The organism is Sphingopyxis sp., from assembly GCF_036261875.1.
Lineage (GTDB): Bacteria > Pseudomonadota > Alphaproteobacteria > Sphingomonadales > Sphingomonadaceae > Sphingopyxis.
Genome location: NZ_DATAJZ010000039.1, coordinates 55,638 through 160,627 on the forward strand (window position 1 = coordinate 55,638; position 104,990 = coordinate 160,627).

The window sequence follows — 104,990 nt, forward strand, 5'->3', positions numbered from 1 at the left end:
AAGGCGAAGTGCGCACGATGCTGACCTGTCTCGGGCTGCCGTTCGAGCCGTCCTGCCTCGATTTCCACAAGAGCGACCGCGCGGTGCGCACCGCAAGTTCCGAACAGGTGCGGCGTCCGATCAACCGCGACGGTGTGGACCAGTGGCGCGCGATGGAACCGTGGCTGGGGCCGCTGGTCGAGGCGCTGGGGCCGGTTCTGGCACATTATCCGGCGTCCGCCTGAGCCTGTTGCAATTTTGTCATAGTGATCGCGAATCGGCGGCCGCGCGGAGCCGATTTCATATGTCCGATTGACGATCCCCCCCATGTTGCGACACCCTCTCTGCCGCGCCGCGCAAACGGCGACAAACGGGCAAAGAGGGGGGCTTTTCTATGCGGGTCCATGTTTCACGCCGCGCGCTGCTGCTGGCTTCACTGTCCTCGACGATCCTGACATCGGGAACGGCCTGGGCACAGGAGGCCTCGAAGACCGATTATGGCGACGAGATCGTCGTCACCGCGCAGAAGCGCGAGGAAAATCTTCAGGACGTTCCGATCAGCATCCAGGCGCTCGGGACCAAGAAGCTCGACCAGCTCAACGTCGCGAATTTCCAGGATTTCTCCAAGCTCCTGCCGAGCGTTTCCTTCCAGTCGAGCCAGCCGGGCGTCACCACCGTCTATATGCGCGGCGTCGCGAGCGGCGGCGACGGCAACCATTCGGGCTCGCTGCCCAGCGTCGGTGTCTATCTCGACGAACAGCCGGTGACGACGATCGGCGGCACCCTCGACGTCCATATCTATGACATCGCCCGCATCGAATCACTCGCGGGGCCGCAGGGCACGCTCTACGGCGCCTCGTCGCAGGCAGGCACGATCCGCATCATCACCAACAAGCCCGACCCCTCGGCCTTCGAGGGCCGCGTCGACGGCGAGATCAACAGCATCAAGCATGGCGGCATGGGCGGCCGGCTCGAAGGCATGCTCAATGCGCCGATCAGCCCGATGGCGGCGGTGCGCTTCGTCGGCTGGTATCAGAAGGACGCCGGTTATATCGACAATGTGCCGGGAACGCGCAGCTTCCTCGGCGCGCCGATCCTCGATGAAGGCGGGAATCTGGTCGGCAACCAGCCGGGCATCACCGTCAACAACAACGCGTTCGTCGAAAAGAATTTCAACGACGCCGAAGTCTATGGCGGGCGCGCCGCGCTGAAGGTCGATCTCGACGACAATTGGACGGTCACCCCGACCCTGCTCTATCAGAAGCAGACGAGCCATGGCACTTTCTATCAGGACCCCAAAGTCGGCGACCTCCAGGTCCAGCGCTTCTACCCCGACAAGCGCACCGACAAGTTCATCCAGGCGGCGCTGACGATCGAAGGCAAGATCGGCAATTTCGACATCACCTATGCCGGCGCCTATCTCGACCGCAAGGCCTATCAAATCAACGATTATACCGATTATGCCGAAGCCTATGACCAGCTTTACGCGAACTACACCTATGAGGGCGATTTCGTGTGCAGCGGGCTCGCGGGATGCTTCTATCTTCAGGACAATGCCGGCAACACCATTGACCCGCGGCAATATATCATCGGCACCGACCATTTCCGCAAGATGAGCCAGGAACTGCGCATCGCGTCACCGCAGGACGAGCGCTTCCGCGTCGTCGCCGGACTCTTCTACCAGCGCCAGAGCAACCATATCCATCAGGATTACATCATTCCGGGCCTCGCCGACGCGCTGTCGGTCAACGGCCATCCGGGAACGCTGTGGCTTACCGAACAGAAGCGCGTCGACAAGGATTATGCCGCGTTCGGCGAAGCGAGCTTCGACATCACGCCGACCGTCACCCTGACCGGCGGCGGGCGCTATTATAAATATGACAACAGCCTGATCGGCTTCTTCGGCTTCGGCCGCAATCCCGATGGCCCCCCCTATAACGGCGCGGCCAGTTCGCGGACGGGAGTCGCGGGATGTTACACCACGACGGGCGAGTCCCTGCGCGACAATCCGGGCGGCACGCTGCTTCCCGCGACGGTTGAGGGCGGCCCCTGCACCAACCTCGCCGATTATGTGAACGGCAAGCTGGTTCCCAAGCGCACCAAGGATAACGGCTTCACCCACCGCCTGAACCTGACGTGGAAGCCGAGCGAGGATATCCTCACCTATGCAACCTGGTCGCGCGGTTTCCGCCCCGGCGGGATCAACCGGCGCGGGACGATCGCGCCCTATGCCGCCGACTTCCTGACCAATTACGAATTGGGGCTCAAGACCACGCTGGCGGGCGGCGCAGTCCGGCTCAACGCCGCCGTCTATCTGCAGGACTGGAAGCGCTTCCAATTCTCTTTCCTGGGTGAGAACAGCTTTACCGAGATCCACAACGGCCCGAACGCGCGGATCAAGGGCATCGAGGCCGACGTCAACATCCGGCCGGTCGAGGGGCTGACGATCGCCGCCGCGGCTTCCTATACCGATGCGAAGACCCGCAACAATCTGTGCGAGATCGACGACCCGACCTATCAATGCACCGATCCGGGCAATTCGATCGCCGCGGCGAAGGGCACGCGGCTGCCGGTGACGCCGAAATTCAACGGCAATGCGACGCTGCGCTATCAATTCCCGGTCGGGCCGGGCGAGATGCACTTCCAGTCGGTGATCGCGCATCGCAGTTCGGCCACGCCGGATATCCGCGTCCCGACGGCGAACGCGCTCGGGCGCATCCGGGGATCGACCACGGTCGACTTCGCGCTCGGTTTCGACTGGAGCAATTACAGCTTCGAACTGTTCCTCCAGAATGCATTCGACGAGCGCGCCGAACTGTCGCGCTTCTCCAACTGCGGCCAGTGCGACGGCCGGGTGCAGATATTGGTGAACCAGCCCCAGACGATCGGGGCGCGGCTGGGCGCCAAGTTCTGATCGGGTGACGGTTAGCGTCGCCAGCACCGACAGGCCGGGCCAGAAGCTCGGCCTGTCGATGTGCATCGCGCTCGGCATGGGCAATATGATCGGGTCGGGGGTGTTCCTGCTCCCGCGCGATCTCGCGCCGCTCGGCTGGAACGCGATCGTCGGCTGGCTGGTGTCGATAGCCGGCACGCTCTGCCTTGCCGTGGTGTTCGCGCGGCTCGCGCGACGGCTTCCCGAGGGGTGCGCCGCCTTCACTTACGGCGCCGCCGCCTTCGGCCCCGGCACCGGCTTCATCGTCGCGTGGAGCTATTGGATAAGCTGCTGGACCGTCGTCGCGACGCTGGCGGTCGCGGCGATCAGCAACATGTCGATCCTGCTGCCCTGGCTCGGCGAAAAGGGCGCGGCGCCGGCGTGGATCGCGATCGGCTGCATCTGGTTCTTCACGCTCGTCAATCTCGGGGGTGTCCGCCGCGCGGGCGGCGCGCAGATGCTCACCCTCGCCCTCAAGCTGATCCCCGTCGTGGGTGCGGTCTTCGTCGGCGCCTGGGCGCTCGGCAGCGGCGCGGCTCCACCGCCGACGATGGCGGGAACCGAGCCGCTCAGCCTGTCGGGGGTCAGCGGCGCGGCGACGCTGACGCTTTTCGCGCTGCTCGGTTTCGAGAGCGCGTGCGTCGTCAGCGACCGCGTCAAGGATCCCGAACGCACGATCCCGCGCGCGACGGTGATCGCGGCGGCGGCGGTCGGGCTGCTCTATCTCCTGTCGTGCACGACGGTGACGCTGCTGGTGCCGGTCGCGGCGCTCCACGAATCGAACGCCGCCTATGCGACCTTCTTCGCGCGGCTCGTCGGCCCCGGCGCCGGACAGGTGGTCGCGCTGTTCGCGGCGATCGCGGCGCTCGGCGCGCTCAACGGCTTCGTACTGCTGCAGGGCGATATCCCGCGCGACCTTGCGCACCGCCGTCTACTTCCCGCCGCCTTCGCGCGCGACAATCGCTTCGCCTCGCCGTGGATCACCCAGATCGTGTCGAGCGGGCTGGCGAGCGCGATCGTCTATGCCAATTATTCGCGCGGGCTCGCCGACCTGTTCGCCTTCATGGTCAAGGTGACGACCTCGACCGCGATCATCCTCTATATCGTCGGCTCGCTCGCCGCGCTGCTGCTCGAACGGCGGGGCGCGATCCGGGTTTCGGCGGGTTTCGCCGCCGCGACGATCGCGGGCTTCGTCTATAGCTGCTGGGCCTTCTATGGCGCCGGGCTGGAGGCGAGCCTGTGGAGCGCCGCGATGACCGCGGCGGGGCTGCCGATCTATCTCGCGATGCGGCGCTCAGCGCCAGCGGGGCGCGAAGAAGCCCCGGTCACGTAGGATCACCTCGGCCGCATTATGCCCCGGCGCGCCGGTGACGCCGCCGCCCGGATGCGTGCCCGCACCGCACATATAAAGACCCTTCACCGGCCCGCGATAGCCGCCGTTGCCGAGCACCGGTCGCGCGGCCCAAAGCTGGTCGAGGCTCATATTGCCGTGCATGATGTCGCCGCCGACCAGGCCGAACTTGCGTTCGAGTCCCTTGGGCGAAAGCCGCGTCTGGGCGACGATGCTGGCGCGGAAGCCGGGGGCGTGCTTCTCGACCGTGTCGATGATGCAATCGGCCGCGGCCTCCTCTTCGTCGTCCCAATCGCGTCCGCCCGGCAGTTCGGGCGCGAACTGCTGGCAGAAGAGACTGGCGACGTGACACCCTTCGGGCGCGAGGCTGTCGTCGACGGTCGAGGGGATCAGCATCTCGACGATCGGCGCCTTCGACCAGCCGTGCTGCTTCGCGTCGAGGAAAGCGCGGTCCATATAATCGAGCGTCGGCGCGAGGATGATCCCCGACTGGTGATGCTCGCCGGGCTCGGGAAGACAGGTGAATTTGGGAAGCTCCGACAGCGCGACATTCATGCGGAAGGTGCCGCTGCCTACCTTGAAGCCCTTGATGCGGCGCTGGAAGTCCTGCGGCAGGTCGGCCGCGTCCATCATGCGCTCGTAGAGCAGTTTCGGCCCGACGTTGGCGATCACGCGGGCGGCGGCGATTTCCTCGCCGCCGACGAGCTTGACGCCTACCGCCTTGTTTCCATCGACCAGCACCTTTTCGACCGGGCTTTCGAGGCTGATCTCGACGCCCATGTCGCGGCACACCTTCGCCATGATCTCGGTGATCTTGCCCATGCCGCCGACGCTGTGGCCCCACGCGCCCTTCTTGCCATTCACCTCGCCGAAAACGTGGTGGAGGAGGACGTAAGCGCTGCCCGGCGTGTCGGGGCTGGCGTAGTTGCCGACCACTGCGTCGAAGCCGAACGCCGCCTTGACCGCCTCGCTCTCGAACCAGCTGTCGAGCGTCGTGCGCGCCGATTTGGTGAAGAGGTCGAGCACGTCGCGCTGCTGTTCGAGACTCAGCGTCGCGAAGCGCCGCCCCTGCCGCGCGCCGTCGAGCAACGTGCGGAGCCCCTCGCCGACATTCGGCGGCACGCGCAGCGCGAGGTCGCGAAGCAGTTCGGCGACATTTTCGAGCGCGTCATAATAAGCGGGCAGCACCTCGGCATCGCGGGCGCTGAACTTGCGGAACTCGGCCTGCGTGCGCTCGACCCCGCCGCCGAGCTTGAGGTAGCCGCCATCCTCCTGCGGCAGGAAATTGCTGATCGGCCGCTCGATGACGCGATAGCCGTAATCGGCTAGCTTCATATCGGCGATCACCTTCGGCTGAAGCAGGCTGACGGTGTAGCTTGCGACCGAATTGCGGAAACCCGGCGCGAACTCCTCGGTCACCGCGGCGCCGCCGACGACGTCGCGCGCCTCGACGATGCGCACCTTCAACCCCGCCCTCGCGAGGTAGAAGGCGCAGACGAGGCCGTTGTGGCCGGCGCCGATGATCAGCGCGTCATAGGCTTTGGTCATGAAAAATCTTTCGCAAGCGGGGATTGGACATGCTGGCGGCCGAAGCCGAGGCCGAGGATGCGGCCCGGGATGCGGCGGAGCAGCGGAATGCGATCGAGCAGGCGGACGGCAAGCGGGACATGGTCGATCGCGCCGCGCAGCATCGGCTCGATGACCCGCAGATGGGCGAAGCGCTGCAGCGCCTGCATCCGGGTCGTCGGCTTCCAGCGGCGCGCCTGAACCCGTGCGAGCAACGGATCGGGATCGGCCCCGGCGGCGAGCGGCGCCGCGAGGATATTCGCGGCGGCGACCGCATCCTGCACCGCCAGGTTGATGCCGATGCCGCCGACCGGCGACATCGCGTGCGCCGCGTCGCCGATCGCGAGCAGGCCCGGGCGCGACCAGCGCGTCAGCCGGTCGAGCGCGACCGACAGCAATTTGACGTCGTCGAAGCTGCGGATCGCGTCGATCCCGGCGGCGAGACCGGGGACGATGGCGACGATCTCATCGCGGAAGGCCGCGATGCCGCGCGCTTCGATCGGCGGGAAGCCGCCCTTCTCGATGATCCGCGCGCATTGCCAATAATCGCCGCGCGGGATGGCGACGACCATCCCGCCCTTCTCGATCGTGCCGAGCGCGACCTCCGCCATGTCCATGCCCGCGGGAACGGGGACGCGGAACCAGAGCACGTCCATCGGCGCCCCCAGATCTTCCAGCGGCAGCTCGGCCGCGCCACGCAGCACCGACCGGCGCCCGTCGGCGGCGATGACGAGGCGCGCGGGCAGTGTCTCGCCGGCTGCGAGGGTGACGCCGCTGACGCGGTTCGCGGCATCATAGGTCAGCCCGGTGGCCTCGGTCGACATGCGGAGGTCGAAGGTCGGATAGCGCCGCCCTTCCCCCGCGATGAAATCGAGCAGATCCCATTGCGGCATCATCGCCACGAAAGGCGCCGCGATGGGGAGATGCTTCATCGTCGCGACCGTATAGCGTCCGCCGAGCAGGTTCAGCGTCATGGTGTCGATCGCGGCGTGCGGTTCTTTCAGAAGCGCGCCGAGCAGGCCGATCTCGTGGAACAGTTCGAGCGTCGAAGGATGCACCGTGTCGCCGCGGAAATCACGGAGGAAATCGGCGTGCTTTTCGAGCACGGTGACGGGCACCCCGGCGCGCGCGAAGAGCAGCCCCGCGACCATGCCCGCGGGACCACCACCGACGATGATGATGGGGAGTTGATTAATCACCTCTATTCCCCGTTCGTGTCGAGCGAAGTCGAGACACCCATAAGGCGTGCGCAATCGATGGGCATCTCGACTTCGCTCGATGCGAACGGGAATGGAGAGGCCATCATGTCCGGCTCCACCCCGCCGGCGGCGCCTGCTCCAGCCGCGCCTCGGGGATGATCGCGCGCATCCGTGAACAGAAATGCCTAAGGCAGACCTCCTTGTCGCTGAGTGGCCCCATGGTGAAGCTTTTCGACTGCATCCCCTGCTGAACGCGCGTGATCAGCGCGGTATCCTCGGCATTGACCTGACGATTGATGCGCCAGTTCAAATAGCGCGCCGCCTTCATCTCGCGCCGCGTATCGGGAAGGACATAGGAGATTTCACGGATCAGGCAGCTTGTCGGGCCGGTCGGCAGCCACTGCATGAAATCGACCTGATCGGGATAGATGTCGAAGGCGATGTTCGGCCACAGCTTGAAATAGAGCCAATGGCGCTGGTTCGCTTGCGGAAGGTGCGGCACCGACGGCAGCAGGCGCTGATACATATGTTCGGACCAGTTCGCCGAGGGCCGGTCGATCAGGTCGCCCCACATGCGGTCGACCCCGGACTCGGCTTCGACGCCATAGCTTTTTCCGAACAGCCGCGTGAGGCCGGGGTGGGCGACGGGGATGTGCAGGCCGTCCGAATAATTGTCGCCGACATTCTTCCAGTTGACCGCGCGCGGGCGCAGCGTGACGCGGCCGAGCGCGCCGAGGTCCGCAAAGCGATAGGGGGCGATCATCGCCTCATAGGGCGCCATCATCGCCGCGACCGACGGACCGCCGTCGTCATCGAGCCGCACGAACCAGAAGCCGCGCCATTGTTCGAGCCCGACCGGGACGAGTCCTGCCTTGTCCTTGTCGAGCGTCGGGTAGCTCGCCGAATCGGGAACGCCGGTCAACCGCCCGTCGAGTTCGTAGGTCCAGGCGTGATAGGGGCAGACGAGCTTCTTCGCGCAGCCCGCGGCACCATCGACGAGGCGCGAGCCGCGATGGCGGCAGACGTTGGTGAAAGCCCGCACGATACGGTCTGCGCCGCGCACCAGGATTACGCTTTCGCCGCAAAAGTCGATGCTGTGCCAGTCGCCGGCGTTGGGGATGTCGCTGTCGTGGCAGACGATCTGCCAGCTCGGACGGAAGATGCGGTCCATTTCGGCCGCGTGGAATTCGGGATCGCTGTAGGTCCAGGCGGGCAGCGACCAGCCGTCGAGCGGATCGGGATTCGAATCGCGAAGGGGTGCAGTTGCCATAGTCCGTTCCTTGTTATACATATGTATAACAATATGACCGCCGCTCGCCAAGCCTTTACGCGCGAAAGCGCCGATGCCCGCCGAACGGGCCTGATCGAGGCGACCGCGGCGGTGCTCGCCGAACAGGGGCTCGCGGGAACGACTGTTCGCGCGATCTGCGCCAAAGCAGGGGTGTCGCCGGGGCTGCTGCGCCATTATTTCGAGGGGATCGGCGATCTGGTCGCCGCCACTTACGCCGCGACGAGCGACCGGATGGACGCGATCTTCGCGGACGCGGCCGCACGCGCGGGCGACGATCCCCGTGCGCGGCTGACCGCCTATCTCACCGCGAGCTTTCGCCCGCCGGTCACCGATCCCGAACTGCTCGGCGCCTGGACCGCCTTCTGGGCGCTCGCACGCAGCGACGCGCGGATGGCGGCGATCCACGCCGAAAGCTACGCGGGCTATCGCGAACGATTGGCCGACTTGCTGACCGCGTGCGGCGCCGCCGACGCCGGGCGGCTCGCGATCCTGCTGACCGCGATGGTCGATGGGCTATGGCTCGAACTGTCGCTCGACTCGACAAGTTTCGGCGCCGAGGCGGCGGTGGCGATGGTCGAGCGCGCGGTGGGGGCCTTACTACCCTAGCCCGTGCCCCTGCGAAGGCAGGGGCCCATCACCCGCGATCGCGTTCTGAACGAGCGGCTGGGAAGAAACCGAAGGCCGGTGATGGGCCCCCGCCTTCGCAGGGGCACGACGCCTATTTCGACAGATCGCGCAGTAGACTGTCCCAATGCGCGAGGGCGCCGGGGATGGCGGCGACCGGCGCGCGTTCGTTGAGGCCGTGCGCGAAGCTGTCGCTCGCCTTGCTGAACAGCCCCGCGACGCCATAGCTGGGCACGCCGACGGCGCGGAAATGCAGGCTGTCGGTCGCCCCCGCGCTCATCGACGGGATGATCGGCAGGCCGGGGAAGCGCGCATGGACCGTCCTGGTCACCGCCGCCACCACGTCGGGGCGCAGCGGCGAAGCGTCGCTCGCGGTGGCATCGGGGTCGGTGTTCACCTTGACCGCGGGATCGCCAATCACCTTTTCGAGTTCGGCGCGCACCGCCTCGATGCTGACGCCCGGAAAGATGCGACAGTTGATGTTGGCGGTCGCGCGCTGCGGCAGCGCATTCTCGGCGTGGCCGCCCTTGACCAGCGTCGGCACGCAGGTGGTGCCGATCTGGCCGACATATTCGGGATCGGCACGGATCGTCGCGATCGCCTTGGCGTCGGCCGGGTCGGCCGCGAAGGCTTTCAGCGCCGCGCCGATGTCACCGCCGACCTGATCGGCGACGATCGGCATCCCGACCTTGGTCAGCTCATTCTGCTGCGGCGTGAAGCGATAGGCGCCGACCTTGGCGAGCGCTTCGGACAGTTCGACGATCGCATTGACCGCGCCGGGACGCGAGCTGTGGCCGCCGGGGTTGGTCACTTCGAGCCCATAGTCGGCATAGGTTTTTTCACCCGCCTGCAGCCCGTAATATTTCGCCTTGCCGTCCTCGCCGATCAGCCCGCCGCCGCCATCGCCGTTCAAGGCAAATTCGGCGTCCTTATATTTGGCCGCAAGCGCGCGCGTCGTCGTCATCGAGGTTTCCTCGTCGCCCGAGAGCAGCAGGATGATCGAGCGCTTCGGCTTGAAGCCGTCCTTCTTGAGCTGGGCCATCGTCGCGACCATCATCGCGACGTCGAACTTGTTGTCCTCCGACCCGCGGCCGAAGATATAGCCGTTCTCCTCGACCGGCACGAAGGGATCGCGGGTCCAGTCCTTGGGATCGGCCTCGACGACGTCCATATGGCCGAGCAGCAGGATCGGCTTCGCCTTGGTCGTGCCCCGCAGCGTCGCGGCGAAGGTCGCGGTCTCGCCGATCGGGGTGATCTCGATATCGGCGTCGCTATAGCCTGCGGCCTTGAGCACGCCGGCATAATAGGCCGCGAGTTCGGGCACCTTGCCGCGCCCCTCGACCGTCGGGATCGCGACGCTGTCCATGAGGATCTGCTTCGCCGTCGCGGCATCGGCGGGCTTGGCGTGAACGGGCGCCGCGGCCAGCATGGCGGCGGAAGCAAGGAAAGCGGAAACAAGACGCATATCGTCAACCCCTTTTATCATCGTGTTTTGATCCGTTCGGGCTGAGCCTGTCGAAGCCCAGCCGTTCTTCTTTCACCATGCTGAAGGAAGAACGGCCCTTCGACAAGGCTCTCCTGAGCGCCTGCAAGGCAATCGAAGGACTCAGGGCGAACGGAAATTCATGCTGCCTCTCCCCCGTCGTCACCCCGGACTTGATCCGGGGTCCCGCTGAGCAACGGTGACAAGCGGGACCCCGGATCAAGTCCGGGGTGACGAAAGACGATATGGATCACGCCGCCCTCTTCGCCTGCGGCGCCGGGGTCTTGGGCTTGTAGCGGCAGAGGTCGATCACCGGGCAGCGCCAGCATTCGGGGGTGCGCGCCTTGCAGATGTAGCGGCCGTGGAGGATCAGCCAATGGTGCGCGCCGACGCGGAAGGGCGCGGGGGTTTCCTTTTCGAGCTTCTTCTCGACCGCGAGCACGGTCTTGCCCGGCGCAAGGCCGGTGCGGTTGCCGACGCGGAAGATGTGGGTGTCGACCGCAAAAGTCTCCGCCCCGAAGGCGCAGTTCATCACGACATTGGCGGTCTTGCGCCCGACCCCCGGCAATTCGACGAGCGTGTCGCGGTCGGCGGGCACCTCGCCGCCATGGTCGCGCACGAGGATTTCGCTGAGTGCGATGACATTCTTCGCCTTGGCGTTGAACAGCCCGATCGTCTTGATGTGCTGCTTGAGCCCGTCCTCGCCGAGGTCGACCATCTGCTGCGGCGTCTTCACCTCCTGAAACAGCTTGCGCGTCGCCTTGTTCACCCCGACATCGGTCGCCTGCGCCGACAGCACGACCGCAACGAGAAGCTGATAGGTGTTGCCATATTCGAGCTCGGTCTCCGGGCTCGGGTTGAGCTCGGCGAGGCGGCGGTAGAATTCGAAGATGTCGGCTTTCTTCATTGCGGCGCGGGGGCATTCGCCGGCGGATGCGCCGCCTTCCAGTCCATCGCCGCGCGCACGCGGCGTTCGACCGACGGATGGTCGTAGAAGATGATCTCTTCGACCGTGCCGGGGCGCGGGCTGCGATATTCGGCGGTCTTGACGAGCGCGGTCGCGAGCGCGTCGGGCCGGTTCTCGGTCTTGAGCGAATAATGGTCGGCCTCGCTCTCGTCGACGCGGATCAGCGTGTTGGTAAGCGGCAGGGTGACGAGGCCGAAGAGCGAGAGAAAGAACATCAGGACCGGAAAGCCGCGCGGGTCGCCAACGCCCGCGTCGCTGCCGAACCAGCGCGCGAGGCGCGGAAAGAGCCGGTCGGCGGCGAAGAAGAGCAGGATCGCGAGCCCCGCGGAAACGAAGACCATCCGCCAGATATGGCCGAGCACATAATGGCCGATCTCGTGCCCCGTCACCGCGCGCACCTCGTCGAGCGAGGCCTTGCCGAGCGCGACGTCCGAAATGGCGATCCGCGCCGAATGGCCGATCCCCGAAACATTGGCGGTGAAATTGTTCGACTGGCGCGACCCGTCGAACATATAGATGCGGTTGGCGGGGATGTCGGCCTTCGCCGCCATCTCGACCAGCGCATCGCGCACCGGCCCGGCGGGAACGGGCTTGTAATCGTTGAACAAGGGCTCGATCAGGATCGGCGAGACGAGCAGGAACGCCGCGATCGCCGCGGCGGCGAGTCCGCCCGACCAGATCCACCAGCGCCGCCCGGTGCGGCGGATCAGCACATAGACGCCAAGGAAGAAAAGCCCGCCGAGCAGCGCGGTGAGCAGCGTCGAGATCGCCGACTGACCGAGCCAGTCGCCGAGCGGCTGGCTGGTGCGGCCATAGGCACTTTCGCGCCCCCAGCCGGTGTAGATGTCCCACGGCAGGGTGAGGATCGTCGAGAGCAGGAAGAAAGCAGCGCAGAGCAGCCACGTCCGCAGCGCCCAGCCGCGCTTTGCGAGCCGCGCGTCGATCCGGTCGAGGATGCGCAGGCGGACGAAGAGCAAGGTGACGACCGCCGAGACGACGAGCCCCCAGAGCAGCAGCCATTCGTTGCCGGTGGTATAGGCCTCGGCCTTGGCGAGCGCCGCCGGGCCGAGGCCGTCGATATAGGCCCGCGTCGCGGTCGCCGGATCGAACGCCATCTATCTTTCCCCCATATTCGCCGGGTTCAGAGCCCGAGCACCTGCGGCATCGTGTAGCGTCCCGGCTTCTGACGGACCAGCCACAGCGCCGCCTTCACCGCGCCGCGCGCGAAGATCATCCGGTTCTCGGCGCGGTGACCGAGCGTGATCATCTCCTCCGGCCCCGCGAAGATCACGTCGTGATCGCCCGCGACGGTGCCGCCGCGCAGGCTCGCGAAGCCGATCTTGCCGTGGCCGCGCGCGCCGGTGACGCCGTCGCGGCCGCGTTCGGAGCATTTCGCGAGGTCGATCCCGCGCCCCTCGGCCGCCGCCTGCCCGAGCAGCAGCGCGGTGCCGCTCGGCGCATCGACCTTGTTCCGGTGGTGCATCTCGACGATCTCGATATCCCAGTCGGCATCGAGCCGCGACGCAGCCTCGCGCACTAGATGCGCGAGCAGAGTGACGCCGAGCGAGGTGTTGCCGGTCTGGAGCACCGCGATGTCCTTTGCGGCATCGTCGATCAGATAATGGTGGCGCTCATCGAGCCCGGTGGTGCCGACGACGATCGGGGTCTTCGCCGCCACGCAGGCGTCGAGCGTCGCCTCGAGCGCCTTTGGCGAGGAAAAATCGACAAGCACGTCGGCGGCCGCGGCGAGCTTCGCGACATTGCCGCCCTTATCGATGCCGCAACTGCGCTGCCCCGCCTCGGAAATGGCGGCGGCGAGCGCGACGCCCATCCGCCCTTCGCTGCCGATAATGCCGATGCTGGTCATGACTCGCTGCCCCCTATCCATTCTCCCCTTAGACCCTCGGGTCGCGCGAAGTCGAGATGCGGTTCGGCTTTCGCCTCCGGGGTGACGAAGAGATTAGGGATCGGTTCCAGCATCTCGACTTCGCGCGATGCGAACGGATATGGGAGGTCCATGAAGACTATTCAGAATATCGTGATCCTGACCGGCGCGGGCGTGTCGGCCGAGAGCGGCATCGACACCTTCCGCGACGCCGGCGGCCTGTGGGAACAGCATCGCGTCGAGGATGTCGCGACCCCCGAAGCCTTCGCGCGGAATCCCGACCTGGTGCTGCGCTTCTATGACGAGCGGCGCGCGGCGATCCAGACCAGGGAACCCAATGCGGCGCATCGCGCGCTGGCGCGGCTCGATGCCGAATGGCCGGGCGAGCTGCTGATCGTCACCCAGAATGTCGACGACCTGCACGAGCGCGCGGGGGCGAAGCGGCTGATCCACATGCACGGCGAGCATCTGAATGCCTGGTGCACGATCTGCGACGCGCGGATGCCGTGGGCCGGAGCATTGCTCGATCGGCCCGCCTGTCCGGCGTGCCAGGCGGCGGGAAGCCTGCGCCCCGACATCGTCTGGTTCGGCGAGATGCCGTACCGGATGGACGAGATCTACCACGCGCTGAACCGCGCCGACCTGTTCGTGTCGATCGGCACCTCGGGCGCGGTCTATCCCGCCGCGGGCTTCGTCCGCGAAGCCCGTGCGTCGGGCGCGCGGACGCTCGAACTCAACATGGAGCCGAGCGAGGGAAGCCACTGGTTCGACGAAGCGCGGCAGGGGCCGGCGACGGCGCTGGTGCCGGCGTGGGTGGAGGCGATGCTGGGACAATAGCCAAGGGCGGCTCCCTCAATTTTTCTCACACAAAGACACAAAGAGGGTGGTTTCATCATAAGCCGTTCGCCCTGAGCTTGTCGAAGGGCCGTTCTTTCTTTCAACGCCGCAGAAAGAACGGTGCTTCGACAGGCTCAGCACAAACGGATTTGAGAGGGGCACCCTCTTTGTGTCTTTGTGTGAGATTTTCTCAACGCCGCACCGCGAAGAAATCCTTCAGCAGCCCCGAAGCCTCGCCCGCGCCAATGCCCTCGTAGATTTCCGGTCGGTGGTGCACCGTCGGCTGCGCGAAGAGACGCGGGCCGTGGGCGATCGCGCCGCCCTTGGGATCGTCGGCGCCGTAATAGAGGCGCGCGATTCGCGCGTGGGCGATGGCGCCCGCACACATCGCGCAGGGTTCGAGCGTCACATAGAGGTCGCAGCCATCGAGGCGTTCATTGCCGAGCTTTGCCGCCGCGGCGCGAATCGCGACAATTTCGGCGTGCGCGGTCGGGTCGTGCGATTCGCGCGGACGGTTGTGGCCTTCGGCGATGACCGTCCCGTCCTTGACGATCACCGCGCCGACAGGCACTTCGCCCCACTCTGCGGCGATGCGCGCGAGGTCGAGGGCGCGGCGCATCGGCTCGGGAAGGGGGAAGTTTGCGGCCATAATCCCGCCTATGCGCTTGACGAATCTCCTGCAAGCCGATAAGCGCGCGCCTTTCCCGGCCCATCCGGTCCTTTCGGTGCCTTCTGGCCCACCCCGGACGCCGCCCATTGATTCGAGGAAGAAGATCATGTCGCGCATTTGCGAACTGACCGGCAAGGGCCGCCAGGTTGGCCACAATGTCAGCCACGCCAACAACAAGACCAAGCGCACCTTTCTGCCCAATCTGCAGAATGTGACCTTGCTGTCGGACGCCCTCGGCAAGGGCGTGAAGCTGCGCGTGTCGACCCACGGCCTGCGCACGGTCGAACATAATGGCGGCCTCGACAACTGGCTGCTCAAGGCCGGCGACGACCAGCTTTCGGCGAACGCCCGCAAGGTCAAGAAGGACGTCGCGAAGAAGCTGGCCGAAAAGGCCGCCTGAGCTTCTCCATCCTTCGTATCGCAGAAGGCGGCCCGGTCTACGGCGCCGCCTTTTTGCTGTCCGGCAGGCCGACAAGCTCGAACTCGACGAGCAGGCTGCGCTGCCAATTGTTGAAATTATTGTCCGAGACGAGCCACAGCAAGGTGCGCCCGCCGCGGCGTTCGACCGCCGCGCCTTCGTAATTGTCGGCGAGCGCGGCGGGGACGCGGCCGATCGTCCGCGAGGTCAGCCGCGCGCCCGGCCGGATCGCGGCGGGATCGACGATGCCGAGGATCGTCGTGAAGACAGGATCGAGCCCGAGCCGGCGGTGGACGAGCAGGATGCGCCCGTCGGGCAGCGGCGCGGCGTCGCTGACCAGCCCTTTCCCCTGTGAATCATAGAAGAAGCGAACCGCCTTCATCCCAGGCTCGGCGGGATCGCCGGTGAAGAGCAGCGCCTCGCGGCCGCGCGGATCGTCGTCGGCGTCCTCGGAGAAGATGATGGTGCGTCCGCCCGCGAGGCGGACCATCGCCTCGGGTCCGCGATTGGACGGCCAGAACGGCCGCGGCAGGCGCGCGCGCGATTCGATGCGGCCGAGCGCCGGGTCGAGCCGCCAGACCTGGTTGAGCCCCTCGAGCGCCACCCAGCTTTTGCCGTTCGCGGGATCGAACGCCATCGATTCGACGTCGCGCTGCGACTTGCGCTGCGACGGGGCGCCGCCGAGCGGCAGCATCGCGATGCGCGCGTCCGATACCGCGCCGCCGGCGGCGATCGTCAGCCGCGCCCAATAGCCATTGTCGGAAACAAGCTGGAACCGATCGGGACCGAGGATCGCGAGCGCCGAAAATCCGCCGAAAGCGTCGTTCGGACTGACGAGGCGCCAGCCGCGCACGAAGCGCAGCATCCCCGCCTGTCCCGCCGGATAGCGGAGCGGGCGCGCGGCGACTTGCTGCGAGGTGAGATCGACCGGCGAACGATAGTGCCGCGTGCCGGGCACGGGGCCGAGCGCGAGGAAGATCAGGGCGGCGAAAAGGAGGCGGCGCATCGGCGCGGCGATAGGACGCGCGACCGGGCCCGGCAAGATGCCTCCCCCCCCCAAGATGAACGGCAGCCGACAGCGATGTTCAGGCTTCACTCAAAGCGAATCGGGCAAAAGGGCATCATCGATCCACAGCCCCCAAGGGCCTGACGACGAAAGAAGGAGAACGACGATGAAAAAGATGGTGACCCTCTCGATCGCCGCCCTGATGTCCACCGCGACGCTGGGCCTTGCGACGCCCGCCGCGGCACAGAACGGCTATTACAGCCGCGACGGCTATTCGAGCTATGACGCGCGCTACAATCGCGACAACCGCCGCTATGACCGCCGCTATGACCGCCGCGACTATCGCAATTACGACCGCCGCGATTACCGCAACTATGACCGCCGCGATCATCGCAACTACCGCAATTATCGCCAGTGCGACAACGGCACCGGCGGCACGATCATCGGCGCGATCGCCGGCGGCCTGGCCGGTCACGAGATCGCCGGCCGCGGCGACCGCACCGTCGGCACGATCATCGGCGGCGCCGTCGGCGCCATCGCCGGCCGCGCCATCGACAAGGGTAATGACGGCTGCCGCCGTTAGGGGGCAATGACGGCTGCCGCCGTTAAGGGCCCGCCCGTTAAAGGGGAATGACGGCTGCCGCCATCAAGGCAGACCCGACCCCCAATAAAAGACTCTCCCCCTTCGCCCCGTCCGGCCGCGCCGGACGGGGCTTTGCTGTCGGTGGGCGGACTTGCCATCGCGCCCACCGGGGCCTAGGTTCGCGCGCAAGTGCACGTCCGCAAAACGGCGGACGCGTGAGTCAGAGACAGGTCAACATAGCCATGCGGCAAATGGCAGCGCCTTCAGGGCGATCGCCGCGGCCGGGTTCGCAGATGGGCCCGCCGGCGAGCCGAAGACAGAAAGGGGAAACTCCGCCCCGCCCCGTGCCGGTCGTCCGGCCCCGCAGCTATGCCGCGATCGACCTTGGCACCAACAATTGCCGGTTGCTGATCGCGCGCCCGCACGAGGGCGAACTCGTCGTCATCGACGCTTTTTCGCGGATCGTACGGCTGGGCGAAGGATTGCACGCGACCGGACGGATCAGCGAGGCCGCAATGGACCGCACCGTTGCCGCGCTCGCCGTCTGCGCCGACAAGCTGCGCCGCCGCCACGTCACCCTGTCGCGCGCGGTCGCGACCGAGGCGTGCCGCCGCGCGGTGAACGGCACCGAGCTCGCGACGCGCGTCCGGCGCGAGACGGGCATCGTCCTCGACATCATCTCGGCTGCCGAAGAGGCGCGACTCGCCGCGCTCGGCTGCCACAATCTGATGGAACCCGGCGAAGGGCCGGCGCTGATCTTCGACATCGGCGGCGGCTCGACCGAGTTGATGCATGTCGACGTGTCGGACCATGACGTGAAGATCCACGATTGGATCAGCGTGCCGTGGGGCGTCGTGTCGCTGACCGAACATGCCGCGCCGGGCGAGGACAGCCTGGCCGCGCGGCAGGCGAGCTATGCCCGGATGCGCGAAGTAACCCGCAGCGCCTTCGCCGCCTTCGCGGATCGCGCCGAACGCTTCGCCGACCAGCCGCTGCGCCTGCTCGGCACCAGCGGCACGGTGACGACGCTCGCCAGCGTTTTTCTCGAGCTGCCGCGCTACGACCGGCGCGCGGTCGACGGGATCGCGGTGCCCGCCGCCGCGATGCGCGACATCAGCCGCCGCCTCGCCGAGGCCAGCCTCGACGCGCGCGCCGAGATCGCCTGCATCGGACGCGAGCGCGCCGACCTGGTGGTTGCGGGCTGCGCGATTCTGGAGAGCATCATCGACCTGTGGCCCGCCGCGCGCGTCGGCGTCGCCGACCGCGGCATCCGCGAGGGCATCTTGCGCACGCTGGCGATGCAGGGCCGCGACATTCCGGTTACCCGGCGCGAGCATCGCAAATGAGCGGGGGCAAGGGTGGCAAGAGCGGCGGCGGTCGCGGCGGCCTGCATGTGCGGGTCAAGACCGCGCGCAAGCGCACCGCCTCGTCGACCCGCTGGCTCCAGCGCCAGCTCAACGATCCCTATGTCCGCCGCGCGCAGGCCGAGGGATATCGCTCGCGTGCCGCCTTCAAGCTGATCGAGCTCGACGAGAAATTCGGCCTGCTCAGGAAAGCGCGCGCGGTGGTCGACCTGGGGATCACTCCGGGCGGCTGGTCGCAGGTCGTGCGCAAGGCCAATCCGCGCGCGCGCGTCGCCGGCATCGACCTGCTCGCCTGCGAACCGATCGAGGGGGTCGCGATCCTCGAGATGGATTTCATGGACGACGCCGCCCCCGACGCGCTGATCGAGGCGCTGGGCAGCGCCCCCGATCTCATCATTTCGGACATGGCGGCGAACACCGTCGGCCATCCGCAGACCGATCATCTGCGCACCATCGGGCTGGCCGAGACCGCGGTCGATTTCGCGGTGCAGAATCTGCAACCCGGCGGCGCCTTCGTCGCGAAAGTATTCGCAGGCGGCGCCGACCGCGAACTGCTGACCGTCCTCAAGCAGAATTTCGCTACCGTGAAACACGCCAAGCCGCCCGCAAGCCGCAAGGGATCGCCCGAACTTTATGTGATCGCGCAGGGTTTCAAGGGGCGACGCGGGGAAGACGGCGGCGCGGACTGACGGGCGGATGGAACGGGTGTTTTGGGGTGGGAAGCTACCCTCCCCCCCTTCGTCATTCCCGCGAAAGCGGGAACCCAGTGTGAGGTTAGCCGACGCGCGCTCTGGGTCCCCGCTTTCGCGGGGATGACAAAATTAGGAGATGCCGGGCATCCGCAATCGGCCCTTTTCAGACCCTCATCCCTTCCAATTCCGCCCGTCGCCGCTATCATCGAAGGTCCATCGATTATCGGGGGAAATCACATGCGTAGCGGGATTGCATCGCTGACCGTCCTCTCGTTGCTGCTCGCGGCATGCGGCGGCGGAGGGTCGAGCGGCGGCGGTGGCGGCGGGCCGGTCACCGTCACCCCCACGCCGACCCCAACACCCACGGCAAGCTGCGGCCTCAGCGCGCGCCAGTCCTTTGCCAAGGCCGTGATCGACGAATGGTATCTCTTCCCCGGCGATGTCGCGACGAACGTCAATCCCGCGAACTTCGCCGACGTCCAGACCTATATCGACGCGCTCGTCGCACCGGCGCGGGCGCTGAACAAGGATCGCTATTTCACCTATGTCACCTCGATCGCCGAGGAAGAGGCCTTCTTCACCAACGGGTCGAGCGCGGGCTTCGGCGTCCGGCTCGCCTATGATCCGACGATCCAGCGCGTGATCATCGCCGAGGCGTATGAAAATGCCCCGGCGCTTGCGGCGGGAATCGATCGCGGCACGCAGATCGTCGGCATCGGCACCAATGCGTCGAACGTCCGCGCCATCTCGGCCATCGTCGCCAGCGAGGGCACGCAGGGGATCACCAACGCACTGGGGGCGAGCGATCCGGGGGTCACGCGTGTGCTGCGCATCGTCGAACCCGGCGGCGGCACCCGCGACGTTTCGGTGACCAAGGCCGATTACGACCTCGACCCGATCTCCGACCGCTATGGCGCCAAGATCATCAGCGAAGGCGGGCACGCTTACGGCTATGTGAACCTGCGCAGCTTCATCAGTTCGGCCGACCCGCAGCTTCGCGCCGCCTTCCTCAATTTCCGCAACCAGGGGGTGACCGACGTGGTCATCGACCTGCGTTACAATGGCGGCGGGCTGGTTTCGACCGCCGAGCTGTTCGGCGACCTGCTCGGCCGCAACCGCGCGGCGAGCGACCTGTTCTCGCAGACCAATTTCCGCGCGTCGAAAGCGGGCAACAATACGCGCCACACCTTCACGACGCAGCCCGAGGCGATCGCGCCGACGCGCATCGCCTTCATCGGCACCGGATCGACCGCCTCGGCGAGCGAGCTCGTGATCAACGGGATGCTGCCTTACCTCGGCACCAATATGACGCTGGTCGGCAGCAACACCTATGGCAAGCCCGTCGGGCAGATCGCGCTCGACAAGAGCGAGTGCGACGAACGGATGCGCGTGATCGCCTTTGCGACCGGCAATGCGGCGAGCAGCGGCGACTATTTCGACGGGCTGGCGCCGAAGATCGGCAACAGCTGCGCGGCGGACGACGACCTGTCGCTGCCGCTCGGCGATCCGCGCGAAGCCTCGGTGCGCGCGGCGATCGATTTTCTGGCGGGGGCAAGCTGCACGACGCACATCGCCGAGGCGGGCGCGTCCGCGCAGAGCCGCAGCGTCAGGATGGCCGCCGAGCCCGAGATGCTGACGCCCGCAAAGCCTCGCGCGGCGCAGCGAGAGTTGCCGGGGCTGTTCTGACGAAACGTCGGCTAAGGGGTGGGGAGCGGACATTCCCCACTTTCGTCATTCCCGCGAAAGCGGGAACCCAGTGTGGGGTTAGCCGACGCAAGCTCTGGGTCCCCGCTTTCGCGGGGATGACAAAGTTAGGAAAGGCCGGGCGTCCGCTTCCGGTCGCTAGCAACCATTGCCCCCAGAACCCAGCCGAACCGCTACCCCTAGACTTTCCGGCCCGATCGATTATATACCGTTCGTTATGGAAAGTGATATCGCTACCCCGGTCAAGGGGCGCCCCCGCGAATTCTGTGTCGACAAGGCACTGGCCGAAGCCCTCCACGTCTTCTGGGCGAAGGGCTATGACGGCGCGTCGATGGCCGACCTGACCGAGGCGATGGGGATCACCAAGCCCAGCCTCTATGCCGCCTTCGGCAACAAGGAAGCGCTGTTTCACAAGACGCTCGACCTCTATGAGACCGAGAAGCTCGAATATACCCGCGCCGCGCTCGATCAGCCGACCGCGCGCAAAGTGGCGGAATATTATCTGCACGGCGCGCTGATGACGCACGCGGGGACCACCGATCCCAAAGGATGCATGGGCATTTTGAGTTCGCTCGCGTGCAGCCCCGAAGCCGAGTCGATCAAAGCCGACGTACTGGGGCGCCGCGCCTCGTCGCAGCGCGCGCTGGTCGAGCGTTTCGAGCGCGCGAAGGCCGAAGGCGACCTGCCCGCGCATGTCGACGCGCAGGGACTGACCAGCCTTCTCTATGCGCTGCTGCAGGGCATTTCGGTCCAGGCCGGCGCGGGCGCGACGATGGACGAGCTCGAGCGGCTGGTCGATACCAGCCTGGCGCTGTGGCCGAGCCGGTAAAATATATTTGTAACGGTCGGTATAAAACGCCTTGACAAGATGAACGGTGGATTTATATACCACATAGTACAGATGGTCGGAATGACCGCCGCGCCGCAAGAAGCGCGGATGCACTCCGCCCCCGCTGTGCCGGCCTGATCCCCGGGCCAACCCAGACAGACATGTTTCGCAGGATCGCGCACCACCGTCGATGACGGGGGAACGGTTTCCCGCATCCAGACTCTCCCCTCGCCGGGCGCAAGCGTTCCGGGGCGTGCGCCCCCTTGCGCCCGGCCAATATCCACGGAGGACCGACCATGGCCTATCTTGCCCTGACCGACGGAGCCGCCGCCCTCGCGCCGGCTTCCGCCTTCTCCCCGACATTTTCCCCCGCAGCGCCGAAAGCCGATAGTCCCGCAGGCTTTTCGGCGCTGGAATGGTCGGTCGTGATGCTTGCCCGTCACGACCGGCCATCGAGCCTGCGCGAGCCCGGCCGGGTCGCGAAATGGCTCGGGCGGATCTTTGGCGACGCGGTGAACCGCCGCCTCGCCGATCCGCGGCTCGAAGCGCTGCGCCGGATGGCGGTGCTGACCTGGCACCACAGCTATTCGGTGCCGAAGGCCGAACTCAAGGCCTTCTTCGCCGCGGGTTTCAGCACCGATCATTATGAACTGCTGGGCAAGCGCGTCGCCGAAGTCCACGTCGCCCGCCTTTTCCGAAAGTAGACCCATGAACATGCTCTCCCCGATCCGGCCCCCCTTGGAGTCCGAGGAGACGGCAGACGCCGCCCTCACCCCGACCCAGCCCCCGCGCCGCTGGCGCCGGACCCTGCAGATCGGCCTGCCGGTCGCGCTCGTTCTCGCCGGCGGCTGGGGCCTGACCCACCGCGAGGCGCCGGCCAACGCCGCACCGCCGATCCCGATCGTCACCGTCGCGGCGCCGCTGGTGCGCGACATCGACGAATGGGACGATTATGTCGGCCGCTTCGAGGCGAGCCAGGCGGTCGAGGTGCGCCCGCGGGTCTCGGGCCAGCTCGTCGGCGTGCATTTCACCGACGGTCAGATCGTCCGCAAGGGCCAGCTTCTCTTCACCATCGACCCGCGCCCCTTCGCCGCCGCGCTCGCCGAAGCGCGCGCCGAAGCGGCCAGCGCGCGCAGCGATCTGGCGCTTGCGCAAACCAACCTCGCGCGCGCCAACCGGCTCGTCGCCGACGATGCGGTGTCGCAAAGCGACCTCGACCAGCTCGGCGCCAAGCTGCGCGCGGCGTCGGCCGCGCTTGCCGCCGCCGATGCGCGGGTGCGCTCGCGGGCACTCGACATGGAGTTCACGCGGGTGCGCGCGCCGATAAGCGGGCGCATCTCGGACCGCCGGGTCGATGCGGGCAACCTCGTCGCCGCGGGCGAAGGCAGCGCCGGCAGCCTGCTGACGACGATCAACGCGCTCGATCCCATTTATTTCAGCTTCAACGGCTCCGAGGGCCTGTTCCTGAAAGCCAAGCGCGCCGAGGAAGCGGGCGCCAGGGGAACCGAGGTGCAGATCAGGCTGCAGGACGAAGCGACATACAGCCGCACCGGCCGGCTCGATTTCACCGACAACGGCATCGACCCGCGATCGGGAACGATCCGCGGCCGCGCGGTGATCGCCAATCCCGACCTGTTCCTGTCGCCCGGCATGTTCGGCAACATGCGGCTGGCGAGCGGCGCCAGCGAACGCGCGCTGCTCGTTCCCGATGCGGCGGTGCAGACCGACCAGGCGCGCAAGACTTTGCTGGTGGTCGGCAAGGACGGTCAGGTCGCGGCGCGCGAGGTCCGGCTCGGCCCGGTCGTCGATGGCCTCCGCGTCGTGCGCGGCGGCATCGCACCGGCCGACCGCGTCGTGATCACCGGCACCCAGCTCGCACAGCCGGGCACGAAGGTGCAGACGCGCGCGGGCAGGATTACGCCGGTCGCACAGGCCGCCGCGCCGCCGAGTCAGGCGCTGGTCGGCGAGGCCACTTTCGCGCGGTGACGCCTTGAAGCCCCTCCCTTCAGGGAGAGGGGTTTGGGGAGGGCCTGTCACCACCCTCCCCGCTGCGACTAGCGGGCAAGCCCGCAAGTCTCGCTACCCCTCCCGCAAGCGGGAGGGGGCGAATTGAAACCACAATTTCGATCCTCCAGTCCGGGGAGCCTCCCATGCGTCTTTCGCGCTTCTTCATCGTGCGCCCGATCTTCGCCGCGGTCATCGCGGTGATCATCACCCTCGTCGGCGCGATCGCCTACTGGTCGCTGCCCGTCTCGCAATATCCCGACATCGTCCCGCCGACGGTCACGGTCACCGCCAGCTATCCCGGCGCGTCGGCCGAGACCGTCGCCGAGACGGTGGCGACGCCGATCGAGCAGGAGATCAACGGCGTCGACAACATGCTCTATCAGTCGAGCCAGTCGACCGGCGACGGCAATGTGACGATCACCGTCACCTTCAAGATCGGCACCGACCTCGACGCCGCGCAGGTGCTGGTGCAGAACCGCGTCGCGATCGCGGTGCCGCGCCTGCCCGAAGCGGTCCAGCGGCTCGGCGTCGTGACGCGCAAGACCTCGCCCGACTTCCTGATGGTCGTGAATCTTGTTTCGCCCGACAAGTCGCTCGATCGTTCCTATCTTTCCAACTATGCGCTGACCCAGCTCAAGGATCGCCTCAGCCGCATCGACGGGGTCGGCGACGTCCGGCTGTTCGGCGCGCGCGATTATGCGATGCGGGTGTGGATCGACCCGACCCGCGCCGCTTCGCTGAACCTGACGGCAGGCGAAATCGTCGCGGCGCTGCGCGCACAGAATGTGCAGGTCGCGGCGGGATCGCTCGGCCAGCCGCCTTATGCGAACGGCAATGCCTATCAGCTCAATGTCGAGACGCAGGGCCGCCTTGCCGATCCGCAGCAGTTCGCCGACGTCGTGATCCGCACCGACGCCGACGGGCGGCAGGTGCGCGTCGCCGATGTCGCGCGTGTCGAACTCGGCGCATCGGATTACAACAGCAACACCTATCTCTCGGGCGATCCGACGGTGATCCTCGCGGCGTTCCAGCGCCCCGGATCGAACGCGCTCGAAGCCGCGAAGGCGATCGAGACCGAGATGGCGGCGGCGTCGAAGAGCTTCCCCAAGGGCCTCGAATATCGGGTCATCTACAACCCCACCAAATTCATCGAGCAGTCGATCGACGCGGTGAAGGACACGTTGCTCGAAGCGATGCTGCTCGTGGTGATCGTCATCCTCGTCTTCCTGCAGAAATGGCGCGCCGCGGTGATCCCGATCGTCGCGATTCCGATCTCGCTCGTCGGCACCTTCGCGGTGCTCGCGGGGCTCGGCTACAGCCTCAACAGCCTGTCGCTCTTCGGACTCGTGCTGGCGATCGGTATCGTCGTCGACGACGCGATCGTCGTGGTCGAGAATGTCGAGCGCAATTTGGAACGTGGGCTGTCGGCGCTGAAAGCCGCGCAAACCTCGATGGACGAGGTGTCGGGCGCGCTCGTCGCGATCGTCCTCGTGCTCTGCGCGGTGTTCGTGCCGACGCTGTTCCTGACCGGGCTGTCGGGCGCCTTCTATCGGCAATTCGCGGTGACGATATCGACCGCGACAATCATCTCACTGATCGTCTCGCTGACGCTCTCGCCCGCGCTCGCGGCGATCCTGCTGAAGCCGCACGCCGAACCCGCCAGGCCCTCACGCCTCCGCGAGCTGGCGAGCCGAGCGGGTGACGCCTTCAACGACGCGTTCGAGAAGATGAGCAGTGCCTATGCGTCGCTCACCGCCCGGCTCGTCCGGCGGCCGAAGCGGATGATGATTACCTATGGCGGGCTGATCGCCGCGACCATGGGCCTGTTCTGGGCGACGCCGACCGGCTTCATCCCGGCGCAGGATCAGGGCTATTTCCTCGCGGTCGTGCAATTGCCGCCGGGGGCCTCGGTCGAGCGCACCGACGCGGCGCTGCGCAAGGTCGCCGCGCGCATCCTGCCGAACAAGGGCATCCTCGGATCGGTGATGCTCGCGGGCTTCGACGGGCCGTCGCAGACGCTCGCCCCGAACGCCGCCGCGGCTTACTTTCCGCTCAAGAGCTTCGAGGAGCGCAAGAAGCTCGGCGTCAGCTTCGACGAGATCATGAACGAAGCGCGCGCCGACGTCGCCGACATCACCGAAGCGCGCGTGATCGTGATTCCGCCGCCGCTGATCCAGGGCATCGGCTCGGCGGGCGGCTACCGGATGATGGTGCAGGATCGCGGCGGCCACGGATACCATAAGCTGGCCGAGGAATCGGGCAAGCTGATCGGGAAAGCGAACGAAACGCCGGGTCTGGCGCAGGTCTTCACCTTCTTCGATACCGGGTCCCCGCGCGTCTATGCCGACATCGACCGCGCCAAGGCGAACCTGCTCGGCGTGCCGCCCGAACGCGTGTTCGAGACGCTGCAGGTCTATCTGGGCTCGGCCTTCGTCAACGACTTCAACCTGCTCGGCCGCACCTACCGCGTCACCGCGCAGGCCGCGGCGCCCTTCCGTCAGTCGGTCGCCGACATCGCCAACCTCCAGACCCGATCGAACAGCGGCGAGATGGTGCCGATCGGATCGGTCGCGACCTTCCGCGACAAGACGGGGCCGTACCGCGTCGTCCGTTACAACCTCTACCCCGCGGTCGAGGTCGATGGCGACACCGCGCCGGGATATTCGTCGGGCGCGTCGCTGACGACGATGGAAAAGCTGGGCGCCGACACCCTGCCCGCAGGGTACGGCACCGAGTGGACCGGCATCGCCTTCCAGCAGAAGGCGGCGGGCAGCACGGCGGCGCTCGTCTTCGCGCTGGCGGTGGTGTTCGTCTTTCTCGTCCTCGCCGCGCAGTATGAGAGCCTGACGCTGCCGCTGTCGATCATCCTGATCGTGCCGATGTGCCTGTTCGCGGCGATGGTCGGCGTTAATCTGCGCGGGATGGACAATAATGTCCTGACGCAGATCGGGCTCGTCGTCCTCATCGCGCTCGCGGCGAAGAATGCGATCTTGATCGTCGAATTCGCACGCCAAGCCGAGGAACAGGACGGCCTGTCGCCGGTCGAGGCCGCGGTGCGCGCCGCGCGCGATCGCCTGCGCCCGATCCTGATGACCAGCTTCGCCTTCATCCTCGGCGCGGTGCCGCTGCTGATCGCGAGCGGCGCGGGCGCGGAACTGCGGCAGGCGCTCGGCACCGCGGTCTTCTTCGGGATGATCGGGGTCACGGCGTTCGGCCTGCTCTTCACCCCCACCTTCTATGTCGTCTGCCGCGCGCTCGGCGACCGTATCGCGGCGCTGCGCCACCGCGGCGGTTCGCACGAACCCGCGCCGCAGCCGGCCGAATAAGGAGAAAGCCATGCGTAATCTTCTGATGACAACCCTATCCGCGCTGACGCTTGCCGCCTGCGCGGTCGGGCCGGACTACGCCCGCCCCGCTCCCCCTGCGGCGTCGTCCGGCCCCTTCCTCTCGACCAGGGCGGGGGTGACGAGCGCCGCTCCCGCGGACGCCGAATGGTGGCGGCTTTACAAGGACCCCGTGCTCGACGGGCTCGTCGCCGACGCACTCGCGGCGAACACCGACGTCCGCGTTGCGGCCGCGCGGATCGCCAAGGCGCGCGCGGCCTTACGCGAAGTCCGCGGTGACCGGCTACCCTCGACGAACCTGAGCGCGGGCGCGACCTATGGCCGCGTCAGCGAAGGGCAGGTGCCGCCCGGTGCCGACCGCGAGGGTTGGCAGGTCGATACCGGCCTTACCGTCGGCTACGAGGTCGACCTGTTCGGCCGCGTCTCGCGCGGGGTCGAGGCCGCGCGCGGCGATGTTGCTGCCGCCGAGGCCGATGCCGACGCGGTGCGCGTCACCGTCGCCGCCGAAACCGCGCGCGCCTATGCCGACGCCGCCTCGGCCGCCGAGCGGCTGGGCGTCGCGACGCGCATCGTCGCCTTGCTCGACCAGTCGGTGGCGCTCACCGCGCGCCGCGCCGAGGTCGGGCTGACGACTAGGCTCGATACCGCGCGCATCGCGGCGCTGCGCGATCAGCGCCGCGCCGACATTCCCGCGATCGCCGCCGAGCGGGACGCCGCGCTGTTCCGCCTCGCAACGCTGACCGGCCGCGCCCCCGCCGATCTGCCGCCGATCGCGGGCGAGCGGCGCACGACTCTGCGCCTCGACCAGCCGATTCCGGTCGGCGACGGCGCCGCGCTGCTCGCGCGCCGGCCCGATGTCGCCGCCGCCGAGCGCCGCCTTGCGGCGTCGACCGCGCGTATCGGCGTCGCGACCGCCGACCTCTATCCGAAGATCACGCTCGGCGGGTCGGTCGGCCAGACGAGCAGCGGCCTCGGCGATCTGTTCGGCGGCGGACCTTTGCGCTGGCTGCTCGGCCCGCTGATCAACTGGAATTTTCTCAACCAGGAAGGCGCGCGAGCGCGGATCGCGGGGGCCGAGGCCGACACGCAGGCATCGCTCGCCCAGTTCGACGGCACGGTGCTGCGCGCGCTCGAGGAGACCGAAGCCGCGCTCTCCGCCTATGCGCACCAGCTCGACCGGCGAACGGCGCTGCAGGCGGCACGCGATCAGGCCGCGACGGCGGTGAAGATCACGCGCGCGCAGCAGCGCGAAGGCGCGATCGACGGACTCGCCGCGCTCGACGCCGAACGCAGCTTCGCCGAAACCGAAGCCTCGCTGGCGCTCGCCGACGCGCGCATCGCCGACGCGCAGGTCGACCTGTTCCGGGCGCTTGGCGGGCGGTGGACGAAAAGCTGAGCCGGTTGTCTTTATCCGCGCTCGATCATCATTAGCAGCGCGTCGCCCGCTTTGCCGCGATAGCGTTCCTTGTGGCGCAGGCCATAGAAGGGGCGCGGTTCGAGGTCGAAGGCGGTGCGGTGGAGCCGTCCGGCGCGCAACAAAGGCTCGACGACCAGCGTCGAGATAAGCGTATGGCCCGCCCCTGCGCTGACCGCCGAGCGGACCGCTTCGTTCGATGGCAGGGTGAGGATCACGTCGAGATCGGCGAGCGTCAGGGCAAGCGGGGCGAGCGCGGCCTCGAAGGTCGAACGCGTGCCCGACCCTTCCTCGCGCAGCACCCAGGGGACCGAGACCAGCCAATCCCTGTCGGCGCCGCCCGGCGCGGCTTCGGAGCCGACCAGCGCAAGATCGTCGTGGCCGACCGTCCAGCGCGCGAGCGCCGGATCGTCGATCAGGCCCTCGACAAAGCCGAGTTCGGCGCTGCCCTCGCGCACCCGATCCGCCGCCTGCTCGCTGTTGCCGATCGACAGCGTGACCGCGATTCCGGGGTAGCGCCGGCGAAACCGCGCGAGAAAGGGGGGCAGCCAATAGCCGGCAATCGTCTGGCTCGCGACGAGCGTCAGCGTGCCGCGTTCGAGTCCGCCGAACTCGGCCAGCGTGCGCTCGGCGCTCGCGGCGCGGCCGAGCACCGCGCGCGCCTCGACCAGGAACAGGCGGCCCGCGTCGGTCAGTTCGATCCGCCGCCCGATGCGGTGGAACAGCGGGACATTGTGCCGCTCCTCCAGCGTCTTGATCGCCGCGCTGACTGCCGACTGGGTGATGTGGAGCGCCTCCGCCGCGCGCGTCATATGCTCGCGCTCGGCGACCCCGACGAAGATGCGGAGCTGCTCGAGCGTCATAGGATCGGTGCCATCGGGGGGCGCATGATCGTCTCCTTCGCGCACAGGATGCGCCCCGCTGTTCAATCTGTCCAAGCGAATATATCGGTCGTTCCAACAATTAAAATCGATTGATTAGCGTGAGCGCGATCAACAAGCGCAGGCGATCGAAACGAGCAGAAACTTGCGTTGGAGACGACCGGGAAAGCGGCCGATAGCGAAGGCATCGAGGGCGACCTATCGCCTACCCGCCTTTCAGAAAGAAGCCGTCATGGCGACCGTTCCCCTTCCCGCCGCCGCAATCCGCAGGCCCCGCACCGCCAGGATCGAACGGATCGTTCCCGGGCTGGCGCTCTGCCTCGGCGTCACCGGCGTCGCTTTCGCGCTGGCCGGCATCGAGCAGCGATTGTTCGGCGAGGTCTGGCTGGAAGCGCTGGTGCTCGCGATCCTGATCGGCACTGCGATCCGCTCCATCTGGACGCCGCCGGCCCGCTGGCTTCCGGGAATCGATTTCAGCGCCAAATTGCTGCTCGAAATCGCCGTGGTTCTGCTCGGCGCATCGGTCAGCGCCGCAACGATCCTCGCCGCGGGTCCGGCGCTGCTGATCGGCATCGCCGCCACCGTCTTTGTTGCCATCGGCGCGAGTTTCGCGATCGGGCGGCTGCTCGGCCTGCCCAGGCGGATGGCGACGCTGGTCGCGTGCGGCAATTCGATCTGCGGCAATTCGGCGATCGCGGCGGTCGCTCCGGTGATCAGCGCCGACAGCGACGACGTCGCGGCGGCGATCGCCTTTACGGCGGTGCTCGGCGTCGGGGTTGTACTGGGCCTGCCGCTGCTCGGGCTGGGGCTGCACATGGGCGGCCTCCAATATGGCGCGTTCGCCGGGCTGACCGTCTATGCGGTGCCCCAGGTCATCGCCGCCGCGACGCCGATGGGCGCCGCGGCGATCCAGATGGGGACGCTGGTCAAGCTGGTCCGCGTGTTGATGCTCGGTCCGGTCTGCCTGATCCTCTCGCTTCTCGCCCCGCGCCTTTGTGAGGACAGCTGCGACGCCGGCGCGCCGGTGTCCCGCCCGCACCCGGCCCGCCCGCCGATCCATCATCTCGTCCCATGGTTCATCCTCGGCTTTCTCGGCATGATCGCCGCGCGCTCGCTGGGGCTGATCCCGCAGGCGGCGCTGGCGCCGATGGCCGGCGCCGCGACGCTGCTGACCGTGGTGTCGATGGCCGCGCTCGGCCTTGGCGTCGATGTCCGCACCGTCGCCAAGGCAGGCGGACGCGTTACGGCGGCGGTGGTCCTGTCGCTGCTGGTGCTCGGCGCGATCAGTTTTGCGCTGGTCACGGTGCTTCATCTCGGCTGATCGTGCGATCAACCGCGCGACGTGCCGATCCAGCCGGGACGGCAGCGCCGCTCTTTGCTTGCCTTCCCTATACGGCCACCGCGACGGCCGTGCCGATCGGATCGGTGCAGGGGCCAGTGAAGGTCACCCGCAGATCCGGTCCCTGCGGCTCGAGCGTAACCGGGCTGCCGTCGTCGAGGCGCCTTCCCGCGCCCGTGACGGTCAGATTCCTGATCACGAGCCGGGTGGACGCAATGGGGCCCTTGAAGATCAGATTCACGCGCCCCGGCGCGGCGGTAAAGCGCACCGCCTGCCCGCATTCGGTCTCACCGTCCGATCGCGTCCACGGCCTGGTGCCATAGATCGCGTCGCCATGCGCGCGCAGCCATGCCCCGAATTGCCTGAGGCGGCCGAGCTGTTCGCCCGGAATCGCCGCGTCGGTCGCGCGCGGTCCGACATTGAGCAGCAGATTGCCGTTGCGCGACACGGCATCGATGAAGTCATGGATCAGCGTTTCGGCGCTGGCGTAATCGGCTTCGGTGTCGTTGCGGTTGAAGCCGAAGCTATGGCTCATCCCGCGGGTCGCCTCCCATTTCTTGGTCTGGATTTCGGTAAAGGCGGCATATTCGGGGGTGCGAAAGTCGCTGTGCGGAATTTCCGGCGGAATGATCCCCTTCGACGCGTCGGCGCCTTGCCGGGCGATCGCCGCCTTGATCTTGCGATCGACATAGCGCCGGACCAGCGGAATCTTCAGGGCGTCGCGCTGCAGGCTGGCCGCCACCCAGCGATCGTTGACCACGCCGTCGGGGACCGCGCGATAATAATCGGCGAACAGCCGATACAGCGGCCCGGCCCGCGTCGGCCAGCTGATGTCGTTCCACAACACCGACGGTTCATAGCGGTCGATCAGTTCGCGCACCTGCGCCATCGCATAGGCGGGATATTCGCCGCCCGGCGTCGAAGCGAGAAAGTCCCCGAGCGTTCGCAGCGGGCGCCGGTTGAAGGTCCAGTCGATTCCGCCCGAATAATAGACCCCAAAGCGCAAGCCCGCCGCGCGCACCGCCGCGGCGAGGTCGCCGACGATGTCGCGCCCGGTCGTCCACCCGGTCCGGTGCGGGTTCGCCACCTGGCTGGGCCACAGGCAAAGCCCGTCGTGATGCTTGGTCACGAGCACGACATAGCGCGCGCCGGCATCGCGAAACGCCTCCGCCCAGGCGGCGGGGTCCCACCGATCGAGTCCGGCTTCGAACGGCGGCTTGAAATCCTCATAAGGCGCATCGCCATAATGCGCCCGGTGGAATTCGGCCGAGGGCGTGCCCGGAACCTTGATCGCGTTGCAATACCATTCGGTATAGGGAACCATCGCGACCGCGCGGTCGTAATCCCTGGCAAAAGCCTCGCCGATCGAGCCGAGGCGCGGGGCGAATCCAGGAATGGCGAAGGCGCCCCAATGGATGAAAATCCCGAATTTGGCATCCTGATACCAGTCGGGCACGGCGCGCGCGTTGAGGTCGGCAAGGGCGGAACCGGCGGATGCCATCAGCGGGTCCTCCGGCCTGTCGGCCCATGTTTCGCGCGAAGCGGCCCATCCATCCTGTCTCTCCCCTGTTCCGCGATCGTCGCGGCGATCTATCCCGCCGCGCTCCCATGCGCCACTATAGGTAATTCTATAAGCATAGAAAAATCTATCATATAATTATCATATCGGCAAAAGGCAGGAATCCATCGCCCCACTATGCCCGGTTTGTCAGCGGGATAGCCTGTCCGGACGCGCGCTTGCGAACCTCGCTCGCCCCCCCTTTATGGGATCGCATGTCCGACAAATGCCGCAAGTTCAATATATCGTTATAGACTCATATATAAAACACCGATAACAAAGCTCCCGGGGGAGATGCCGCGACGGCATTTCGCTTTAAAAAGCGTGGGATCCGCGTCAGCGAACCCATCGCGCCAATAATCGACCAGCAGGATCGCTGGCGGCGGGAGAGGCGTGGTATGCGAAATATATCTTGGATGTTTGCGAGCGTTGCATTCGTTGCGATACCGGCCGCGGCGCAGGTGCAGGACGCAAAACCGGCGGCGGATCAAAGCGCGACGACGGACGGGGCTTCAGGGCTCGCCGAAATTGTCGTCACCGCCGAAAAGCGCAGCGTCAATCTGCAGGACGTGCCACTCGCCATTTCGGCCTATACGTCCGATGCGCGCCAGCTCGCCGGCATCACGACGCTGCAGGATGTCGCGAATTTCACGCCGGGCCTCAGCTATTCAGCGAGCAATGACCGGGTCTTCATTCGCGGGATCGGGCGGCAGACCAACACCAACGGCAGCGATCCCGGCGTCTCGACCTATACCGACGGCATTTACGATGCATCGACCAGTTCGATCGCCGCATCCGATTTCTTCATCGATCGCATCGAAGTGCTGCGCGGTCCGCAAGGCACGCTCTATGGACGCAATTCGATCGGCGGCGCGATCAACGCGATCTCGAAACGGCCGACCGAAGCGCTTGAAGCCGACCTGCGCGGCACGGTAGGCAATTACGGCCTGTACACGCTGGAAGCAGCGGTTTCGGGGGAACTGACGACGGGGCTTCGCTCGCGGCTGGCGGGTGCTTTCTCCGACCAGAGCCGCGGCTATTTCAAAAACGACGCCGGCGGGATCAGCGAAGGCGGCCGCGGCAAGCGCCGTTATCTGGAACTGCAGCTGGAGGCGGATCTGGGTCCCGACGTCACGGCCTGGGTGAAGCTTTTCACCGGTCGCACCGACCTCAATCCGCGCAATCTCAACCGGATCGGCGGCTATGATTTCGCGCCCTACCCCACCGGGTCGATCACACCCGGATCGGCGTTCGGCTATCTCCTCCCCGGGGTCGTGGCGCTCAACCCCAATCCGCAACCGCCCGGCGCGACCAATATTCGCCATTTCAGCACCGTCACCACCCAGCGCGAACGGATGCGGGACAATTTCGGTGTGACCGGCGACATCAAATGGACGCTCCCGACTTTCGACGTTCATCTGCTGGGCGGCTATCAGCATTATCGCATCGAGAATTCCTATGCGCTCGATGATACCGGGGTCGTTTCCTATCCCTTCCCGGTCACGCCGGGTTCACTATGCGACCTCTTTCTTCCGGGCTGCACCGCGCTGACGGTATATCCCGCATCGCAGCTCAATCTGCACAACAAGAAATCATTCGGCAGCGGCGAGCTGAACCTGACCTCGAACACCGGCGGGCCATTCCAATGGGTCGCCGGCGTTTATTATTATCAGGAGACATTATCGCAGGAATCGCACTTCAACGCGCCAGATCAGTTGCAGCTGCGCGCGCCCACCGCGCTCACGGGGTTGCCCGCGCCGCTCAATCCGTTGGGCGATTTCGTTTACGCGGCGTCGACGCTGACGACGAAATCGATCGCCGCGTTCGGTCAGGTCGATTATCGGATATCCGATACGCTCCGCATCACCGGCGGCCTGCGCTACACCCATGACAAGAAAAGCGGGGCCGAAGCCTTCAGGATCATATGCCTGGGCTGCGACCCGAGCGTCTCGCCCGATCAGCTCGGCTCGTATACGCCGGCGCTGGACCTGACTCCCACGCAGATTTCCTACCTGCCGGCGCCGGGAGTCACCTCCCCCGTCACGATCGATCCGGCGACGGGCATCGCGCGGCGCGGTCTGGCGAGCAGCTGGGACGCCGTGACCGGAACCGTCGCGGTCGAATGGCAGCCAACACAGGACCAGCTGGCCTTTCTGCGGTATAGCCGCGGCTATAAATCGGGCGGCTTCAACGCCGGCGGCATTTCGGCGCTGCCGCAGACCGGGGCCGAGCATATCGACGCCTTCGAGGCGGGGTACAAGCAGACGATCGGCAAACGGCTGCGCTTCAATCTGGCAGGCTTCTACTATGACTATCAGGGGCTTCAGGTGCCGCTGACCGTGTCGCAGCCCGGCGGCGCGCAGCTCACCCAATTCTTCAACCTCGCCAGCTCGAAAAGCTATGGCGTCGAGGTCGAGCTGGCGTGGCAACCGGCGAATCCGCTGCACCTGTCGTTCAACTATGGTTTCGGCCAGTCGCGGATCGACGATGGGTGTTGCTTCGTTGACGGTCAGGACCCGCTGGCGGTCCAGCCCGGCGCGCAGCCGTCGGGCCCGGCCGCCAACGGCCAGCAGCCGCAGAGCGTCGTCGGGGCAAGGCTTTCCGACACGCCGCGCCACAAGGTCGCCCTCAATGCGATGTACAGCATCGCGTTCGAACCGGGCACCTTCTCGCTGTCGGGCAATTATGTCTGGCGCAGTGCGGCGTACAGCAACATCTTCAACCGCACCTATAACCGTATGCCGTCCTGGGATCAGGTCGACCTGCGAGCGATCTGGTCCGGCCGCGACGACCGCTACCGCATCATCGCCTATGTGAAGAATGTCTTCAACAGCGCCGGCTATGACAGCGCGCTCGGCAATCTGCTCGCGTCCTCACCGACACTCGCGGTCGCGCAAAGCTATTCGTTCACGCCGCCGCGAACCTATGGCATCCAGCTTGAATATCGGTTCCGATAGGCGCGGCGGGTGGGACATTCCCCCTCTCGCCCGGCGGGCACGCTGCCGCTTTCGACGCGGATGCTCTATGGCTCGGGCACGATCGCGTTCGGGATCAAGGATCATGGCTTCAACGCGCTTTTGATGCTGTTCTACAACCAGGTCGTCGGGCTTCCCGCGGCCTGGGTAGGAACGGCGATCATGATCGCGATGATCGCCGATGCGCTGTTCGATCCGTTGCTGGGCCAATATTCGGACAATGTCCGGACGCGCTGGGGCCGCCGCCATCCGTTTATGTATGCGGCGGCGCTGCCGATCGCGCTCTCGTATCTCCTGCTCTGGATGCCGCCCGACATGGCGCACGGCGCGCAATTCGCATGGCTGGTCACCACCGCGATTCTCGTGCGTTTCTCGATCAGCCTCTATGAAATTCCGTCGACCGCGCTGCTCGCCGAATTCACCAGCGACTATGACGAACGTACCAGGCTCGTCGCCGCGCGCTTCTTCTTCGGCGTGTGCGGCGGCATAGCCATGACGGTGCTGACCTTCGGCTATTTTCTGCGACCGACCGCCGCGCAGCCCGTCGGCCATCTGAACGCGGGCGGCTATGTCACCTATGCCTGGGTCGCGGCGGCGATCATGATGCTGGCGGTGCTCATCTCGACGCTCGGGACGCAGAAAGAGATATTGAAACGTCCGCTGCTCCCCCCGGCGCCAAAGGTTCCAGCCGGGCAGATGCTGCGCGAGATGCTGGGCATATTGGTGCACCCCGCCTATATTTCGATCCTGCTCGCCAGCCTGTTCTTCGCCGTCGCGTCGGGACTCAACCTGTCGCTCGCCGTCTATTTCTCGACCTATTTCTGGGAATTGAGCGCCAGCGAGATCGCCACCGTGGCGTCGACCGCGATCATCGGCATCCTGTTGGCTTTCGTCGTCGTGCTGCCGCTGTCGGCGCGTTTCGGCAAGAAGCCGGCGGCGATGCTGATGTTCACTCTGTCGCTGATTTCCAGCGTCGTGCCCCTGATCCTGCGCCTTGCCGGCCTGTTCCCGGCCAACGGCGATCCGCTGCTGCTGTGGCTCTTGATGGGGCAATTCTCATTTGGAATGATGACGACCATCGCCGGCGGCATCCTGGCGGTGTCGATGGTTGCCGACGTGACCGACCAGATCCAGCTCGAAACCGGCCGTCGGTCCGAAGGCCTGCTGTTCTCCGCCGCAACCATGGTCAACAAGGCGATATCGGGCATGGGAATCATGCTCGCGGGGCTCTTGCTCGCCTTCGTCCAATTCCCGCAGAATGCGCAGCCCGGCCATGTCCCCGCCGATACGCTCCGGAATCTGGCGAGCATCTATATAGCGGTGCTGTCAATCGCGACCGTCATCGCTATCATTTGCCTCGCTTATTATCCGATCAATCGATCGCGCCATCTGGAAAATATCCGGCAACTGGGCGAGGCCGCTGCGGAATGATCGGGCGATCAATCCCGGATATCAGGACGCGTCGCGCCGGATCAGCGGCAAGCCACCGGCGAGCAAGGCCTCGGCGGCATCGAGCAGCCGCTCATTCTCGGCGACAAGATCGCCCGCCCCGCCGCTTTCCATCCAGCTGTCGAATGCCATGCGCCCGCCCGCGACCAGCATCGCGGCGGCCATTTGCGCACGGCCATCCTTCGTGGCATCGATCCCAAGCTCGTCGGCGATATAGTCGGTCATCAAATCGATCTGAAGCCGCTGATGTCCATACCACACCGGCAGCAATTCAGGTTCGCCCGCCAGCGCCCGGCCCAGATTGATCTGCCCATCGCCATCGCGTTCATAGGCATGGGCGATCCGCGCAACCTGGTTGCGCCAGAATGCCAGCACCGGCACGCCCTGCGCGCGCTGCATCGCGACGATTTCTTCGAAACGCTCGCCGGCCCGGACCGCGATCGCGGCGGCAAGCTCGCGCTTCGATGCAAAATGCGTGAACAGCGTCGTGATGTGGATATCGGCGGCTTCGGCGATCGCCGCCATCGTCGCATCGCCATAGCCCAGCGTCACGAACAGCCGCCGCGCCGCTTCCTCGATGCGCTGCCGCGTCCGGGCTTTCGCCGCGGTTCGCCTTGGAAAGCTGACTTTGGATGCTTCGCTCATGACAGGATTATAATCATTGCGGCAGGAAGCGCCAGCTATATAAGTTGATCATTCTATGATTATAGCGTAATCTAGGGAAAATGAATAGAGAGGCTATGGCCATGATCGACTTGTCGATGCGAAACGAATTTGAAAAATGGGTCGAAACGGGCCAGCCGCCGCTGATGGAGGAGCCGCACCTGGGGCTCGCCGCGCTGATGACGACCGCTGCCTTCGTCGATCCCGTCGCGCAAGTGCCGATCTTCGACGCCATTGCGGCCGCCACGGCGGCGAGCAACGACAGCGCGACGCGCGCCGCGCAGATCGCGGCGGCGCTGCCGTGGGTGGTCGGCGGAAAGCCGCGCGTCGCGATGCCCCGCGCCTTGTGGGACGATTATTGGGCGATCGTTTCCAAAGCGCCGTCACCAACTGCCGGCGAACTCGACCTGACCATCGCGGTCGTCGCGCTCGGCCAGCATTATGACCAGCGAATGATCGACTGCTGCGAGGCCGCGCTGCTCGAATTCGACGGGGTGCACGATCTGATCGCCCAGCCGGAGGTGCGGCTGACCACCGCCGACCTGGAAAGCCATGCGGCCGACAGCCTCGCGGCCGATCTGTTGTCGATGCTGAACGCCAATGGCTATGATATCGAGGTGATCGACGCCGACACTGTCGTCCTGCCCGGCGACTATCCGGCGCAAAACCGTACCAACCGCCGGATTCTTCAGCTTCATGACATCTGGCATCTGGTCGGCGGCTACGGCTTCACGCCCGCAGGCGAAGTCGCGATTTCGGGGTTCCAAATGGCCCAGTTCGGCCAGAATTATTCGACGCGCTTTCTGGCAACGGTGGCGACGACCGCCGCGATCCACGCCCCGATGCTGACCGACATGCTGCTCACTGTGATGTTCGACGGTTGGCGGCACGGCCGCGCCACCAGAGAGTTGATCGCGGTCCCGTGGCACCAGCGCATCGCCGATCCGATCAGCCGCATTCGCGACGAACTGGGCATTCGGCCGATCGACAGCGACGCCGTGCGAATGATGGAAGCCTTCGCGCCGGCGGCGTAAGCTCTGGGGCGCCGGTGTCGGCGCCCCGCATCACTCGGCCGGGACGGGCGCGGCCGACGGGCGGTATTGCGCGGCGTCGGTCGTGAATTCGGCATGGCCATAGCCGACGAGTTGCGCCTTGAGCCTGGCGATCAGCCGGCGATCGGCAACACCGCGCAGCCCCGGAATATGCGCCGCGAGCGCATAGAGACGCATCCGTGCATAGATGAACAGACCCGCGACCGCCGCCAGCGCGACATCGCCCGAGGTCAGCGTCACGCCGATCGACGCCGCCTTTGCCTTGTCCCCGCCCATGAAGTTTTTGACGAAGAACAGCTTGGCAAAGGCCAGTTCGAACATTTCGTGGATGCGCGCGCGCCGCGAATTGTTCGGCCGCAGATCCGCCGCCATCGTTGCGCGCAGCAATTCGCCGCACGTGCTGTCGTCATATCCGCTGCGCAGCGTGCCGCTGCGCGCATTCATCAGGTCGACGATCCCTTGCGGCGTATCGGCGAGCAATTCCTCCGGCAGCCCGAGCAGGAAGCAGCGATAGCGCGCGAGTTCGACCATCGCGCGTTCGCGCGGGGTGAACTCGACGCGCCCTTCCTCGATCATCTTGTAAGACAGGAGGAAGACCGAGATGAGCCCCGCAGGCATCTGATCGACCTGCGGGATCGGAATGCCGTAAACGCCCATGTCCCAGTCCTGCGGGCGCCGCAGCACGTTGGCGCGCACCATCGAGTGCATCAGTCGGACCATCGCCGCCGATTTGAAGCCGGGACCGTAGCGATCGAGCGCGCCCGGCAGCACCGAGGTGGTAAAGAAGGTCGCGGTATCCTTGACGCGGCGCCCCGCCGTCTGGCTCGACAGCGTGCCGGTGATTGCCATCGGCAGCGCGGCATATTTGTTCATGAAGGTCGCGATGAACGCGCCGCGAATGATGAAAGGGCCGAGGTTGGCCGCCGCATTACGATCGACCCGCGCGCCTTCCTCGACCAGTTCCATATCGAGCCAGTCGGGAATACGCTCCATATCCTTGATAAAGGCAATGAGTTCGGGCGGCGCGTCGGGCACATTCTCCACGCCTCGATCGCAGGCGCTGGTCAGCATGTCGACCAGCGCGCGGAAGCCATGCTCGCGCATCAGGCCGGCATAGGCATCGGCGGTCGCGTCGCCGATCATCGTATAGGCGCGGATGAACTCGACCCGATCGGGGTCCGCCAGCAGCGCGTCGCGGTCGCGAGCATATTTGCCCGACAGCGCGGTGTCGTCGCCCGGCGTCGCAGTGAAGCGTTCGGGGACAGCGCGGAAATCGACTGTACCGTACATCGCGGGCACGCGCTCTCGCTGCGCTTCCACCTTGGCCCAAAGCGTCTCGAGTGCCGAACCTGTCATCGATGTCCATCCCCTCTCGACGCAATGGCATCGCTCATATATATCAATTGATATAAATTCAAGCAGAACGAACGAAGCACCCCCGATGGCCCGACCCGCAATCCCCGCCGCCCCGCTCCGCACCGCCGCCGACGGCTATCGCAAGGGCGAGGAAACGCGCGCGCGCATTCTCGATGCCGCGCTCACCGCCTTCGGCAACAGCGGCTTCGCCAGCGTCACGACGCGGCAGATCGCCAGGGAAGCGGGAGTCAACCTGCCCGCCCTCACTTATTATTTCGGGAACAAGCGCGGCCTCTATCTCGCGTGCGCACACGCGATCGTCGCGCGCTATCGCGAAGGAATGGGCGCTGTGGCCGAGGTGTCTTATGCGGCGCTCGGCGGCCCGTTGACGCCGGATGCGGCCAGCACCTTGCTGAAACGCCTCTTCGCAGCGCTGGCCCGCTTTCTCCTCGCCGCCCCCGAAGCGCAAAATCCGTCGCTGTTCGTCCAGCGCGAGATCGCGAGTCCCGGCCCGGCCTTCGAAATTCTCTATGCCGAACTCTGGCGGCCGGGCATCGAACTCGCCACCAACCTGATCATCCGGACCACGGACCGGCGGCTGACCGAAACCGAGGCGCAAGTGCGTGCGATATTGATGATATCGAGCCTGACGGGCTTCCTCTCCGGGCTCCCCGTGATCGCGCGCACCGCCGGCAAAGCCGACTATACCGCCCTCGTCATCGCCGCGCTCGACGGGCAAATCGATGCGCTGGCACGCAGCGATTGAGGTTTGGATTCACCAAAGCACCATCGCCGTTCGGGCTCCGCGCATTGGTTCATTGGACCAGCCTATCCATAGTCCATTTAGGATCAAATATTGACTTTTGATTTTAAAAGGAACATATGAGAATCTGAAAGGGAGCCTGACATGGCGACGGCAGCGGCAAAGACGATCGACCGGAAGAGCCTGACCGGCCCGGCGCTGCGCACCTTCTTCAACATCGCCGACGCCTGGCATCTCAGCGAAGGGGAGCAGATGGCGATCCTTGGCCTCGACAGCCGTTCGACGCTGCAAAACTGGAAGCGCGGCGAGGTCGCGGCGCTGTCGAAGGATGCGCTCGAGCGGATTTCCTATGTGATGGGCATCTACAAGGGTCTTCAGATTCTGGTGCCGCAGACTGCCGACGAATGGGTACGCAAACCGAGCAAGGCGAAGCTCTTCGCCGGCGGGTCAGCGCTCGACCGGATGGTGTCCGGCAATGTCTCCGACCTTTATGTCGTGCGGCAATATGTCGACGGGCAGCGCGGCTGAACGCGTGCCCGCGGACATTCCCGTCACGCCGACCCGTTGGGCGCCCTGTTACCGCATCATCCCAAGTCGTTTCCCGCCGATCGGACTCTTCGACAAGGTCGCGCGCGCCGAGGATCTGGAGGCGGTCTTTCAGATCGAGGCGATGACCAACAACCGGCTGCGCGACGAGGCTGGCGATCTCACGCTCGTGCCGCCCGAGGATCGTGTGGCAGGTCCCGGCACGACACCGATCATGGCCGCTTTCACGCATCTCAATCCGGAAGGCAGCCGCTTCACCGATGGTAGCTTCGGCGTCTTCTATGTCGGTCAAGCGCTCGAGACCGCGATCGCGGAGACGAGCTACCATCGCGCCCGTTTCCTCGCCGCGACCGACGAGCCGGCGCAGGAGATCGACATGCGCGTCTATGCGGTCGATCTTGCCGCGGACCTCAACGACATCCGCGGTTTTGCGGACAGCCACCCGCATATCTATGACCCCGACCATTATGCCCAAGCCCAGAGTATCGCGACCGAACTGCGCGACGCGGGTTCGGACGGCATCCGCTACCACAGCGTCCGCCATCAGGAAGGCGAATGCGCCGCCGTGTTCCGGCCGCGCCTGCTCTCGAATTGCCGGCAGGAACGGCATCTCTGCTATGTATGGGACGGTGCCGGCATCGAGACGGTCTATGAGAAGAAGAGTCTCGATAGCTGAAGCTATCGTCACGCGCCGAAAAATCCGATCCCGACATGTGGGGTCGATGTTTCAGCCGACTGATCCCGGAGACTATTCCAATCTGGTGTTCGATCGTACGCGCGATGATCGCGGGCGCCGCGACAAACATCCAAAAGGGCAGAGAGCCATAGCCTCTTGCGCGTGAATATCGCTAAATCGCGAGCAAGAGGGTGCGTAATAGATCTGCGCCCTCAGCGAGGAAGCATCAATTCGTTGAAAATGTCAGGAAAAACTGGAGCGGGCGAAGGGATTCGAACCCTCGACCCCAACCTTGGCAACTTGCCGTTCTACCTTTTCGATACTTTCCGATACTACGCTATCTCCCTATTTTTACACAATTTATTGAAAACCTATTCGACCTAATGTATCCTGCGGCCGTCCCCTTTTCCCGCGAATTTGGAGACACATTGGAGACACGGACGATTTTCGAGGCTGTGTCTCCAGCAGGAGGTGCGCATGCCGATAGTGAAGTTGACCAAGCGGGCCATAGACGCCCTCGTTCCGCCAAAAGCGAAACAAGTCATTCTGTGGGATACCGAGGTGAAGGGCTTCGGTCTTCGGATCATGGCGTCGGGTATCAAGACCTTTGTCGTCCAGTATCGAAATGCCGAGGGCATCAAGCGTCGCATGAACCTCGGACGATTTGGCGTGCTGACTGTCGACCGGGCTCGCGATCTCGCGAAACTGAAACTGGCTGAGGTCATTGTTGGAGAAGATCCCGCCGACAAGGTCCGCCAGGTTCGCAAGGGTATGACGGTTTCCGAGATGTGCAGCTGGTATCTCGAAGAGGCTCGGGCCGGGAACATTCTCGGCCGCAAGAACGTCCCCATCAAGACATCGTCGCTCGACCTGGATGAGAGCCGCATCCGCACGCATATCGGCCCGCTGATCGGCAACCGGATCGTCAAGCATCTGACAATTGCGATCGTCGAGCAGATGCAGACCGATGTGAAGAACGGCAAGACTGCAAAGCCCCGGACGGGAGGCCGTGGCGGAAAGGCGACCGGTGGCCCCGGCGTGGCGGGTCGCTGCGTCGGCACGCTCCAGGCGATCCTCGGCCACGCCAAGCATAAGGGCCTTCTCGAAACCCATCCCACCCTTGGTGCCAAGAAACTTGCCGGAAAGAAAAGAACACGGCGACTGAGCACCTCCGAGATCGAGATGCTCGGAAAGGCAATCGCTTATGCCGAGGCAGGCGGGGAAAACCCGGTCGCCCTTGGCGTGCTGCGCACATTGCTCCTGACCGGCTATCGCCGTCAGGAAGGCCAAGCGATGCACCGCAGCTGGCTGCACCCCGATCGCGGCTATGTCATGTTTCCCGACACCAAGGGCGGGGCGCAAATCCGAGCAATCGGGCCTGCCGCAATCCGTGTGCTCGAAGCGCAGGCGGAAATAGCCGGCAACCCGCATCTGTTTCCATCGGCTATTGGCGACGGCCCGTTCACCGCGGTCAGCGATTGCCTGAAGCGGGTATGCGGCCTGGCAGGGATCAAAGGCGTCACGCCGCATACGCTTCGTCACACCTTTGGAAGTGTTGCCGGCGACCTCGGATTTTCGGAACTTACCATCCGTGCCATGCTTGGGCATGCCTCGCAGAATGTGACGCAGGACTATGTCCATATCGACGAAGCGCTAAAGCTGGCGGTGGAGCGAACATCCAGCGAGATCGAACGATTGCTGGCACGCGGCGCCGAGAAACACCAGGCGATGAAACTCGCGGCTTAGGTAAACCATGTCACATCTAGTTTGAGAACGGGGATATCGGACTGCATCGCTCACAGAAGCCGTTGCCACCAAGACACGTCATGCCAAGCATCAAATTTACGTCCAACTTCACGATAAATGCCCACCAGTTCGAAACCCATAGCTTTGTGTAACCCGATGCTCGCCTCATTCGGAAGCGCGATGCCGGCAAAAGCAGCATGATAGCCCAAGCTTGCGACCGCCGGGAGTAGATGAGAATATAGGCAGCGCGCTACGCCGCTTCGTTGTGCGCCAGGCGCCACATAGACTGTCACGTCGACAGATGTCCGATATGCGGCGCGGGTCCGGTGCTCGGAGGCGTAGGCGTAACCGACAACCCGCCCGTCCATTTCGGCCACGAGATAGGGATAGTGCGGCACTATGGCGGCGATCCGCCGTTCAACCTCCATAATGTCGGGCGGCACCTCCTCGAACGAGATCGTCGTGTCGGCTACATAAGGGGCATAAATTGCCTGAACTGCCGGTGCATCTTCCATGACGATATGACGGACATCCATGTTTTCACCGTTGCAGGATAGGAGATCGGACAGAATGGCCCGCCGCCTCCGGGCAATCAAGGCCTTCCGTCCGGCGTCGGGTTGGCGGCGCTACAGCGAAGCAGCCACTATGTATCGTATTTTTCCGATGAGTCTTGACGCATGTATATCTATCGGATAATCCCGATGGATGAAGACCGACACCGCACTTGCCGCGCTCGCGGCGCTTTCACACCCTACCCGGCTCGAAGCCTTCCGCTTGTTGGTCCAGCATGAGCCCGAAGGACTGTCGACGGGCCAACTTGTGGATGCCTCGGGACTGACCCAGAGCACATTCTCCACCCACCTTGCGGTTCTCGCCAAAGCCGGGCTGGTCAAATCAGAGAAGCGCGGACGCCAGTTTATCCAGCGCGCCGAGATCGACGCACTGAAGGGCCTGATGCTCTTTCTCGCGAAGGACTGCTGTCAGGGACGCCCCGAATTGTGCGAGCCGCTGCTCGCCGAACTCGCCTGCTGCTGACGGAAATCCGATCATGACCGACATCATCGTGTATCATAATCCCGACTGCGGAACGTCGCGCAATACGCTCGCGATGATCCGCAATGCGGGCATCGAACCCCATGTCGTCGAATATCTGAAGACACCGCCCTCGCGGCCGATGCTCGTCCAGTTGATCGATCGGGCAGGCATCTCGCCGCGCGAATTGTTGCGAGAGAAGGGAACGCCCTTCGCGGACCTCGGCCTCGGTGATGAGAGCCTCGAAGATGAGACGCTTATCGACGCGATGATGGCGCATCCGATCCTCATCAACCGGCCGCTCGTCGTCTCGCCGCTCGGCGTGAAGCTATGCCGCCCCTCGGAAGCGGTGCTCGACCTCATTCCTGCGCGCCAGCGGGGTGCCTTCGCCAAGGAAGATGGCGAACAGGTGGTCGACGAAGCCGGCAATCGCGTCGGCAGCTGAGGAACAATTCTATGACGCAACCGAAGCGCGAGCGCCTGTCCTTCCTCGACCGCTTTCTGACCGTGTGGATATTCCTCGCGATGGCGCTGGGCGTCCTGCTCGGCTCGACCTTTGCGGGTCTTCCCGCTGCGATCGACAGCCTCTCGTGGGGCTCGACGAACATTCCGATCGCGATCGGCCTCATCCTGATGATGTATCCGCCGCTTGCGCGCGTGCGCTACGAAGAACTGCCGCTGGTTTTCGACGACAAGCGCGTCCTTGCGATCTCGTTGATCCAGAACTGGATCATCGGCCCGGTGCTGATGTTCGCGCTCGCGGTGATCTTCCTGTCCGACAAGCCCGAATATATGACGGGCCTGATCCTCATCGGCCTCGCGCGCTGCATCGCGATGGTGATCGTCTGGAACCAGCTTGCGAAGGGCGACAATCAATATGTCGCGGCGCTCGTGGCCTTCAACTCGATCTTCCAGATCCTCTTCTTCAGCATCTATGCCTGGTTTTTCCTGACCGTGCTGCCGCCGCTCTTCGGGCTCGAAAGCAGCGTGATCGACGTCAGTTTCTGGACCGTCGCCGAGGCGGTTCTGATCTATCTCGGCATCCCGTTCCTTGCCGGCTTCCTGACTCGCAAGATACTGGCCGGCGCCAAGGGCAACGACTGGTACGAGACGCGGTTCCTGCCCAAGATCGCCCCAATCACGCTCGTCGCCCTGCTTTTCACGATCGTTGCCATGTTCAGTCTCAAAGGCGGCGAGATCGTCACTATTCCGGGCGACGTCGTGCGGATCGCAATCCCGCTCACCATCTATTTCGTCGTCCAGTTCGTCATCAGCTTCTGGATGGGAAAGCTGATCGAGGCCGATTATCCGCGCACGACGGCGGTCGCCTTCACCGCAGCCGGCAATAATTTCGAACTCGCGATCGCTGTTGCCATCGCCGCCTTCGGCCTTGCATCCCCGGTCGCCTTCGCAGCGGTCATCGGTCCGCTCGTCGAGGTGCCGGTTCTTATCCTGCTGGTGAGCGTCGCCTTCTGGTTTGGGCGCCGCTGGTTTCCGGCATCCGTCCCCGCGAAAGACTGACCTACATGACCGCCCCAGCCTTCACCCGCTTGCGCACGCTCGCCGAACCCGGCCATCTTCCCGCGCTGAGCCCCGAATATGTCCGGTCGCAGCCCGGCTTCGGCCTTGGCCCGCTCGATTCGGCGCCGCGCATCCTCCTACTCTACGGATCATTGCGCGAACGCTCTTATTCGCGGCTCGTGGTCGAGGAGACGGCACGTCTGCTCCAGCTCTTCGGCTGCGAGACGCGCATCTTCGATCCGTCGGACCTCCCGCTCCCTGACCTGATCGCCGACGACGATCATCCGGCGGTCGAGGAACTGCGCCAGCATTCGCTTTGGTCCGAAGGCCAGGTCTGGTGCAGCCCAGAGCGGCACGGGCAGATCACCGGCATCATGAAAGCGCAGGTCGACCATCTGCCGCTAGCCTATAAGGGGCTTCGCCCGACGCAAGGACGCACGCTTGCCGTGATGCAGGTGTCGGCGGGCTCGCAATCGTTCAACAGCGTCAACACGCTGCGCATTCTCGGCCGCTGGATGCGGATGATCACCATTCCCAACCAGTCGAGCGTCGCCAAAGCCTATGCCGAGTTCGACGAGACAGGCCGCATGCAGCCCTCTAGCTATTACGACCGCATCGTCGACGTCGCCGAAGAGTTGGTGCGCTTCACCGTGTTGACGCGCGGTCATGCCGACCAGCTTGTCGATCGCTATTCGGAGCGGAAGGACCGCAACGAGCCTGTCATCACGCCGGCCGAGATGGCGGGTTTACCGGGGACATGATATTTTTTCCTTCGCCCGTTCAGCCGCTTGGAATTTCGCCGCACCAACCTGTATAGACGGGTTATGGATTTCAGCCCTCGCACAGCCGGAAGCGGTTCAAACAATTCAAAGAGACCAGCCGGTCCCCGGCCAGGCAAAGCCGAGGATAAGGACAGCCGCGCTGCGCCACGCTATGCGGCCATCAAGCAAAGCATTTGCGACGCCGTTCGGGACGGCCACTTAAAGCCCGGCGACCGTGTTCCTTCGGAAGCTGAACTGGTGCAGCAGTTCGACGTATCGCGCATGACCGCGAACCGAGCCCTCCGCGAGCTGCAGGCTGCGGGCATATTGGTTCGCCGCGCCGGTAGCGGGTCGTTTATTGCGGAGCCGAAACCGATCGGCCAGATTATCGAAATCCGAAATATTGCGGAAGAGATACGCGAGCGCGGTCATGTCTATCGTGCCCGTGTCGTGCAGAATGACGAGATCCGGGCCAATGCCGAAATGGCGGCGCTTTTGGAAGTGCCGGTCGGGACAAAATTGTTCCACTCGATCATCGTCCATCACGAAGCGGAATTCCCGATTCAGCTCGAAGAGCGCTTTGTGCTCGCGTCGGCCGCCCCCGACTATGGAAAGATGGACTTCACGCAGACGACGCCGAACGAATATCTGACACAAACCGCGCCGCTCGAACGGGTCGAGCACCGCGTCCGCGCGGAGATGCCCGATGCGCGAACGCACGGCATGCTGGGGCTGTCGGATGCCGAACCGGTGCTGCGGATGACGCGCCGGACGTGGAGCCACTCACGCCTCGTCAGCCACGCCTGGCTGACGCATCCCGGCTCGCGCTTCGAACTCTCGGCCGCCTTTTCGATCGACGATTGACGACCGGTGGTCAGGCTGTGCTGCGGGTCACCACAGGCTTGCGGCGCCGGCGCAACCAGCGGAAATCGGCGCGGCTGAAGCTTTTGAAGAGCAGATAGAAGCCGGTCCCGGAAAGCCATAGCGCGCCAAAGGCGACGAAGATGATCAGCGGGTGATTGAAGCTCTTCCGGTTCACATAATCCATATTGTGAAGCATCCAGAAAAAGTCCCATGTCCGCCAGGTATCGCCGCGCATCACGAGAAAGCGCGCCGTATCGAGCGACACATAGGCGCTGCTGTTCTCGGCATCGGCAAAGTCGACGCGCCACATCGCCCCGTCATGATCGCGCGCTTCGAGGTTCGCCTTGGCGAGTATACTGACCTTCTGGATCGGCGCTTCGTTCATCATCGACGCGACCTCGCGCGCCATGCCCTCATCGACGCGCATGTCCTTACCGGTTGTGGCATCGACGAGGCGGACGCCCTTGGTCGTACGAAGCTCATAAACCGGTCGGGCGCCGAGATCGCGCAAGAGTATTCCCGTGACAGGTTCGCTGCGCGGCAAGGCGGCGACGTCGAAATATTCGCCGGCCGGCAAAGGATGCGCATGCGACATCCCGCCGCCGTGTCCGCCGACCTTGTCCTTGTCGAGGAGCGCCATGACCGAGCCGCTCAAGGCCCAGAGCAGGAACTGGAGTCCGAGGATAAGCCCGACCCATTTGTGGATGCGACGGAAAAAGAGCGGTGTCAGCCGGATGCGTTTCATGCCGTCTTCTTCTTTCGGCGCTTGAAGGACCAGATCAGCAGCCAGGCGCCGGTCACCGCCATGGCAAAGGCGCTCCAGGTCGCGACGCGGAGCAGCGGGTTGTTGACGTCGGTCCGCTCGTCATAATCCATAATGTGGAGCATCCAGGCGAAGTCGAAGACGCGCCAGAGTGCATGCCGGCGCGAGATGAGTTCGCCCGTCTGCGGTGACAGATAGAGCGTCGGGCGGTTCCAGCCTTCGAATTCGACCTGCCAATAAGGCGGTTTGCGCGACTGCATTTCCTGAGGCGCCTTCGTAAGCAGCCGCACCGAAACGATCTTGCCCTCGCCCGTATAGATGCGCCGCGCCTGCGCCCGGACCTGGGACTCGGTCAGGGCAGGCAGCGGCGCACCTGAATGGGCATCGAACAGTTTCGCGCCTTCCGGCGTCTCGGCGCGCCAAACAGGGGACCCGAAAAATCGCTGCAAGCGGATTTCCGAAACGCCGGGTGCGGCCGCCACGATCCGCGAGGGCGGCGCAAGGCCGGCAAGGTCGATAACTTCGGTCGCCGGCGCGCGCACCAGATGGTCGCCATGTATGGTGTCGATATGGACAACTACCATATAAAAGCCCGTCAGCGTCCAGAGCAAAGCCTGGACGCCGACCACCAGGGCCAACCATTTATGGGTTCGCCGTACAAGCAACGGCCAGCGGATAGCCATGACGATAGCCTCAGAATGCCGTCCGGAAGCCGACATAGAAGCGGCGCCCAAGCAGATCATAGGTCATCGTGTCGGTGTTCGCATCGGTAAAGCTCTGGATGTAGGGCGCCTTGCGGTCGAAGAGATTGTCGACACCGACCTGGAAACGCGTCTTCTCGTCGATCTCGAACGCAACCTGGAGATTGTGATAGAAGACGTTGGGGGTGCTGTAGCCGATTTCTCCAGGCGAAGCGTTGAAGTCGGTCGCCTTGCCGATCCACTGCGTCGACCAGGTCGCGCTGACGCCGTCCTTTTCGGCGGTCAGGACGCCATAGCCGCGCCACTTCGGATAACCGCCGTTGCCGCCGCCGATGAAACCGTCAAAATCGATCGGCGCGCCGCCGGGAAAGGGCAGGACGACATATTTGTTGAGGTAGGTCAGGTTGACGTCGAGCGAGACATTCACGCTGCCGATGTCATTGTTATAGACGAGGCCAAGATCGAGGCCGTTCATCTCCTCGCGACCGGTGTTGATCGGCTGCGCCGAAAGGAAGGTGACCTCGCCGGTCAGCGGGCTGCGCGTGAAGTCGTCGCAGAAGGGATGCGACAGGTTGGCGCTGGCGTAACAGATGGCGAGCTTCGTCGAACCGGGGATCGCGCGGATGGCATCCTTGATCTTGATGTCGAACCAGTCGGCGGTGAGCGACAGGCCAGGGATAAGGCCCTTGGGCGAGACGACCGTCCCCACCGTCCAGGTCGTCGAGCTTTCGGGCTGAAGATTCTCGTTGCCGCCAACAGTCGTCAGGATCGTCGTGCCGAGCTGAACATAATTCGCCGGGACGCCCGATGCCTGGCAGTTGGCGATCAGCCCTGCATTGCCGCTTGTCGAATAACGCGAGCAGGGGTCGGTCGTCGTCAGATTGCCTTCTGACACGCCGCCGAACAGTTCGGGGACATTCGGGATGCGAAAGCCGGTGCCGTAGGTGCCGCGCAGACGGAAGCTGTCGTTGATGACCCAGTCGAGGCTGGCCTTATAGTTCCAGTCGCTTCCGAACAGATCATAGTTTGAATAGCGGACCGCGCCGCCCGCTGTCAGCGCTTGGAAGAATGGCGTATCGGCCAAGATCGGCACCGACAGCTCGAGATAGGCTTCCTTTGCGATGCTCGTCCCCGAGATCGGGCTTTGCTGGTTGGTGTTGGCAATGCCGAGCACCGTCAGCGGATCGGGATCGCGCCAGCCCTTTTCCTTGCGATAGACGACACCGGCCGCGAAAGAGACGGGCCCGGCGGGCAGCTTGAACAGATCGCCGTTGAGGTCGGCGGTGACCGTTGCGAGCTCGTTGCCGCCGCGATCGCGCGACGTGAAGAGGATATAGTCAAGCACCTGCGGAGTCAGGTCGCCAAACCCGAGATAGTCTCCGCACGGAATAGCCGCGCCAGGCGCCGGGCTACAAACACCGGTATTGATCGTGTTCCGGACGCGTTCGAGATTGGCGATGTTGGTGGACCCATCGACCGCGGTGTTGCGTCCGAAGGCGCCCGCGACTTCCCAGCCCCAGTCATTCGACAGCTTGCCGCGCAGGCCGAAGGTGCCCTGCCAGGTGTCGGTTTCCTGAAAGAATTGCCGCGGCCCCGGCTCGGCGAGACGCCGCTGGATGAGGACGATGTTCTGCCCGGTCGGATTGGTCGGGTTGCTCGCCGCGATCGACAGATTGCGCAGCGTGCCCGGCGTCGCAATCTGGTTCGACTTGCGGAAGGTATAAAGGAATTCGCCGAACGCCTCGATATTGTCGGTCAGGTCATAGTCAGCGAAGAAGGCCGTGCTGACACGTTCGACCGGGCTAACCGCGTTGAGGAATGGGTTCGAGTTGAAATTATGCTTCGCCGCGCTGTAGGGCTCGAAAAAGTTGCCGTTGCCGCCGAGGACCTGATTGAAATTGATCTGCTGGCCGTTCGGCAGCACCGCGCGGCCGCCGATCGTCGAGGCGCTGTTGACGCAGCCAAGTGTGCCGGGGGTGGTTTCCGCAAGCGAGCAAGGTGCGCGGGTCGCCATGTTGACTGCGCTGGTCTTTTGGTAGGTCACCGCAGCCATGAAGCCGCCGCGGTCGTTGCGGATGCCCCAGATCAGGTCCGCGGTGAAATCCGATCCGTCGCCCTTTTCGGTGATGCCCTGGCGAACGCTGAGGCCGAGACCTTCATAGTCGGTCCGCGTCACGAGATTGACAACGCCCGCCATCGCGTCGGCGCCATAGATCGCGGAGGCGCCGTCCTTGAGCACATCGGTACGCGCGAGCGCGACGACCGGGATCATGTTGAGGTCGGGTGACGAGTTCGCCCCGGTTCCGCCCGCGACGAGGCGACGACCGTTGAGCAACACGAGCGTCCGCTTGATGCCGAGACCGCGCAGGTTGACCTGCGCGGTGCCATAGCCGTTGTTCGCCCAATAGGCCGAGGTCTGGTTGCCCGCAAAGCCGGCGTTGGCGGGCAGGCGCTGAAGCACCGTCTCGATATTCACCAGACCGGTGTTCTCGATCTGCTCGGCCGAAACGACCGTGGCGGGACCGACACCGGCCAGATCCTGACGCCGGATACGCGAGCCGGTGACGACGATATCGCTCCCCGCATCGCTAGCCTCCGCGGCGGGCCGGGGGGCCTCTCCTTCCTGCGCGAAGACCGGCGTTGCGATAGTGGAGACCACCGCGGCGCTCGCGAGCAGTGACTTTTTGATCGACATGCGAAACCCCCTTTTGGTTACGTGATGAACCGCAGAGAGCATCAAATGTATATACAGGTCAATAGAAATTATTGCCTAACTTCAATAGGTTAGATTCGTATCGCTTGGTCGCATCGGATATGCTTTATACGCACGCCAAAGACCTACCCCTCATGTCCAAGACATTTTTTTTCCTATGGAGCGAGCCCGCACCTGCGGCGCGTAGTCATATCTCAAATTCTGGTAATTAAATTACAGCGGCTCTCGCCTATTGGGGCTTTCCGCGCCGCGGCCATTGCGAACGATAGGAGCCCGACGCGCGAATCGCGGGAGGCCGGACTTCGCATGCTGATGGCCATTTCGGATGGTTCACGCTGACGCGAGGCGCTGCGCGCAAGCCCGCGCGCCCACGGCAGCGGCGCGTGAGAGGAGATGCCGCCGATCGGAGCAGCGTCCGCGTCAGCCGTGGCGCGACGTCAGGCGCGAAATACAGAAATCTTGCCGTCGCCGCCGAATGCCATCACGTCGAAAGCGTCCGTACTGCCATCGGGCATTTCCATGCCCGGAGAGCCGCGCGGCATACCGGGCACGGCAATTCCGCGAATGTCGCGTGGCTTGTCGTGGAGGAGTCTCGCGATATGCCGCATCGGCACATGGCCCTCGATCGCGTAGCCGCCGATGACGGCCGTGTGGCACGACGCCAGCTGGTCGGGCACGCCAAGTCGCGCCTTGACCGCAGCCATGTCCGCGCGGTTTTCGACGGTCACCTGATAGCCAGCCTTGCGCGCGATATCCGCCCACGCTTCGCAGCATCCGCATTCGGGATCGCGGTATACGAGCATCTGCCTGTTCTTCGCCGCATCGGCGACCGGTGTGCGCGCGTTGCCATTCTTCTCTTCCGCCGCCGCGGGCCGCGAGGAGGAATTGCAGCCCGCAAGCATCATCCCGGATCCGGCCGCAACCAAGCCAAGAAGATGGCGCCGGGTGATCGGACTTTTCATGTCATTTCCTCGCGAGAATGGACTTCATCTGCTCGATTTCGGCTGCCTGCCCCGCGATGATGCCACGGCAGAGGGTGCGTATTTCGGCATCCTTGAGAGAAGCCTGTTCGCACATGAGAATGGCGCCCGAATGATGCGGGATCATCGAACGCAAGAAGGCGGTGTCGCCGATCGTCGTCTGCGTCCGGATGAGCGCGAAGCTTCCGAAGAAGGCGACTGCCGATCCGAGCAGCAGGACCGTATTGAGACGCCTCGACGGAAACATGCCCGGCATCGCGACGATCATCAGCACGACCATCGGCGCCACCATCATCAGCGTCATGTAGAGCATGTTGAGATTGTTGTAGAAGCTCGAGAGGCGGTCGATCATGACGAACATCACCAGATACATGATGATGCCGCTGACGATCGTCTGCAGCGCGAGGCTGCGATAGGCTGGTTTCATGGCATTTCTCCTCGACGTCCTGCCACCCCGCAAAATTCTAGAACCAGGCCCGCACCCCCATCACGAAGCTGACTCCGCTCGGATCCTCGCCCGCGGCCCGCGCGAAGCGCGCTGTGTCGCCGACCTTGCGCGCCCATTCAACGCCCACATAAGGCGCGAACTCCTTCACGACCTCGTAGCGAAGGCGAAGCCCTAGCTCTACGTCCGAGAGGCCTGAGCCGACGCCGGTCTCGGGTACGTCCTGCAGGGCGAAATTCATTTCCGCCATGGGCTGGAGGATCAGTTTCTGGGTGATGCGCTGATCGTAATAGCCTTCGAGACGGGCGAGCACGTCGCCCTTGTTCGAAAGGAAAAGCGCGCCCTCGACTTCGAACCAGTAAGGCGCGAGTCCCTCGAAACCGATGGTCGCATAGGTGCGGTCGGGACCGGGTCCGAGATCCTGCCTGATACCCGCCTGCGCGTTGAAATAGGGTCCGATCGCCCGGCTGTAGAGCGCCTGCACTTCGGCACTCTCGATACCTTCGCCGAACACGCCTTCGCCCTCGCTCTTGACGGTGAGCCGGTTGATGTCGCCGCCATACCAGGCCTCGCCGTCCCAGCGGAAACCGTCGCGGCCCTTGCGCGCCTGATATTCGGCGAGATTGAAGCTGATGAAAGCGATGGTCTGCGCCCCATTTTCCTTCATCATCTCGTGACGCGAATGCTCCATCTCGCCCTCGGGATAAATGCGATCGGCATACCAGTCTGCGGGCGGCGCGGGCGCGACCGCGTCGCCCGGCGGCAGGTCGGTGCCGCTGGCGCTGCTCCCGGCTGCCATGCCTTCCATCGAAGCCATGGGGTCTGCAACCTTCGGGGTGCAATGGCCCATTTTGGCATGTTCGGGGGGGCAATCCGGATCGGTCGGCGCCGCCGTGCCATGATCCATCGCGCCCATATCCGCAGCGTCCTTGCCCGAAGCCTCCGCCTCGGGCGTACAATGGCCCATTGCCGCATGTTCGGGTGCGCAGGTCGAGGCCGAGGGCTCGCTGTCCGTCCCCGGCATATCGCCATGGTCCATCTGCTCCATCGACCCACCTCCTGCCGTATCGGTTGCAGGCGGCGCATTGGGCTCTGGCGTTGACGAGGGAGCGGGCGTCGCGGTGGGCGCCGCGCCGTGCATCGAATGATCCATCGACTGGCCCGCGGCGGGAACAGCAAAAACGAGCGGCGCGATGCCCGCAAGGAGGAGCGCGATCCGGGTCATTCGCCGTCTCCCTTCGGGCGGACGCTGACGACGCGCATCATTCCGGCGTGCATATGGTAGAGGAGATGGCAGTGGAACGCCCAGTCGCCGAGCGCGTCGGCGGTGAAGTCGAAGCTCGCGGTGCCGCCCGGCTGGACGAGCACGGTATGCTTGCGCGGCGAGCGGTCGCCCTTGCCTGTAACCAGTTCGAAGAAATGGCCGTGCAGGTGGATCGGATGGCTCATCATCGAATCGTTGATGAGGTTGATCCGCACCCGTTCGCCTTCGATGAACGGGATCGGCTCGTGGTGGTCGGACATCTTCACACCATCGAACGACCACATGAAGCGCTCCATGTTGCCGGTGAGGTGGATGTCGAGTGAGCGCGAGGCGGCGCGCACGTCGGGGTTGCGCTCGAGTGCGACGAGATCATGGTAGGTCAGCACCTTGTGTCCGACATCCGCGAGCCCTTGCCCCGGCTCGCCCATCCGGTCGACCGGCATCGGCGAGATCGTCTGGACGCTGGGATCGCGCTTGACCTGCGGCGCGACGCTGAAGTCGCGCATGCTGTGCTGCATGCCGCCACCCGATCCATGATCCATGCCCGGCATCGCGCCGCTGTCGCCCGCCGGCGTGCAATGACCCATCTTGGCATGTTCGGGCGAACAGGCAGGTTCGCTCGCGGACATGGGCATCGCGCCCATATCGCTGCCGCCCGAATGGTCCATCCCGGCCATCGAGCCGCCCGACATGTCCATGTCGCCCATGCCCATGTCCTTCATCGTCGCGAGCGGCCGTTCGCGCAGCGGCGGAACCTCGGCGATCATGCCGACGCGCGGCGCAAGCGTCGCGCGGCCCATGCCCGACCGGTCGTTAGCCTCGGCGACGAGCGTGTACGCACGGTCCTCGACCGGGGTCACGATCACATCGTAGGTTTCGGCGACTGCGATCTGGATTTCGTCGATCTCGGTCGGCACGACATTGAGCCCGTCGGCCTGCACCACCGTCATTCTGAGGCCCGGAATACGGACATTGAAGATCGTCATCGCCGAGGCGTTGATGATCCGCAGCCGCACGCGCTCGCCCGGATTGAAGAGCGCGGTCCAGTTGTCGCGCGGCCCGTGGCCGTTGACGAGGAAGGTATAAGTGGAGCCGTTGACGTCGGCGACGTCGGTCGGGTCCATCCGCATCTTGCCCCAGTCGATGCGCTCCGCAAGCGACTGATCCTTGCCGGCCAGGAGGCCGGATAAGGTCTGGCGTTGCATATTGAAATGGCCGGGATTGACCTTGAGCTTGCGGAAGATCGCCTCGGGCGAGATCTGGCTATGGTCGGACAGGACCACAACATGCTCGCGATCGTAACCGATCGGATCGGCGCCGGCGGGATCGATGACGATCGGCCCATAATGGCCGAGTTGCTCCTGAAGCCCCGAATGGCTGTGATACCAATAGGTGCCCGACTGGACGACCGGAAATTCATAGACGAAGGTCGATCGCGGCTTGATGCCGGGAAAACTGACGCCGGGTACGCCGTCCATCTGGAACGGCAGGATCAGCCCATGCCAGTGGATCGAGCTATCCTCGTCGAGGTCGTTGACGACGGTGAGCTTCGCCGTCTGCCCTTCCGTGAGGCGCACCAGCGGCGCCGGGACCGTGCCGTTGATGCCGATCGCGCGGCTCAGCTTGCCGTCGATGCGCATCGTCTGCCGTGCGATACGCAATGTGATGTCGTTGCCCGAAACGGTTGGAACGGGGGCGGTGATCCCGGTCGATCCCGACTGGGCCCAAGCGGGGAACCATGCGGCCATCGCAGCGGCCGCTCCGCCGCCCAACGCACCATTTACAAATCGACGCCTGTCTATCTGCATCATTCTTCCCGACCGTTACTGATTGTTCCTAAAGCCATACGCAGCCGCGGCGGTCGCCCCTCACCAAAATGCCTAATAGACCGAGCGCCGTTCGAGACTGGCAGGCACGAGGTCACGCCGGAGCCTGGTTACTCGATTCAGCCAGCAGGTCCCTCAACCGCATCCGCGCCCGATAGAGACGGGTTTCGACGGTTTTCTCGCTCACATTCAGCATGGCCGCCGCTTCGGCCTGGCTCACATCGTCCATGCCGCGCAAGAGCAGGACTTCGCGCAGATTTTGCGGCAACTGCGCGATCGCGCCGCGAACTCTGGCCAGCTCCAGCCGGTCGCTCGCCTCCATGTCGGGTGAGGGTATATCGCTGGCGACATGGTGCGCGCTTTCGAGGGGCAGGGCGCGCGAAAAGAAGGCGCGCACCTTGCGTCGGCGCGCCCAATCACGGCATTTGTTGATCGCGATGCGGGCAATCCAGACGCGAAAGGGACGGTCCGCATCATACCGGCTCATTGCAGAAAAGCCGGCAAGGAAGGTTTCCTGTGTCAGATCGAGCGCCTCGTCGGGGTCGCCGACATGCTTGACGATCAGTCGATAGACCGGCGCCTTGTACCGGCTCAGCAATTCGCGATAGGCATCGTCGCGCCCGGCGCGGGCATAGGCTGCCAGATCCTGGTCGCTACTTTGCGAAAGGCCGGGGTTCACCGCGCATCGGCGGTCAGCGCCTTGACCACGCTTTCGTCGAACATTTTCGCTTGGTCGCGATCGAGGACCGCACGCATGGCGAAAAGATGTACGAGCGTTTCCTTTTGCAGCGTCCCCATCACTTCATGCGTGTGGTCGATGGCCTCGGTCACCCGGGGTCCATAGCCATGCTCGGCCTTAATCGCCTCCGCGAGCCGAACATTTGAAGCGCGCATCTCGAGTTCGAGCGCGCGGCGGCGGCGCGCAAAGTCAGCCTCGATGCGGTCGATTTTCGCATCCTGCGCCGGGGTCAGATCGAGTTGGTCGTGGAGGAGCGCATGAAGTTCGGTTTCACTAGCCTTGGGCGCATCGCTCACCAGCCGGCCCACGAATACGCCGGCAACGGCCGCGGCGAAGGCGATAAGGCCTACGAGAAGCAGACGGCGCGAAGACATGGCTAGTGCGACTCCAGCAGGGTCGAGGGCGCCAGCGCGCTCGCTGGCCCGAACGGGCTCAGCGGACTGGCCGCGACAGCGGGTTCGGAAATGGCGCTTCCGGCAATGATCCCCACGCCGAGCGACACAAAGGCAGCGAGCGCCATGAGGCGGCGCGTCGCCATCGATTCGCGTCGACGAACCGACAGAGCGCCGATGATGCGATCGTCAAGCGCGTCCAGCCCGGCAGGCAGGCCGATCCGGTTCAAAATGTGCAGCTCTTCGTCCATCGACCCAACTCGCCAAAACTTCTTACATTGATCATACGCGCGAACGGCGATTATCCCTCACGCCGCCAATATTCATCCGGATAGCATGAGGGTTAGGCCGGCCGATTGCGTATTAGCAGGACAGACACGCTATTGGAGGTCTTTATGTTCAAGTCCATTCTCCCCTCAGCCGCAGCAGCTGTCGCGCTGCTTCTCGCACCGGTCGCGGCCGACGCGCACACCAAGCTCGTCGGCTCGACGCCCGCTGCCAATTCGACCGTTTCGAAGGTGACCAAGATCGACCTGAAATTCAACGAAAAGGTTATCGCGTCGACGGTCAAGACCGAACTCGTCATGACGGGAATGCCGGGCATGGCCAATCACGCCCCGATGAAGATTCCCTATTCGTCGGCGATGGGAAAAGACGGCAAGTCGATGACGCTCATGGCCAAGCGTCCGCTCACGCCTGGAACCTATAAGGTGAAATGGTCGGCAGCGGGTGCCGACACGCACCGCATGGGCAGCGAGTTCAGCTTTACCGTGAAGTAGGGCGGTGGGCGACGCAGTCCTGATCGGCATCAGGTTCGCGCTTTATGCGGACCTGATGCTCATCGCCGGCCTCGCTGCGTTCCCGCTGTACGCGCTAAATCGAAGCGAACGCCATTCGCCGCAGCCGATGGCCGCGATCTGGCGCACCGAGCGATGGCTCGGTGTCGCAGGACTGTTGCTTTCCGCCTTCGGAATGGCTGCGCTCGCGGCTTCCATGCAAGGCGTGAGCCTCTTTTCGCTGGAATTTCAACCCTTCTGGGATCTCGTTCGCGAGACCGACGTTGGCTGGGGCTGGATGGTGCGGATCGGCGCCCTTCTGGTCGCGCTGGCGGCGGCACTCTGGATGACGCGGTGGCCATCCGCTGCCGCCGCCACGATCGCGGTCTCGGGTTCGCTCGCCATCGCGACATTGGTCTGGTCCGGCCACGCAGGCGCGACCGAGGGCGCGGCGGGCACCGTCCACCGAATCAGCGACAGTTTGCATATGATCGCAGCCGCGGTCTGGATCGGCGCGATCGGAGCCTTCCTCTTGTTGATCGCGCCGCAGCGCGTCCGCGAAAGCCCCGACGGACTCCAAACGGTGGCGCGAAGCCTCGATCAATTTTCGGTCGTGGGCACGATCTGCGTTCTGATCATCGCCGCGACCGGGCTCGTCAACGGCCAGCTGATCGTCGGCGCCGCCAATCTCGGGCAGTCGCTCGGCTCCCCCTATGGGCAGTTGCTCCTCGCGAAGCTTGTGCTTTTCGGAACGATGCTGGCACTCGCGGCTGTCAACCGCTGGCGCCTGACACCCGCGCTCAGCGCGGCGATCGCCGGCAGCGAACCCGATCCTGACCAGATACTTGCAGCAATGCGAAAGAGCCTGGCTTTGGAGGCGACCGCTGCCATTCTGATCCTTGCGCTTGTCGCGTGGTTCGGCACGCTAGACCCCCTTGTTCCCGCCGGCGGCACCTGACCTCTCGTCCCAAGGCATCGGAATGGCCAGCTCCGGGGAAAGACATGCTACAGTTCGTTGCAGACCGCCACTCGATGGCTCCAGCTCCCGCGGAATTTTTGCTGGGCGGCCGGGGTGATCTGGTCGCCTGGTGAAATGAGGGGCGTCCGCGTCCCGTGCGTATCGACAAGAGGAGCCTAGTTTGCGGCGCGAACAAGCGGAGGGGCAGAAAAAGACGGGCAGCTGAACTTGAGGGTGGCCTTAGGGTCTCCTCGATATTCCGATGGGAGACAATGTGGTGCGCGATCATCTTGAGGCAGTGAAAGACGGCGTGACAGACCCGGTCTGCGGCATGTCGGTCGACCCGACTACCACGACGCACATCGCGACGCATGGCGGCGAACATCATTATTTCTGCAGCGCAGGCTGCCTCGCCAAATTCGAAGCTGATCCCGATCGCTATACTGCACAAGGCGCGCCCGTCGCAGGAGATGCACCCGCGGATGCCATCTGGACCTGCCCGATGCATCCCGAGATCCAGCGTCCCGGCCCCGGAAGCTGCCCGATCTGCGGCATGGCTCTTGAGCCCGTCCTGCCGTCCGGATCAGACGGCCCCAGCGAAGAATATCGCGACATGCGGCGACGTTTCTGGATCGGGCTCCTTCTCGCCCTTCCCGTCGTCGCGCTCGAAATGGGCGGTCATTTGACGGGACTCCACGAATATGTCGGCCGCCAGACGAGCAACTGGGTCCAGATGCTGCTCGCGACCCCCGTCGTACTATGGGCGGGCTGGCCCTTTTTCGAGCGCGCCTGGCTTTCGATCCGCAACAAGAGCCTCAACATGTTCACCCTCATCGCGATGGGAACGGGCGTCGCCTGGGGCTACAGCATGATCGCGGCGACCGCTCCGCAAATCTTCCCGGCTGCCTTCCGCGCCGCCGACGGCTCGGTCGCGGTCTATTTCGAGGCGGCTGCGGTCATCACGGTGCTGGTGCTGCTTGGGCAGGTACTCGAACTCAGAGCCCGCGAGACGACGAGCGGTGCGATCCGTGCGCTCCTCGACCTGACGCCGAAGCTCGCCAGGCGGGTTCGCGACGACGGGAGCGACGAGGAGATCGCGCTCGACGATGTCGCGGTCGGCGACACGCTGAGGGTTCGGCCGGGCGAGAAGGTCCCCGTCGATGGGACCGTACTCGAAGGGCGCGGCACGGTCGACGAGTCCATGGTCACCGGCGAGTCAATGCCGGTCACCAAGGACGCCGGCTCCGCCCTCATCGGCGGCACGATCAACCAGACCGGCGGCCTGCTCATGCGCAGCGAAAAGGTTGGGCGCGACACGATGCTCGCCCGTATCGTCCAGATGGTCGCCGACGCACAGCGCAGCCGGGCGCCGATCCAGCGTCTCGCGGATACCGTGTCGGGCTGGTTCGTTCCGGGCGTCATCCTTGTCGCCATCGCCGCCTTCGTCATATGGTCGCTTTTTGGTCCTACTCCCGCCATGGCCTATGGCCTGATCGCCGCCGTCTCGGTGCTCATCATCGCCTGCCCCTGCGCGCTCGGGCTCGCGACGCCGATGTCGATCATGGTCGGCGTGGGCCGCGGCGCCGAAATCGGCGTCCTGATCAAGAATGCCGAGGCGCTCGAGCGGATGGAAAAGGTCGACACCCTCGTCGTCGACAAGACCGGGACCCTCACCGAGGGCAAGCCATCGGTCATCGCTGTCGAAGTCGCCGATGGTTTCGAAGAGCAGGATCTGCTCCGGATCGGCGCAAGCCTCGAGCGGAGCAGCGAGCATCCGCTGGCGGCGGCCATCGTCAAGGCGGCCGAAGACCGGGGCCTCGCGCTCGTCGAACCTTCAGGGGTCGACCAGCCGGTCGGCAAGGGCATCGTCGGGATCGTCGACGACAAGGCGATCGTCCTCGGCAATGCGAGCTTTCTCGAAGAATATGACGTCGATTTGCGGGCGCTTGCCGAAGCGGCCGACCGGCTGCGCGCCGATGGCGCGACGGCGATCTATATTGCGGTCAATGGCAAGGCGGCCGGCGTCTTCGCCATCGCCGATCCGGTCAAGGCGACCACGGGCGAGGCACTCGCGGCGCTGCGCGAGGCCGGAATAAGGGTCATCATGCTGACCGGTGACAACCGTGTCACCGCCGAGGCGATCGCCCGGCGGCTCGGCATCGACGATGTCGAGGCTGATGTCCTCCCCGATCAGAAAAGCGCGGTTGTCCAGCGGCTGCGCGAGCAGGGACGGATCGTCGCCATGGCGGGAGACGGGGTCAACGACGCCCCGGCGCTGGCCGCCGCCGACGTCGGCATCGCGATGGGCTCGGGAACCGATGTCGCCATCGAAAGCGCAGGCGTGACGCTGCTGCGCGGCGACCTTCTGGGCATTGTCCGGGCGCGCCACCTCAGCCATGCGACGATGGCCAATATCCGCCAGAACCTCTTCTTCGCCTTCGCCTATAATGTCGCTGGAATTCCGGTGGCAGCAGGCGTGCTCTACCCGGTCTTCGGGCTGCTGCTGTCGCCGATCATCGCCGCCGCCGCGATGGCACTTTCGTCAGTCAGCGTCATCGCCAATTCGCTGCGGCTGCGGTTCGTAAAAATCTGACCGAAGCATCGCGGCGAACGGATGCTGACAAAGCACAGAAGGGGAGAATTAGGATGAGACATATTACCCAGGCAGTGATCGGACTGGCGCTGGTCATCGCGGTTCCCGTCCACGCGGCGCCAACCCCGGATTATCAAGCAGCGACGGCGACCCTGGCGCAATATAAGCACGCGATCGAGAGCCTCGACCTGTCGGGCACCGAAGCCTTGTTCGCGTCAGACGCCCAGATATTCGAGTCGGGCGGCATCGAAGGGAATTTTGCGCATTATCGCGACCACCACCTCGCGCCCGAGCTCAAGGCCTTCAAGTTTTTCGTTTTTCGGGACTATAAGGTTTCGGTGCGCGGCGAAGGCGATGTCGCGATCGCAACCGAGACTTATTCCTACACGATCGTCCTTCCGAGCGGCGAGACCGTCGCGCGCGATGGCGTCGCGACAAGCGTCCTCAAATGGACGCGCGGCAAATGGCAGATCATCAGCCTGCACAGCTCGTCACGCAAGCCCAAGGCTTAGCCAGGCGGCGCAGCGCATGCGCGAAGGAAAGCCGAGACCTGCTCGAAGGCGACAAAGATGGGCCAGTTTAGGGTTCTTGCCATCATCGGGCTGTACGGCTTCGGCGGGTCAGTCTCAGGCCTCGGCTGCCCTTACCCGCAGCAGGCTCCCGCGCCGCTTTCCTGAATCGGTGGGCAAGGCACGTCTCCAAATGAGCAAAAGACGCAGCAGTCGCCTCGCTTGGGCTTGAGAACAGTGCTGCAGCCCCGGCAATCATAAAAATACTGACAGGCGTCGGTCGGCATTGTTTCGGTCGACTGGTGACCGCAGTGCGGACAGGTTAGAGTCGAGAGCAGTTGCGGAGCCGCGTCAGACATAGGTGTAACCCGCCCATAGCAGCGCCGCACCGAGGATCAGACCCACGAGCGTGACAATGCGCATCCAGCGCGGCGTGCAAATGCCGCCCGCGCCGCAGCGCGCCGCGATCAGCTGCTGGCGGGTCAGCAACACAGCTCCGGCAATGAGGCACAAGGCACCTATCGTCAGCAGCGGTGTGCGATATGGCGCGGCAACGACGGCCACGCCGCCGAGCCACGCCGCGCCGAGCCCGACCGATGCGAGGAGAAACGGCAGCGCGCAGCAGGCAGCGACACCGAAGGCGGCAGCGATCCCCGCCAGCGTGAAGGTAGCGGTGCCGATCCCCTTGGGCGGTCTTGATGTCTGGGTCATGGGAAACTCCTTGTGACGACCATTGACCCACCGTAGCATCTGTAGCTGCTACAGACTCAAGAGGTAATTTGGCGATGGCGATGACCGGCGCGATCCAGATCGGCGAACTCTCGCGGCGTACCGGCTGCAACATCGAGACGATCCGCTATTATGAGCGTATCGGACTGCTGCCGATACCGCAGCGCCGGGGCCGCTATCGCAGTTACGCGCGGGAGGACGTGGCTCGCCTCGGCTTCGTGCGCCGCGCGCGGGAGCTGGGATTCACGCTGGACGAGGTGCGCGCGTTGCTCGGACTCGCGGTAGGCGGCGAAGGCGGTTGCGCTGACGTGCGAGCCCTCGCGGCGGCGCACCTGACGGACGTGCGCGCTCGGATCGCGGACCTCAAGCGAATGGAACGGGTTCTGACCGATTCCGTGCGAGCCTGCGATGCCGGTCTGGACCCGGGATGCCCGCTCCTCGACGCGCTGGGCACCGAAATGCGGATGTCTGTGTAACCTTGGTTGACCCATTCGCGAACAAAGGCGAGGACGCACGTAGCTATTCTCGTTGACGGCAGTTTTGACAAGGTCCACTCTTCAATCGTGAAGCGCTTGCTTTCCCTCTTGCTCATTCTGGGCGCATTGATGGGCCTTATGGCCCAGGAAGTGGCCTTTGCGTCCGCGCCGGCGATGCAAAACACCGTCGCGACGGCATCGCAGATGAGCGACGAATGTGCGGAGATGATGGGCGTCGACACTTCGCAGCCCGATCAGCCGTGCAAGGGAATGACGCTCGACTGCATCGCCAAGATGGGCTGCGCCATTCCGCTGGCGGTCGTCACGCCCGCCGCGCCGCTTGCCGTTGCCGGTCATCGGCGCGAACTGGTCGATCCGCTTGCCGTGCAGCGGCTGGTTGGACGCAGCGTCGGTCCCGAGCCAGAGCCACCGCTAGTCCTCGCTTGAACTGCATTTTGCGCGCCGGCCTGTTCCGCCGCGCAATTCCAAGCTTTTCAATCGAGGAATTCACCATGAGAATGATATTTGCTGCCGCAGTCCTTGCGGCCACCGCTTTTGCCGCGCCGTCCTTCGCCCAAGAGAAGACCGGCGGTCATTATGAATGGCAGGAGCGCTACGTTCCCGGACCGAACAAGTCGAACATCACCCCGCGCACGCGCGTCTGGGTGAAGGACGGGGCTTCGCAGATGGCGCATTGCGACTGCGCAATGATGGAGTCCGATGCGGCCGACTGCATGAAGTCGATGTCCGCTCGTCATATGATGCCCGCGAAGGGCTGACGGTGTGCCGCCCCCGGCGCAGGCGTCGGGGGCGGACCTGCCTACGCCCGAAGAGGGGAAGATCATGCGCATATTGCTTGCAACCGCCGCCCTGGCGCTGCTGCCCACGGTGCTTCGCGCCGAACCCATGTCGTTGGAGGAAGCGCTTCGGCGCGCCGAAACACAGGCGCCCGAGCTGCGCGCGCGCGAAGCGGGCGTCGATGCGGCCACATCCGCGGCGATCGCGGCCGACCGCTTGCCCGACCCCAAGCTCGATCTCGCGGTCAAGGATTTCCCGGTGACCGGCCCCGATGCGGGCCGGTTCAACCGCGACGACTTCACGATGCAGGTCATCGGCGTCAGCCAGGAATTCACCAACCCTGCCAAGCGCCGCGCACGCGCCTTGCGCGCACATGCCGACATCGACGTCGCCGAGGCCGAGCAGGCGGTCGCCGCGCAGGATATCCGGCTGGCGACCGCGCTGGCGTGGATCGATCTTCACTACGCGAAGAAGCGGCTCAAGGAACTCGATCTGCTCGATGCCGGGCTCGACGATCTGCAGGCAACGGTAACCGCCCGGCTCGCCAGCGGCGCGGCGCGTCCGGCGCAGGCGCTCGAACCCGAGCAACTGCGCGCCCAGCTCGCCGACCGGCGCAGCACTCTCACCGCCGATATCGCGCGATACCGGGCGCAGCTCACCCGGTTCACCGGCGATAATGCGGCTGATACGACGGGCGACCTGCCTTCGCTCGCGGTCGATGGCGACGCGCTTCGCGCCGGCCTCGCCGCCTTGCCGTTGCTGCGCGCCTATGACGCACGGACCATAGCCGCCGACGCTGAAACCGGGCTCGCACGCGCCGACAAGCGACCCGACTGGACGGTGAACGCGGCCTACGGCCGGCGCGAACCCAATTTTGGCGATCTCGTCACCGTCGGGGTGACCATCGATCTGCCGCTGTTTGCGAAAAAACGGCAGGACCCCAAAATTGCCGCGCGCGCGAGCGAAGCGACGCGTGCGCGCCTCGATCGCGAGGCGGCCGAGCGCGAAGTCGCGGCGGCGCTTTCCGCCGACCTCGCCATGCACCGCATGCACGACGAACAGCTTGCCAATGCGCGCACAAGACTGGTGCCACTCGCGAAGCAACGCGCCCAGCTCGATCTTGAAAGTTTCGGGGCGCGGCGTCTCGATCTCGGCACCGCGCTCCTGTCGACGCTCGCGCTTGCCGAAGCCGAGGTCGATGCTCTGGCACGCGAGGCCGAGGTGGCCCGCGACGCGGTGCGGATCATTTACACTTATGGGGAGGCACGGCGATGACCGATGCAACGACGGCGGCACGGTGGCGTGCCGCAATATTGGCCGCCGTGCTCGTGGCGGGCGGCGGGGGCTATTGGCTCGGACAGCGCGGCACCGACGAGATGGCGTCGGAGGCGGCCGGCTCCGACGGCGGTAAGGTCCTTTATTATTACGACCCGATGTTCCCGAACCAGAAGTTCGACAAGCCCGGCAAGTCGCCCTTCATGGATATGCAGCTCGTGGCCAAATATGCCGACGAAGGCGGCGCAGCGCCCGGTGTGGCGGTCGATCCCTCGGCGCGGCAAAGCCTTGGCATCCGCGCGGTTGCCGCCGAAATGGGCAGCCTCGCCGCGACGCTCGACGTCACCGGGACGGTCGATTTCAACCAGCGCGACGTCGCGATCGTCCAGGCGCGCTCGGGCGGTTTCGTCGAGCGCGTCTACCGGCTCGCGCCGGGCGACGTCATCGGCGCGGGAGCACCGATCGCCGACCTGCAATTGCCTGAATGGGGCAGCGCGCAAACCGAATATTTGAGCGTCAAACGGCTCGGAAGGCCCGACCTCACCGCTGCCGCCCGGCAGCGGCTCCGCCTGATGGGGATGCCCGAGGTGGTGATCGCACAGGTCGATCGCAGCGGCCGCACGGGCGGCACGGTGACGGTGCGCGCGCCAATCGGGGGCGTCGTCCAGACGCTGGGTGCGCGCGCCGGCGTGACCTTGGCCGAAGGCCAGACCCTCGCCGAAATCTCGGGGCTCGGAACGGTGTGGCTCAATGCCGCGCTTCCCGAAGCCCAGGCCGGAACGGTGCAGGTCGGCCAGCGGGCGAACGCCAAGCTCACCGCCTTTCCCGGCGAAAGCTTCGGCGGCCGTGTCGTCGCCATCCTGCCGACCGCGGCGGCGGACAGCCGGACGCTGACGGTGCGTATCGAACTTGCCAACCGCGGCGGGCGCCTGCGCCCCGGCATGTTCGCAAGCGTCGCATTGGGGGGCGATGCCAAGCCCGCGCTCCTCGTGCCAAGCGAAGCCGTCATCCGCACCGGGACGCGGACAATCGTGATGCTCGAGATGGGCGACGGGCGCTATCATCCCGCCGAAGTCGAGACCGGGCGCGAGGGCGGCGGTAAGACCGAGATATTGCGCGGCCTCGCGGCCGGCGAGAAGGTCGTCGTCTCGGGCCAGTTCCTCCTCGATTCCGAAGCGAGCCTGACCGGCATCGCGGTGCGGCCGCTGGACGGTGCGAAATGATCGAAAAGATCATTCGCGCATCGGTCGCCGCGCGCGGCCTTGTCGTCGCGGCGGCGCTGATCCTGACGCTGATCGGGATTGCCGCCGTCCGCTCCACGCCGGTCGATGCCCTCCCCGACCTCTCCGACGTGCAGGTCATCATTCGCACCACCTATCCCGGCCAGGCGCCGCGCATCGTCGAGGACCAGGTCACATATCCGATCACGACGACGATGCTATCGGTTCCCGGCGCGCGCGTCGTCCGCGGCTACAGCTTCGTCGGCGACAGCTTCGTATATGTGCTGTTTGAGGACGGCACCGACCTCTATTGGGCGCGCAGCCGGGTGCTCGAATATCTGAGCCAGGTGCAGAGCCGCCTTCCCGAAGGAGCGAAGGCGTCGCTTGGCCCCGACGCCACCGGCGTCGGCTGGATCTACGAATATGCGCTCGTCGACAAGAGCGGGCGCCATGATCTCGCTGAACTCCGCAGCCTGCAGGACTGGTTCCTGCGCTTCGAGCTCAAGGCGGTGCCCGGCGTCGCAGAGGTCGCGAGCATCGGTGGCATGGTGCGGCAATATCAGGTGCTCGTCGATCCGACGAAGCTCGCCGCCTATGGTGTAACAGCGCAAGAGGTGACCGAGGCACTTCAACGCGCCAACCAGGAAAGCGGCGGCGGGACGGTCGAAATGGCCGAAGCCGAATATATCGTGCGCGCGAGCGGCTACCTCAAAAGTCTCGAGGATTTCCGCGCCGTGCCCGTGCGCACCGCGGCGGGCGGCATACCGGTGACGATCGGCGATGTCGCCACCGTCCAGATCGGCCCCGACATGCGGCGGGGCATCGCCGAACTCAACGGCGAAGGCGAAGTCGCGGGCGGCGTGATCGTGATGCGGCAGGGCCAGAATGCCCGCGAGGTGATCGAGGGCGTGCGCGCGAAGCTCGCCGAGCTGAAACGCGGCCTGCCGCCGGGGGTCGAGATCGTCACCACCTACGACCGGTCAGGGCTGATCGACCGCGCGGTCGACAATCTCACCTCGAAGCTCGTCGAGGAATTCATCATCGTCGCGATCGTCTGCGCGCTGTTCCTCTGGCACGCCCGCTCGGCGCTCGTCGCGATCCTCACCCTGCCGCTCGGCATCCTGATCGCCTTCATCGTCATGCGGTTCCAAGGGCTCAACGCCAATATATTGTCACTCGGCGGCATCGCAATCGCGGTCGGCGCGATGGTCGACGCAGCAGTGGTGATGATCGAGAATGCCCACAAGCATCTCGAACATTGGGAAAGCGATCATCCGGGCGAAGAACTCGCGGGCAAGGAAAGGTGGCGCGTCATCACCGACGCTGCTGCCGAAGTGGGTCCGGCGTTGTTCCTCAGCCTCCTCATCATCACCTTTTCCTTCCTGCCGATCTTCACGCTGCAGGGTCAGGAAGGGAAACTCTTCGGGCCGCTCGCCTTCACCAAGACCTATGCCATGGCGGCGGCGGCGATTCTCTCGATCACGCTTGTCCCGGTGCTGATGGGCTGGCTCATTCGCGGACGCATCCCGAACGAGCAGGCCAATCCGGTCAATCGCTGGCTGACGCACGCTTATCACCCCGCGCTCGATCTGGTTTTGCGTCATCCCAAAAGGGCCTTGGGAGTCGCGGGGCTGATCTTCGCGACCAGCCTGTGGCCGCTGACCCAGCTCGGCGGCGAGTTCATGCCGCAGCTCGATGAGGGCGATCTCCTCTATATGCCCTCGGCGCTGCCGGGCATCTCGACCGCCAAGGCGTCGAGCCTGCTCCAGCAGACCGACCGGCTCATCAAGACGGTGCCCGAGGTCGAGAGCGTCTTCGGCAAGGCGGGCCGCGCCGACACCGCGACCGATCCCGCCCCGCTCGAAATGTTCGAGACGACGATCCGCTTCAAGCCGCGCGATCAATGGCGTCCGGGCATGACCCCCGCCAAGCTGGTCGCCGAGCTCGATGCGCGTGTGAAGGTCCCCGGCCTCGCCAATTTCTGGATCCCGCCGATCCGCAACCGCATCGACATGCTCGCGACCGGGATCAAAAGTCCGGTCGGCATCAAGGTCGCAGGCTCGGATGTGGCCGAGATCGACCGCACCGCGAAGCGTATCGAGGATGTGGTGCGCAAGGTCCCGGGCGTCGCCTCGGCGCTCGCCGAGCGGCTGACCGGCGGACGCTATATCGACGTCGACATCGATCGCGCCGCCGCCGCGCGCTACGGTCTCAATGTCGCCGATGTGCAATCCATCGTCGGCGGCGTCATCGGCGGCGAGACCATCGGGCAGACCGTGGAGGGGCTGGCGCGCTATCCGATCAGCGTGCGCTATCCCCGCGAACTCCGCGACAGCCTTGGCAAGCTCGAGACTCTTCCCATACTCACACCGTCACGCCAGCAGATCACGCTCGGCACCGTGGCAAGAGTGCGGATCAGCGACGGCCCGCCGATGCTGCGTAGCGAGAATGCGCGGCCGGTGACCTGGATCTATGTCGATGGCCGCGACCGCGACCTTCAGACGCTGGTCGGCGATATCCAGCAAGCGGTGTCGCGCGACGTCGCATTGCCGCCGGGGATCAGCATCTCCTACACGGGCCAGTTCGAATTCCTCGTCCGCGCGGCCGAGCGAATGAAGATCGTCATACCCGTCACGCTCGCGATCATCCTCGTCCTGCTTTATCTGACTTTCCGGCGCTGGGACGAGGCGCTGCTCATCATGGCCACGCTACCCTTCGCCCTCACCGGAGGCCTGTGGCTGCTTTACTTGCTCGGCTACAACCAGTCGGTCGCGAGCGCAGTCGGATTCATCGCGCTCGCAGGGGTTGCCGCCGAGTTCGGCGTCGTGATGCTCATCTATCTGAAGCAGGCGCTCGCGGCGCGCGGCGACGGCCCGATCGAGGCGGCGGTCCGCGACGGCGCCTTGCTCCGGGTCCGGCCTAAGGCGATGACCGTCGCGGTCATACTGGCGGGTTTGTTCCCGATCCTCGTTGGAACGGGCACCGGGTCCGAAGTGATGAGCCGGATCGCCGCGCCGATGATCGGGGGGATGATTACGGCGCCGCTGCTCTCGATGTTCATCATCCCCGCCGCCTATCTGTTGATGCGCCGGCGCTGGCCCGATCGACAACCGCTGAAAACCCCGAAGACGTGATATGAAACAAGGAGACTGAACATGAAATCGATGCGCATTCTGACCGGCGGCATGGTGCTGCTGATCGCCGTTTCGGCCTGTAGCCCCGAAGCCGACAAACAGACCACCACCGCTCCCAAGGAAGCGGCCGGCGCGACGGCATCTTCCGAAGTGCAACATGGCAAAAGCGAAGGAAAGATCACCGCGATCGATACAGCCAAAGGGACGGTCACACTTGATCACGGCGAAATCCCCGAGCTGCAATGGCCGCCGATGGCAATGGGGTTCGAGGCCTCGGCGGATTTGCTCAAAGGCCTGAAGGTCGGCGATCGCGTCGCTTTCGAACTCGACTGGAACGGCGCCACGGGGCGCATCACGCGGATCGAGGCGCTTCCCGCGTCCTGATCGCGGTTGCGGCCCGGGCTTCGCGTAGCGCGTCAGTTGTGCGAAGCGCCACGCATCGGCTCGAGGGTCTGAATGATCTTGCAGTCGCCGACCTTTCCCAAGCGGCAGCCGCCGATGACGCGCGCAAGTTCGTCGCGCATCTGGGAGAGGTCGGCGATCTTGCGCTCGATCGTCGCGAGATGGCTGCTCGCGACCGCATCGACGGCGCCGCAAGGCTGGTCGCGGTCATCGGCGAGTGCGAGAAGCTCGCGAACCTCGTCCAATGAAAAACCGAGATCGCGCGCGCGCCGGATGAAGGACAGCCGCAACAGCTCGTCGGTCCCATAGGAGCGATAATTGCCACCCGTCCGCGGCGGCGGCGCCAGCAGACCCGCGCCTTCATAATAGCGGATGGTCTCGACCTTGGTGTCGGTCGCACGCGCGAGTTCGCCAATTTTCATCGCTTGACCCTATAGTTGCTAGAGGGTGCATATAGCTGTCCGACTCGCAACGGAAAAGGACGGATGACATGAGCGATTGTGGCTGCGAAGCCGACGAAAAGCGCGCGGGCATCGACCCCGCCTACCGTCGCGCGCTCTGGATCGTCGTCATTCTCAACCTTGGCTTTGGCGTGATCGAACTGGCCGGCGGCTTCCTCGCGCGCTCCCAGGCTCTCAAGGCCGACTCGCTCGATTTCATCGGCGATGGTTCGATCACTCTTATTGGACTGATCGCGCTTGGCTGGACCGCCGTCGCGCGCAGCCGCACGGCGCTGGTTCAGGGCTGTTTTCTCGCCGTCCTGGGACTCGGCGTCATCGGATCGGCGATCTGGCGCTCCTTCCATGCGATCGCGCCCGAGGCCGATCTCATGGGCGGCATCGGTGTCGTAGCGCTGCTCGTCAACATCTCGGCGGCGCTGGTGCTCAGCCGCTTCCGCAACGAAGGCGACGCGACGGCGCGCGCGATCTGGCTGTTCTCGCGCAACGATGCCCTTGCCAATGTGGCGGTTATCGTCGCGGCTGGCCTGGTTGCGGTGACTGGCAAGGCCTGGCCCGACCTTCTCGTCGCCGGCGTCATCGCGCTGCTCTTTCTCCACTCGGCCTATGACATCATCCGCGACGCGCTGCGCGAACTCGCGTCGCATAAGTCCGGAGGGGCCGCGGTATGACCGAGGCCCATTATACCCCGCCGCTCGGCACGGGCGACACCGCCGACTATGATCGGGCGATCCGCCGCTGGACGCGAGAAATGCGCTGGCGCGGTGCGATGCTTGATCTGCTCGGCGCGCGCGCTGGCGAGACCGTTCACGACATCGGCTGCGGCACTGGCAGTTTCGCAGTGATGCTCAAGGCCGCAGCGCCCGAAGTCGCGGTTGTCGGCGTCGATCCCGACACAGAAGCTCTCGCAATCGCGCGCAGCAAGGCCGAGTCCGCGGGCGTTTCGATCGAATGGCGCCAGGGCTTTGCCCGCGACATCGAACCCGCTGCCGCAGACGCTATCACCTCGAGCCTGATGTTCCACCAGGTCCCGCTGGCCGAAAAGCGAGCCGGTCTCGCAGCCATGCATGCGGCGCTGCGCCCGGGCGGACGCCTGCTGGTGGCCGATTATGGCAAGCAGTCGGGCCTGATGCGCCTCTTGTTCCGGCTGACCATCCAGCGTCTCGATGGGGTCGAGGACACGCAGCCCAACGCCGATGGCGTGCTTCCCGGGCTCATGGAGGAGGCCGGCTTTGCCGCAGTTCAGGAAGCGCGGCATTTCCCCACCGCTACCGGCACGATTACCTTGTTCCTGGCGCGGCGCGACTAGGCCCGGCGCGGGGTCTTCGCCCGGTTGAGCCAGAAACCCGCGGCAAGGATGATCGCCGCGGCAAGCTGCGCCAAAATGGTCTGGGCCGTGGGGTATATCCCCAACATCGTTATCCGCGGAAATCCGGTTATGGGCGTTACGCCGAGCAGCCCGGCTTCCTGAAGCCCGCCAATTCCCTTGCCCGCCAGCACAACGGCCAGAATCGCGATCAGGGCCGCGCTCCAGGAAAAGAATTGTGTGATCGGCAGCCGGGCACTGTAGCGCAGCATGGCCCAAGCGATCAGCGCGAGCAGGCCGGCGGCTGACGCTGCGCCCGCCAGCAAGGCGCCGCCATTTCCCTGCGCCCACAAGGCGGCGTAAAAGAGGATGGTCTCGAACACCTCGCGATAGACGACGAGGAAGGTCAGCCCGAACAGGAACCAAGCCGAGCGGCGCGACAGAGCCGCGGAGATTTTCTCCTTGATATAGCGTTGCCAGGCCTCGGCATTGCTTTTCCCGTGCATCCAGATGCCGACGGAGATCAGGATGATCGCGGCGAAGAGCGATCCGAAGCCTTCGGTGAGTTCGCGCGACGCCCCGCTGATTCCGATGAAATAGGTGGCTACGAACCAGGTCAGCGCGCCTACTGCCAGAGCGGAAACCCAGCCGCCATGAACATATGCCATGACGTCGGTTCGCCCTGTTTTGCGCAGAAATGCCATCATCGCGATGACGATCAGCAGAGCCTCAAGACCTTCGCGCAGAAGGACCCCGAAGGCGCCGAGGAAGCTCGACGATGCGCTCGCCTGTTCGGGCGCGAGCGCAGCCTCGGCTTCGACGAACAGCCGGGCGACTTCGGCATTCGCTGCCTCGACTTCCGCGACCGGCCGCCGCTTGCCGATAGCTGAGCGTAAATGTCCCATCGCCATTTCGATACTGGCCATCAAGTCCGGATCGCGGGCCGCGAGGACCGGCTCAACCGGCTCGAAGCCGTCGAGATAAGCGGATAATGCCAGATCGGACGCGGTGTTATGGTCGCCGGCAGCATAGGCCTTCAGGCTTGCTTCGAGGCGCTGACGCGACAGCGCCAGCGAGCCCGCCGGTTTCTGAATCACAACGTCCGGCTGGCGGCGCAAAAAGGCGGTCAGCGGCCCGGCTTTGTCCTCACCCAGCTCGTCCGCGAGTTTCGCAGGCGTCTTGCCGACGAGGCCTGCAAGGTCGGGTATGGCAGCGCGACCAGCCGGATCCTTTTCCCATATTTGCCGGCCCGCAGATCGCGTCGATTCGGGGTAGGCGAAACTGCCGACATAGAATGAGAGAGCCCAGCGATCGGCGTCCGGAAGGTCTCCAAAGCTCGCCATCGACGTGCCTTCGAGGCCCTGCGTGATTACCTGATAAAGCGCGAACAAGCTTCGTTCGCGCGCCCGCCCGCGATCGGTGAAGGCGATCGGGGGCGGGTCGAGCTGCGCAGCACCAGGGCCATTTCCAGCGCCGGTCGCGCCATGACAAATGGCACAATTCTCCGTATAAAGCTTTGCGCCACGCGCGAGATCGGGAGCCGATCGCGGTGCGAGCGGCACTGGATAGCTCGAAAGCAAGGCATCGGCGAGCCCCCGCGATTGCTCCTCGACGGTCGCCGGCGCGGATTTTGCGGCGATCGACTGCCGCAGGGCGGCGGCGCGCGCCAAAAGCTGCGGCTTCGCTGTCTTTTGCGGCAGGCGCTTCAATCGCCCTTCGACCTGTGCGGCGAATTCCGTCATCTCGGCATATTCCGCCGCACTGACGATCTTGCCGCCCGACACCGCACCGGGATAATCGACGGCCACATAGTCGAGCAGACGCCAAATGGTCTGAACCTCGGGTTCGCTCGCGCGCGCCGGTTGCAAGGCAATCAAGACCAGCAGCAAAGCGCTGAAAGCCGCGCGGGGCAGTGTGCGCGCCAATGCGAAGGATTTGCGGTTCAAGGGACGCGCCACGGCAGTTGCCTCTATTGAGAATGATTAGCACGCCGTTAGGGGCTGCGCAGCCGATACGGAAATCTTTTCTGATCCGCGAACCGACGGTCTTGCTGGCCAACTTGCTGGATTATCGGTGCGCAAATAGCCGCTTGACCCTCTAGCGGCTACAGGGTGCAAAAGGCTGCCCGAATCGGAATGCAGGGGATGATCCATGGACTCACGGATTCGGGAAACGGCGCTTGCGCTGATCCGCGATGAAATGCAGCGATACCGGGCAGGACGGCGGGCTTCGGACCAGGTTGCGGCATGGCACGCCCTCGAACGCGCACATATTTTGGCGCAGCCCTATTTTGTCGCTCATCTGGCTTCGCATTGGCATATGCTCGGCTTCGCCCTGACGCTGAAAGACTGGCGCGAGGCGGCTGGGCAAATCTTCCGGCTCGCTCTCGTCCCTCTTGGATCGCTGACCGGCCGTCTTCCGACGGGCAATATCGGACGCGCGCGGGTCAGTGCGTTCCAGCCAATGCCGCTACCGGCCGATCTGGCAGAACGGCTCTCACCGCGCGACAGCGCGGCGCGGCGCTGAATATGTCTGCTCCGATGGTGCGATGGCTGATGATCCTTGCGATGCTGTTCTGCAGCCTGCAGCCTGCTGAGCCCGCCTCTGCCCATGTGTCGGACCGTGCCCCCGCTTTTCTGGCCGCATTCGACGGCGGCGGAACGGATTCGCGCGAGCCGCACTCGAAAATCGCGCATGCGGGCCATCATCATTGCCCGGTGGCACCTGCCCCGGGGCAAGCCGTACCCGCGGCCGCCACGGCTTTCGCGAGCGCGCCGGTCTTTGCCGCAGCGGCCGTTGCGCTCGCCTCACGCGCATCGCCACCGCTTCTCGATCCGCCGCTCGCCTGACGGTCTCGCCGCGGCCGCCGCGCTCTTCGCGGCGTCGGTTCTCTCGATCAACCAGGATGGATCATTATGTACAGGTTCGTAGCTGCCCTTGTGGCAGCCACATCATGTGTCGCGATGGCGCAGGCGCAGGAGGTCACCGAAGCGAGGCCGCCGATCGCGGGATCGCTTCTTTCAATCGATGATGCGGTGGCCTTGGCCGGCGGAAGCGCACCAGCGGCCGAAGCCGCCGAAGCCGAGGTCGATGCTGCGCAGGCCGCGCGGCGCGTAGCCGGACTGCGGCCCAATCCTGCGCTCAATGTCGAGGTCGAAAATTTCGTCGGCACGGGTCCCTATAATGGGATCAACGGCGCCGATGCGACGGTCAGCGTCGCGATCCCGCTCGAACTGGGTGGAAAGCGACAGGCGCGAATCGCGGTCGCCGACGCGCAGGCGCGCCGCGCGTTGCTCGCGCAGACGATTACCCAGGCCGACATTCGCCTTCAAGTAACCGAGCTCTATGTCCAGGCAGTGGCCGCCGACGTGCGGACGACAATCGCAGAGGATCAGTTTCGGATTGCGAGCGACACCGCGCGCGCTGCCGGCATTCGTGTGAAGGCCGGGCGCGCTTCACCGCTCGAAGAGGAGCGAGCCGAAGTTGCGCGGCTCACGGCCGCGGCCGAGACCGAAAAGGCGCGACGTCTCGCCGTCGCCGCCCGCGCCAGTCTCGCGCGCCGCATCGGGCGCGCGATTGAAGGCCCGCTCGATATCGGGATTCTCGGCACGCCACGAAGCGCGGCAGCCGGCCCACCGCGTCCCGCGTCGGCGGCCGGCACGCTGGCGCTGGCCGCCGCCGATGCCGATCTGGCGACTGCCGATGCCGGTGTCCAGCTCGCCCGTTCGCAGCGCGTGCCCGATCTGACGGTCGGTCCTGGAGTTCGCCGCCTCGAGGCGACCAACGATGTCGCGGCGGTGTTCAGTATCTCGATGCCGCTCCCGCTGTTCAACAACGGCCGCGCCGATGTCGACCAGGCGAACGCCGAGCGCCGCCGGGCCGATGCGCAGCGGCGCGTTACTGCTCTCGATATCGAGCAGCAGATCAGTGATGCCGAAGTCGAAGCCGCGAATGCGGCCGCGGCGGCGCGCGTCGCGAGCGGCCCTGCACTGTCTGCTGCGATGGAAGCGGCTCGAATCGCGCGCATCGGCTACCGCGAGGGCAAGTTCGGCCAGCTCGAGTTGCTCGATGCCGAGCGGACGCTGACCGAGATGCGCTCGGCGTCGATCGAGGCGCTCGCATCCTATCAACTTGCCAAGGCCCGGTTGGAACGCCTCACGGCTCCCGCGCCCATCGAAGGGAATTAGACCATGAATATGAACCGGAAATTGGCGCTGGCACTCACGATGCCGCTCCTTCTTGCCGCTTGCGGCAGCGGCGGCGCCGTCAAGGAGGCCGGGGAGCATGGCGAAGGCGAAGCTGGGCCAGCCAGCGAAGAAGGTCAGATCATGCTCTCCGCGGAACAGATCAAGGTGGCCGGCATCGTGCTGGGCCGTCCGACGACCGGCGCCGCGGGCGCGCTTCAGCTTCCGGCGACGATCGAAGGCGATCCGCAAGCCACCCAGGCTGTTTCGGCCGCGATCGGCGGGCGGATCGTCGCCCTGAACCGCAATTTCGGGCAAAGCATCGGCCGCGGTCAGACGCTGGCGGTCATCGAGAGCCGCGAGGCAGCGCAGCTACAGGGCGAAGTCGAAGCGTCGCGGGCGCGGCTTGCGCTCGCCACCTCGAATCTCGCGCGCGAGGAGCGACTTTTCGCGCAGCGCGTGTCGCCCGAACAGGATGTGATCGCGGCGCGCACCGCAGCGACCGAAGCACGCATCGCGTACCGGCTCGCACAGCAGCAAGTGTCGGCCGCCGGCGGTGGCGGCGGGCAGCTCAATCGCATCGCGATTGCCGCGCCGATTTCGGGGCAGGTGATCTCACGCAGCGTCGTGCTCGGGCAGACGGTCGCCGCGGATGCCGAACTCTATCGGGTCGCCAATCTTTCCAGCGTGTCGCTGTCGCTCAATCTGCAGCCGGCAGATGCGGGCCGCATTCGGCCGGGCGCGCCCGTCTCGGTCAGCGCGGCCGGCCGCCAGGCAACCGGAAAGATCAGCTTCATCTCTCCCGCACTCGATCCTGTAACGCGCCTTGTACCGGCGATCGCCCTCCTCGACAATCGAGCCGGACAGTGGCGGGTCGGCGAAGCGGTGACGGCCTCGGTCGAACTGGCGGGTGAGGGAGGCAGCAACATGATCAGCGTGCCTTCCACCGCTATCCAGACTGTCGAAGGCAAAAGCGTTGTGTTCGTGCGCACGAAGGGCGGCTTCGAAACCGTTCCCGTGGTGCTTGGCGACCGTTCGGGAACCAATGTGATCATCCGCTCCGGGCTCAAAGGCAGCGAGCAGATTGCCATCGCCAACAGCTACGCCCTCAAGGCGGAACTCGGCAAGGGCGAAGCGGGCGAGGAGGATTAAGCCATGATCGCCCGCATTGTCACCTGGGCCGTTGAGAAGCGCTGGCTTGTCATCCTCCTTACCGTCGTCGCCGCCATTATTGGCGCCTCCGCCCTGTCGCGCCTGCCGATCGACGCCGTCCCCGACATCACTAACAATCAAATCCAGATCAATGTCCGCGCGCCGGCGCTTTCCCCCGAACTCGTAGAAAAACAGGTCGCCTTTCCGATCGAGACCGCGCTCGCCGGCATTCCGGGGCTCGACCATACCAGGTCGCTCAGCCGCAATGGCTTTGCCCAAGTAACCGCAGTGTTCGACGATAGGACCGATATCTATTTCGCACGGTCGCAGGTCGCCGAGCGCCTGAATGGCGCGGCGGAGAATCTGCCCGCCGGGGTCCAGCCCGAGATGGGGCCGATCGCGACCGGGCTCGGCGAAGTCTATATGTGGACAGTGCGGCTCGCGCACCGCAAGGACGACGCCCACAAGGCCGGCGAGCCGGGACTCCAGCCCGACGGGAGCTATTTGACGCCCGAGGGGGACAGGCTGGTCAGCGAAGCCGACAAGGTGACCTATCTGCGCACGACGCAGGACTGGATCGTCACACCCCTCCTCAAAAATGTCCCCGGCGTCGCGGGGATCGATGCGATCGGCGGCTATACGAAGCAATATCTGGTCGTTCCCGACATCCAGCGTCTGGCTGCGCTCGACCTCACTCTCACGGACCTCGCCGAGGCTCTCGAACGCAACAATACAAGCGTCGGCGGCGGCGTCGTCAACCGCAACGGCGAAGGGCTTGCCGTCCGATCCGATGCCCTGGTTCGCGACACGGCGGAGTTAGCGCGGGTGGTCGTTGCGACGCGCGCCGGGGTTCCGATCACCGTCGACCAGGTGGCGGCGGTTCGCACCGGGCAAGCGGTCCGCATGGGCTCCGCATCGGAAAATGGCAGCGAGGTGGTCGTCGGTACGGCGGTGATGCGGATCGGCGAAAACAGCCGGACGGTGGCAACCGCGGTCGCCGATCGGCTGGAGGACATCAACGCATCGCTTCCGGCCGATGTCGTTGTCCAGCCGGTGCTCGATCGCACCAAGCTGGTCAATTCGACGATCTGGACGGTCGGCAAGAATCTCACCGAAGGCGCGCTGCTCGTCATCGTCGTCCTGTTCCTGCTGCTCGGCAATTTCCGGGCGGCATTGATCGCAGCCCTGGTCATTCCCATCACCATGCTGCTGACCAGTTTCGGCATGTTGCGCACGGGCGTCTCGGCGAATCTGATGAGCCTCGGCGCACTCGATTTCGGGTTGATCGTCGATGGCGCGGTCATCATCGTCGAGAATGCGCTCCGCCGCATGGCCGAGTATCAGCATCGCGAAGGCCGAGTCCTCACGACCGAGGAACGGCTTGCCACGGTCGCTGCTGCTGCCCGCGAAATGATCCGCCCATCGGTTTATGGCCAGGCAATTATCATCCTCGTCTATATTCCGCTGCTCACCTTGAGCGGGGTCGAAGGCAAAACTTTCATCCCGATGGCGCTGACGGTCATCATGGCGCTCGGTTTCGCGTTCGTGCTGTCGCTCACCTTCATACCCGCCGCCATCGCCATCTGGCTCTCGAAACGCGTCGAGGAGAAGGAAGGACGGATCATGGTCTGGCTCAAGCAGCGCTATGAGCCCCGCCTCGACCAAGCCATGAACAAGCCTTCGCTGACGCTGGGGGCAGGGATCGGCGGTTTCGCCGTCGCGATTGCGGCCTTCCTGTCGCTCGGACAGGTCTTTCTCCCGCAGCTGGATGAAGGTGATCTCCTGATCCAGGCGTTTCGCATTCCTTCGACCTCGGTCGAGCAGAGCCAGGCGATGCAGGTTCCCATCGAGCGTTTGTTGTCGCGGCAACCCGAGGTCGCCTTCGCATTTTCGAAGACCGGGACGGCGGATCTCGCGGGCGATCCGATGCCGCCCTATGCGACCGACAATTTCGTGATTCTGAAACCGCGCAAGGCGTGGCCCGATCCGAGCCTCACAAAGGCCGATCTCGTCGAGCGGCTCGAGGGCGACCTGAACAAGATTCCGGGCAATGCCTATGAAATCACCCAACCGATCCAGATGCGTTTCAACGAACTCATTGCCGGGGTGCGGGGCGACCTGGCGATCAAGGTGTTTGGAGATGACTTTGACGCCATGAACCGGACCGCACGGCAAATTGCGGCCGTTCTCGAGAAAACCGAAGGGGCAACCGACGTCCGTGTCGAGGAGACCGAGGGACTGTCGATGCTCGACATAAGGGTGAACCGCGACGCGATGGCGCGGATGGGGGTTACGGCCCAGGATGTTCAGGATGTCGTGACCGCGACGATCGGCGGCCGCGAAGCCGGCACGATCTACGAGGGTGACCGGCGCTTTCCGGTCGTGGTGCGGCTCTCGGACGCGCAGCGCGCGGACCTTTCGGTCCTCGAGCAGGTGCAAGTGCCGGTCGCGGGGGGCGCCTTTGTGCCGCTCGCGAGCGTCGCCGATATCCGTATCGTCGACGGCCCGAACCAGATCAGCCGCGACAATGGCAAGCGGCGCGTGGTGGTGCAGGCCAATGTGCGAGGCCGCGCCGTCTCCGATGTTGTCGAGGACGCGCGCGCGGCAATCGCGAAGAATGTCCGCTTGCCCGCGGGCAGCTATCTCGAATGGGGCGGGCAGTTCGAGAATCTCGCCTCGGCGCGCGCGCGTCTGCAATTGGTGATCCCGGCCTGCTTCGCACTGATCCTGTTGCTCCTGTATGGCGCACTCGGATCGGCGCGCGATGCCGCGATCGTCTTTACCGGCGTCCCGCTGGCGCTGATCGGCGGCGTGCTGGCGCTCTTCCTGCGCGGGATGGATTTTTCCATCTCGGCGGCGGTCGGCTTTATCGCGCTGTCGGGGATTGCGGTCCTCAACGGGCTCGTGATGGTGTCGTCGATTCAGGATTTGATGCGTGCGGGTGTGGGGCGGATCGAGGCCGCACGCCAGGGGGCGCTACAGCGCCTGCGCCCGGTCGTCATGACCGCGCTCGTCGCAAGTCTCGGGTTCGTCCCGATGGCGCTCGCGACCGGCGCGGGCGCCGAAGTGCAAAAGCCCCTCGCGACGGTGGTGATTGGCGGACTGATCTCGGCTACACTTTTGACTCTCTTCGTCCTTCCGACGCTCTACGCGCGTTATGGGGGTGGGGGACTAAGGCGAGAGCAAAGGATGGACGATGGCGCACACGCATGATCATGGCGATAGTGGCCATGGCGGGCACGATCATACGGCGGGGGCGAACAGCCGGAGCCTGACGATCGCGCTGGCGCTGACCGGCACCTTCCTCGTCGCCGAACTGGTGGGGGCGTGGCTGTTCAACAGCCTCGCCCTCCTCTCCGATGCAGCCCATATGTTTACCGATGCAGCGGCGCTCGCGATCGCGCTGGCGGCGATCCGGATCGGGCGGCGACCGGCCGACAACAAGCGCACCTATGGCTACCGTCGCTTCGAAATCCTCGCCGCGGCCTTCAACGCCCTGTTGCTCTTCGCAGTCGCCGCTTATGTGCTCTACGAAGGCATTCAGCGCTTCGTCGAGCCGCAAGAGGTCCAGTCGCTCGGTATGCTCGCCGTCGCGGCGGTGGGCCTGATCATCAATCTTATCGCCATGCGCGTGCTCGCGGGCGGCAAGGATGATAGCCTCAACGTCAAGGGTGCCTATCTCGAGGTCTGGGCCGACATGCTGGGATCGCTCGGCGTCATCGGCGCCGCGGTCCTGATCTATTTCACCAACTGGAGCTGGGTCGACCCGGTGGTCGCGATTGCGATCGGTCTTTGGGTGCTGCCGCGCACCTGGATCCTGCTGCGCGACACGACCAACATCCTGCTGCAAGGCGTCCCGCGCGGCGTCGATCTCGCCGCCGTTCGCACGGCGATTGCCGACGCATCCGGCGTCGCGGAAGTTCACGATCTTCATCTCTGGTCGATCGCCGGCGACGACTTGAGCCTCACCGCTCATGTCGTCTTGACGGACGAGGCGACAGCCGAGCCCATCCGGCTGGCGGTGTCGGAAATGCTCCATGCGAAATTCGATATCTCGCATGCGACCCTCCAAATGGAATCGACGAGCGACCGATGCGCTGAGCCGGAGCATGATTAGTCGGGCGCAAGGCAGGATTTCGTGCCTATATGCTTTAGCGCCGACGCCGCTCGGCCGCAAAACCCCGATCGGTTGCCATGAAGCGTTCGATCATCGGCACCGCGATTTTTTCAGGCGGTAGAGGCTCGGCGAGGCCAGTGGCCTTCGCATGGACTTCGGCATAGGCAAGCAGCTCGCGGTGAAGCGCGCCCGGTAGTTCGACCGATAACTTCACGGGCTTATCGTCGGCAATGACGCCCAGCCTGAGCTTGCTCATGGCGCAGCTCCCTCATCGGGATCGAGGATCAGGTCGCGCGTCACGATGACGCGCAACGCAAAGCCGGGACGGATCGTGATAGTCGGAGGCACATTCATCTCGCGCTCGACAAGCCGCCGGCCCGACTGGTTGATCGTATCCTGTGACCCGTCGCGAAGGGCGCGAACGATCGCGTCATCCCCATCCGAACCAAGCTCGGCACCGACGCCGAGCAAGGTCGAGATCAGTGCCGCGCGCAGCATCGATCCCCAATGATGGTCGGTGCGATCGGCGAGCCCCGCCATGCCGCGGGCATCGGCGCCTGGCTGACGATCGAGGCGGATCGAGCGACCACCGGGCAGGATCAGCCTGTCCCAAGCCAGCAATACGCGTTTCTGCCCCGCAGCGATCTCGCTGTCATATTCGCCGATGAGCCGCGCGCCCTGCGGAATGAGCAAGGTTCGGCCGGTCGGGCTGTCATAGACATTTTGCGTCACCTGCGCGGTGACCTGGCCCGGAAGATCGGACCGGATGCCGGTGATCAGCGCCGCCGGGATGAGGCTTCCGGCCTGGAGGATATAGGGCGAACTCGGTGCCTGGATGCGCGCGGCGCTTTCGATCGGGGTGCGGCTCCCGCCAGCTAGAAAAGCGCGCCGCCCGTCCGTCGCGGTTCGCTCCTCGCCGTCGGGTATCGGCTCCGTGCCGAGGGGACGATCGACCAAAGCGGGCATCGCGTCAGACACCGATGCGGCGGAAGAGCCCCCACCAAGAAAGAGGCGGCTCGTCTGCGCACTCTCGCGCTCCTGCCGCGCCCGCTCGCGCGCGTCTTCGGCGGGTGACCGGCCACCTGCTGGAGGGTTTCCGATGGGCGGGACCGGGATCGCTTCGCCGTCCTGCTGCGCCGAGACAATCGGCCGGCCGAGGTCGCCAGGTAGCGGCGGCCCGAGCTTCGGCACCTTGCCATAATCGGCGGGCGCGCCCGTCACGACCTCGGCGCGGTTCGCCGTGTCGGTCGAATAGAGATTATCGTGCGACTTGGGCGCAGAGGGTTGCAGCGCCCAGAGCAAGGCTCCGCCAATCGCGATTCCCCCAGCCGCGCCGATAGTCGCGAGCGTCTTGCGCGACAGGCGCATGACCCGCGGCGGGTCACCGCGCAAACGGAAGGCGTCGACGACCGGCGGTTGCGCGGCGCGATTTTCATCGCCCGGCTCCTCGGCGGGCGGCGCGGCCTGGTCCTGGCGCCCGGTCATGCCCGGCCCCGGCGGCGCGGCGTCTCGCGCTCGATCCGGACAGTCCGCGCCTGTTTCCCCGCCCCCAAGCGGAGTTCGCCGCGCTCGAACAGGCGGTCGACGATCATGTAGCGCCCCTGCACCCGGTAGTTGACGAGTTCGGCCTCGCCGCTGCTGCCGATCACGAACAGCGGCGGCATGTCGCCGGTGGCGATTTCTGCACCGAATTCGATGAAGAGCTGGCGCGTGTCGTCGAACGCGCGGACGGGGCGCCAATCAACCTTGTCGCCCGATATCCGGTATCGGAAATTCAGCGCGGCCAAATCAATCGCCCCGGCGACGGGCGCGGCGCGCGCCGCTTCGGCCTTGGCGACTTGCAAGGCGATGAGCTCGTCCGCCGGATAGGTCCAGGAAACCGATGCCATATAGGATGCGGCGGTCGCGCGCAGTTCGACATGATAGGTACGCCGGTCGGTGTTGATGATCATGTTGGTCATGATGTCCGAGCGGGTTGGCTTCACGAGGATATGGACGCGGCGCCGCGCGCCCGCACCGCTCACCGTGTCGCCGATAATCCAGCGCACCGTGTCGCCCGAGGCGACCGGACCCGGACCGACGAGCTGCTCGCCTTCCTGCAAGACGATGTCGGTGACCTGCCCCGGCGCAGCATAGACTTGAAACAGCGCGCCTTCGGACCAGGCATATTGCTGGATCGCATTGCGATAGCCTTGGCGGTCGGGCTGGACGCGCGCCTCGGCGTTGGCGCGACCGACGCGCTGGCGGGGATCGGCAGTATCGCCTGCCGTGACGGGTACGGCGAACAAGGCAAGGGCGACCCCGAGCGCGATCGGGAGGGATTGTGGCGTCGTCATTGGCTGAGTTCCTTTGACCAGTTGATGGCGGTGACAAAAAGCCCGAGCGGATTTTTCGTGATCGCGTCGGGGGTGCGTGGCGGCTGGAGCGTGACGGTGACGATCGCCGACCAGCGCGAGCGCTCGATCAGGCTCCCGTCCTGATAGCGGCGCTCGGTCCACGCGATGCGGAAGCTGTCCTTCGAGGCGCGAATGACGCTCGAGACATCGACCGCGACCTGGAACTTGCCGACCTCGGCGAAGGGATCGTTGGTCCGCGCATAGTCATTGAGCGCCTGCGCCCCGGTGGCGCTCGCGAAGTCATAGGCACCGAGCCAGTCGGCGCGGAGCACGACCGGATCGGCGGGGATCGAGCGGACATGCTCGATGAAGCGCGCGAGGTGGAAGGCGATCTGCGGATCGGTCGGCCGATAATCTGCGTCGGCCGGCGCGACGGCGCGCGCGGCGCCAAGCTTGTCGACCTCGACAACCCAGGGCGTGATCGTGCCGCGCGCGGCCTGCCAGACGAGGCCGGCGGCGAGGCCGCCCGAGATCAGGAGCGAGCCGAAGAAGGCAAAGCGCCAGCTGCGCGCCTGCACCCGCGCCGATCCGATCCGGTCGTCCCAGACCTGCGCGGCGCGCTGATAGGGTGTGACCGGCTCGGGCGCGCGGCCATAATGATTGGAGGGCCTTTTGAACATGGGATCAGTCCTTTTCGCTGATGTCGGGCGCCGATCCGGCGCCATGGCTGTCGCCGCCCTTCAGGGTCTGGGCGCCGATGGTCGCGCCCTGCGTCATCGTCTGGCGCCGCCGCATCGCGGCTGCCCAGGGCGGGGGTCCGTCCGCGCCGCGCGCGGGCGCCGCGCTAGCGGATGCGCCATCGCGGCCAGCCGCGAAGTTCGACCGGATGCGCTCGGCCATGCTGCGAACCGGAGCAGCAGCGCCGCTGGCCGCGGTCCGCGCCACATTGGCGAGCCCCGCCCCAACGGCTTTTGCCCCGCTCTTCCCGGCCGATCCTGCGGCATAGGCAGCCGAAGCACTGCCCGCTCCGCGCGCGCCGGCGGCAGTCGCCCCGCGCGCCGCGGCTGCGGCGGCTCCTGTTGCGAGCGTTGCCCCCGCTGCCCCGGCAGCGAGCGTCGCGCCGGCCGCGACCGCGGTTCCTGCCGCCGCGCCAGCCCCAAGCTGCGGGCCGCCGGCGACGATGCCATTGGCAATCGAAGGACCGAAGATGCCGAGGCCGAGGAGGGTCAATGCGCCGAGTGCGATGGCCATGACCTGTTCGATGTCGGCCTCCTGCCCAAGCCCCGCCTGCATGAAGCGATCGAACAGGGTCACGCCGATGCCGGTGATGACCGCGAGGACCAGCACCTTAATGCCCGACGAGACGATATGCCCCAGCACGCGCTCGGCCATGAAGGCGGTGCGGCCGAAGAAGGCAAAGGGCAGCAGCACAAAGCCGGCGAGGGTCACCAACTTGAATTCGAGGATGGTGACGAAGACCTGCACCGCGAGGATGAAGAAGGCGAGAACGACGATCACCCAGGCGATCAGCAGGATCATGATCTGCACGAAATTGGTGAACAGGCCAACGGGCCCGACCAGATCCGCCGATGCGTCGAGCAAAGGCTGCGCGGCATCGATGCCCGTCGCGGCGACGACGCCGGGGCGCATGAAGTCGCCAATCGCCATCGCACCGCCGCTCGCTTTCAATCCAAGCCCCGCGAAGCTTTCGAGCAGGATGACCGCAAGCGTCTGGAAATTGCCGATGATGAAGGCAAAGACACCGATATAGAGTGTCTTCTTGACGAGGCGCTGGATGATGTCCTCGTCGGCGCCCCACGCCCAGAACAGCGCCGCGATCGTCACGTCGATGACGATGAGGGTCGAGGAGAGAAAGCCGACCTCGCCGCCGAGCAGGCCGAAGCCGCTGTCGATATAGGTCGAGAAGACCGACAGAAACTGGTCGATCACGCCGGTGTCTTCCATGCGGCTAGTCCTTCTGTCCAAAGAAATGGCGGCGCTTCGCCTCCCAGGCGGCAGCGCATTCGGTGTCGGCCACGGTCGCGGTGCGGCAGCGCTCCGAAACGGTCGAGGTGACGGGGCGGGCGTCCGCCGCGATCCTGTTCAGTGAAGACGCATCGGGCGCGGGCGGCGAGGAGAGGTGCAGGATAGCCAGCGCCATGAGCACGCCGCCGAGCGCCGCAACCGAAGCGATCTTCGCCGCCCGGCCCATCTCAATCGGCCTTGCGGAAGCGCCGGAAGCGTTCGCGGCCTTCGGCTTCGGCGGCGGCGCTGCGCGCGGCGTCGAGCATCTGGGCGCGGCCCTGCGCGGCGATCGCGGCGGCGAGATCGGAGAGCTGCTGCGACTGGACGGCGAGGATCTGATTGCCGGCCTGCGCTGCCTGCAAGGCGCCCGTCGCCGACTGGCTCGCCGAGACGAGCGTGCCGATCGACTGGCGCGTCCCGCCAATATTGGTCACGACGCCGGCCTGCACCTTCATCGCATCCTGAAACGCGCCGACGCTATCGTTCCAGCGCGCCTCGGCATTGGCGACCATCGCGGCCTGCGGCGCCGACAAGGCCGCGCCGCTGTAGCGGGCATCGAACGCGGTCTGGATATCGCCCACGTCATAGGCAACGCGCTGCGCTTGCCCGAGCAATTGGCGGGTGCGATCGACCTGACCCTGTAGTTCCTGAAGGGTCGAGACCGGCAGGCTCGTCAGATTGCGCGCCTCGTTCGCAAGCGAAGTGGCTTGGTTCTGCAGCATGCTGATCTGATTGTTGATCTGCTCGAGGGTGCGCGCGGCGGTAAGGATATTCTGCGCATAGTTGCGCGGATCGTGGACGATGCCGCCGACCTGCGCCGCGGCGGGGGCGGATGTACCGATCGCGGTCACGGACGATCCGGCGAGCAGGGCGGCGAACAGCGCCCGGTTGATCAAAGTCTTCATGGCATTCACTCCTTAAGGTGGTCGGGGGTTTCGAGATTGGCGAGGAGATCGGCGGCCCAGTAGAGGCCGCGGTGGCGGAGCCAGAATTCGGCGAAATCGGCATGGCCGCGGGCTTCGATCAGCTCGCCGATCTTGATCTGGTCGGTTTTCGAGGAGGCGGCGGTAAAGGCGAGCGCGACATCGCCAAGGCCGAGTTCGAACAGCCGGTTCCCGCGCCGCGACTGACAATAATAGTCGCGCTTCGGGGTCGCCCGGCTCAATATCTCGATCTGGCGATCATTGAGCCCGAAGCGCTCGTAGATGCGCGCGATCTGCGGCTCGGCAGCGCGTTCGTTGGGCAGGAAAATGCGTGTCGGGCAGCTTTCGACGATCGCCGGCGCAATGCGCGAGCCTTCTATGTCGGCGAGACTCTGGGTCGCGAAGATCACGCTCGCATTCTTCTTGCGGAGGGTTTTCAGCCATTCGCGCAGCTGCGCCGCGAAGGCAGGGCTGTCGAGGATGAGCCAACCCTCGTCGATGATGATCAGCGTCGGCGACCCGTCGAGCCGGCCTTCGATGCGGTGAAACAGATAGGCGAGAACCGACGGCGCGGAGGATGCGCCGACCAGCCCTTCGGTTTCGAGCGCCTGGACGCGCGCCGTCCCAAGATGCTCGGCCTCGGCGTCGAGCAGCCGGCCCCAGGGACCGCCGACCAGATAGGGCGCGAGCGCGAGCTTCAACTCCTGCGACTGGAGCAGGACGGCGAGGCCGGTCAGCGTCCGTTCCGACACAGGCGCGCTCGCCAGCGAATTCAGCGCCGACCAGATATGCTCCTTGGCGGCCGGATCGACATCGACCCCTTCGCCCGCAAGCAAGGCGGCGAGCCATTCGGCTGCCCAGGCGCGCTCGGCCGCTTCGTCGATGCGCGCAAGCGGCTGCAGGGCGACCGATCCGGCGCTGCCGGCATCGTGCAGCGCGCCGCCGAGATCCTGCCAGTCGCCGCCCATCGCGATCGCCGCGGCGCGGATCGAGCCACCATAATCGAAGGCGAAAATCTGATTGCCTTCATAGCGGCGGAACTGGAGCGCCATCAGCGCGAGCAGCACCGACTTTCCGGCGCCGGTCGGTCCGACCACCAGCATATGGCCGACATCGCCGACGTGAAGAGTGAGGCGGAACGGGGTCGAGCCTTCGGTCTTGCCGTAAAGCAAGGGGGCTGCACCGAAATGCTCGTCCCGCTCCGCCCCCGCCCACACCGCCGACAGGGGAATGAGGTGGGCGAGATTGAGGGTGGAGACCGGGGGCTGGCGGACATTGGCATAGACATGGCCGGGGAGGCTCCCGAACCAGGCTTCGAGCGCATTCACGCCTTCGACCGTGCAGGTGAAGTCGCGGCTCTGGACGATTTTCTCGACGAGCCTGAGCTTCTCGGCCGCGAGCGCCGGATCGCGATCCCAGACGGTGATCGTCGCGGTGACATAGGCGATACCCGCCTCGTCGGCGCCAAGTTCCTGGAGCGCCATGTCGGCATCGGCCGCCTTGTTCGAGGCGTCGCTGTCCATGAGGACCGACGCCTCATTGGTCATCACCTCCTTGAGGATCGCGGCAATCGACTTGCGCTTGGCGAACCATTGCCGCCGTATCTTGGTCAGCAGCTTGGTCGCATCGGTCTTGTCGAGCATGATCGCGCGTGACGACCAGCGATAGGCGAAGGCTTGGGCGTTGAGTTCGTCGAGGAGGCCGGGGAAGGTGACGCTCGGAAAACCGGTGATGGTGAGCGTGCGCAGATGATGGTCGCCGAGCCGCGGCTCGAGACCGCCGACCAGCGCCTCGTCGGCGAGCAGCGCATCCAGATAGGCGGGGGTTTCGGGAACGCGGACGCGCTGGACCTTGGTCGAGATACAGCTGTGGAGATAGGTCAGCGTCTCGCCGTCACCCAGCCATTCGGCCTCGGGCATGAAGCCTTCGACGAGATGAAGCATGCGCCCGGTGCGGTCGATGAAGCTTTTCAGCAATTCCTTGGGGTCGACACCGGTCTTCGAGCGCCCCTCATAGAGCCAGGCCTCGGCGCGCGCGGCTTCCTCGGCGGGCGGCATCCACAAGAGCGTCAGATAGTAGAAGCTCTCGAAATGCGCGCCTTCCTCGCGGAATTGCTCGCGGCGTTCGACATCCACCAGCTCGGAAACCACATCGGGGAAGTCCGACACGGGATAGGACAGCGCGGGCACGCGCTGCGCCTCGACGAACACGGCCCATCCCGAGCCCAGCCGCCGGAGCGTGCTGTTGAGCCGCGCGGTCACCGCGACGAGCTCGGCGGGCGTGGCGCTGTCGAGATCGGGGCCGCGGAACCGCGCGGTGCGCTGGAACGAGCCATCCTTGTTGAGGACGATCCCCTCGGCGACGAGCGCCACCCAGGGCAGGAAATCGGCGAGCGAAGCGGATTTGGTGCGATATTCGGAGAGGTTCATCATGGCTGCATCCAGACGGGATATTTGAGGTGACGCCGGGCGACGTCGACGAACTGCGGGTCGTGGCGCGCGGCCCAGACCGAGAGGGCGTGGCCGATCGCCCAGATGGCGAGGCCGGCGAGCCAGAGCCGAAGGCCAAGGCCGATCGCGCCGGCGAGCGTGCCGTTGACGATCGCCAGGCTGCGCGGCGCGCCGCCGAGCAAGATCGGTTCGGCCAGCGCGCGGTGGACCGGCGCGAAAAAGCCCGGCACCTCGCCGTCGCGGCCCATCAGACCAGCGCCCCGCCGCCGAAGGAGAAGAAGGACAGGAAGAAGCTCGACGCCGCGAAGGCGATCGACAGGCCGAAAACGATCTGCACGAGCCGGCGAAAGCCCCCCGACGTGTCGCCGAAAGCAAGGCTGAGGCCGGTGACGATGATGATGATCACCGCGACGATCTTGGCGACCGGCCCTTCGATGCTCTCGAGGATCGACTGGAGCGGCGCCTCCCAGGGCATCGACGAGCCGCCGGCATGGGCCGGCACCGAGAGGGCGATGGCGATGGTGAAGGCGGCGGCGCCCACCATCGCGCGATTGGGACAGGCAAATTTCATGACAGGTCTCCTGCGTGAACAGAGGGAATGAGGCGATATTCGCCGGTCGCCGGGTCGAGCCCGTCAACGCGCGTCAGTTCGGACAGGCGGCGGCCGGTGCCGTCGCGGACGAGCACGGCCACAAGATCGATCGTCTCGGCGAGCAAAGCGCGCGGGACGGTGACCACCGCCTCCTGGATCAGCTGCTCCATGCGGCGGAGCGCGCCGAGCGCGCTGCCGGCATGGATCGTGCCGACCCCGCCCGGATGGCCGGTGCCCCAAGCCTTGAGCAGGTCGAGCGCCTCGGCGCCGCGCACTTCGCCGATCGGGATGCGGTCGGGGCGCAGCCGCAAGGAAGAGCGGACAAGATCGGAGAGTGAAGCGACCCCGTCCTTGGTGCGCATCGCGACGAGATTGGGGGCGGCGCATTGCAGTTCGCGCGTGTCCTCGATGAGAATGATGCGATCGCTGCTCCCGGCGATCTCGGCGAGCAGCGCGTTGGTGAGCGTCGTCTTCCCGGTCCCGGTGCCGCCCGCGACAAGGATATTGAGGCGATCGCGGACGGCGGCGCGGAGCAAGGCGGCCTCGCCGGCAAGCATGATGCCGGCCGCGACATAATCTTCGAGCGAGAAGACCGCGATCGCGGGCTTTCGGATCGCGAAGGTCGGCGCCGTCACGACCGGCGGCAGCAGCCCCTCGAAGCGCTCTCCGCCCTCGGGCAGTTCGGCCGAGACGCGCGGGGCGGCGGCATGGACTTCGGCGCCGACATGGTGGGCGACGAGCCGGATGATGCGCTCCCCGTCCGCAGGGGTCAGTGTCCGGCCGCTGTCCGCGATGCCCTCGCCCAGCCGATCGACCCACAGCCGGCCGTCGGGATTGAGCATGATTTCGATGATCTGGGGATCGGCGAGCCATTCGGCGATCGCATCGCCGAGCGCCGTGCGCAGCATGCGCGCACTGCGATGACGTGCCTCCAGCCGGTTCGGTTCTGTGCCCATCGGGAACCCCGTTTTCAGGGCCGGGCGGACGTGCCCGGCTCGACGGGGACGAGTAAGAGACGCAGAAGAAACCCGAATTCAACAAGGTTTTCGCGCCGTCGTACCGTCTCGTAGAAAGACAGGCCGTGGCGTAGGTCGCTCCGCATCGGAACGGATAAAAATCATGCTGGAACTTGTGAAACGCCCGATTTTGACAACAGTGTAACTATGACTGATTCGGGGTCGCAGCCGTCAGAGGATGAATTGTGCTGGGCGCGGCTCACGGACAAGCAGCGCGCTTGCCTCGATCTTGTGCTTGAGCATCAGACCTCAAAGCAGATTGCGCGGCGGCTCAATATCTCGAAGCAGGCCGTCGATTTGAGGCTTACGACCGCACGCGATATTCTGGGAGCAGCCGACCGAGCCGAGGCGGCCGTCCGCTATGCGCATCTCAAGCAGACCTATGACCGGATACCATGGGACGCGATCATACTACCGGCGCCGGCCAAACTGATGGCATCCGATTTCCCGGACGGAGAGCCGGCCGCATGGGCGCTGAACGATCACGCGTCGCTCGCCAAGCATCCCATTGCGATCGACTCCCCGTCCAAGGGTCTCTGGAGGCACGATCACGCGCGTTCGAGCAAAGTCTGGATCATGGCGGCGATGTTTGCCGGGTTGATCCTGCTGACGCTGGCGGGGGTGACGATCGGTGAAACGCTGACGCGGCTGATCTCCGGCTGATCCTTTCATCCTGTCCACCACCAATAAGTCGGAGCGATGCTTCCGGCAGAGGAGAAGTCATGTCCCAAGCACTTACCATCACGGCAGCCCGTCTGATCCGCGACGTACCCGCCGCCGAAGTCAGGATCGACGATGCGCTCATCGCAGTGTCTTCGCTGATGACGAGCATCGTCACCGCGCGGCGCGACACCGCCGGGGTGCCGGCGACCAGAGGGCAGGCAACGATCCGCCGATTGATGAAGGCGCAAATGGCGCTGGTCGATGTCAGCGGCGATATCCTGCGGGTTCATGGCGAACTCGCCGATATCGGGCGCGAGACAGCGGGTTATGACCTCCATGAATGTCCTTCGATTGCGGAAGCGGGGACGAGCGTGCGGGCGGCCGCGGCCTGACGCCGGTTGACCGGGAGCGACAGCCGTGAAAGTTTCAGGGCATGCGCATCGCCTTGTTTCTTGCTTTCTTGGCTGTTGCTGTCGGCTATGCGGCCTGGAAAGGCGGCGGGCCGGAACGAGCGATGGCGGGAATCGCAGTGACGATGGTGGGCTTGGATCAGTTGCTCCACCTGTTCGTTCCGCCGACCTTCGCATCGCTCGACACCGGTCATCTTGCGATCGACCTGTTTGGAGCCGCATCCACCGTCACGCTCGCGCTGTTTGCGCATCGCTTCTGGCCCATGTGCATCGCGGTTTTGCACATGGTCCCGCTCCTTGCGCACTCGACCCGGATTCTCGACGTGGCGCTGAATCCGGCAGCCTATCTCGCGATGCAGGTGGCGACGTCCTGGCCGGTGCCGGCGATCCTCATCCTCGCAACCTGGCGTCACCAGCGTCGGTTGGCGCGCGGCGACAGCGAGCCATCCTGGCAAATCTCGTCGCCGCCATCGATCCCGAGCATTGCGAGTCCCTAGCCGAGCGCTTGCTTGCCGAGCATCGGACACTCGCGCGCCTCTTCGCGCAGTCACCCGAAGCGCTGGCACGAACGCTCGGCAAGGACAGTCCTGTCGGCGCCATGATCGTTGCCGCGCGACGCGTGTCACTGGAGGCCATGCGTGCAGAGCTTAGCGGTCGCGGCATCGACCCCGACAATCCCAAATTGCTGCGTTATCTGAGGGCATCGATGGGGGCGCTTCCCGATGAGGCGCTGCGCGTGCTGTTCCTTGACTCCTCGCACCGCCTCATTGCGGATGAACAATTGCAGCGCGGAACGCTCGGCCATCTCGCAGTCTATCCCCGCACGATATTTCGGCGGGCGATCGAGCTCGACGCCGCCGCGATCATTCTCGTCCACAACCATCCGAGCGGCGATTCGACGCCGAGTCGGTGCGATATCGAGACGACTGAGCGTCTGGCTACGATCGGGCAGACGCTCGATGTCGAGGTGCTGGAACATATCGTTGTCGCGCTCCGGGGGCATCACACGATTCTCCGAGGCCGCGCACCTTCCAGCTTCACGTCCTCACCCGCCACGATACTTCGCGACAGGAATGCCGATTGGCGGAACGCACCCGATGTCGGCTTGGCGCTCGCCAACGCGCAACGCGTATCGCGGCGGCGCCTGCTGCGCCGCCAGCTTGTCGGCGCCGACGATCTGTTCGGCGAACCGGCCTGGGACATGCTCATCGATCTTTTCATCCACGAGGCCACGGCCAAATCGGTGTCGACCAGCTCGCTTTGCATTGCGTCGGGACTCCCGATGAGCAGTGCCCTGAGGTTGCTACAGCGCCTTTGCGACGCCGACCTAGTGACACGCGAAGCAGACCGCTACGACGGACGACGCAATTTCATCCGGCTGATGCCCGATCTCGCGCATCGCCTCCTGGCCTATTTCGCGGCGGGCGACGAATGATTGCCGTCCACATCGCGGGACAATTCGTCACCAAGCTTCGGCCCGAGCTCCATGCGGCGGCTCAGCGAATCGACAAAGGCCTCCCACCGTTTCTTGCCGGTCACTTGCGCCGCCCGCAGCGCCGCGTCGGGGAGCGGGGGATTGTTGATCAGCCAGGAGCGAACGAACAGCGCGAAACCTTCGTTCGACAATTCGACATGCCATTCGAGCCGGTCGAGTTGCCGCGACAGCCGATCGAGCCGCCGCGTCAGCACGGCCTCGAGCCGCTCCTCATGATCGGGAGTGAGCAAGGATGCGAGCGCCGCCTCCACGATGTCGGTGCGCGTGATCCGGCGGCTGCTCGCACGCTCATCGAGCTGGCGCGCCAGCACGCTATCGATCCGAAAGGTCCGCTTGACCGACGACTTTCTCATAATTCGATCCCGTCGTCGGGATCCTGCGACGCGAGGCGAGCGCCACGGCGCATAGCCCGGTCGGCGGCCTGCCGATCGCGAGCAGGGTCTTCGTCACGCTCTTCAGTCGCAAAGTCGAATTCGCTGACTGCCTGACCCGGCTCGGGAGCGATATTCTCATGGTCGGGTATCGCTGGCTCCTGCCGGATACCGCTGTTGGCGTCGTTATCATCTTCCTCGCCATCGACCGCATCGGCGATCTCATCATGCGCCGCACTTTCAACCGTCCCGTCTAAAATATCAGTAGGCGGGGCCAAGGCGCTCCAGTCGTCGGAACGACATTCGCCGACGTCTAGCGGCACGGGCGGCGGCAGGATCCGCGCCATGAACCGGGGGTCGGTATAATATCGAGCTTTGCTCGCCCGGATCGGCGCGACGCCAGCGACCATGACGATTTCCTGATCAGGCGGCAGCTGCATGACCTCACCGGGTGTCAGCAGCGCGCGGGCGGTCTCGGTCCGCGAGACCATAAGATGCCCAAGCCAGGGCGAAAGCCGATGCCCGGCATAATTCTTCATCGCGCGCATTTCGGTCGCTGTGCCGAGCGCGTCCGAGATCCGCTTGGCCGTCCGCTCGTCGTTGGTCGCGAAGCTAACGCGGACGTGGCAATTGTCCAGAATCGCGTTGTTCTGGCCGTAGGCCTTTTCGATCTGATTCAAGGACTGGGCGATCAGAAACGCCTTGATCCCATAGCCAGCCATGAACGCCAGCGCGCTCTCGAAGAAGTCGAGCCGCCCCAGTGCAGGAAATTCATCGAGCATAAGCAGGAGCCGCTGGGACCGCGCTCGCGGATTGAGTTCCTCTGTGAGCCGCCGCCCGATCTGATTGAGGATCAGGCGAATGAGCGGCTTGGTGCGGCTGATGTCGCCGGGCGGCACGACGAGATAGAGCGAGGTCGCTATCTCTCCTGCCACAAGGTCGGCGATGCGCCATTCCGAGCGCCGCGTCACCGCCGCGATGACGGGATCGCGGTAAAGTCCGAGAAAGGACATGGCGGTCGAAAGCACGCCCGACCGCTCATTGGCCGACTTGTTGAGCAAATCCTGTGCCGCGGCCGCGACGACGGGATGGACGCCCGCCTCGCCGAGATGCGCGGTAGTCTGCATGATGCGCAGGGTCGTGGCGATGCCGCGCCGCGGATCGGACAGGAACGCCGCAACACCAGCAAGCGATTTATCCTTCTCGGCATAAAGGACGTGCAGGATCGCGCCGACGAGCAGCGAATGGCTTGTTTTCTCCCAGTGGTTTCGCTTCTCAAGGCTTCCTTCCGGATCGACAAGCACGTCGGCGACATTCTGCACGTCGCGCACTTCCCATTCTCCGCGCCGCACCTCGAGGAGCGGATTATAGGCGGCCGATGCGATATTGGTGGGATCGAACAGCAGGACGCGCCCATGCTGCGCCCGGAACCCCGATGTCAGCTGCCAGTTCTCGCCCTTGATGTCGTGCACGATGCAACTGCCCGGCCAGGTCAGCAGCGTCGGTACGACAAGGCCGACACCCTTGCCAGATCGTGTCGGCGCGAAGCAGAGGATATGTTCGGCGCCATCATGGCGCAAATAGGTCCGGCCAAAGCGCCCCAGGATAACGCCTACATCGCCAAGCATGCCGGCGCGGCGGATATCGCCCGCATCGGCCCAGCGGGCCGAACCATAGGTTTCGGCGCGCTGCCGCTCGCGGGCACGCCACACCGACATCGCGATCGCAACGATGATCGAGACGAAACCGCCCGACGCCGCGATCATGGCGCCGCGGTAGAAAATCGGCGGCGCGTAAGCGTCGTAGGCGAACCACCACCAAAAGAAGGCGGGTGGCGGATAGACCGGATAGTCGCCGATACGGAACCAGGGCGCGCCGAGCGCCGGCTGAAATCCAAGCGCGCCCGCGGTCCACTGCGTTGCTGCCCAGACCGCGAAGATCACGATCGAACCGACGGCGGCAATCTGGCCCCAGAGGATCTTGTCGTTCATTGCACGATGCCTTTCTAAATGCCGATGCCCCGACCCAGCGCCCAATCGACCGAGCTGCCGGGGGACATGGTGCCCGTGATGTGCTGGCCGAGGTGGCGGTCGAGCGCGGGGCGCCAGGGAACGAGCTGGAACCCCAACCCATCGTCGATCATCGCGAAGCGCCCCGACGCGAGCGTCACGCGCTCGCGGTAGATCCCGCTCACATAATCCCCGGCAGCCGACGGTTTGTGGGAAAGGCCGGTCCGCTCGGCAATCGATGCGGTCGCGGCCTCAAGGTCTCGCGACGCGAGCTTGTCGATAAGCCCGGACGACAGGGTGAGCCGGTCGCCGGCACGCGAGGCCAGGCCCTGTTCAACGAGATAGCGCGTCCGCTCCTCCATCGCCTGCCGGATTTCGCGACCGAAGCCGTTCCCGCACGCGACCGGTTCACGGGCGACGAGCTGGCGGTCGAGCCAGGTGGCACCGGGCGCGGTGACCTGCGACGCCAGCGGGATGTCCGAGCGCGTCGCGAGCGACAATTGCGCGCGTCCCTTGCCATCCTCCCAACTGCGGAGCTCAACGATCGCGCCCGGCCTGGCATCGCCTGTCATCTCCATATCGTCGAAGCGGATATGATGGGTGCGCCCGTCGGCGCCGTCGATGATCGCATAGGCACTGCCAGCGAGTTCGTCATGGAGACCGCGCTCGACAAGCCGGCCTACCACCAAGGTCTCGGGCGCGCCGTCGTGAAGCGCGAGCGAGGCGGGATCGAAACGCCCCCCGCCGCGCGACAGCGCCCGGTGCATCGTCTTGATGATATCGCCGCGCACCGCAACTTCGCGAAGCGCCTGCTCGGCGCCCGCCCCCAGCGACCACAGGCCGGCGCCCTGCCGCTCGGCGAGACCCATCTGCTCGAGCCGCCCGGCGCGGCCGACCAGCAGGCCGTGCATGTGCGGATCTTCGCCCGCCGCGGGCCGCAGATCGATAAGGCCCCCTGCTTCGTCAGCGAACCTTTGCAGCCGGACGTCGAGACTCGTCCAGCGTTCGGCATCGACTTCGCGCGCGAGCGCGCTCTGCATGTCGAGCTCACTGCGCGGACCGAGCTCGAGCGTCGCAAGAGCTTCGGCCCGCCCGCGAATGCCCGCGGCGATATAGCCGCGGTCGATGACGAGATCGGCGCCGTCGTCGGCAACGCCGCGCACGAGGATATGGATATGCGGATTGTCGGTGTTCCAGTGATCGACCGCCACCCAGTCGAGGCGGGTCTGGAGATCGCGTTCCATGTCCGTCATGAGGTCGCGCGTGAAGGAACGAAGGTCACCGAGATCGGCGGCGTCCTCCGGGCTGACGATCAGCCGGAAGTGGTGCCGGTCGTCCTCGCAGCGCGCGGCAAACGCATCGCGATCGGCGGCGTCGCCGCCGGCATCGAACATGCTCGCGTCGCGTCCGTCGCGGGTCACACCTTCGCGCTCGAGATAGGAGATATGGCGCGCCAGCGGCGCGGCGCGAAAGCGCGCGCCTTGGTGGCGGACGACGCGCGCCATCATGGTGACGCGCCGCGCGCCGGGCTGACGCCGCATCGCCGCCATGGCCCGCCGGCCCCGTCCACGCGTGCCGGTTCCGCCGCCAGCGCTGCGGCCAGGCCGCGAGCGGGTGTAGCCCGACCGGGCGGCGGCCTTGCGCACCTGCGCAGCGAGCCGCTTGCCCTTGCCTGCCGACCCGGCCCCGCGATCGCGGCTCCGTCCCGGCCTGATCCGGAAATCATGGTCGTCACCGCGCATTAGACACGGAGCCATACGAAAACATGGTAGAAAAAGGCGCGTTCGACGCGATGATGTGGCAGATTTGGGGGGTGCCATACGCGCAAACCCTCAGAAAACCGACCATCGCGTGCCCGAAGCTGGCACGGCTTTTATCTTGCCCTCCCGAATTTCCCTTCCAACAAGCCACCACAGGCCCTGAGCAGAGCCTGTCAAAAACCCCAGCGACCCCGCCGTCCGTCACCGGTCACGGCCAACGGACACGGGGATGAAAAGCGAAGCACTTGCAGCCCGGGCAGAAGCAGCCGTTCCCGACGGGCTTGCAGGTTGCGCGTCGTCAGACGGCACATCTCGCTCAGCGAAGAGGCCCGCATCGCGCCATCCCGGCGTGGGTGAAGGCATCAGCGGTGCAGCCGCAGCGCTGTCCGATGCGTGCAATTCGGGCGCGATCTTGGCGACATAGGCGATCGTCTCAGCGGGCAGACCGCGGCGCCCCGATGCGTAGGCATCGGCGCGGCCCGGCCCCGCGTTATACGCCGCGAGCATCAATCGAACGTCGCCATAGCGGTCCCACATCGCGCGCAGATAGGCTGCACCTGCTAGGATATTGGCGCGCGGGTCGAACGGATCCGCCCCGAGCCGATGGCGCGCGGTCAGCGATGCCCAGGTTCCGGGCATGATCTGCATCAGACCCATCGCCCCCGCGTGCGAAACCGCACCAACCTTGCCGCGGCTTTCGGCATGCATCACGCGCCAGATCCAGAGCTCCGGAATGCCGAAGCGCTGTGCCGCTTCGGCGACCGGTGCGGCATATGGATGGCGCGCGGGCTGCACCGCCGCGGCAGCGGGCGTGCAGGCCAAAGGCACCGCGAATGACGCGAGCAGCGCGCCGCAAGGCGCGCTGACGCGGAGCGCGAACCCACCCACGAAGCGCGGCAGCAGCCCCATGGATCAGCTCCCGGCCTGCGGCTCGGGGCGCGACCAAAGAATAGACAAATCGCCGTGGTCGGGGCCCAGGCGAACCAGATTTGCGCGCAACGGCGCAGCAAGGCTCGGGTCGTCGATTTGCAGCGAAATGTATAAACCGCGCGGGCCCGTGCGATCCCAACCGGCCCCGATCTCCGCACCGAGCGCGGGATCTCCGATCAGTAAGCGCCAACCCGGCGCATTCTCCTTTTCAGAATAGGCTGCCGGTGCGAGCTCGATTTGCGCGTCGAACGCGAGCGTCTTGATCGAGCCGCAATATCCTCCCGTCGTATTCCGGCGCATTGTCCCGATGATCATGATGACGTCTCCTTGCTGCGTGATGGCGCGTGGTCCGGTTCGGCGGAGCCCCAGCGAAGCGCCGCCGTCGGATGCGAGCGGGTGAGAATTGGATGCGCGGTGCCGAGCAGACCAGCTGCCGCCATCGGCCCGAAATAGCGGCCGTCGAGGCTGTCGCGCGCCGCATTGACGAGAAAGAGTTCGTCGCGGCCGACGATCCGGCAACCCGTCCAGACGGGGAGCGGACGACCGGCCCGATCGCGCGCCAGCGCGCGGGCGGCCGCGACGCCATCGACCGTGATGAAGACGCCGGAACGGCAGACGAGCGCACCGGGAAGGCCCGCGACCCGCTTCAGCAGCGGCACGCCGCGCGGCAAATATCCGCGCTGCGCAAGGAATGTCCCGAGCGCGGACGGCGGGGCGATGGCGACAAGGTCGCCGAGCCGCGGCGGCGCGCCCACATCGACCCAATAGAGGCCGGTCGGAGCGCTGGCGCTCGCATTCCAGAGTAAGCGCGGCGCGGGCTTCAGCCACGCAACCGCGACGAACAATGCGCTGAAGATCGCCGCGGCCGCCGCCGTGGCGCGGAGCGCCCGGCGGCTCATGACTCGACCACCCGGCGGCGCAGCCATGCCGTATGGCGGTCACGGGAATAGGGGCGGAACGGCAGCCCCGCGGCGATCCGGCTGCCGACATGGCGCCAATGATCGGGCGCCGCGTCGCAGGCATCGATGCCGGTCGCTTCGACCGCGTCGATCGCCTCAAGCGCCTGTTGCACTTTCGGCCAGCCGTCGATCCGCGCGAGGATATCCGCGCCGGGACGGACGAACGGCAGCGTTGCATAAGCTTCGCCGGGTGCCACCGCCGCGGCAATCGCAATGGTCGAATGGATCGTCCCGAAGTCGTTCGACGTCCAGCGCACATAGGCAAATACGGCGCCGGGCCGGAACGCCGCGACGCGCGTGGCGCGGCTCAAGATGCGCTCGGCTGCGATGCGGCCGAAGCGGATCCACTGCTCGTGTCGCCCCTCGATCCAGGTCATTTCGACCTCGATGAGCGCGGTGTCATACGGCGACGCGTTTGCGCCGGCGCCCTGCCTTGCGGTCAGCTGCGGGCCCAAGGCCTGCTCAAAATCGACGCCGCGCATTAGCGCTGCACCTGCCGCGCCGGGTGCACGGTGCCGGTGCCGGGATCGGATGTCGACGAACGCCGGCCAAGTTCGACCCAGGCATCGAGTTCGTCGATCGCATAGACGACGCGGCCGCCAAGCTTGCGATAGGCGGGGCCCGTTCCATAGCAGCGGTGCTTCTCCAGCGTCCGATGCGAGAGGCCGACGCGCTTTGCGGCATCGGGGGTGGTCAGAAAACGCGGTGGGTGACCGGTGGTCATGGGGGGCTCCTTCCAGCGGCCGGACCGGAAAGCGCGGGCCGGCGGGCGATGTCGCGTGGTGGCGCGAAAGCGCGCGCGCGGGGGAGCGGCTGATTTGCGCTGCTATTTTTGTCGCCCCGCCCGGCCTGCCAGCAGCGCGCGGTATTCGCCTGCCGCCAGCCCCTCGGCTTCGCGGATTAGCCGCTGGGTCCGACGCCGCTCCGGAGAGGATTTCCACGCGGCGCCGCGACTCACATCCAGGCGCGGGTAGATGAGCCGGCGAGCGACCTCATGGCTGGTTGCGTTCCGTTCCCCGCGAAGATCGAGAATCGACAGAAGCAGATCGAGGCGCTGCGACTGGTAGGATGTCGGCCGAGACACTGCCGACTCGGACGCTGTTCCGCGGAGCCATCGTTGGAGATCGGAGACGGCCTGAAGGCGCGTCTCGGTCATGGAATCACAGGGGATCAGCGCAGCAAGCGGAACACCCGCCGGATCGCAGCGCAGCCAGATCCGGTGCATGATGCGGCCGTCGCCCAATATATAATGACCACCGTCAGGCCCGATCCTGGAACCAAGGCGATGCGTCGAGCGAGCCGGATCGAAGCGCAGGTCAGCGGCAAAGATTGGTGGTGCAGCGTCGAGGATCACGACATTGGGACAGACCGCCGCGTCCCAGAAGGCCGGCGCGTCGAGCGCCGAAACACGCGGATCGACCGGGAAAGCAGAGGCCCCATCGCCGGGCCATGCCCTCCTGCGACGCTGGATCGTCCTTGCGATCCGACATCACGCTTCGATAGTCACGGCGATAGTCCGGACTGCGGCGCAGAAACTCCTGGGCGTAGCCGGGAAAGTCGAGGCGCAGCGGCCCTTCGCTTTTTGCCGTCGTCTCGATCGCCATAACAGCCTCCGGGGAGACCGAAGAGTTGGCGATATGCGGGCATGCGCCAATTCCAAGACGCGGGGATATCCATCCCCAGTAATGGGTATCCCGCCCGGCGCTGCCGGGCGGGTCCCTGCGGCTCAGTCGCCGCGGCGGGTCTGGCGGCTCCAGACCAGGTCGTGCTCATCGCCTTCGCCCGCGAACAGCTGCGCGAAGATCGGGGCGGTGAAGCTCGGATCGTCGAGCTTGACCGAAAGATAAGGGCGCTTGTCCTGCGTCTGCTTTTCCCAGGCTGCGCCGACTTCGATGTCTCCAACGAAAACACGGTGGCTGGGAGCATTGCCGCTCGGGTCTTTTTCGGGTGCGATGCGAACCGATTTCGTCTGCACGGAGAGGGTGGTGATTTGACCCCGATATTCTCCGGAGACTTTCTTGAACGTGCCGATCTTGGCCATGTCGCATTCCTTCCTTGGCTCGGGCCGCACCATCGCGGCCTCGATGCGCATCGGTCGTCAGCGGGAGACCGGCGGTGCAGCCGCAGGCCCGCAGCGCAGTGGAGGACCGCGCCGTTCGTCTTTCTTGTTTCGCGAGGAATGGCGGTACGCCAGGGGAAGAAAGTCGAACGGCGCGGTTGCACCAAGCCGGGCCAGCGAAGCGGCGCGCTGACAGATGGCGCATGTCGAGAGGCCGTAATGGTGCGGCTCTGCGGACGGTTGCGGTGCCGGCCGGCCGGGAAGCAAAGAAGGATGAGAGGCGGGCGAACGCCTAGCTGTGCAGCGCTGGTCGCTCGATCCCACCCCCCGGCGACAGGAGATCACGCCAACCGGCATAGCCGGTGACGACGGCGGTCAGGATGGACAGGCCGCGCTGCGTCCAAAGATCGACGTCGGCAAGCATCGCGAGCGCGCCCCCAGCCTGGAAGCCAGCAGCAGCGGCGGCGCCCACGAACATCAGGATGACGCCAAGCCTGACGGCGAGCGGAGCCGTGCCGCGCGCCAAGCGCCGGCCGAGCGTATGGACGGCGACACCCGCCAGCAATCCCCCCGCCAAAATGACCGTCCAGCCGAAACCCTGGTCCCGAAGCGAGAAGGCCAGACCAAGCCCGGCGAAGACTGGCAGCGCGTAAGTCGCGCAGCGAAAGAGCAGCAGCAGACCATAAAATGCGGCAACCGCTCCAAGGATCAGCATCAGGGTCATGAACGTCCTCCTGTCGGACGCGCCCACCACCACCTCCACAGCGCAACCTGTATGAAAAACATAGCAGAAGCCGGCTCGGGGGAGAACCCGAACCGGCTCCAATCTGGAACCAATTCCAGACGCTTAGCGATTGAAAGGGTCATATTCGCTGACGATCGTTTCGGGGTCGCCGTCAAACTCATCGAGCGGCATGACCGAATATCCGGCGCTGGTCTCGATGAGAATAATCACGGTCATCATGGTCCGGGCGAGGCTCCAGCCAAGCGATTGGGCGGTAGAAAGCGGCATGGGATCAACTCCTGTCCTTGGGAGCGGGCCATTCCCGCTCGACAGGCGCCCCGCCGGACGGGGACAGGCCGCAATCACCGCGCGCGAAGCCGCGGCCCGAGCGAAGCGTGGGGACCCTTTACGGGTTGATTGAAGGAGGCCTGGCCTCGGCCAAGGGAATAGCGGCAATCGAGAGCGGGTATGGCCCGGTCCCATGCGGCAGAGCCCCCACGCCCCACCCGCCCCCGGTTCGCCGCCGCGTCCCGGCCCCCTCGCTGACCTTATAAATCGCAGACCTGTCGACATTCTGCCGTTCGCAACATGCGCGGCCCTCGTTGTCTGCGACAGCCCAGTCGCCGAAAAGGAGGATAATCGAGTGCCGGGCCCCGGAAACCCTCACTCGTCAGCACAAGAAACGAAAAGGCGGCCCAGAGGACCGCCTTCACGTGATGAAATCAATCGGCTCCGCCCGAAGGCGGAGCCGGGGTGCGCGTCAGGCCGGCGGGTTCCAGATGATGACCTTTTTCATCGGGTCGTCGCCGGGGGCGTTGGCGACATTGCCGTAGATGGTCCCGAATTCGGGGGCCGACATCGTCACTGCGATATATTCGGCACCGGTCGATTTGGCGGTCTTGACCCAGGCTGCGCCAAGTTCGAAGCCGTTCTTGCGGCTGAGGATGCGATAATCGGGTTCGTTGTCCTTGGCCTTGCGGCCGTTCGGGACAATCGCGATCTGCGCGGTGACGTTGAGGGTGGCGAGCGTGCCTTCGAAGCTGCCGTCGGCCTTGACGTTGAGGTTGGCGATGGTGGGCATGGACTTTCTCCTTCGGTTGCTCGGGGGACATCCCCGATGGCGCCAGAAGAAGGGACCGCGAGCTGCCGTCACCGAGCGGAACGCGAGGGCGAACCCCGCATGGGGTTGACGGCCAGAGGCGAGCCGGGCCCGCAGAAAGGCGACAGAAAAGGGGGTGGCCTTGAGCAACTGAGACAGAGCTGCCGCCGCGTCCATTCAACGATCCGCGCCGCACTCAAAGGCCGGTCCACCCGACCCATCCGCCCGATCCGGACCGTTCAATCGCAGCGATGCGCACCCCAATATTTGTCCCAGCGCGCAGTGAGGCCGCTTTGGATCATGGCGCAGGAGATATCGCCCGACCGGGGCGATGTGCAGAAGGCGGCGGTGCGGGTGCCGCCGGCCCCGCCGCGCGATATGCAGCGCATGACCGGTCCGCGCACGAGAATATGGCCAGTCCGGTTCCGCCCTTGCGGCGTCCCGAGCAGGCCGACGAGATGATCGCGCGCCGCAACCGGATCGGCGTCCGGACAGGGATGCCCCGGACTGCAGCTGCCATTCATTTCGCGTGCGGCGACCCCGGAAAGTCGAACATGCGGACCTTCCGCGCACCAGATCGGCCCATCGCCATCCCAGACTGCGACGGGGGTGCAGGCGAAGGATTGGCCGGCCGGAACGACCGAGGCGAGCAGGAACAGGCTGAACATCATTGCCGGATCCGTAGTGCCGACCGCCGATCGTTTCAAACCCCGTAACTATCGCAAGGCGTCAGAGAACCGCGCGAAGCGCCCAAAGAAGAATGCGCTCTTGGTGAGGCCGCGGCCGGGCGGCGTGCGCGCGGGCCTGTGGGCCAGCCGCCGTCCGGCAAGGACAGCGAGCCAAGTGCGCTGCGCGGCCCAAGATAACGCGCGGCCCCTGGCGCCGCCTGCCGGCGCCAGAGCACGCCCATTCAGCCGCGCTCGATCTTTCCGCGGCGAATTGCACAGTTCAGCCTTTGTAACGAATGACGTGCCGCGGCTCGCCGCAAAGGCCGCACGGCTCTTTGAGCCGCTCAAATCCTCCGACGCCGGCAGCTGCTCCGGTGGCAACGCTTGCCTGTGAAACCGAAGAAAGGTCGAGCCTGTCTGTAATGCATTCGTCGCAAAGTGGCGCCCCATCCATTCGCCGGATGAGGGCCTCGACACGTTCCGCAATGGTTGAGCGTCTGGCCATTGGGCGGCTGTAGAGAGGGATAGAGATTCTGGAAAGTCGCCGATGTCCGAGCGTGGGATCGGACCGACTTGCAACCATCCCCATGACGATAGTTATCCCAGCGGAAAGGCCGGATTTCTATGTTATTCTCCTGGCATGACCTCTGGCCTGGAACGAGTCGCGCGCGCACTTTGCGAGTTGGATGCGAATCCACCCGATGCGAAGATGGGCGGCAAGCCGCTTTGGCAAGACTATTTGCCGGAGGCGCAAGCCGCGATCATGGCTCTTCGCGAACCCGATATGACGATGATCAGCGCCGCAGCGCTCGAGGCTGGCCACGTTAGCAAAGATGAAGTCGGAAGAATCTATCGAGCCATGATCGACGCCGCGATGATCCAACAAGCGCTGGCCGCAGGCAAAGCCGAGCGGTAAGAAAAGCAGAACTGGCCGATTGCCGTCGGTCTGCTTCTGGCACAATGTTCGCTAAAGCGGACAGGCAAAGAGGCGGAGACTCTTGAAGCGCCTGCTGGCTCGTCAGTACGGGATAGGCCTTCCATCCCAGCCGAAGAACCCGCCGCTATCCATCAGCGATAGCTGGTCGATGACGGCCAGGATGTGCATCGCGCTTTTATCCGCACTAAAGAGCGATGATTCAGCTACTCGCGCCTGAAACGGCTCCGAGAGCGGCGTGTCGACTGTTCCGGGGTGCAGTGCCGCGACTATCGCTTCCGGATTGCTGCGGCCGAGCTCTATCGCGAAGCATCGCACCAGAGCATTGAG

At 65.3% G+C, this 104,990-nt stretch carries 106 protein-coding genes and 1 pseudogene (1 of these 107 only partly in view); 52 read left to right on the forward strand and 55 right to left on the reverse strand.

The genetic code is table 11. The annotated features are described in order from the left end of the window. The 3 genes from VHO04_RS16900 to VHO04_RS16910 form a co-directional block, all read left to right on the forward strand. Nucleotides 1-224, forward strand: partial view of a tetratricopeptide repeat-containing sulfotransferase family protein gene (locus VHO04_RS16900; RefSeq protein WP_329629402.1) — the end only. The gene continues 1,372 nt to the left of window position 1, outside the view; the window shows 224 of its 1,596 coding nt (coding positions 1,373-1,596); its start codon lies beyond the left edge, outside the window; the stop codon is at nucleotides 222-224. A 149-nt stretch (nucleotides 225-373) separates the two neighbouring features. After that, nucleotides 374-2,893: a TonB-dependent receptor gene (locus tag VHO04_RS16905; protein WP_329629403.1), complete on the forward strand. Its 2,520-nt coding sequence runs from the start codon at nucleotides 374-376 to the stop codon at nucleotides 2,891-2,893. A 4-nt stretch (nucleotides 2,894-2,897) separates the two neighbouring features. Further along, the gene (locus VHO04_RS16910) at nucleotides 2,898-4,244 is read left to right on the forward strand and encodes an APC family permease (protein WP_329629404.1); all 1,347 of its coding nucleotides are present in this window, start codon (nucleotides 2,898-2,900) and stop codon (nucleotides 4,242-4,244) included. Here the strand turns inward: VHO04_RS16910 and VHO04_RS16915 are convergent. From VHO04_RS16915 to VHO04_RS16925, 3 genes are all read right to left on the reverse strand, one after another. Continuing rightward, the gene (locus VHO04_RS16915; RefSeq protein ID WP_329629405.1) at nucleotides 4,206-5,810 is read right to left on the reverse strand and encodes an NAD(P)/FAD-dependent oxidoreductase; all 1,605 of its coding nucleotides are present in this window, start codon (nucleotides 5,808-5,810) and stop codon (nucleotides 4,206-4,208) included. The genes VHO04_RS16910 and VHO04_RS16915 overlap by 39 nt on opposite strands. Continuing rightward, nucleotides 5,807-7,027, reverse strand: a complete 1,221-nt coding sequence (locus tag VHO04_RS16920; protein WP_329629406.1) for an FAD-dependent oxidoreductase — start codon at nucleotides 7,025-7,027, stop codon at nucleotides 5,807-5,809. The genes VHO04_RS16915 and VHO04_RS16920 overlap by 4 nt, the downstream gene beginning before the upstream one ends. A 103-nt stretch (nucleotides 7,028-7,130) precedes the next feature. After that, nucleotides 7,131-8,297, reverse strand: a complete 1,167-nt coding sequence (locus VHO04_RS16925) for an aromatic ring-hydroxylating dioxygenase subunit alpha (RefSeq protein WP_329629407.1) — start codon at nucleotides 8,295-8,297, stop codon at nucleotides 7,131-7,133. 33 nt (nucleotides 8,298-8,330) lie between these two features. On the opposite strand from VHO04_RS16925, the gene VHO04_RS16930 reads away from it, so the two are divergent. Further along, nucleotides 8,331-8,924 carry a TetR/AcrR family transcriptional regulator gene (locus tag VHO04_RS16930; protein ID WP_329629408.1) on the forward strand — a complete coding sequence of 198 codons (594 nt, stop codon included), beginning with the start codon at nucleotides 8,331-8,333 and terminating at the stop codon, nucleotides 8,922-8,924. Nucleotides 8,925-9,036: 112 nt separating this feature from the next. On the opposite strand, the gene VHO04_RS16935 is transcribed toward VHO04_RS16930, so the two are convergent. The 4 genes from VHO04_RS16935 to dapB form a co-directional block, all read right to left on the reverse strand. Continuing rightward, nucleotides 9,037-10,407, reverse strand: coding sequence for a M20/M25/M40 family metallo-hydrolase (locus VHO04_RS16935; protein ID WP_329629409.1), 1,371 nt, complete (start codon nucleotides 10,405-10,407; stop codon nucleotides 9,037-9,039). A gap of 268 nt (nucleotides 10,408-10,675) precedes the next feature. After that, on the reverse strand, nucleotides 10,676-11,332 hold the full coding sequence (nth, locus tag VHO04_RS16940; RefSeq protein WP_329629410.1) for an endonuclease III: 657 nt from the start codon (nucleotides 11,330-11,332) through the stop codon (nucleotides 10,676-10,678). After that, on the reverse strand, nucleotides 11,329-12,507 hold the full coding sequence (locus tag VHO04_RS16945) for a M48 family metallopeptidase (RefSeq protein ID WP_329629411.1): 1,179 nt from the start codon (nucleotides 12,505-12,507) through the stop codon (nucleotides 11,329-11,331). Before VHO04_RS16945 ends, nth begins: the two co-directional genes overlap by 4 nt. 26 nt (nucleotides 12,508-12,533) lie before the next feature. After that, a complete protein-coding gene (dapB, locus tag VHO04_RS16950) occupies nucleotides 12,534-13,259 on the reverse strand; it encodes a 4-hydroxy-tetrahydrodipicolinate reductase (protein WP_329629412.1) in 726 nt (241 codons plus the stop codon). Nucleotides 13,260-13,409: 150 nt separating this feature from the next. Between dapB and VHO04_RS16955 the strand changes: the two genes are divergently transcribed. Continuing rightward, a complete protein-coding gene (locus VHO04_RS16955; protein ID WP_329629413.1) occupies nucleotides 13,410-14,114 on the forward strand; it encodes an NAD-dependent deacylase in 705 nt (234 codons plus the stop codon). A 190-nt stretch (nucleotides 14,115-14,304) separates the two neighbouring features. Here the strand turns inward: VHO04_RS16955 and tadA are convergent, their stop codons facing one another. Next, nucleotides 14,305-14,763, reverse strand: coding sequence for a tRNA adenosine(34) deaminase TadA (gene tadA / locus VHO04_RS16960; RefSeq protein ID WP_329629414.1), 459 nt, complete (start codon nucleotides 14,761-14,763; stop codon nucleotides 14,305-14,307). A gap of 127 nt (nucleotides 14,764-14,890) precedes the next feature. Between tadA and rpmB the strand changes: the two genes are divergently transcribed. Continuing rightward, a complete protein-coding gene (rpmB, locus tag VHO04_RS16965; RefSeq protein ID WP_257547249.1) occupies nucleotides 14,891-15,184 on the forward strand; it encodes a 50S ribosomal protein L28 in 294 nt (97 codons plus the stop codon). Between the two features lie 37 nt (nucleotides 15,185-15,221). On the opposite strand, the gene VHO04_RS16970 is transcribed toward rpmB, so the two are convergent. Further along, nucleotides 15,222-16,208, reverse strand: coding sequence for an esterase-like activity of phytase family protein (locus VHO04_RS16970; protein WP_329629415.1), 987 nt, complete (start codon nucleotides 16,206-16,208; stop codon nucleotides 15,222-15,224). A gap of 166 nt (nucleotides 16,209-16,374) precedes the next feature. On the opposite strand from VHO04_RS16970, the gene VHO04_RS16975 reads away from it, so the two are divergent. From VHO04_RS16975 to VHO04_RS17015, 9 genes are all read left to right on the forward strand, one after another. Continuing rightward, nucleotides 16,375-16,791 (forward strand): glycine zipper 2TM domain-containing protein, encoded by a 417-nt coding sequence (locus VHO04_RS16975; protein WP_329629416.1) that lies wholly within the window; start codon nucleotides 16,375-16,377, stop codon nucleotides 16,789-16,791. Nucleotides 16,792-17,033: 242 nt separating this feature from the next. Then, nucleotides 17,034-18,137 carry a Ppx/GppA phosphatase family protein gene (locus VHO04_RS16980; RefSeq protein ID WP_414713132.1) on the forward strand — a complete coding sequence of 368 codons (1,104 nt, stop codon included), beginning with the start codon at nucleotides 17,034-17,036 and terminating at the stop codon, nucleotides 18,135-18,137. Next, on the forward strand, nucleotides 18,134-18,844 hold the full coding sequence (locus VHO04_RS16985; protein ID WP_329629417.1) for an RlmE family RNA methyltransferase: 711 nt from the start codon (nucleotides 18,134-18,136) through the stop codon (nucleotides 18,842-18,844). The genes VHO04_RS16980 and VHO04_RS16985 overlap by 4 nt, the downstream gene beginning before the upstream one ends. 240 nt (nucleotides 18,845-19,084) lie before the next feature. Beyond that, a complete protein-coding gene (locus VHO04_RS16990; protein WP_329629418.1) occupies nucleotides 19,085-20,533 on the forward strand; it encodes a S41 family peptidase in 1,449 nt (482 codons plus the stop codon). A 235-nt stretch (nucleotides 20,534-20,768) separates the two neighbouring features. Then, complete coding sequence (locus VHO04_RS16995; protein WP_329629419.1) at nucleotides 20,769-21,380, forward strand: TetR/AcrR family transcriptional regulator; 612 nt, start codon at nucleotides 20,769-20,771, stop codon at nucleotides 21,378-21,380. Nucleotides 21,381-21,676: 296 nt separating this feature from the next. Next, the gene (locus VHO04_RS17000) at nucleotides 21,677-22,084 is read left to right on the forward strand and encodes a hypothetical protein (RefSeq protein WP_329629420.1); all 408 of its coding nucleotides are present in this window, start codon (nucleotides 21,677-21,679) and stop codon (nucleotides 22,082-22,084) included. Between the two features lie 4 nt (nucleotides 22,085-22,088). After that, nucleotides 22,089-23,366 (forward strand): efflux RND transporter periplasmic adaptor subunit, encoded by a 1,278-nt coding sequence (locus VHO04_RS17005; protein WP_329629421.1) that lies wholly within the window; start codon nucleotides 22,089-22,091, stop codon nucleotides 23,364-23,366. 164 nt (nucleotides 23,367-23,530) lie between these two features. After that, nucleotides 23,531-26,713, forward strand: coding sequence for a multidrug efflux RND transporter permease subunit (locus tag VHO04_RS17010; RefSeq protein WP_329629422.1), 3,183 nt, complete (start codon nucleotides 23,531-23,533; stop codon nucleotides 26,711-26,713). Between the two features lie 10 nt (nucleotides 26,714-26,723). After that, a complete protein-coding gene (locus tag VHO04_RS17015) occupies nucleotides 26,724-28,127 on the forward strand; it encodes a TolC family protein (protein WP_329629423.1) in 1,404 nt (467 codons plus the stop codon). Between the two features lie 11 nt (nucleotides 28,128-28,138). Here VHO04_RS17015 and VHO04_RS17020 read toward each other — a convergent pair whose 3' ends face one another. Beyond that, a complete protein-coding gene (locus VHO04_RS17020; protein WP_329629424.1) occupies nucleotides 28,139-29,008 on the reverse strand; it encodes a LysR substrate-binding domain-containing protein in 870 nt (289 codons plus the stop codon). Nucleotides 29,009-29,258: 250 nt separating this feature from the next. Between VHO04_RS17020 and VHO04_RS17025 the strand changes: the two genes are divergently transcribed. Continuing rightward, the gene (locus tag VHO04_RS17025; protein WP_329629425.1) at nucleotides 29,259-30,347 is read left to right on the forward strand and encodes a YeiH family protein; all 1,089 of its coding nucleotides are present in this window, start codon (nucleotides 29,259-29,261) and stop codon (nucleotides 30,345-30,347) included. A gap of 67 nt (nucleotides 30,348-30,414) precedes the next feature. Here the strand turns inward: VHO04_RS17025 and VHO04_RS17030 are convergent, their stop codons facing one another. Then, entirely contained in the window at nucleotides 30,415-31,866 is a 1,452-nt protein-coding gene (locus tag VHO04_RS17030; RefSeq protein WP_329629426.1) for an alpha-L-fucosidase, read from the reverse strand. 473 nt (nucleotides 31,867-32,339) lie between these two features. Here VHO04_RS17030 and VHO04_RS17035 point away from each other — a divergent pair, with 473 nt between their 5' ends. Together VHO04_RS17035 and VHO04_RS17040 are read left to right on the forward strand one after the other, a co-directional pair. Next, nucleotides 32,340-34,880, forward strand: coding sequence for a TonB-dependent receptor (locus VHO04_RS17035; protein WP_329629427.1), 2,541 nt, complete (start codon nucleotides 32,340-32,342; stop codon nucleotides 34,878-34,880). A gap of 9 nt (nucleotides 34,881-34,889) precedes the next feature. After that, nucleotides 34,890-36,329, forward strand: a complete 1,440-nt coding sequence (locus VHO04_RS17040) for an MFS transporter (protein WP_329629428.1) — start codon at nucleotides 34,890-34,892, stop codon at nucleotides 36,327-36,329. 21 nt (nucleotides 36,330-36,350) lie between these two features. On the opposite strand, the gene VHO04_RS17045 is transcribed toward VHO04_RS17040, so the two are convergent. Further along, nucleotides 36,351-36,992: a TetR/AcrR family transcriptional regulator gene (locus VHO04_RS17045; protein WP_329629429.1), complete on the reverse strand. Its 642-nt coding sequence runs from the start codon at nucleotides 36,990-36,992 to the stop codon at nucleotides 36,351-36,353. Nucleotides 36,993-37,108: 116 nt separating this feature from the next. Between VHO04_RS17045 and VHO04_RS17050 the strand changes: the two genes are divergently transcribed. Further along, nucleotides 37,109-38,044: a Coq4 family protein gene (locus VHO04_RS17050; protein WP_329629430.1), complete on the forward strand. Its 936-nt coding sequence runs from the start codon at nucleotides 37,109-37,111 to the stop codon at nucleotides 38,042-38,044. 30 nt (nucleotides 38,045-38,074) lie between these two features. Here VHO04_RS17050 and VHO04_RS17055 read toward each other — a convergent pair whose 3' ends face one another. Further along, entirely contained in the window at nucleotides 38,075-39,418 is a 1,344-nt protein-coding gene (locus VHO04_RS17055; RefSeq protein ID WP_329629431.1) for an oxygenase MpaB family protein, read from the reverse strand. A gap of 85 nt (nucleotides 39,419-39,503) precedes the next feature. Here VHO04_RS17055 and VHO04_RS17060 point away from each other — a divergent pair, with 85 nt between their 5' ends. The 4 genes from VHO04_RS17060 to VHO04_RS17075 all read left to right on the forward strand — a co-directional run bounded on the left by VHO04_RS17060 (nucleotide 39,504) and on the right by VHO04_RS17075 (nucleotide 43,149). Then, nucleotides 39,504-40,184: a CerR family C-terminal domain-containing protein gene (locus tag VHO04_RS17060; RefSeq protein ID WP_329629432.1), complete on the forward strand. Its 681-nt coding sequence runs from the start codon at nucleotides 39,504-39,506 to the stop codon at nucleotides 40,182-40,184. 141 nt (nucleotides 40,185-40,325) lie between these two features. Continuing rightward, entirely contained in the window at nucleotides 40,326-40,709 is a 384-nt protein-coding gene (locus tag VHO04_RS17065) for an antitoxin Xre-like helix-turn-helix domain-containing protein (RefSeq protein ID WP_329629433.1), read from the forward strand. After that, the gene (locus tag VHO04_RS17070) at nucleotides 40,687-41,403 is read left to right on the forward strand and encodes an RES family NAD+ phosphorylase (RefSeq protein WP_329629434.1); all 717 of its coding nucleotides are present in this window, start codon (nucleotides 40,687-40,689) and stop codon (nucleotides 41,401-41,403) included. Before VHO04_RS17065 ends, VHO04_RS17070 begins: the two co-directional genes overlap by 23 nt. Before the next feature lie 477 nt (nucleotides 41,404-41,880). Next, nucleotides 41,881-43,149: a site-specific integrase gene (locus VHO04_RS17075; RefSeq protein WP_329629435.1), complete on the forward strand. Its 1,269-nt coding sequence runs from the start codon at nucleotides 41,881-41,883 to the stop codon at nucleotides 43,147-43,149. Between the two features lie 50 nt (nucleotides 43,150-43,199). On the opposite strand, the gene VHO04_RS17080 is transcribed toward VHO04_RS17075, so the two are convergent. Further along, nucleotides 43,200-43,685, reverse strand: a complete 486-nt coding sequence (locus VHO04_RS17080) for an arsinothricin resistance N-acetyltransferase ArsN1 family B (RefSeq protein ID WP_329629436.1) — start codon at nucleotides 43,683-43,685, stop codon at nucleotides 43,200-43,202. Nucleotides 43,686-43,854: 169 nt separating this feature from the next. On the opposite strand from VHO04_RS17080, the gene VHO04_RS17085 reads away from it, so the two are divergent. The 5 genes from VHO04_RS17085 to hutC all read left to right on the forward strand — a co-directional run bounded on the left by VHO04_RS17085 (nucleotide 43,855) and on the right by hutC (nucleotide 47,327). Next, a complete protein-coding gene (locus VHO04_RS17085; protein WP_293644689.1) occupies nucleotides 43,855-44,184 on the forward strand; it encodes an ArsR/SmtB family transcription factor in 330 nt (109 codons plus the stop codon). Between the two features lie 13 nt (nucleotides 44,185-44,197). Further along, on the forward strand, nucleotides 44,198-44,626 hold the full coding sequence (arsC, locus tag VHO04_RS17090; protein ID WP_293644691.1) for an arsenate reductase (glutaredoxin): 429 nt from the start codon (nucleotides 44,198-44,200) through the stop codon (nucleotides 44,624-44,626). Between the two features lie 11 nt (nucleotides 44,627-44,637). Next, complete coding sequence (gene arsB / locus VHO04_RS17095; protein WP_329629437.1) at nucleotides 44,638-45,702, forward strand: ACR3 family arsenite efflux transporter; 1,065 nt, start codon at nucleotides 44,638-44,640, stop codon at nucleotides 45,700-45,702. A 5-nt stretch (nucleotides 45,703-45,707) separates the two neighbouring features. Beyond that, a complete protein-coding gene (gene arsH, locus VHO04_RS17100) occupies nucleotides 45,708-46,463 on the forward strand; it encodes an arsenical resistance protein ArsH (RefSeq protein WP_329629438.1) in 756 nt (251 codons plus the stop codon). 63 nt (nucleotides 46,464-46,526) lie between these two features. Beyond that, nucleotides 46,527-47,327 (forward strand): histidine utilization repressor, encoded by an 801-nt coding sequence (hutC, locus tag VHO04_RS17105; protein ID WP_329629439.1) that lies wholly within the window; start codon nucleotides 46,527-46,529, stop codon nucleotides 47,325-47,327. A gap of 10 nt (nucleotides 47,328-47,337) precedes the next feature. Here hutC and VHO04_RS17110 read toward each other — a convergent pair whose 3' ends face one another. The 10 genes from VHO04_RS17110 to VHO04_RS17155 form a co-directional block, all read right to left on the reverse strand. After that, on the reverse strand, nucleotides 47,338-48,072 hold the full coding sequence (locus VHO04_RS17110; RefSeq protein WP_293644699.1) for a PepSY domain-containing protein: 735 nt from the start codon (nucleotides 48,070-48,072) through the stop codon (nucleotides 47,338-47,340). Further along, nucleotides 48,069-48,773, reverse strand: coding sequence for a PepSY domain-containing protein (locus tag VHO04_RS17115; RefSeq protein WP_293644701.1), 705 nt, complete (start codon nucleotides 48,771-48,773; stop codon nucleotides 48,069-48,071). Before VHO04_RS17115 ends, VHO04_RS17110 begins: the two co-directional genes overlap by 4 nt. A 10-nt stretch (nucleotides 48,774-48,783) precedes the next feature. Then, on the reverse strand, nucleotides 48,784-51,486 hold the full coding sequence (locus tag VHO04_RS17120; protein WP_293644703.1) for a TonB-dependent receptor domain-containing protein: 2,703 nt from the start codon (nucleotides 51,484-51,486) through the stop codon (nucleotides 48,784-48,786). A gap of 455 nt (nucleotides 51,487-51,941) precedes the next feature. Continuing rightward, complete coding sequence (locus VHO04_RS17125) at nucleotides 51,942-52,466, reverse strand: DUF411 domain-containing protein (RefSeq protein ID WP_293644705.1); 525 nt, start codon at nucleotides 52,464-52,466, stop codon at nucleotides 51,942-51,944. A gap of 1 nt (nucleotide 52,467) precedes the next feature. After that, a complete protein-coding gene (locus VHO04_RS17130) occupies nucleotides 52,468-52,911 on the reverse strand; it encodes a DUF305 domain-containing protein (protein ID WP_293644707.1) in 444 nt (147 codons plus the stop codon). 37 nt (nucleotides 52,912-52,948) lie between these two features. Continuing rightward, nucleotides 52,949-54,154, reverse strand: a complete 1,206-nt coding sequence (locus tag VHO04_RS17135; RefSeq protein WP_293644709.1) for a copper resistance protein B — start codon at nucleotides 54,152-54,154, stop codon at nucleotides 52,949-52,951. Then, on the reverse strand, nucleotides 54,151-56,001 hold the full coding sequence (locus tag VHO04_RS17140; RefSeq protein ID WP_293644711.1) for a copper resistance system multicopper oxidase: 1,851 nt from the start codon (nucleotides 55,999-56,001) through the stop codon (nucleotides 54,151-54,153). The genes VHO04_RS17135 and VHO04_RS17140 overlap by 4 nt, the downstream gene beginning before the upstream one ends. A gap of 112 nt (nucleotides 56,002-56,113) precedes the next feature. Next, a complete protein-coding gene (locus VHO04_RS17145; RefSeq protein WP_293644713.1) occupies nucleotides 56,114-56,698 on the reverse strand; it encodes an RNA polymerase sigma factor in 585 nt (194 codons plus the stop codon). Then, on the reverse strand, nucleotides 56,695-57,132 hold the full coding sequence (locus VHO04_RS17150) for a periplasmic heavy metal sensor (RefSeq protein WP_329629440.1): 438 nt from the start codon (nucleotides 57,130-57,132) through the stop codon (nucleotides 56,695-56,697). Before VHO04_RS17150 ends, VHO04_RS17145 begins: the two co-directional genes overlap by 4 nt. Nucleotides 57,133-57,134: 2 nt before the next feature. Beyond that, complete coding sequence (locus VHO04_RS17155) at nucleotides 57,135-57,401, reverse strand: hypothetical protein (protein WP_293644717.1); 267 nt, start codon at nucleotides 57,399-57,401, stop codon at nucleotides 57,135-57,137. Between the two features lie 144 nt (nucleotides 57,402-57,545). Here VHO04_RS17155 and copC point away from each other — a divergent pair, with 144 nt between their 5' ends. The 4 genes from copC (at nucleotide 57,546) to VHO04_RS17175 (ending at nucleotide 61,989) form a co-directional block, all read left to right on the forward strand. Further along, nucleotides 57,546-57,929, forward strand: a complete 384-nt coding sequence (copC, locus tag VHO04_RS17160; RefSeq protein ID WP_293644719.1) for a copper homeostasis periplasmic binding protein CopC — start codon at nucleotides 57,546-57,548, stop codon at nucleotides 57,927-57,929. A gap of 4 nt (nucleotides 57,930-57,933) precedes the next feature. Next, complete coding sequence (gene copD, locus VHO04_RS17165; protein ID WP_293644721.1) at nucleotides 57,934-58,884, forward strand: copper homeostasis membrane protein CopD; 951 nt, start codon at nucleotides 57,934-57,936, stop codon at nucleotides 58,882-58,884. 262 nt (nucleotides 58,885-59,146) lie between these two features. Continuing rightward, nucleotides 59,147-61,477 carry a heavy metal translocating P-type ATPase gene (locus VHO04_RS17170; protein WP_293644723.1) on the forward strand — a complete coding sequence of 777 codons (2,331 nt, stop codon included), beginning with the start codon at nucleotides 59,147-59,149 and terminating at the stop codon, nucleotides 61,475-61,477. Between the two features lie 53 nt (nucleotides 61,478-61,530). Further along, nucleotides 61,531-61,989 carry a YybH family protein gene (locus VHO04_RS17175; protein ID WP_293644725.1) on the forward strand — a complete coding sequence of 153 codons (459 nt, stop codon included), beginning with the start codon at nucleotides 61,531-61,533 and terminating at the stop codon, nucleotides 61,987-61,989. A gap of 131 nt (nucleotides 61,990-62,120) precedes the next feature. Here the strand turns inward: VHO04_RS17175 and VHO04_RS17180 are convergent, their stop codons facing one another. After that, nucleotides 62,121-62,345: a GDCCVxC domain-containing (seleno)protein gene (locus VHO04_RS17180; protein ID WP_293644727.1), complete on the reverse strand. Its 225-nt coding sequence runs from the start codon at nucleotides 62,343-62,345 to the stop codon at nucleotides 62,121-62,123. Further along, nucleotides 62,338-62,697 carry a mercuric reductase gene (locus tag VHO04_RS17185; RefSeq protein ID WP_293644729.1) on the reverse strand — a complete coding sequence of 120 codons (360 nt, stop codon included), beginning with the start codon at nucleotides 62,695-62,697 and terminating at the stop codon, nucleotides 62,338-62,340. Before VHO04_RS17185 ends, VHO04_RS17180 begins: the two co-directional genes overlap by 8 nt. A gap of 74 nt (nucleotides 62,698-62,771) precedes the next feature. On the opposite strand from VHO04_RS17185, the gene VHO04_RS17190 reads away from it, so the two are divergent. The 7 genes from VHO04_RS17190 to VHO04_RS17220 all read left to right on the forward strand — a co-directional run bounded on the left by VHO04_RS17190 (nucleotide 62,772) and on the right by VHO04_RS17220 (nucleotide 70,002). After that, nucleotides 62,772-63,191: a MerR family transcriptional regulator gene (locus VHO04_RS17190; protein ID WP_293644731.1), complete on the forward strand. Its 420-nt coding sequence runs from the start codon at nucleotides 62,772-62,774 to the stop codon at nucleotides 63,189-63,191. An 87-nt stretch (nucleotides 63,192-63,278) separates the two neighbouring features. Beyond that, the gene (locus VHO04_RS17195) at nucleotides 63,279-63,638 is read left to right on the forward strand and encodes a hypothetical protein (RefSeq protein WP_293644733.1); all 360 of its coding nucleotides are present in this window, start codon (nucleotides 63,279-63,281) and stop codon (nucleotides 63,636-63,638) included. An 8-nt stretch (nucleotides 63,639-63,646) separates the two neighbouring features. Next, on the forward strand, nucleotides 63,647-63,970 hold the full coding sequence (locus VHO04_RS17200) for a hypothetical protein (RefSeq protein ID WP_293644735.1): 324 nt from the start codon (nucleotides 63,647-63,649) through the stop codon (nucleotides 63,968-63,970). Between the two features lie 64 nt (nucleotides 63,971-64,034). Next, on the forward strand, nucleotides 64,035-65,264 hold the full coding sequence (locus tag VHO04_RS17205) for a TolC family protein (protein ID WP_329629442.1): 1,230 nt from the start codon (nucleotides 64,035-64,037) through the stop codon (nucleotides 65,262-65,264). Then, complete coding sequence (locus VHO04_RS17210) at nucleotides 65,261-66,487, forward strand: efflux RND transporter periplasmic adaptor subunit (RefSeq protein WP_329629443.1); 1,227 nt, start codon at nucleotides 65,261-65,263, stop codon at nucleotides 66,485-66,487. The genes VHO04_RS17205 and VHO04_RS17210 overlap by 4 nt, the downstream gene beginning before the upstream one ends. Continuing rightward, nucleotides 66,484-69,618: an efflux RND transporter permease subunit gene (locus VHO04_RS17215; RefSeq protein ID WP_329629444.1), complete on the forward strand. Its 3,135-nt coding sequence runs from the start codon at nucleotides 66,484-66,486 to the stop codon at nucleotides 69,616-69,618. Before VHO04_RS17210 ends, VHO04_RS17215 begins: the two co-directional genes overlap by 4 nt. Nucleotides 69,619-69,669: 51 nt before the next feature. Beyond that, entirely contained in the window at nucleotides 69,670-70,002 is a 333-nt protein-coding gene (locus tag VHO04_RS17220; RefSeq protein WP_329629445.1) for a copper-binding protein, read from the forward strand. Nucleotides 70,003-70,034: 32 nt separating this feature from the next. On the opposite strand, the gene VHO04_RS17225 is transcribed toward VHO04_RS17220, so the two are convergent. Beyond that, the gene (locus tag VHO04_RS17225) at nucleotides 70,035-70,442 is read right to left on the reverse strand and encodes a helix-turn-helix domain-containing protein (protein WP_329629446.1); all 408 of its coding nucleotides are present in this window, start codon (nucleotides 70,440-70,442) and stop codon (nucleotides 70,035-70,037) included. Nucleotides 70,443-70,510: 68 nt separating this feature from the next. Between VHO04_RS17225 and VHO04_RS17230 the strand changes: the two genes are divergently transcribed. Next, nucleotides 70,511-71,149 carry a cation transporter gene (locus tag VHO04_RS17230; protein WP_329629447.1) on the forward strand — a complete coding sequence of 213 codons (639 nt, stop codon included), beginning with the start codon at nucleotides 70,511-70,513 and terminating at the stop codon, nucleotides 71,147-71,149. Beyond that, entirely contained in the window at nucleotides 71,146-71,787 is a 642-nt protein-coding gene (locus VHO04_RS17235; RefSeq protein WP_329629448.1) for a class I SAM-dependent methyltransferase, read from the forward strand. The genes VHO04_RS17230 and VHO04_RS17235 overlap by 4 nt, the downstream gene beginning before the upstream one ends. On the opposite strand, the gene VHO04_RS17240 is transcribed toward VHO04_RS17235, so the two are convergent. Then, on the reverse strand, nucleotides 71,784-73,730 hold the full coding sequence (locus tag VHO04_RS17240) for a cytochrome c/FTR1 family iron permease (RefSeq protein ID WP_329629449.1): 1,947 nt from the start codon (nucleotides 73,728-73,730) through the stop codon (nucleotides 71,784-71,786). The genes VHO04_RS17235 and VHO04_RS17240 overlap by 4 nt on opposite strands. 205 nt (nucleotides 73,731-73,935) lie before the next feature. Here VHO04_RS17240 and VHO04_RS17245 point away from each other — a divergent pair, with 205 nt between their 5' ends. From VHO04_RS17245 to VHO04_RS17270, 6 genes are all read left to right on the forward strand, one after another. Continuing rightward, the gene (locus tag VHO04_RS17245) at nucleotides 73,936-74,310 is read left to right on the forward strand and encodes a DUF3703 domain-containing protein (RefSeq protein ID WP_329629450.1); all 375 of its coding nucleotides are present in this window, start codon (nucleotides 73,936-73,938) and stop codon (nucleotides 74,308-74,310) included. Nucleotides 74,311-74,324: 14 nt separating this feature from the next. Further along, nucleotides 74,325-74,633: a hypothetical protein gene (locus tag VHO04_RS17250; protein ID WP_329629451.1), complete on the forward strand. Its 309-nt coding sequence runs from the start codon at nucleotides 74,325-74,327 to the stop codon at nucleotides 74,631-74,633. Nucleotides 74,634-74,699: 66 nt separating this feature from the next. Continuing rightward, nucleotides 74,700-75,971, forward strand: coding sequence for a TolC family protein (locus tag VHO04_RS17255; protein WP_329629452.1), 1,272 nt, complete (start codon nucleotides 74,700-74,702; stop codon nucleotides 75,969-75,971). A gap of 3 nt (nucleotides 75,972-75,974) precedes the next feature. Continuing rightward, nucleotides 75,975-77,120, forward strand: a complete 1,146-nt coding sequence (locus tag VHO04_RS17260) for an efflux RND transporter periplasmic adaptor subunit (protein ID WP_329629453.1) — start codon at nucleotides 75,975-75,977, stop codon at nucleotides 77,118-77,120. Between the two features lie 3 nt (nucleotides 77,121-77,123). Next, entirely contained in the window at nucleotides 77,124-80,333 is a 3,210-nt protein-coding gene (locus VHO04_RS17265) for a CusA/CzcA family heavy metal efflux RND transporter (RefSeq protein ID WP_329629454.1), read from the forward strand. After that, entirely contained in the window at nucleotides 80,317-81,237 is a 921-nt protein-coding gene (locus VHO04_RS17270) for a cation diffusion facilitator family transporter (RefSeq protein WP_329629455.1), read from the forward strand. Before VHO04_RS17265 ends, VHO04_RS17270 begins: the two co-directional genes overlap by 17 nt. 34 nt (nucleotides 81,238-81,271) lie before the next feature. Here the strand turns inward: VHO04_RS17270 and VHO04_RS17275 are convergent, their stop codons facing one another. Genes VHO04_RS17275 through trbB form a run of 11 tightly spaced genes read right to left on the reverse strand, consistent with a single transcriptional unit; the run spans nucleotide 81,272 to nucleotide 90,519 of the window. Then, on the reverse strand, nucleotides 81,272-81,493 hold the full coding sequence (locus VHO04_RS17275) for a DUF2274 domain-containing protein (RefSeq protein WP_329629456.1): 222 nt from the start codon (nucleotides 81,491-81,493) through the stop codon (nucleotides 81,272-81,274). Continuing rightward, nucleotides 81,490-82,722 carry a TrbI/VirB10 family protein gene (locus tag VHO04_RS17280; RefSeq protein WP_329629457.1) on the reverse strand — a complete coding sequence of 411 codons (1,233 nt, stop codon included), beginning with the start codon at nucleotides 82,720-82,722 and terminating at the stop codon, nucleotides 81,490-81,492. Before VHO04_RS17280 ends, VHO04_RS17275 begins: the two co-directional genes overlap by 4 nt. Then, nucleotides 82,719-83,573 carry a P-type conjugative transfer protein TrbG gene (trbG, locus tag VHO04_RS17285; protein WP_329629458.1) on the reverse strand — a complete coding sequence of 285 codons (855 nt, stop codon included), beginning with the start codon at nucleotides 83,571-83,573 and terminating at the stop codon, nucleotides 82,719-82,721. Before trbG ends, VHO04_RS17280 begins: the two co-directional genes overlap by 4 nt. Beyond that, nucleotides 83,570-84,253, reverse strand: a complete 684-nt coding sequence (gene trbF, locus VHO04_RS17290) for a conjugal transfer protein TrbF (protein ID WP_329629459.1) — start codon at nucleotides 84,251-84,253, stop codon at nucleotides 83,570-83,572. Before trbF ends, trbG begins: the two co-directional genes overlap by 4 nt. Before the next feature lie 4 nt (nucleotides 84,254-84,257). Then, a complete protein-coding gene (gene trbL / locus VHO04_RS17295) occupies nucleotides 84,258-85,538 on the reverse strand; it encodes a P-type conjugative transfer protein TrbL (protein ID WP_329629460.1) in 1,281 nt (426 codons plus the stop codon). A 4-nt stretch (nucleotides 85,539-85,542) separates the two neighbouring features. After that, nucleotides 85,543-85,785 carry a putative entry exclusion protein TrbK-alt gene (gene trbK-alt / locus VHO04_RS17300; RefSeq protein WP_329629461.1) on the reverse strand — a complete coding sequence of 81 codons (243 nt, stop codon included), beginning with the start codon at nucleotides 85,783-85,785 and terminating at the stop codon, nucleotides 85,543-85,545. A gap of 1 nt (nucleotide 85,786) precedes the next feature. Continuing rightward, a complete protein-coding gene (trbJ, locus tag VHO04_RS17305; RefSeq protein ID WP_329629462.1) occupies nucleotides 85,787-86,503 on the reverse strand; it encodes a P-type conjugative transfer protein TrbJ in 717 nt (238 codons plus the stop codon). A 5-nt stretch (nucleotides 86,504-86,508) separates the two neighbouring features. Then, nucleotides 86,509-88,953 carry a conjugal transfer protein TrbE gene (trbE, locus tag VHO04_RS17310; RefSeq protein WP_329629463.1) on the reverse strand — a complete coding sequence of 815 codons (2,445 nt, stop codon included), beginning with the start codon at nucleotides 88,951-88,953 and terminating at the stop codon, nucleotides 86,509-86,511. Next, entirely contained in the window at nucleotides 88,950-89,219 is a 270-nt protein-coding gene (locus VHO04_RS17315) for a VirB3 family type IV secretion system protein (protein WP_294029135.1), read from the reverse strand. Before VHO04_RS17315 ends, trbE begins: the two co-directional genes overlap by 4 nt. Beyond that, on the reverse strand, nucleotides 89,219-89,542 hold the full coding sequence (locus tag VHO04_RS17320) for a TrbC/VirB2 family protein (RefSeq protein WP_329629464.1): 324 nt from the start codon (nucleotides 89,540-89,542) through the stop codon (nucleotides 89,219-89,221). The genes VHO04_RS17315 and VHO04_RS17320 overlap by 1 nt, the downstream gene beginning before the upstream one ends. Continuing rightward, nucleotides 89,539-90,519 (reverse strand): P-type conjugative transfer ATPase TrbB, encoded by a 981-nt coding sequence (gene trbB, locus VHO04_RS17325; protein ID WP_329629465.1) that lies wholly within the window; start codon nucleotides 90,517-90,519, stop codon nucleotides 89,539-89,541. Before trbB ends, VHO04_RS17320 begins: the two co-directional genes overlap by 4 nt. Nucleotides 90,520-90,726: 207 nt before the next feature. On the opposite strand from trbB, the gene VHO04_RS17330 reads away from it, so the two are divergent. Genes VHO04_RS17330 through VHO04_RS17345 form a run of 4 tightly spaced genes read left to right on the forward strand, consistent with a single transcriptional unit; the run spans nucleotide 90,727 to nucleotide 93,087 of the window. After that, nucleotides 90,727-91,242 carry a helix-turn-helix transcriptional regulator gene (locus tag VHO04_RS17330; protein ID WP_329629466.1) on the forward strand — a complete coding sequence of 172 codons (516 nt, stop codon included), beginning with the start codon at nucleotides 90,727-90,729 and terminating at the stop codon, nucleotides 91,240-91,242. Between the two features lie 59 nt (nucleotides 91,243-91,301). Further along, complete coding sequence (locus VHO04_RS17335; RefSeq protein ID WP_329629467.1) at nucleotides 91,302-91,634, forward strand: hypothetical protein; 333 nt, start codon at nucleotides 91,302-91,304, stop codon at nucleotides 91,632-91,634. A 41-nt stretch (nucleotides 91,635-91,675) separates the two neighbouring features. Beyond that, entirely contained in the window at nucleotides 91,676-92,149 is a 474-nt protein-coding gene (locus VHO04_RS17340; protein ID WP_329629468.1) for a hypothetical protein, read from the forward strand. A gap of 8 nt (nucleotides 92,150-92,157) precedes the next feature. After that, the gene (locus VHO04_RS17345; RefSeq protein WP_329629469.1) at nucleotides 92,158-93,087 is read left to right on the forward strand and encodes a JAB domain-containing protein; all 930 of its coding nucleotides are present in this window, start codon (nucleotides 92,158-92,160) and stop codon (nucleotides 93,085-93,087) included. Here VHO04_RS17345 and VHO04_RS17350 read toward each other — a convergent pair. The 15 genes from VHO04_RS17350 to VHO04_RS17420 form a co-directional block, all read right to left on the reverse strand. Further along, nucleotides 93,063-93,500, reverse strand: a complete 438-nt coding sequence (locus VHO04_RS17350; RefSeq protein WP_329629470.1) for a CopG family transcriptional regulator — start codon at nucleotides 93,498-93,500, stop codon at nucleotides 93,063-93,065. The two genes, VHO04_RS17345 and VHO04_RS17350, sit on opposite strands and share 25 nt — an antisense overlap. Beyond that, nucleotides 93,497-95,509: a conjugal transfer protein TraG gene (locus VHO04_RS17355; RefSeq protein ID WP_329629471.1), complete on the reverse strand. Its 2,013-nt coding sequence runs from the start codon at nucleotides 95,507-95,509 to the stop codon at nucleotides 93,497-93,499. Before VHO04_RS17355 ends, VHO04_RS17350 begins: the two co-directional genes overlap by 4 nt. 14 nt (nucleotides 95,510-95,523) lie before the next feature. Continuing rightward, on the reverse strand, nucleotides 95,524-97,269 hold the full coding sequence (locus tag VHO04_RS17360; protein ID WP_329629472.1) for a relaxase/mobilization nuclease domain-containing protein: 1,746 nt from the start codon (nucleotides 97,267-97,269) through the stop codon (nucleotides 95,524-95,526). Nucleotides 97,270-97,488: 219 nt separating this feature from the next. Beyond that, nucleotides 97,489-98,196, reverse strand: coding sequence for a lytic transglycosylase domain-containing protein (locus VHO04_RS17365; protein ID WP_329629473.1), 708 nt, complete (start codon nucleotides 98,194-98,196; stop codon nucleotides 97,489-97,491). Between the two features lie 3 nt (nucleotides 98,197-98,199). Next, the gene (locus VHO04_RS17370; RefSeq protein WP_329629474.1) at nucleotides 98,200-98,532 is read right to left on the reverse strand and encodes a DUF736 domain-containing protein; all 333 of its coding nucleotides are present in this window, start codon (nucleotides 98,530-98,532) and stop codon (nucleotides 98,200-98,202) included. Continuing rightward, nucleotides 98,529-99,116 (reverse strand): S26 family signal peptidase, encoded by a 588-nt coding sequence (locus VHO04_RS17375; RefSeq protein WP_329629475.1) that lies wholly within the window; start codon nucleotides 99,114-99,116, stop codon nucleotides 98,529-98,531. Before VHO04_RS17375 ends, VHO04_RS17370 begins: the two co-directional genes overlap by 4 nt. Continuing rightward, a complete protein-coding gene (locus tag VHO04_RS17380) occupies nucleotides 99,113-99,658 on the reverse strand; it encodes a DUF2840 domain-containing protein (RefSeq protein ID WP_329629476.1) in 546 nt (181 codons plus the stop codon). The genes VHO04_RS17375 and VHO04_RS17380 overlap by 4 nt, the downstream gene beginning before the upstream one ends. Then, nucleotides 99,658-99,900, reverse strand: coding sequence for a helix-turn-helix transcriptional regulator (locus VHO04_RS17385; protein WP_037557574.1), 243 nt, complete (start codon nucleotides 99,898-99,900; stop codon nucleotides 99,658-99,660). The genes VHO04_RS17380 and VHO04_RS17385 overlap by 1 nt, the downstream gene beginning before the upstream one ends. Before the next feature lie 102 nt (nucleotides 99,901-100,002). Continuing rightward, a complete protein-coding gene (locus VHO04_RS17390; RefSeq protein WP_414713133.1) occupies nucleotides 100,003-100,530 on the reverse strand; it encodes a DNA -binding domain-containing protein in 528 nt (175 codons plus the stop codon). Next, entirely contained in the window at nucleotides 100,493-100,780 is a 288-nt protein-coding gene (locus VHO04_RS17395; RefSeq protein ID WP_329629478.1) for a transcriptional regulator domain-containing protein, read from the reverse strand. Before VHO04_RS17395 ends, VHO04_RS17390 begins: the two co-directional genes overlap by 38 nt. A 122-nt stretch (nucleotides 100,781-100,902) precedes the next feature. Next, entirely contained in the window at nucleotides 100,903-101,217 is a 315-nt protein-coding gene (locus VHO04_RS17400) for a DUF736 domain-containing protein (protein WP_329629479.1), read from the reverse strand. Nucleotides 101,218-101,527: 310 nt separating this feature from the next. Next, nucleotides 101,528-101,959: a hypothetical protein gene (locus VHO04_RS17405; protein ID WP_329629480.1), complete on the reverse strand. Its 432-nt coding sequence runs from the start codon at nucleotides 101,957-101,959 to the stop codon at nucleotides 101,528-101,530. 123 nt (nucleotides 101,960-102,082) lie between these two features. Next, complete coding sequence (locus VHO04_RS17410) at nucleotides 102,083-102,247, reverse strand: hypothetical protein (protein WP_167919412.1); 165 nt, start codon at nucleotides 102,245-102,247, stop codon at nucleotides 102,083-102,085. 472 nt (nucleotides 102,248-102,719) lie between these two features. Beyond that, the gene (locus VHO04_RS17415) at nucleotides 102,720-103,040 is read right to left on the reverse strand and encodes a DUF736 domain-containing protein (RefSeq protein ID WP_037557208.1); all 321 of its coding nucleotides are present in this window, start codon (nucleotides 103,038-103,040) and stop codon (nucleotides 102,720-102,722) included. Between the two features lie 257 nt (nucleotides 103,041-103,297). Continuing rightward, nucleotides 103,298-103,729 (reverse strand): hypothetical protein, encoded by a 432-nt coding sequence (locus VHO04_RS17420; RefSeq protein ID WP_329629481.1) that lies wholly within the window; start codon nucleotides 103,727-103,729, stop codon nucleotides 103,298-103,300. A gap of 637 nt (nucleotides 103,730-104,366) precedes the next feature. Between VHO04_RS17420 and VHO04_RS17425 the strand changes: the two genes are divergently transcribed. Further along, the gene (locus VHO04_RS17425; protein ID WP_329629482.1) at nucleotides 104,367-104,642 is read left to right on the forward strand and encodes a hypothetical protein; all 276 of its coding nucleotides are present in this window, start codon (nucleotides 104,367-104,369) and stop codon (nucleotides 104,640-104,642) included. A gap of 102 nt (nucleotides 104,643-104,744) precedes the next feature. On the opposite strand, the pseudogene VHO04_RS17430 reads toward VHO04_RS17425, so the two are convergent. Continuing rightward, a pseudogene (locus tag VHO04_RS17430) lies at nucleotides 104,745-104,990 on the reverse strand (short-chain dehydrogenase); the annotation flags it as partial.

What these genes read in the sequence shown, in the direction of transcription:
- VHO04_RS17150 (WP_329629440.1), bottom strand. Translation starts at nt 57,132, where the DNA reads ATGTCTTCGCGCCGTCTGCTTCTCGTAGGCCTTATCGCCTTCGCCGCG.
- VHO04_RS17180 (WP_293644727.1), bottom strand. Translation starts at nt 62,345, where the DNA reads ATGTCTGACGCGGCTCCGCAACTGCTCTCGACTCTAACCTGTCCGCAC.
- VHO04_RS17340 (WP_329629468.1), top strand. Translation starts at nt 91,676, where the DNA reads ATGCGCATCGCCTTGTTTCTTGCTTTCTTGGCTGTTGCTGTCGGCTAT.
- VHO04_RS17405 (WP_329629480.1), bottom strand. Translation starts at nt 101,959, where the DNA reads ATGACCCTGATGCTGATCCTTGGAGCGGTTGCCGCATTTTATGGTCTG.
- VHO04_RS17185 (WP_293644729.1), bottom strand. Translation starts at nt 62,697, where the DNA reads ATGACCCAGACATCAAGACCGCCCAAGGGGATCGGCACCGCTACCTTC.
- VHO04_RS17110 (WP_293644699.1), bottom strand. Translation starts at nt 48,072, where the DNA reads ATGAAACGCATCCGGCTGACACCGCTCTTTTTCCGTCGCATCCACAAA.
- VHO04_RS17265 (WP_329629454.1), top strand. Translation starts at nt 77,124, where the DNA reads ATGATCGCCCGCATTGTCACCTGGGCCGTTGAGAAGCGCTGGCTTGTC.
- VHO04_RS17230 (WP_329629447.1), top strand. Translation starts at nt 70,511, where the DNA reads ATGAGCGATTGTGGCTGCGAAGCCGACGAAAAGCGCGCGGGCATCGAC.
- VHO04_RS17225 (WP_329629446.1), bottom strand. Translation starts at nt 70,442, where the DNA reads ATGAAAATTGGCGAACTCGCGCGTGCGACCGACACCAAGGTCGAGACC.
- VHO04_RS17365 (WP_329629473.1), bottom strand. Translation starts at nt 98,196, where the DNA reads ATGGGGCTGCTGCCGCGCTTCGTGGGTGGGTTCGCGCTCCGCGTCAGC.
- VHO04_RS16995 (WP_329629419.1), top strand. Translation starts at nt 20,769, where the DNA reads ATGGAAAGTGATATCGCTACCCCGGTCAAGGGGCGCCCCCGCGAATTC.
- VHO04_RS17005 (WP_329629421.1), top strand. Translation starts at nt 22,089, where the DNA reads ATGAACATGCTCTCCCCGATCCGGCCCCCCTTGGAGTCCGAGGAGACG.
- VHO04_RS16990 (WP_329629418.1), top strand. Translation starts at nt 19,085, where the DNA reads ATGCGTAGCGGGATTGCATCGCTGACCGTCCTCTCGTTGCTGCTCGCG.
- VHO04_RS17000 (WP_329629420.1), top strand. Translation starts at nt 21,677, where the DNA reads ATGGCCTATCTTGCCCTGACCGACGGAGCCGCCGCCCTCGCGCCGGCT.
- VHO04_RS17360 (WP_329629472.1), bottom strand. Translation starts at nt 97,269, where the DNA reads ATGCGCGGTGACGACCATGATTTCCGGATCAGGCCGGGACGGAGCCGC.
- VHO04_RS17350 (WP_329629470.1), bottom strand. Translation starts at nt 93,500, where the DNA reads ATGAGAAAGTCGTCGGTCAAGCGGACCTTTCGGATCGATAGCGTGCTG.
- arsH (WP_329629438.1), top strand. Translation starts at nt 45,708, where the DNA reads ATGACCGCCCCAGCCTTCACCCGCTTGCGCACGCTCGCCGAACCCGGC.
- VHO04_RS17330 (WP_329629466.1), top strand. Translation starts at nt 90,727, where the DNA reads ATGACTGATTCGGGGTCGCAGCCGTCAGAGGATGAATTGTGCTGGGCG.
- VHO04_RS17020 (WP_329629424.1), bottom strand. Translation starts at nt 29,008, where the DNA reads ATGACGCTCGAGCAGCTCCGCATCTTCGTCGGGGTCGCCGAGCGCGAG.
- VHO04_RS17075 (WP_329629435.1), top strand. Translation starts at nt 41,881, where the DNA reads ATGCCGATAGTGAAGTTGACCAAGCGGGCCATAGACGCCCTCGTTCCG.
- VHO04_RS17395 (WP_329629478.1), bottom strand. Translation starts at nt 100,780, where the DNA reads ATGGCGATCGAGACGACGGCAAAAAGCGAAGGGCCGCTGCGCCTCGAC.
- VHO04_RS17205 (WP_329629442.1), top strand. Translation starts at nt 64,035, where the DNA reads ATGCGCATATTGCTTGCAACCGCCGCCCTGGCGCTGCTGCCCACGGTG.
- VHO04_RS17415 (WP_037557208.1), bottom strand. Translation starts at nt 103,040, where the DNA reads ATGCCCACCATCGCCAACCTCAACGTCAAGGCCGACGGCAGCTTCGAA.
- VHO04_RS17315 (WP_294029135.1), bottom strand. Translation starts at nt 89,219, where the DNA reads ATGGGCCGCGACGGCGAGGTGCCGGGCTTTTTCGCGCCGGTCCACCGC.
- trbJ (WP_329629462.1), bottom strand. Translation starts at nt 86,503, where the DNA reads ATGAAGACTTTGATCAACCGGGCGCTGTTCGCCGCCCTGCTCGCCGGA.
- VHO04_RS17400 (WP_329629479.1), bottom strand. Translation starts at nt 101,217, where the DNA reads ATGGCCAAGATCGGCACGTTCAAGAAAGTCTCCGGAGAATATCGGGGT.
- VHO04_RS16930 (WP_329629408.1), top strand. Translation starts at nt 8,331, where the DNA reads ATGACCGCCGCTCGCCAAGCCTTTACGCGCGAAAGCGCCGATGCCCGC.
- VHO04_RS16985 (WP_329629417.1), top strand. Translation starts at nt 18,134, where the DNA reads ATGAGCGGGGGCAAGGGTGGCAAGAGCGGCGGCGGTCGCGGCGGCCTG.
- trbK-alt (WP_329629461.1), bottom strand. Translation starts at nt 85,785, where the DNA reads ATGGGCCGGGCGGCGAAGATCGCTTCGGTTGCGGCGCTCGGCGGCGTG.
- VHO04_RS17030 (WP_329629426.1), bottom strand. Translation starts at nt 31,866, where the DNA reads ATGGCATCCGCCGGTTCCGCCCTTGCCGACCTCAACGCGCGCGCCGTG.
- VHO04_RS17220 (WP_329629445.1), top strand. Translation starts at nt 69,670, where the DNA reads ATGGTGCTGCTGATCGCCGTTTCGGCCTGTAGCCCCGAAGCCGACAAA.
- VHO04_RS17250 (WP_329629451.1), top strand. Translation starts at nt 74,325, where the DNA reads ATGGTGCGATGGCTGATGATCCTTGCGATGCTGTTCTGCAGCCTGCAG.
- VHO04_RS17135 (WP_293644709.1), bottom strand. Translation starts at nt 54,154, where the DNA reads ATGACCCGGATCGCGCTCCTCCTTGCGGGCATCGCGCCGCTCGTTTTT.
- VHO04_RS16975 (WP_329629416.1), top strand. Translation starts at nt 16,375, where the DNA reads ATGAAAAAGATGGTGACCCTCTCGATCGCCGCCCTGATGTCCACCGCG.
- VHO04_RS17120 (WP_293644703.1), bottom strand. Translation starts at nt 51,486, where the DNA reads ATGTCGATCAAAAAGTCACTGCTCGCGAGCGCCGCGGTGGTCTCCACT.
- trbF (WP_329629459.1), bottom strand. Translation starts at nt 84,253, where the DNA reads ATGTTCAAAAGGCCCTCCAATCATTATGGCCGCGCGCCCGAGCCGGTC.
- VHO04_RS16915 (WP_329629405.1), bottom strand. Translation starts at nt 5,810, where the DNA reads ATGACCAAAGCCTATGACGCGCTGATCATCGGCGCCGGCCACAACGGC.
- VHO04_RS16935 (WP_329629409.1), bottom strand. Translation starts at nt 10,407, where the DNA reads ATGCGTCTTGTTTCCGCTTTCCTTGCTTCCGCCGCCATGCTGGCCGCG.
- VHO04_RS17085 (WP_293644689.1), top strand. Translation starts at nt 43,855, where the DNA reads ATGAAGACCGACACCGCACTTGCCGCGCTCGCGGCGCTTTCACACCCT.
- VHO04_RS17065 (WP_329629433.1), top strand. Translation starts at nt 40,326, where the DNA reads ATGGCGACGGCAGCGGCAAAGACGATCGACCGGAAGAGCCTGACCGGC.
- VHO04_RS17190 (WP_293644731.1), top strand. Translation starts at nt 62,772, where the DNA reads ATGGCGATGACCGGCGCGATCCAGATCGGCGAACTCTCGCGGCGTACC.
- VHO04_RS17035 (WP_329629427.1), top strand. Translation starts at nt 32,340, where the DNA reads ATGTTTGCGAGCGTTGCATTCGTTGCGATACCGGCCGCGGCGCAGGTG.
- VHO04_RS17080 (WP_329629436.1), bottom strand. Translation starts at nt 43,685, where the DNA reads ATGGATGTCCGTCATATCGTCATGGAAGATGCACCGGCAGTTCAGGCA.
- VHO04_RS16980 (WP_414713132.1), top strand. Translation starts at nt 17,034, where the DNA reads ATGCGGCAAATGGCAGCGCCTTCAGGGCGATCGCCGCGGCCGGGTTCG.
- VHO04_RS17245 (WP_329629450.1), top strand. Translation starts at nt 73,936, where the DNA reads ATGGACTCACGGATTCGGGAAACGGCGCTTGCGCTGATCCGCGATGAA.
- VHO04_RS17045 (WP_329629429.1), bottom strand. Translation starts at nt 36,992, where the DNA reads ATGAGCGAAGCATCCAAAGTCAGCTTTCCAAGGCGAACCGCGGCGAAA.
- VHO04_RS17070 (WP_329629434.1), top strand. Translation starts at nt 40,687, where the DNA reads ATGTCGACGGGCAGCGCGGCTGAACGCGTGCCCGCGGACATTCCCGTC.
- VHO04_RS17370 (WP_329629474.1), bottom strand. Translation starts at nt 98,532, where the DNA reads ATGATCATCGGGACAATGCGCCGGAATACGACGGGAGGATATTGCGGC.
- VHO04_RS16955 (WP_329629413.1), top strand. Translation starts at nt 13,410, where the DNA reads ATGAAGACTATTCAGAATATCGTGATCCTGACCGGCGCGGGCGTGTCG.
- VHO04_RS17055 (WP_329629431.1), bottom strand. Translation starts at nt 39,418, where the DNA reads ATGACAGGTTCGGCACTCGAGACGCTTTGGGCCAAGGTGGAAGCGCAG.
- VHO04_RS17125 (WP_293644705.1), bottom strand. Translation starts at nt 52,466, where the DNA reads ATGAAAAGTCCGATCACCCGGCGCCATCTTCTTGGCTTGGTTGCGGCC.
- VHO04_RS17015 (WP_329629423.1), top strand. Translation starts at nt 26,724, where the DNA reads ATGCGTAATCTTCTGATGACAACCCTATCCGCGCTGACGCTTGCCGCC.
- nth (WP_329629410.1), bottom strand. Translation starts at nt 11,332, where the DNA reads ATGAAGAAAGCCGACATCTTCGAATTCTACCGCCGCCTCGCCGAGCTC.
- trbL (WP_329629460.1), bottom strand. Translation starts at nt 85,538, where the DNA reads ATGGAAGACACCGGCGTGATCGACCAGTTTCTGTCGGTCTTCTCGACC.
- VHO04_RS17355 (WP_329629471.1), bottom strand. Translation starts at nt 95,509, where the DNA reads ATGAACGACAAGATCCTCTGGGGCCAGATTGCCGCCGTCGGTTCGATC.
- arsB (WP_329629437.1), top strand. Translation starts at nt 44,638, where the DNA reads ATGACGCAACCGAAGCGCGAGCGCCTGTCCTTCCTCGACCGCTTTCTG.
- VHO04_RS17375 (WP_329629475.1), bottom strand. Translation starts at nt 99,116, where the DNA reads ATGAGCCGCCGGGCGCTCCGCGCCACGGCGGCGGCCGCGGCGATCTTC.
- VHO04_RS17130 (WP_293644707.1), bottom strand. Translation starts at nt 52,911, where the DNA reads ATGAAACCAGCCTATCGCAGCCTCGCGCTGCAGACGATCGTCAGCGGC.
- trbG (WP_329629458.1), bottom strand. Translation starts at nt 83,573, where the DNA reads ATGACGACGCCACAATCCCTCCCGATCGCGCTCGGGGTCGCCCTTGCC.
- tadA (WP_329629414.1), bottom strand. Translation starts at nt 14,763, where the DNA reads ATGGCCGCAAACTTCCCCCTTCCCGAGCCGATGCGCCGCGCCCTCGAC.
- trbB (WP_329629465.1), bottom strand. Translation starts at nt 90,519, where the DNA reads ATGGGCACAGAACCGAACCGGCTGGAGGCACGTCATCGCAGTGCGCGC.
- VHO04_RS17335 (WP_329629467.1), top strand. Translation starts at nt 91,302, where the DNA reads ATGTCCCAAGCACTTACCATCACGGCAGCCCGTCTGATCCGCGACGTA.
- VHO04_RS17050 (WP_329629430.1), top strand. Translation starts at nt 37,109, where the DNA reads ATGCGAAACGAATTTGAAAAATGGGTCGAAACGGGCCAGCCGCCGCTG.
- VHO04_RS17170 (WP_293644723.1), top strand. Translation starts at nt 59,147, where the DNA reads ATGGGAGACAATGTGGTGCGCGATCATCTTGAGGCAGTGAAAGACGGC.
- VHO04_RS17060 (WP_329629432.1), top strand. Translation starts at nt 39,504, where the DNA reads ATGGCCCGACCCGCAATCCCCGCCGCCCCGCTCCGCACCGCCGCCGAC.
- VHO04_RS17420 (WP_329629481.1), bottom strand. Translation starts at nt 103,729, where the DNA reads ATGATGTTCAGCCTGTTCCTGCTCGCCTCGGTCGTTCCGGCCGGCCAA.
- copC (WP_293644719.1), top strand. Translation starts at nt 57,546, where the DNA reads ATGTTCAAGTCCATTCTCCCCTCAGCCGCAGCAGCTGTCGCGCTGCTT.
- VHO04_RS16905 (WP_329629403.1), top strand. Translation starts at nt 374, where the DNA reads ATGCGGGTCCATGTTTCACGCCGCGCGCTGCTGCTGGCTTCACTGTCC.
- VHO04_RS17275 (WP_329629456.1), bottom strand. Translation starts at nt 81,493, where the DNA reads ATGAGCAAGCTCAGGCTGGGCGTCATTGCCGACGATAAGCCCGTGAAG.
- VHO04_RS17215 (WP_329629444.1), top strand. Translation starts at nt 66,484, where the DNA reads ATGATCGAAAAGATCATTCGCGCATCGGTCGCCGCGCGCGGCCTTGTC.
- VHO04_RS16925 (WP_329629407.1), bottom strand. Translation starts at nt 8,297, where the DNA reads ATGGCAACTGCACCCCTTCGCGATTCGAATCCCGATCCGCTCGACGGC.
- VHO04_RS17210 (WP_329629443.1), top strand. Translation starts at nt 65,261, where the DNA reads ATGACCGATGCAACGACGGCGGCACGGTGGCGTGCCGCAATATTGGCC.
- VHO04_RS17255 (WP_329629452.1), top strand. Translation starts at nt 74,700, where the DNA reads ATGTACAGGTTCGTAGCTGCCCTTGTGGCAGCCACATCATGTGTCGCG.
- VHO04_RS17380 (WP_329629476.1), bottom strand. Translation starts at nt 99,658, where the DNA reads ATGCGCGGCGTCGATTTTGAGCAGGCCTTGGGCCCGCAGCTGACCGCA.
- VHO04_RS17175 (WP_293644725.1), top strand. Translation starts at nt 61,531, where the DNA reads ATGAGACATATTACCCAGGCAGTGATCGGACTGGCGCTGGTCATCGCG.
- VHO04_RS17025 (WP_329629425.1), top strand. Translation starts at nt 29,259, where the DNA reads ATGGCGACCGTTCCCCTTCCCGCCGCCGCAATCCGCAGGCCCCGCACC.
- VHO04_RS17385 (WP_037557574.1), bottom strand. Translation starts at nt 99,900, where the DNA reads ATGACCACCGGTCACCCACCGCGTTTTCTGACCACCCCCGATGCCGCA.
- VHO04_RS16945 (WP_329629411.1), bottom strand. Translation starts at nt 12,507, where the DNA reads ATGGCGTTCGATCCGGCGACCGCGACGCGGGCCTATATCGACGGCCTC.
- VHO04_RS17010 (WP_329629422.1), top strand. Translation starts at nt 23,531, where the DNA reads ATGCGTCTTTCGCGCTTCTTCATCGTGCGCCCGATCTTCGCCGCGGTC.
- VHO04_RS17155 (WP_293644717.1), bottom strand. Translation starts at nt 57,401, where the DNA reads ATGGACGAAGAGCTGCACATTTTGAACCGGATCGGCCTGCCTGCCGGG.
- VHO04_RS17140 (WP_293644711.1), bottom strand. Translation starts at nt 56,001, where the DNA reads ATGCAGATAGACAGGCGTCGATTTGTAAATGGTGCGTTGGGCGGCGGA.
- arsC (WP_293644691.1), top strand. Translation starts at nt 44,198, where the DNA reads ATGACCGACATCATCGTGTATCATAATCCCGACTGCGGAACGTCGCGC.
- rpmB (WP_257547249.1), top strand. Translation starts at nt 14,891, where the DNA reads ATGTCGCGCATTTGCGAACTGACCGGCAAGGGCCGCCAGGTTGGCCAC.
- dapB (WP_329629412.1), bottom strand. Translation starts at nt 13,259, where the DNA reads ATGACCAGCATCGGCATTATCGGCAGCGAAGGGCGGATGGGCGTCGCG.
- trbE (WP_329629463.1), bottom strand. Translation starts at nt 88,953, where the DNA reads ATGATGAACCTCTCCGAATATCGCACCAAATCCGCTTCGCTCGCCGAT.
- VHO04_RS17270 (WP_329629455.1), top strand. Translation starts at nt 80,317, where the DNA reads ATGGCGCACACGCATGATCATGGCGATAGTGGCCATGGCGGGCACGAT.
- VHO04_RS17235 (WP_329629448.1), top strand. Translation starts at nt 71,146, where the DNA reads ATGACCGAGGCCCATTATACCCCGCCGCTCGGCACGGGCGACACCGCC.
- VHO04_RS16970 (WP_329629415.1), bottom strand. Translation starts at nt 16,208, where the DNA reads ATGCGCCGCCTCCTTTTCGCCGCCCTGATCTTCCTCGCGCTCGGCCCC.
- VHO04_RS17320 (WP_329629464.1), bottom strand. Translation starts at nt 89,542, where the DNA reads ATGAAATTTGCCTGTCCCAATCGCGCGATGGTGGGCGCCGCCGCCTTC.
- hutC (WP_329629439.1), top strand. Translation starts at nt 46,527, where the DNA reads ATGGATTTCAGCCCTCGCACAGCCGGAAGCGGTTCAAACAATTCAAAG.
- VHO04_RS17260 (WP_329629453.1), top strand. Translation starts at nt 75,975, where the DNA reads ATGAATATGAACCGGAAATTGGCGCTGGCACTCACGATGCCGCTCCTT.
- VHO04_RS17425 (WP_329629482.1), top strand. Translation starts at nt 104,367, where the DNA reads ATGACCTCTGGCCTGGAACGAGTCGCGCGCGCACTTTGCGAGTTGGAT.
- VHO04_RS17410 (WP_167919412.1), bottom strand. Translation starts at nt 102,247, where the DNA reads ATGCCGCTTTCTACCGCCCAATCGCTTGGCTGGAGCCTCGCCCGGACC.
- VHO04_RS17280 (WP_329629457.1), bottom strand. Translation starts at nt 82,722, where the DNA reads ATGACCGGGCGCCAGGACCAGGCCGCGCCGCCCGCCGAGGAGCCGGGC.
- VHO04_RS17115 (WP_293644701.1), bottom strand. Translation starts at nt 48,773, where the DNA reads ATGGCTATCCGCTGGCCGTTGCTTGTACGGCGAACCCATAAATGGTTG.